Raw genomic sequence first — 115343 nt, forward strand, 5'->3', positions numbered from 1 at the left:
TTATTGGCTCCTTAGCTTACCAGGATCATAGTTTGTATTTGATGCCTATGGTAAAAATTGGTGTTGTTTTTGGTTCTCTAATGGCGGGAAGTATAGGTTTTCTTGTCTTAAGAAGCGCAAGGCCTTTGTAAACTTCGTTTATTTTCTAAATTGCTCTAAGTAATTAATTTTAGCTTTATAAAGGGCTGTGAGAGACTGATTAGGCTTTACCGGTAAAACACTCAACTTACCATTTGTTTCTAAAATTACCGCTTTGACTCCTTCTAAGTCACTGATGCCAAATGCCCTTATTTCACCTAAAATATCTTCTTCACTAATCCTGACAGACTGCATGGCTTCCTTAATAAATTCACCATCAAAGAATAATAGCGTGGGATCAGATTTAACCCAAGTACGTATTTTTTTAAACCGTGTGGTGATATAAGAGATTAAGCTTTGTAAAAGTACTAAGCAAAACAAAGCTAAAATACCTTGCGTAATACTGACCGTGTTCGACAAAATTGAAGACGCTAATGCCGAGCCAAGTGACACAGTTATTATGAAATCATAAATGTTTAATTTAGATAAAACTCGTTTACCAGCTAAACGAACAAAAAAAACTAGCGCGGTAAAATTAATAAGTGCTGCTAAAATTGTTTTGTAGAAAACACTCCAATTCGCTAACCACATAGATATCCTTTTATAAAAGTTGTTAGACTCCACAGACAAGCCTAAGCTAGATTAAAATGGCGTTAGGTATTATTCTAAGTAGTGCTGCTGTTCTATTTCTATCTTATCTTTTATTCTAATTAACCTAAGTTAAAGGAATAACGTTGAACAAGCAAAAATTTATTTATCATTCAGCTCCCTTATTTTTTTTGTTCCTTCTTTTTACGGCATCTTCTTTTGGCCAAGAAAATTCGTTACCCAATTCAGCGCAGGATATCGTTGCAAAGCCTGCAGAAGAGATTACCAAAGTAGATGTAAAGCCTCTAGCGCGTGATAATGAAATTAAAACGCGGCTTGAAGCAATACTTAAAGCAACTACTTGGTATATTCAGCCAAAAGTAAGTGTGAATGATGGTGTTGTTTTTCTAGAGGGAGGTGCTACAACAGCTGATCACCGGAAGTGGGCTGAGAACCTTGCCCGAAAGACACAGGATGTTGTTGCAGTCGTTAATCAAATGGAAATTGTTGACCCGTCTATAGGGGATATTCAGAAGCAAATTAGCGCTGGTTTACAAGAACAATGGCGCCAGTTTTTACGAGCGCTACCTTTCTTTGTTTTTGCTTTATTGATTATGGCAATTGCTTGGGCTGTTGCTCATTTTATTGCAAAACTTATTCGTAAATCCTTGCATTTTCGAGGTATACATCCACTCTTAGCGGATGTTGCTGCACGTGCTGTCGCGTTCTTAGGCCTCATAATAGGGCTTTATCTAATTTTACAACTTTTCGGTTTAACAACCATTGCACTTACCCTAATTGGCGGTACAGGCGTTATTGGTATTGTATTAGGTATCGCATTTAAAAATATTACTGAGAATCTTTTGGCAAGTATTTTACTTAGCATACAAAAACCATTTAACAATAATGATTTAATTGAAGTGGCAGGCATTACTGGTTATGTACAAGGGCTGACAATTCGCGCGACGCTACTAGTAACGGAAGATGGCCATCAAGTACAAATTCCTAACTCTACAGTTTATCAAAGCAATATTACGAATTTTACTAAAAATCCTAAACGCCGTGAAAGCTTCTTAATTGCAATTAGCTGTCATGAAACAATCTCGTTAGCCCAAGAGGTAGCTCTGTTAACGTTAGATAAACATTCTGCTGTTTTAAAGGAGCCTGAGCCATTGGTATTAGTCGATAGTTTTGTAGCTGGTATAATCAATATACGTATATATTTTTGGCTAAACAGCCAAAAATATAATTGGGAAAAGGTTAAATCGTCAGCTATTCGTTTAATAAAACGCGCCTTTCAAGAGGCTAATATTTCCATGCCAGGGCCAGGCGTGAATTTAAATATTGCTAAAGGTTCGTCGATTAAAGTTCAAGCTATTAAAGATTCAGTAGTCTCTCATAAAGAGAAGGGGCCCAAGATAAAAGAAGAAGAGACGATTGCAACGCATGCTGAAGGGGAACTTCGTAGTGAAGCGGCTGAAATGCAAAAGCAAGTTCGTCAGCATAAAGCCGTTGATAAGGAACAGAACCTCTTATCTAATAATGGGAGCAATGGAAAAAAGGAAAAAGCAGCACTTCAAGAAGAACGATAACTTCTTTAAATAGCTATTCGTTATGATGGCTCTATTAAGCTATAAGCTAAAATATTTTTGATACAGAAGTTGTATCTCTTTAGCATCCTGTACACTCTGGCTAGAAACAGCAGCATCTTTAAACACGGTAGCATGGCTTATAAGTATAGTTTTATGCTTTCCACAAGAAATATGCGTATAAACGTTATGGATTATCTTTAACATATGCATGGTTGCGTTCCTATCTTTGCATATATATGAGCGTGTTCGGCAAAAAATTAGGTCGCAAAATTCATCAAAATAGATAGGGTGAGCAATGATTCTTAACTTATTGTGTTTATCATAACGATAGCTAGAGGGTGGTTTCATTTTTGATACTTTTTGCAACATAAGCTGTAGCCAATTCATACAAGTCATAGCAGTGAAAGGATCGTTCATACTAGGCGATAAGGCACGAGCAATAATTTCAACCATTTCATTCACCAAAAAGAGAATATCTTGTTCCTGATTACGCTCATGCCCAAAGACAAACACCTGCGTACACGCTTGTTTAAGAGAGTCAGGGATGCTGCCTGAAAAGTAAATGGTAAGCAGCGCATCATCTTCAGTAATATAATCACCGGGCTTTGCTTCAACTTTAATAATGAAATCATGTTTACAAGCAATTTTTAATAAAGAGTTACCATCTAAAATACGAATATAACCATGTTGTGTTGCACAAATGGTATGTTTAAATTTTCCTAATAGTGAAGAGTTAGATTCTATACAAGAGCCGCCTTTTCCAATATGGGTAGGAAATAGGCAGTCAATTTGTCGATTTAATTCTTCACCTACTTTACCAATGACATTGGACATATTAATACTTTCTGGAATGTGATGAATAAAATAAATAAGGACACCTACGCTACATAGAGTCAAAACGATAGCAACAAGTAATGAAATTTGAGGTAAGAAAGGCTTTGTTGTACCCATGGCGCTAGCGCCACTTTCGTTAAGATTAAAAAGAGCGAGAAGTATAAACAAACAAAAAAGAAAGGTTGCAATGAATGTACCTAATGTTATTTGATTTGAGCGATCCCGCATAAAATTTGATATAAGTCGAGGTCCAATTTGGCTTGCTGCAAATGAAACAGCTACAATGGTCATAGAAAAAATAACGCCTGCTACGGTTATCATTGATGTAGCAATCGTTGATAAGATAGCACTTGCTCTATCAGGTTTACTTGTCTGAAACCAACCAAGATTAACAAGCCACTGAGGAACAAATGTTTGATCAAGATATACAGTAAAAATAGAAAGTAAAAGTGATGCAATCGCCATGACTAGCGGTATATACCAGTAACTCGCATGCATCCTTGCTAAGAGGTTTAAGAATCTTGCGCCCACTCAATTCATTCCTTTGTTATTTTAATGTAAGTTAAGTGCACTATAGCTGAAGGCTTTCTTTACTAAGATGATATCCTCTATCATTTTAGCACTTAAAGACACCAACTTAACACGGCTTCCACTTTAATAATTTTTAACTAATCAAAGCCAATCTCTTGCCTTTAATCTTCATTTAGATAAGTTTGTTTAACGACTACACTTATGACAGCGAGTAAGGGTGTGGCAAGGGTTAGGCCTAAGATGCCGACTAGTACCGACATAATAAGTTGCATAAAAACAATCAAGGCAGGCGGTAATGAGATTGATTTTTGTTGAATAAATGGCGTGATTAAATAACTTTCAATCGTTTGAATCGCTAAATATAAAAGTGCAGCGTAAAGCGCAAACATTGGACTCTTAAGTAATGCGAGTAATATAGCCGGGATAGCAGCAATGATAGGGCCGATATTAGGGATAAAAGAAAGAAGAGCGGCTAAAAGAGCGAGAGTAAACGCGAGCGGAATATCTAAAAGCCAGAGTCCGACCCAAGTTAGTAAGCCAATAATAAGCATAGAGAAAGCTTTACCAGCTAGCCAAAGTTGTAAAGTCTCCGTTGTATCATTTAATATCTCTTTTACCTTATGCTGCCTTTGTTTTGGAAATAAATTAACTAGACCAGTCGTATAAATCTCAGGTTGATAAGCTAAAGCAATACCAAAAAACAAAATAACAAAAATATTTCCGATAAAACCGAATGTGCTTGTAAAGATCCCACCTAATTTAGTAGGAATATCCTGCACCTTAGCTAGCGTATTTGGTATACTTATTCCTTGAGAGTTACCTATACTAGTTTTTCCATTTACAAACGTTAGAAATTCATTACTAAATTTATTCCAAGCGTCGGGTAAATCGGTATAGAGTTGTGACATTTGGTTACTAACAGCTGGAGCAACAATGAGGCCAGTACCGATGAATATTAGAGTTAAAGTAATGAGCACCATAGTTAGCGCTAAATAATTAGGTATACTGCTATACCTGCGAATTAATTGGCTTAACGATCTAATAATAATCGCAAATAAAATTCCAGCAAATGCTAAAAGAAAAATATCAATCGTATACCAAACCAGCGCTATTAAGATAACTGTAGCTAATAAGAGGTAAAGATGAGGCACTATCTTACTGGCTATTTCATTTTTTGGCATATATCTTTCCTTAAACTGGCCAATAAAATCCTTTAATTTGCTAAAACTAGCTTAGTCATTATAGAGATAAAGATTCATACAATGCTAATTAAGTAATATTCGTTTTAATTATTTTCTAATTTCTATTCAGTCAAAATATAGTGTATTCAAGCAGTTTTTATTATGAAATGTACTTAAAAAATATATTTTTAAGAAGAAGTAAGGTAGGCCTTAGTTAATGAAGAAAGATCCAATAATCCAAATTGTTAAAATAACCCAAATTATTATTTTATTTTTAAAAAGTGTACCTATAAGTGTACTTAAAAAGAATTTTTATAATAAAAGCGTTAAGATTTTTTATCGTAACTTATTGATTTAAAAATGATTTTCTTGGTCGGGACGGAAGGATTTGAACCTTCGACCACTAGCACCCCATGCTAGTACGCTACCAGGCTGCGCTACGCCCCGACTCGGTTGTGAAGAATAGCTTGTTTTTATAGGAATAACAAGCTGTTCTTTAGTAAATAATATGAACTAGATTTGGAAGTGTTTAGTAAATTCAAAATCTGTTAATTGCAAATTATTGCCACTACAAGTTGGGCTTGCCCACTTATCAGCGCAAGGTTTATCCCGAGCAATTGACCACATTGACAATAGGCCTAATTCCTTCTCTTTTGCAAATTGAGCTAATCTATCAGCATTTTGCAGTGTAAATTGCTCAACATTAACATCATTCACACCTATCATGGTTGTCACTTCAACTAAATGCCAAATATCTATATCAGCTTGAGCTGGGTAAAGTGTTTTTAAATAATCATGCAATGCTGTAGCTGCTTGGATTGCATACTCCCCCATATCACCTGCATAAGCCGGCCCATAATCCATAGCCATAATATTGACATGAAAGTTGATTCCTGCGCTTTTGGCTGCTTCAACAATTGATTTACCCGTTGAAGTAAGGCCTTCTGGCATAACAGGTAGAGTAAAGCTTAATTGAATTTTGGGATTTTGTTGGTGAAATACCTGTAAAGCTTGCATTAACTTAGATACATTTGCTGTGCCATTTTCAATATCAAAATCTAGTGCCTTAGCTTTATAAATTTTAACGGTATCATTAAATAAAGTGATAAGCTGCTCTTTATTGCAATTTAAAGAGATATCATTACCACTTGCTCCACCAAAAGATACAGCTACAGCGATATTGTTTTCAGCCAATTTATCAGTTAGATGCTTTCCCCATTGATTAGCAACACTATAAGTTGCTTGTCCGCCCCAAGCAGGTTGGCAGGAACCGCTGTCAGTGATAAAGGCTAGACGATAAGATTTAATCCCTTGATTTAAAGCTATAGTGGTTAAATCCATGGGTTCCATATCTTCATATTGAGAGTCCCAACGAGTATTAATTGTTATATCAGCATAGGGGCTAAAAGTAGTTGAAGCCGTACCTGCTGCAAAGCTAGGTGTTTGGATAACAAAAAAAGTGCAAAATGCAATAATCAATTTTTTCATAATATTAGGTTTAATATTGAACAGGACGACAATTGTAGATCAACCAAATTAATAAATTAACAATTTAACGGAATTATTACCACTAAAAGTATTTTTTTTGAACAAAAAAGATAAAAACGAATTAGATTATTAGTTTAAAGCATTAAGCTTGATTCTATATCTTCTTTTCTGGAGGAAATAAATAGTCTGATAAATTTACAGTTGTTTAACTTAGTTGTTAGCAAGTTAGTCTTAAATTAATAAATTGGCCTATTTAGTTATTTAATTTTTGCATCACTTTGATTTGAGTCTTCATCAATAGAATGCTCTACGTCTGTAATTTGATAATCGGGAACGTTATTACATAAAGGATTATCCTCATCAATGCCAAAAAATTTTTTTTGAGTTAAATCGTTAGTGGTTGCCTCAAGAGCAAGTTCATTTTTTATTTTCTCCGCTAACTCAGTGGCCCCCTCCATTGGTCTTAGTGGATCTATGGTCAATTTACGTAATTTTAAATTGGGTGAATCTGGCTGATTTGATTTATTACTTTTATCATTTTTTTTCAATGGATTACTTATATCTTTACTTACTTCTTTTTTATTTTCACCTTCTGTCATAATCAATACCTTAATTAGCAATTTTTATAATTATAATACCTATTGCAAAAAATTAGAACAATTTTCCTGCTAATGTACTTAATTCTCATCAATTAATGAAAGAAATAGGAAATCTATTTATTCTTTAGAAGACAAATTAGAGGAAAAAAACTTGTCTGATTCGGTAATAATTTTCGTACTTATTTAGTTATTTCAATGAACCGTTATCGCCCATTGAAATAACTTAATAATTTAAAATTTAGCTAATTAAACGCATTAATGCCTGTTACATGACGACCCAATACTAAAGTATGGACATTATCTGTCCCTTCATATGTAAAGACTGATTCTAAATTTAGCATATGGCGAATGACATGATATTCAAGACTAATCCCATTACCGCCTAGAAGGTTACGACATTTACGAGCAATATTTAATGCTTCACGGCAGCCATTTCGCTTAGCTAAAGATATCATAACAGGGGTTTCACGCCCTTGATCTTTTAATCTTCCAACTTGTAAATTTAAACACTGAGCTTTAATAATTTCGCTATACATTTGTGCTAATTCAGCTTGGACTAATTGAAAGGAGGCAAGTGGCTTATTAAATTGCTTACGCTCTAATAAATAATCCCTCGTAATATCAAAGCAAGCCATAGCAGCACCTATAGCTCCCCACGCAATACCATAACGAGCCTGGCTTAAACAGCTTAATGCCGCGCCTAAGCCTTTTACAGTGCCAACTAACAGATTTTCGTCTGGGACAAAAACATCTTCAAAAACAAGCTCACCTGTTATAGACGCTCGTAAAGACATTTTGTGTTTAATTTCAGGCCGACTAAACCCTTTAAAATCTTTCTCAACAATAAAGCCACGAATGCCTTCGTCAGTTTTAGCCCAAACAATAGCAATATCAGCAATAGGTGCGTTAGTAATCCACATTTTAGCGCCGTTTAACTGCCAACCGCCCGCTACTTTTTTAGCATAAGTACGCATACTTCCTGGATCTGATCCGGAATCAGGTTCGGTTAGACCAAAACAACCTATGATTTCACCGGCAGCCATCGCCGGTAAAAACCGCTGTTTTTGCTCTTCATTACCATAACGAAAAATAGGATACATACATAAAGAACTTTGTACAGACACAAAGCTACGCAAACCACTGTCCCCTCGCTCAAGTTCCTGACAAACTAAACCATAAGAAATATAGGAAGCACCTGCACCACCATACTCTACAGGTAAGGTTAAACCCAGCAAACCTAAATCAGCCGACTTTTGAATAAGTTCTTTTGGAAATTCACCATGCTCAAAAGCTTCTGCCATTAAAGGTATAACATCGTTATTTACAAAGCGGGTTACGCTTTCTCTAATTAATCGCTCATCATCTTGTAATTGTTCATCAAGAAACAACAGATCGTCCACGCTTTTTCTCCCCGTTAATAGAGTGTAATGCTAATAATGCCGCAATAATAGAATCACGGCTTGGTAATAAATATTGCCAAGCATTGCCTAATGGAATAAAGCAGTCTTCACCTGTTATACGCTTTATTTTTAAATTGGGCGCTGCCTGCTCAAGTAAGAAAGTTATTAATCCTTCGCTTATAGAAGCACTACGTCTTCCCTCATCCACAATGAGAATCCTTTTAGCGTTCTTTATTTCGCGTAAAATAGCTTCTACAGGTAAGGGGCTTAACCAGCGCAAATCAACTACTTTGACTGCAATATTATGTTCCTCTTTTAAAATCTTTACTGCCTGTAAAGATAAATAAAACCCATTAGCGTAACTAAGAATAACTGTCTCTCCTTCACCTGCAACGCCAACCTCACCAAACTCAATGGTTTGGTCTGGAGCAGGATATTCAAACAACCAGCCATTATCACCTGGTGTATGTAAGTCCTTTGTCATATATAAGGCAATAGGTTCTAAAAAGACAACAACCCGCCCTTGCTCATGAGCTAAACGTAAACAAGTACGCAACATTTTTGCTGCGTCAGGCCCATTAGATGGGCAAGCAACGATAACACCAGGTAAATCCCTTAATACAGCAATTGAATTATCATTATGAAAATGGCCGCCAAAACCCTTTTGGTAAGCAAGGGACGCTATACGAATAACCATAGGATTCTGATATTGCCCTGACGAGAAGAATGATAAAGTTGCTGCTTCACCTCGTAATTGATCTTCTGCGTTATGTAAATAAGCTAAAAATTGAATTTCAGGCACTGGCAAAAAACCATTATGAGCAAGCCCAATAGCACTACCTAGAATTGTTGTTTCATCAAGAAGCGTATCAAAGACACGACGTTGGCTAAAGCGTTTCTGCAAATCAGCTGTAACGCGATAGACACCACCTTTTTTCCCAACATCTTCTCCAAAAATAAGCATGTTTGGATACTGCAACATTAAATCTGTTAAAGCAAAATTAATATGTTGTGATAAATTACGCTTAATTCCTAATTGGTTATAAGCGCTACCAAATACCTCTTTACGTCGCTCTGCGGCTGGCAGTGGATAACTATTTTGCTTTTGAGCTTTGGGTATAATGGAGCTCATAATTTCATGAGCGCTACTTAATTTAGGCAAGCGTACGACTTCTAACGCTTTTGCTTCAATCAAAGAGCGATTAGTTTGATAAAGCTCAATTATTGATTCAAAACTCATAAATCCTTCTTCATAAAGCATTCTAGCCGTATGAAGTAAAGGATCGTTAGCTTCTGTTGCGTCAATTTCGGCTTGCTGCAAGTATTGTGATTCAATATCAGAGCCAGCATGTCCTAATAATCTTACGCATTTTAGATGCAAAAATACGGGCTGCTTTTTTAACCGAGCAAGATTTTGTGCTTGTATTGATTTAAGATATATGTCGGCAATATTTAAGCCATCACAAGCAAGATAATGTATCCCTGGCCTTTGTTTGATTGAAGATTCAATCCAAGCGGTGGGTGTAGGAACAGAAATACCAATCCCATTGTCTTCACAAATAAAGACTAAAGGTAGAGGATAATTTTGTGCGGCAAGCCAAGAACAGGCATTGAATGTAGTTTGCGATGATGCATGATTAGTTGAGGCATCACCAAAGGAACATAAAATAACCGAATCTGCTACAAGTTTACTATTAATTTTTAACTCTTTTGCCCGTGTAATTGATACTGCAGCACCTAAGGCTTTCGGTAAATGAGAAGCAATGGTTGATGTTTGGGGAGGAATAGTTAATGCCACGCTACCAAATACTTTATGACGCCCTCCAGAGATAGGATCATGCGCAGAAGCCACGAGTGATAATAAAATATCACTAACGCCATCACAACTTGCAACTTGCTTTGCGCGTTGAAGATAAAAAGCACCGCTGCGGTAATGTAAAAATGCCATGTCTGTATGGCGAAAAGCATAAGCAACAGCAGCATTTCCTTCATGCCCACTGCTACCAATGGTATAAAATGATAACCCTTTTTCTTTAAGTTCTCGTGCAATGATATCAAGTAGTCGCGACTTAATTTGTGAATCAAAAATATCAATGACAACTTTTTTATCTAGTTTTGTTGATAGCAGAGTAGTATTACTTCGGGGACTAGGGAAATTACCTTCCTTAACACGTTTAATAAATTGCTCATCAACTACACTTGCTCTATCTAACATATTTACACCCTGTAGTTTAATTTTTCCAAAATATATTTGCTTTGCAGAGCTTATAACATACACTTTTTAAGCCAAATTTAATTTTGAAAAAATCAATCCTTTATATTCTTACCTTAACAACTTGCGATAATACTGAAACAATTTTTAAACCTAATTAGCTGTTGATGTTAATCGGGTGTCAGTATAGTTAAAGGAGTTTACCTGTGACAAGTAAATTTAATATTTGTTATTAAGTGGTTATATAATTGGCATGTTTTAAGCAGTTCACCTACAATTTAAACAAAGGATTAGTAAGGATTATTTATGAAATGGATAGCATTATTCCCAATTATATTGTTAACTGCTTGTGGTTATTATAATTCTGAAGTAGTTGATTATAAAGAAGTTGTAGTAACGCCCCCGCCTTACGAGTCAGTAACATATGTGGATGAAGAACCACTCAATGTGACAACAACAGAAATTAGCTATTATTAGCGTTATAAGTCTTAAATTTAGCAACTTATATTAAATAATAGGCAAAATTGTCAAAATATTTTTCAAAAAATATATGACTATTTTGTCTATTTTTTTTTGCCATATAACTTAAAATTTTTTAATTATATATTGACATATATGTCCTGTATGTTAAGTTATTTATTGACACTTATTGTTGTCTAAAAATGTCAATATATATTTGACAATAGGTGTCTATTAATAAATTAATTTAAGGAGATTAATATGACTGGAACAACACAAGGTGGTAAACAAGCAGCAGCAAGCCGTGGACATAAATCTCTAAGTGCCGCGGGAAAAAAAGGCGGAGAGCATCGACAAGCATCGAAAACACGCGGCCACAGTAGCTCAAGCCAAGCTAGTAAGAAAAGTGATGGCCGCAGTAGAAAAGATAGCAACTCAGAATAAACAAATTTAATTAGCTTTAAAAGCCCTTCCATAGCGGTGGAAGAGTTTTCATTTTATACTTCAAGCGCTGTGTTTACAATAGATGTGAATTTCAAACTACTGTTTAAATTAATTAAATATTTAAAGTTAGTTTATTAATAAAATCTTAAAGCCTATCAAATTTTAAAATACTGTCTAAGAAAAACATTTATTGCTTTTAATACTGCTCGCTTATCATGATTTATGGGTGAATGTCCTGCATAAGGTAATTTGATATCAGTAAAGTCTGATAGTAATGCTTTTACCTGCATTACTTCATGATCCTCAACTAAGCTGCCAATCTTAGGGTTACCTCGAATAATTAGAAGAGGACATTTTATTTTAGGAAATAATTCATCAATACTATATTGATGAAACGTGGCCTCAAAATCATTAATCATGGCGTGTAACATGTCGGGATCGCATTGAGCTAAGCTCTCAGGAATATGTATATTATTAAAGGAAGAAATATTTAAAAGACGGCTAACTTTTAGCCATTGGATTAAATGGTTAGCAAATTCACCTTGCTCTGTTATAAGCCTTTTCAATGCAGCTGTTGTTAGCGGTGCATCAAGCATAATTAATGCCCGGACAAGTTTAGGATAATGAGCAGCAGTCATTAAGCCAATCATTCCGCCTAAAGAGTGTCCTAAAATAATCGAGGGCTCTTTAATGTATTCTTTTATAAAACAATGTGTATCTAATAAATAATCTTGTAATTTATAAGCGCCAGGTACATGCTTAGACTTACCGTGGCCACGAAAGTCAATCGCTAAAACATATAAATAATGTACAAGCTCTTCAATGATGGGCTTAAAAACTTGCCAATTTTTGGTTGCTCCATGAAGTAGTAAAATGGGTAAACCATGCTTTGGCCCTTCCATCACATTAAGTTCAATATCTTTATACTGAAATCGCTGTTCTTTCATTAAAATTCCTACATAATCTCTTTATTCAATATAGTAGAAAGCTCAGATAAAGTTAATTTTTAAGATTAAAATAAATAGTTTATTAAAGTTCCACTAGTGAATTTGAGCGTTTAGATAGCAGAATTTGCTATTCAATCAATGATAAAAAAGCTTTATCTAATGAGCTTAATTTTTTTTAAAACCAATCAAACTATTGACAGAGATGGCCTAGTTTACATAACATGCCTACGCTGTAAATTAAATGCTCACAGCTTCATGTATGGAAGTAAATATAAGGAGTTTTTGTAATGAAGTTTTCAAAATTAGTTTTAGCTCTTCCCCTATTAGTATCTCAATCTGTATTTGCCTTAACATCTGACCAGCCAGTTGCTTGTCCTAGTATTAAAGCCCTTTCTGCTGTAGGCGTCAGTGATGCTGAGTTTGTAGAGGAAGGTAGTTTATGGGTAACTTACCGTCCGAGCAATAGCTTTGAAACAGCTGACAAATGGACGTTAGTTGTTATGCCTATTGAAGCTAAAACCGCTTCTGAAGCAGTTAGTAAAGCAAATAAATCATTACCAAGCCTAGCTTTGTTTGAAGGCCCAAGTGAAGAAGATGGTATGTGGGGTTGTTTATACACAAATAATGATTTTTCTTTAATGGCTATTGCCGTAACGCCTCCCTTATTTGGTAACTGGAAAGCGTTAGCTCATAAGTTTAATGTAAAAATTACTCATTAAAATCATAAATAGATATCTGCTAAGTTAGTAACTTAAGCAGGTATCTATCTTCTTAGTTTCTTAACCCTCTACATTAGTCTTTAAATTCTAAACGTAGTTTTTAGTAATCCTAATCCTATGAAAGTAAACATAAGGAATATTCGCAATGAAATTTTCAAAATTAGTTTTAGCTCTTCCCCTATTAGTATCTCAATCTATATTTGCCTTAACATCTGATAAGCCTGATACTTGCCCTTCTCCAAAAGCTCTTGCTTTGGTAGGTGTAAGTAATGCTGAGACTATCGACGATGGTCATTTATGGCTAACTTACCGTCCAAGCAATAGTTTTGAAACAACAAATAAATGGACTCTAGTGATTGCTCCTATAGAAGCTAAAAGTGCCTCGGAAGCTATCAGCAAAGTGAATAAATCGATATCAAACTTAGCCTTACTAGAAGGTCCTGAAGAAGAAGATGGTATGTGGGGCTGCATATATTCTAATAGCGATAATTCTTTAATGGCTATCACTATAACGCCTCCCGTATTTATCGGCTGGAAAAATTTAACACATAAATTTAATGTGAAAATTAGTCATTAAAATTTAAAATTAGTTATTTTGCCTTAAATAAGGTGAGTTATTAGTTGAATTAACGACTCACCTTATTAGCAATGGAAATAAATAGAAGGAATTCTTTTCAATGAAATTTTTATCTTTAGTTCTCGCTTTTCCTCTTCTAATTTCTCAATCTGCATTTGCCCTAACTATAGATAAACCAAATGCTTGCCCAACGATTGAGGCGCTTTCTGCCATAGGCGTCAGCAATGCCGAAGAATATATTAAATCTGCATGGATAACTTATCGCCCAAGTAGTAGTTTTGGAACAGCCAATGACTGGAGCTTCGTTGTGTTTATTATAGAAGCTAATAGTGCTGCTGAAGCTATCGCCAAAACGAACAGTAGCTTACCTTCCTTATCTTTGGTAGAAGGCCCTGTTGAGACAAAATATAAAGAGTGGACTTGCATATATGCTAACAATGATCAGTCTTTAATGGCATTTGCAGTAACACCACCGGTAGATTTTGGTAACTGGAAATCCTTTATTCATAAATTTAATTTAAAAACTACTCATTAAAATTTTGAATGTGATGCCTGCTTTAATTTGCTTTTAATTGGCTAACAGCCAACTCTATTAGTTTAAACAGGCATCTCTATTATTCAACTTGCTGCTTCACGAATTGTCCATATCCGTTGTGTCTTAGGTGGCAATAATGTTGATTCAACCCATAAAAAGAAGTTTTTGCTGTGCATAGCCGGCATTGATTTAGAAGCTAATGCCACAGAGAAAGGATATCTTTTGCGGGCTGCTTGTAAAACAGCTAATACATGTCCAATGTCAACCTGCTTGTCTTGCAAGACCAATTCATTATTCCGATAAATTACTGTTACAGGCTGCCCTCTAAGAGCTTGTTTTATGACTGTCTCAAGGCGCCGCCATTTTGCTTGTTTTCCTCGTTGCTGCTCTGCTTGAGTTGGGTTTTGTTGAAATTTAAACCTAGTATTTGGCATAAGCATAGTAGACCAAGTACTATTAGTTGGTTTTTGTTGTAAAAAGTAAGTACATAAAGCATCTACTAAATAGCGATACTTGCCAGAAACAGCCGGACTTGTACCACGTCGGGTATTAACATAAATAGCAAAAGCGAGCGTATGCGCATTTGCTGTATATAAGTATCCTGACAAACTAATTATTCCACGCATCGTTCCCGTTTTAGCGCGGACTAAGTCCTGTTGATTCGGCTTTTTAAAACGTTTTTGTAACGTTCCATCTCGCCCAGAAACAGGTAAAGCGGCTATATATTCATAAGCTAATGGGAAGCGAGCAAATAGAAAACGAAGTAAGTTAACTGTTTGATTAGGTGTAAGCAAATCATAACGTGATAAACCTGAGCCATCGGTTAAAACAGCCTGCTTTAGAGCAATTCCGGTTTGTTGCTGTAAAAATTGCTTGATAATTGTTTGGGCTTGACTCCAATTAACAGGTGCGCCACTTAGTTTATCGGCTGCATGTAAAAATAGACTATCAGCGTATAAATTATCTGAAGGTTTTAAAGTGTCTGCTAATAATTGTGCAATAGGTTTTGAGGTATCTGTGGCAATTAGTAAGTTGCCTGCAGGCGCCTTCCCTAATAATATATCACCCTCAAGAGTAATATTAGCTCGTAATAATTGCTGCCTTAATAAGCCTTGCGCATACATGAGTGGGTTACGAATGGCCATTTTCTGTTGGATTGCCCACTGCCCGATACCAACGCAGCCATAAACATTAAGATGATTTTCTTTATCCATAATAAAGCTGACCCCACAATGCCCAGCTTTATCTTTGGTAGTAACTTGGTTATTTACTTTAATACTGCCACTATCGTCATCTACTTCAACTATGGCGGGTAAAGATGTTTTATCAGCAGGATTCACTGTGACAGTCATCCGATTGGCATCTATCATAACAGGCGCCAGCGGTGCTCCATAGCTGTAAGCTAAATCTTCAGTCATCCAACCAGGCGCATAAGGATCAATAGCTGCATGAGTACTATCAATAATAACATTGCCTTGAATTCGATTGATATGCCAATTTTTTAATTCGTTAATTAACCCGCTTAACCGCTCCCGACTAAAAGAAGGATCGCCAGATAAATGCAGATAGAGATTTCCTTTTAATATTCCCTGTTGAACTTGCGCCGAATTAATACTGAGTTTGTTTTTAAAACGGTAATCTGGGCCAAGTACCATTAAAGCCGCAGCATCTGAAAACAGCTTCATATTACTGGCTGGAATAAAGGATTGAGCTGAATTTCTTTGATATAAAGTAACACCACTCGTTAAATCAACGACTTCTATGCCGATATTAATGTTAGGATCAATCTGATTAATTAATTTATCAGCACCACTTTGAATACTAGCATATAAAATTGCTGGGCTTAACATTAAAGCCATGTGAGTGAAAATCCTTTTCATTAATTAAATATCCTTATTTAAGAATTACGTTTAGTCATAACGCAAGCCCATTCGCTCCAAAAGGCCGGCTAGTGTATCATTATCAAAAAATTGAAATTGTAGTACTCCTCCAGAATTATGTGTAACAATCTGTACTGGCGCACCTACTTGCTCAGCTAATTGAGTTTCTAAATATTTAACATCCAAATTAAAAGTCGTTTTATCTTTTTCTATTGATTTTTTCAATCCCTTGACATGTTCTTCTAAAGTGCGAACTGACCAATCCTTATTAACAACCAGCTCCGCTAATTCATTTTGTATTGTAGGGTGAAAGCCTACAAGTAAACGCGCATGACCTAAGGTTAGCTTACCAGAAATAATTTTTTCTTGTACATTTTGACACAAAGACAATAAACGAAGAATATTAGCAATATGACTGCGAGATTTACCAACTAAAATCGCTATCTCATCTTGATGAAAATTAAATTCGTCCTTTAAACGCCGATAACCTCTCGCTTCTTCAATTAAATTTAACTCTTTACGTTGAATGTTTTCAACTAGGGTAATTGCTGCTGCTTGTTCATCCGTGTAATCACCAACAAGACAAGGTAGTTCGGTAAGAGCAGCAAGCATTGCTGCTCGCCAACGTCTTTCACCGGCAATAATTTCATAACGGTTAGATACTATCTCACGAACAATTAATGGTTCAATTAAACCTTGGGTTAGAATAGAATTTGCTAATTCTTGTAATGATTGCTCATCAAAATGAAGCCTAGGTTGATAACGTCCCCTTTGCAGATTTTCAATGGGTAGGATTTTGTAAACTGTCGCCATTTAGTGTCCTAAAATAGCTTAATACCTTAAGCCCTATCATAAAAGTACCAACCTAAATAGAAAAGCATATGCGCAAAAATCACAGACAATATACCGTAATGCCAGAAAATCCAACCAAAAATAATTGCTTGAGTCATATGCAGTAACAACATAACATAAATAAAGCGCTGAGTCGTTAAGCAACCGGCTGCAATAAAAGCAGGTAAATGTCCGATAGTCACCACCAAACCACTAATTAGAATGGCAAGCCAAATTAATAAGGGTTGTTTGTCACCTGTATATAGGAAAGCAAAAAAGGTAATGACATTAATTAAGCCCCATCGAACTAAAATCTCTTCAACCACCCCGCCATATAAAAGGCAACCATCAATACCAAAAGTTGCTCGTAATGTTCTCATGACAGTAAGCGTTGTTGTATCGAGTAGTTTGCTAGCTACACCATAATAAAGAAAAAGAAAAAAGATAAGTCCTAAGGTAGTAGCAATTAAAACAGGAATAATATCAATTAAGCCTAAAATTGACTGGCCTTGTAAAAGACCATTTAAAATTGGATCGCCTAACCCTGTTACTAACGATAAAATACTTCCTGCTGCACTCATTAATAAGACCATAATTAACGTTTGTACGGTAACAATGCGTGTGAAGCGGCTTTTTAATTCTTTGCTGTTATGCGGTAGAAGTAAATGGATTAACCGCGGAATAGCAATGTAAACACCTGGTAGTGCTAAGAAAAATAAAAAAAATGTAACTGACCAATTAAGTGTCATGATTTCCCTTTCTCAATACACTGTAGAAAAAGCCATCGCAATTGTCTATACCCGGTAAAAGTTGATAACCATAACCTGTTGCGACACCCCATGGCTGTTTTTCCATAATATAGCAAGCATCTGCCTGACCTCTTATAAAATTTGCAATTTGCTCAGCATTCTCTTGCTTTAAGATAGAACATGTTGCGTAAACTAAAATCCCGCCAGGTTTAAGTACATACCAAATCTTTTGTAACAAAGCTGCTTGTAATTTGACAACCGCTGCAACTTCAGCTTGAGTTCGTAGTAATTTAATATCAGGATGTCTTCTTATTACGCCCATTGCAGAACAAGGCGCATCGAGAAGAATCCGGTCAAAAAATTGCCCATCCCACCACGCATCCAGATCCAACACATCACCCTGACAAAGGGTCGCTTTTAAGCCTAGCCTACTTAAATTATCCTGTACACGTTGCAAGCGCTTTGCATCAATATCTAATGCGACACATTCTTGTAAATGAGGCTCTGACTCTAAAATATGGCATGTTTTTCCACCGGGCGCAGCACACGCATCTAGAATCCTTAAATTAGGTTTAAGCATTAATAGAGGAGCAGCTAATTGTGCTGCTTCATCTTGCACGGCAATATGCCCTTCTGTAAATCCGGGTAATTCATATACATCACATGGTACATCCAACTCTATGCCAACGGAGGAATATGTGTGTGCTTTAGCATTAAAACCAGCTTGCTTTAAGTGCTCTAAGTATGCGCCTCGGTCAATTCGTTGCTGATTGACTCTTAAACTCATAGGTGGATGTGCATCATTATTAGTTAAAATTGTTTGCCAATCATTAGGCCAATCTTCCTTTACTTGTTTCACAAACCACTCAGGATGCCCATATATAAATTTAGCTTGCTTTGTTAAGCTAGCTAAAATTGTTTCTTTTTCTCGACAAAAACGTCTTAAAACAGCATTAACTAAGCCCTTTGCCCAACTTTTTCGTTCCTTATCAAGCATACCTACTGTTTCTTGCACTACTGCATATTCAGGCTTATTCAAATAATTCAATTGATATAATCCTATCAATACAGTTAACCACACATCTAATTGCTTAGGTTTTTTTGTAAGTAAATGATTTGCTATCGCTTCAAGACGATAATAATGACGACAGACACCATAACAAATAGCTTTAGTTAATGAAGCATGCTCTGTATCATTTTGTAATAATTGGGTCAGAGATACTTTATTATTTAATAATTTTAATAAAACATGTAAGGCATTTAATCGCGAGTTATTCATTGAAGAATCTGGCCAATTACAAGTTGAGAGCGAGCGGAATTAAGCCAGTCGGCTACAGATAAAATTTTACCACCAGCAAATTGTAAGCGCTGAATACGGATTAATTGATCACCAGTAGCAACCAAAATTCCTTTTTTATTAATATTAATAATTGTGCCTGGACTTTGAGTAGTCATCGTAGATTCAATTTCAGCTTGATGAATACGCATAACATCAGAGCCTATATAAGTATAAGCAATGGGCCAAGGGTTATAAGCCCTAATTTGCCTATCAATAACTGCTGCTGTTTGGCTCCAGTTAATTAACGCATCTTGTTTATTAATTTTTCCCGCATAGGTCGCTAAAGAGTGGTCTTGTGCTATAGGCTGGCTATTACTTTCTGCTAAAGAGGTAAGAGTTTCTAGTAAAGGTGCTATAGCTAATTGAGCTAACTCATCGTGTAAAGAACCAGCTGTTTCCGTCGGCTTTAGTTGGTAAGTCACTTTATTAAGCATATCACCTGTATCCATACCAACATCCATTTGCATGATTGTTACCCCTGAATATTCATCACCATGCAAAATAGCATGCTGAATAGGAGAGGCCCCACGCCAGCGGGGTAATAAGGAGGCATGCACATTCACACAACCTAACTGGGGAATAGACAAAATACGCCTTGGTAAAATTAAGCCGTAAGCAATAACAACTAACACATCCAAATTTAGAGCAGTTAATTTTTCAACTTCTTCTACATCACGGAAATTTATTGGTTGATAGATAGGCAACTGATGCTCTAAAGCCCAACTTTTTACGGCCGAGGGTTGTAGTTTTCGACCTCGCCCTGCTGGCCTATCGGGTTGAGTATAAATGGCCAAAAGCTCATGTTTAGAATTAAATAAAGCATTTAAGCAAGGTAAACCAAACTCCGGTGTGCCAGCAAAACCTATTTTTAAACTTGACATTATTTACTACGTGCCTGCAAATGACGTTTAAATTTATCTAATTTTCTTCTTGCCATAGCGCGCTTTAAAGGAGAAAGAAGATCAACAAAGAGCTTACCATTTAAATGATCTATTTCATGCTGAAAGCATTCACCTAAAACGCCTTCGCCGCTCATTTCATAGAATTCGCCAAAACGATCTTGAGCACGAATAGTAACTTTTTTAGCTCTTTTAACCGTATCATAAGCACCTGGTACTGATAAACAGCCTTCTTGATACTCAGCAACGCCCTCTGAAGCAATAATTTCCGGATTTGCTAAAACTAGTTGTTCTTTTTTGTCACCAATAATATCGATGACAGATAAGCGTAAACTGACGCCAATTTGTGGTGCAGCAAGACCTACACCATCAGCAGCATACATGGTTTCAAACATATCTTCGATCAATTCATGAAGCCGCTCATCAAATTTTTCTACAGGTTTTGCCACTTGTCTTAAACAAGCCTCGGGTAAATAAAGAATTTTCCTAATAGCCATATGGATCTATGTTAATAGTAAGAATGCGTGGTATTATCGCCAATACATTTAGTTGCTGCAAGATAATTAGGCTTTAAAACACTTAAAGTTAAAGCCATAAACTTTTCAGGGCACAAACTTTATTTATGAAGTGCAGCAATATACTTAAATAACGTTCTGATGTTATTCTTCATAAAGCCTTTAAATGTAAGAAGCAAATATTAAATAAAATTAACACTCCAAATTAAACGGCCAAAGTGTTAAGTCTCGGGACCTCTTGCTTCAAGGATTGATTAATGCGATATGTGCTGATTATAGTTTGTTTATTATTATCTTTTTGCGCTGAAGCACTCTCTCTTCGTGCTGATTATCCTAAACGCTACATTGTTAAACCTGGCGATACATTATGGAGTATTGCTAATTGCTACCTTCACCGTCCTTGGGAATGGAAAGAGCTATGGTATGCAAATCCTCAAATTAAAAATCCAGATCGTTTGTATGCTGGCGCAATACTTGAACTACGCTTTTTTAAAAAAAATCCTTATATTCGTGTTTTATCTAATGGAACTATTAAGCTATCACCTTACGTTCGCCCTTATATTTTAGGCGAGCCCATTTTGCCTATTCCACTTGCAGAAATTAATCCCTTTTTAAATGATTCTTTAATTATGGATGATAATCGTTTAGCTCTGGCCCCCTATGTTGTTGCTTATGTAGGTGAACATATGCTAGGAGGACAAGGCGATGAAATTTATGTTAGAAGATTACATAGGCCACCTGAAGCTTGTAATGATACAACTATTGCTTATGCTATTTACCGACCTAATTGCCCTTATAAAGACCCCAATACAAAACAAATATTAGGTTACAAAGCCATCTTAGTTGGCTATGGACAACTAGTAAAAGGTGGTGAGCCCGCAACAGTACAAATCACTCAAGTCACCGAAGGGGTACGCATAGGTGATCGAGTTTTGTTTAATGATTTTCCTGCCTTTAATCCTAATTTCCTACCTAAAACACCTGCTTACCCTCTACGAGGTGTTATTATTGATGTTTTACCTAGATACACACAAGGTGCTGTAGGATTAGTAGCTGTCATTAATAAAGGTCAAGATGCAGGACTTGAATCTGGTGATGTATTAGGCATTTATTCACCTGCTCATTTGATTCGAGATCCAAAAGATTGTTATACCCCCTTAAAATGCTCTAAGTCAGTACTTTTACCGCGCGAGCGACTGGGAGAAGCCATGATCTTTCGGGTATTTACCCAAACTAGTTTTGCTTTAGTAGTACGCTCTGTACGAGCAATTAATTTAGGAGATATTGTTACAAACCCATGAATAACAGACATTATTTAATTGCACTTAATCACATGCCTAATATTGGGCCTCGTACAATAAAAAAATTCTTAACCCGTTGGCCATTACTTGCTGATATGTTTGCTTTACCTCAAAGTCAATTAGAAGCAGCAGGTATACCCACTAATTTAGCTAGTGCTATCAAAACATTCGATTTAGCAAAAATTGAGTTGGATTTAAACTGGGAAAGGGCGACCAATCATCATTTAGTCACTTGGGAAGATGAGCACTATCCTACATTGCTTCAACAAATCTATGATGCCCCACCTGTCTTATATACTATAGGCGATCTAACTTGCTTAAAGCATTTAAGTGTAGCCATCGTTGGCACACGGAAACCATCTATAACAGGCGCCCAAACTGCATGGCAATTTGCTTTTGATCTTGCAACAAAAGGTATTTCGGTCGTAAGTGGCTTAGCTTTAGGCATTGATGCCCAAGCGCATCAAGGGTGCCTTGCTGCTGGGGGAAAAACCATTGCAGTATTAGGGACTGGCGTTGACTACATTTATCCTAAAAGCCATATAAAACTTGCTCAGGAAATTGCTATACATGGCTTATTAATTTCTGAGTTTCCATTAAAAAGCCAGCCAACAGCTAGACATTTCCCCCGTAGAAATCGTATAATAAGCGGCTTATCTTTGGCCACACTGGTCGTAGAAGCTGCAATCAAGAGCGGTTCACTGATTACAGCGCGTTTGGCTTTAGAGCAAAATCGCGAAGTTATGGCGATTCCTGGCTCTATTAATAACCCACAAGCGAGAGGTTGTCACCATTTACTACAACAAGGGGCAAAACTGGTTACATCAATTAATGATATTCTAAGTGAATTAGGCATTAAAAGTGTGTCTTCCGAAAATAAAGAATCCTCAATTAATCTTGCTACACATCATAAAAACCTAGTAAAGTGCTTAGGTTTTGAAACAGCAACTATTGATCAAATCATACAGCGAAGTGGATTAAGTATTGAAACAGTCACCTGTGACTTAGCAGAATTAGAATTACAAGGTATTATTAAAGCTGTGCCTGGCGGCTATATAAGGTGTTGAAATGAAAGATAATTTATTAGAACTATTGATGAATTTTTTTGAAAAGAGCTTATCTAAGTTAACAAAAACCCAAGCTAATCTTTCCGAAAATGATTTAGCAAATGAGGATGATGTTGAAACGGCCGATAATACAGCACTAATTGTCAGAGCTGCACGCGATACATCGATGCGTATTTTTACAGTAGATGAGAAAATTAAATTTACTAAGGCAAGCTATCAATTTTTAACGCGTATGTTGTTGTGGGGTGTTATCGCGCCCGAAACCCTAGAACTTGTAATTAATCAACTTGTTACCTCAGAGTCAAGATTTGTAACATTAGAAGAGACTAAATGGGCTATTCGCAATTTTTTAGCAGAAAACTTAGATGATTCTCAACTTGCTTTCCTTGATCTTGTGCTATATCAAAAGGAAGATGGATTATCCTTACATTAAATTCTTTAAGCTATCTTTAAAGAAGAAAACAAAATTTTAGTCTATAAAATAATCAGTATATAGCAGCATTTTACTCGCCATGAGATACGAGTAATCTATAGAATCATAACAAAGGTTAACTATGAGCAAACATTTGGTAATTGTTGAATCGCCTGCTAAAGCTAAGACGATTCAAAAATATCTAGGAAAGGATTATGAAGTATTAGCTTCATACGGCCATGTTCGTGATTTGGCACCTCGTAAAGGCTCTGTAGATCCTGATAAAAACTTTACTATGTCTTACACCCCTGTAGAGAAAAATATAAGGCATATTGATTCTATTGCTAAAACCTTAAAAAATTCCCAATCCTTATTACTTGCAACGGACCCTGATCGAGAAGGAGAAGCTATCTCCTGGCACATTTTTGAGCTTATGCGCGAACGTAATTTATTAAAAGATAAAGAAGTTCACCGAATTTTTTTTAACGAGATTACTAAAACAGCAATCCAGGAAGCAATTAATAATCCGCGTAATATCTCAATGGACTTAGTTAATGCACAGCAAGCAAGGCGAGCTCTAGATTACTTAGTCGGTTTTAATCTTTCACCTTTATTATGGAAAAAAATTAGACGAGGATTGTCTGCTGGTCGGGTTCAAAGTCCGGCTTTACGTTTAATTGTGGAACGTGAAGAAGAAATCGAAAAATTTGTTCCTCAAGAATATTGGAAAATTTTGGCTAAGTGTCAGTATAACGACGCAAACTTTTTAGCCAAACTTACTCATTACGAAAAACAAAAATTACAACAGTTTACTATTCAGGGCACAGAACAAGCACAAGAGATACGTGATAAGCTAATTCAATTAGCACAGGGTGAGCTATTAGTTACTAATGTTGAGAAAAAACAACGAAAACGTAAACCAGCATCACCTTTTATAACATCTACTTTGCAGCAGGAAGCTGCACGTAAATTAGGCTTTACGGCTCGTAAAACAATGATGGTTGCTCAACAGCTTTATGAAGGAATTGATATTGGCACAGGCACTGTTGGTTTAATCTCTTACATGCGTACTGACTCAGTTAATTTATCTCAAGAAGCCATTATAGAGATTAGAGAATATATAGAAAAACGCTATGGTAGTAATAATTGCCCACCAAGCCCACGTATTTATAAAACAAAATCTAAAAATGCCCAAGAAGCTCACGAAGCAATTCGCCCTACTTCTATCTTGCGAACGCCAGAAACAGTTGAACAAGCATTAACACCTGATCAATATAAATTGTATAATTTAATTTGGCGGCGTAGTGTTGCTTGTCAGATGGAAGATGCTTTAATTGATACGGTTGCTGTTGATTTAGCCTGTGGCAGTGAAGAAAATATCTTTCGTGCTAACGGCTCTACTATTGCCTTTCCAGGTTTTCTTTCTGTTTATGAAGAAAGCTTAGATGACATCAGTGACGATGAGCAGCAAGCTGTTATATTACCTAATTTAAAAATAGGTGAAAAAGTGATACTGCAAGATATTGCAGCTAATCAACATTTTACTGAGCCTCCTCCTCGTTATTCGGAAGCTTCCCTTGTTAAAGCACTAGAGGAATATGATATTGGTAGGCCTTCGACGTATGCCACAATTATTCATACCTTACAGCAACGTGAGTATGTTGTAGTAGAAAAGAAACGATTTGTACCCACTGACGTAGGACGAATTGTTAATCGTTTCCTGACAGGTCACTTTACCCGCTACGTCGATTATCAGTTCACCGCCCATCTTGAAGATACCTTAGACGCTATTTCTCGTGGTGAAAAAGAATGGATTCCCGTTTTAAAAGAATTTTGGCAACCTTTTAACCAACAAATTCATGTTATTGATGAAAATATTCAGCGCAAAGATGTCACAACTGAAACGTTAGAAGAAACGTGTCCAAAATGCAATAAACCCTTATCAATTCGCCTTGGTAAACGAGGGCGTTTTATTGGCTGTACCGGTTTTCCAGAATGTGATTACACGCAAGCACTTAATAATGAAGGTGAAAAAAATGAACCAGTTGTTGTTGAAGGACGCGTATGCCCTGAATGTTCAAACCCACTTCATATTAAGTCAGGTCGCTATGGCCGTTTTATAGGCTGCAGTAACTATCCTGAATGTAAACATATGGAGCCATTAGAAAAACCAGCTGATACGGGTGTCGAATGTCCACAATGTCATTCAGCGAAAATACTTCAGCGTAAATCCCGCAAAGGAAAAATATTCTTTTCATGCGGAAATTATCCAAAATGTAATTATGCACTTTGGAATGAGCCTATCAATAAACCTTGTCCCCAATGCCACTGGCCTTTGCTCACAGTTAAAGAGACCAAACGCAGTGGGCGACAAATTATATGTCCTAAAGAAGGCTGTAGTTATTCCACATCTGAAACTGCACTTTAAAATAATAACATCAGTAATTGCTCATAAAGGAATAGATAACGGTAAGATGTCATTATCTTAATAGAAGGTTGAACTTGCATGTCAGGCGCACACAATATACCCTTTACGGCGGATACGGTGCGAACGCTCAATGGTGTTTAAGAATTTTGTCATTTCCGCGAAGGCGGAAATCTATCCTACCATCTTCACTGTGCCTATATAGAAATGGCTTTCCGCCTGCGCGGGAAAGACAGAGCGGTTCTTAAATTAACACCATTATATGATCTATTACTTAAATAGCTCGATTAGCATTAATCATTACAACATGGCCACTTTGAAATAAGACCTCGTAAATAAAATCATTAGGGGATGGTTGATAAGTCCATACTTCATAAATATCAGAAGCAATACCGTAAGGTACATTAAATTGATTAATCAGAAGATTGGGATCTGAATAAACATCTTTGGCTAGTGGTTTACCACATTTTTTCAGGACTAAGTATTTGCTGTCGCCTTCATAAACTAAAGAATTACCACATCGAAATGCGAAGCTAGAACTCCCATTTAATAATATAAGTGCTGCAACAATAGTTTTAATAAGAGACATACGCATAAATTTAATGGACACTTTGTTTGATTATAGTCTAACCGCAGGAACTGTTCACAAAGCATGCCTGAACCCTAATAAACTGGTATACGCTATGGAATAGCTTAATGATTCAAAAATTAATTACCTTACAATTTAATTTTCACTATTCCGATAGAGGTATCAGACAACTGATGTACAACTTAAGGTTTTCAAGCCAAAAACCGATTAAGAAAGCTTATCAGAAATATGCAACCAAAATAGTAACGTGGCTGACTGAAACCTATCCAGCTATCAAAGCCGGAGCATCGAGAGAACGCGCTAGGATTTACTGGGGTGACGATATAGGAATCCACTCCACGGATAACCGAGGTAGAACGTATGCATTAGTAGGTAATACGCCCGTTATTACTATTGCCCTGAACTAAACCTACCAGAACTAGTCAACCAAGCTGTTAAAGCAAATTTTAATCACTTTAAAGTATTAAAATCTCAAGGACCTAATAACAAATGTGCGGTTATATCTTACTAAAATTCAGTTCAATGAATTTAAAATAAAAAATTCCTTTAAAAAAAGAGGTCGCTGATGCTGCATAAAGTAATTATAATAATTTAATGCCGGAGTAAGAAATTAATTCTTGATGTTAATTAACAAGAAATTTATTTCTCTAAAGATATTTTCAGTGGGCTCGAGCCATTAAATTAGCTTGCGCTTATGAAGGAAAATAAGTTCTAGAGGAAATAAAAATCTTTAAGTTAGGAAAAACTAAACAAATACCAGAATTAATGTTACCCATTTATAGTTTAGATTTTATATGAATCTCACCTAATTTTGTGTTTAAAATACTATTTTTATAGTGAATTTATAGAAAATGTGATCTAAAATTATACAATTCAGATCATTTTTTGATACCAATGCCGTATAATCCTATACTTTATTTTCATGATAAACAAGAAAGTACAGCCTATAGTCGTACCCCGCAAGGCACACTTAGTATTGTCAGGCTAATTAAAAACTTACCGGCGTGGAAAAAGCTGGCATATTCAAGTATTTTGAAAAAAAAATCGCTTATCTTAGCTGATTGGACTATTACAAATTTATCTTATGAAGCCGCAGCCGCGTTACAAAAACAAATTTTAACATTAATAGATGACGGTTTCCCAGTTTATCTATGGCAAGATGGTGATATTAAGAAATTAACCAAAGAAAACGTTTCTTGTCTTGCTGATAAAGCTGTTCGTAATTTAATAACCCCTTCGTTTCCTGAAGAAATTAGCCAAAAAGCCATTGTCCAGCATCGTTTAACCAAAGATCAAGTGCATATTCTTGATGATTATTGGTTAAATCAATTAGTACTTGAATCAGAATCCATGCACCTAGCAAAGCGTCAGATTAGAATAAGTGATCTTATTGCGCGTAGATTATATTACAATAAAATCATGTGGATACTGCAAAATACTACGCCCGCTTTGACCGAAATCATTGATGATGTTTTTCCTAATCATGATTCGGTAACAAAATTAAATGCTTACTTTCCTAACTTAAATATCACGACAAATTATACAGACTTAATTCTTAATCCAGCAGATATCGACAATATTCTAGCACCATCTATTAGCCATCACAGCTTCTTAGCAGAGCAACTTCTAAACATAGAGCATTTAAAAGTTGAAGATACAGAGCAAAATATGAATGCAACCGTGTTAGAAAAACTGCTTTTGCGAATGCCAATACTTAAACGACTTGAATTAAGTGGTTATGAGACTTTAGAAGGTAACTTTAGCAATTTGCCTACTTTGACGCATTTAGAAGAGCTTTATCTAAGCTTTCTGCCTATTGATATAGCTAATTTACAGCGCTTGTTAACCTACCCTAAAGAGCTTAGAGCATTAACAATAGACAGTTGTCAAAATTTAGAAGGCAATTTTACTAAAGATCTCAACTTTACCCATCTCGAGTCACTTGATATAACGTCTGTTTCATTTAGCTTTGCAAATTTAGAATATATTTTAAGCCAAGCTAACGCATTAAAAAGCTTAAAACTAACCCATTGCGGTAAAAATTTAGCGGATAATTTTTCCTCAGGACGCTTCGATTTTTCTAAAATAGAAACCCTTGATCTCTCTAATAGCAACGTTTCTCTGGCTAATTTGCAACTTATTTTAAGGCAAGCTAAATCACTTAAAAACTTACGTTTGGATAACTACAAAGAACTTACCAAGTATTTCTGTGCGGGGGTAGATTTATCAGCCTTAGAGTACTTAGACGTGTCTAACAGCACTATTACCGCCGATGACTTTCGTTATATTTTAAACCAAGCGCACTCGCTTAGAGCCTTAATTCTTGTAGGTTGCACAACGTTAGACGCCTATTTTTCAGGTAATTTTGATTTTAGTAAACTTGAAACGCTTGCCCTGACAAATAGTAATATTTCCGCATCCGATTTAAATCAGATTTTAAAGCAAGCTAGTGCGCTTAAAGAATTAAAATTAGGAGGGCATGTAAATTTAACAGCAGCTGCTGCTATAGAAGGCATCTATTTACCAAACCTTACCCGCCTTTATTTAAGTTATAATACAATTAGCACACCCGTTTTAGAACTTTTCTTAAATAAAAAAAATAATTTAGGAGAATTAAATCTTGCCAATTGCATGCACTTAGGGGCGCCTTTTACCCAGCCATTGTATTTAGAAAACCTACTGACACTTAACCTATCTAATTCCAGTATTACTGTCGAAAATTTACAGGTACTATTACAAGCTGCGCCTCAACTTAAATTGTTAAATATCAAAAATTGCAAAAAACTAATTCTTAATGAGGCTTTAAAATCATTAATAAAAGACAGAGGAATTAATGTTAATGCTGATGATTCTGGTATGGGGAAGCTATCGCAACCCTCCTCTATCATAGACCATGCAAAGCGCAAAGTAGACGCAGATACAAAACGTAATCCTAATCAAGAATATACTATTAAGCGTACTATTTTTTCCCTTGATTCTCGTCCCTCACCAGACGTAAGTTTTTATCGTCATGGTGTTTTCAATAATTTAGGCATTAACGATAACGCCTGTTCGCTAGCAGATGCCTTTGTTTTGCAAAATCGAGACGAACCTGACTTGATCCCGTATAATTCAAGTACGTTGCCCTCCGTTGAACAACTCGTTGCCCACGGCAAACAAGCCATTAAAGCAAATAAAGAATTTACCTATTATTTAGGTAGGCAAACAATAACATTTAACGGTGACTTACAAAGGCTTGATTCAATCTCAGCCAGCGAAGAAATACCTTATTATCATGTTGAGCCCCTTGATGTAGCTATTAAATTTATCTACTCAAAGCGGGATAATCTTTATTATATTCAAAGCCCGCCAGGTAAAACAGTAACCGTGTCTTTCTTGCTTAAATTAAACCAAGAACAGCCCATAGAATTATCACCGTCCGTAGAAAAAATAAATACACTTGCGGCTAAATTTTTGAAATTTGGCGAGGGCGAATTAGATCTAAAGGGGATAGCAGCGCCAACAGGTGACGATTATTTAAGAGCAATGATAAAGCAAGAAAAAGGGGCTTGTCGGCATCGTGCCGTAGCATTTAAAGCCGAAATAGAGCGATTTTATCGTGATTTGCCAGTCCGTATAGTTGATAACCAATGTCATGCCTTTGTTGAAGTCATGTTAGAAGGCCAGTGGGTTCGCTACGATCTAGGCGGCTACCCAGCTAAATTAACGATTACTGAGTCTGCTAACCTTGATAATTTTAAAATTGCAAAATATGAGCAGCACCTAGCTACTTGGAAGCGAGAAAAACCTCCTGTAGAATCCGTCAAAGCTTATTGCCAAAGTTTAATGCAAACCAATGATATTAAAAAACGCTTGGTAGAACTAAACTCGGTTGAAGATGTGCAAGTGATGCAATTAAGCTTGCAAGATTATTGCAAGCATACCTCGCGACCCTGTTTTTATATTAACTCGCCTGATGATTTAATTTGTTCAGCGCCTTTTGTCACTCGCTTTGAAAATAAAGGTGAGCTTCAAAAAGGACCAGGCGGCCCCTTATATGATTTCTTACAGGCACATAGAGAAAGTAATCCACCACCGGTGTTGATCATTAATTATGATCATTTTGATGCTGACGACATTGTGCGTTTTAATAGTCTTTTAGATAAAGAGCGACAGGTAGAGGGTATTAATTTACCTGAAAAAACATTAGTTTTGGGCTTGAGAAATTGCAAAAAACCTGATTGCTATCAAGGTGCTGATTTTTATTCTCGTTTTAACTGCGTTGAAACCCCATTAGTTAATACAGATAGGTTAACTGCTCATTTAAATACAATCGCCCCTTTAGCAATACGGGAAAAAATACCTAACGAACTAGATGAGCAAGTCATAAGTATTAATCTTTATAATGCACCTAACTGGAAAGATCGTTTACTAGGGTACTGGAATATTCAAGGTGATGACTTGTATTTTATTGCCGGGGAATTAGAGCAAGCGTTTGCAAAAGGAAACCCCATCGAATTACAAAATGTGCCCTGGGATTGTCCAGAATTTAAACGATTTTGGCGACAAGCTACGATGTTAGGTTATATTGACTATGCAGGACAACGAATTAATGTCCCTAAAGATTTACAGCTTATAACAAGTCAAGGATATGCATGGTCTAAATTAACGACCCAAGTCACTGTGGAGGCAACGCTTTCATCGCAGGCTTTAGTATTAAATCCAGGGCAATTAACTCATTTCTTTACTTTATTTGATTGCTACGATGGCAAGCTTGATATGCAACCAGGCTTGCTTGATCGCTATACCAAGCAAACACTCGCTGTTAATCTCACTCGTGATTTAAGTGAAGATGAATGGGCACAATTTTTGTCAGCTTGCCAAGAAAAACACATTAAACTCACCATTCATTTAAGCCCTAATGTAACCTTGCCCGCCCCTCTTGCCAAAGGCATTAAAGCAATCGCGCCAACCCTATTTCCTTTAAATAAACAACTTAACCAATCCACTACGGTAATTACAAGTACCGATCTCAATACTACATTACAAACCATTGCAAAGGCAGAGAATGATTATCAAATTATTGATGTTTCTGAATGTAGTCCTGAGGATTTACTGCTTTATACTAAAAGTGAGTTTGATAGTGAAAAAAGGCAATTCGTTTTTCAACAAACTAAGCAAGCCTTGTTGCAAGCCTTAGATGAAGGTAAACGTGTTATTTTAAAAGGTCATTTCTCAAATGAATTGATAGACGCGTTAGCACCTTTACTGTTAGCGAGAGAGAATAATAATGACGCTAAAGGGCAATTGATTCTTCTTAGTGATAAGCCTTGTTTTTCATTTCTGCCTACACAACTGCATCAAGTCACTGCAAAAGATAAACGCTTACAATTGGAAAAACGATTTAGTATATTGGAAATTAATCGCCTGCCTGAAGAGTTAATGACTAAAGAATCCCTAAACCAACTAACAGCGCGGCTTACCTACTGGCGTTGTCATCCAACTACGGAATCTAGTGATGAGGCCTGGCAAGGCTTACAAGGTATATCAGGCGGAGTCAGACTAGCTGAATTTAATGCACAAGGTAGTGTTGCCATTGCAGAGGAATTTAATCAAAAACGGTTGGCTGCGGTTAATCAAGCATTAATATATAGCCCTTATGTTTTTTTGACAGGTCTAACTGGCGTAGGTAAGTCGACCTTTGTCGAAAAGAATTTTACTACCAGCACGGAAGTGCTTTATACAAACGAAAATAAGCTTGTTGAGTGGGCGAGTGATAAAACACCTGGCAAGCGTAAAATTCTTTTTATTGATGAGGCTAATTTAAGTAAACGCCAATGGAGTGAGTTTGAAGGGTTAATGTACTTCCCGCCAAGTATTTTGATTAAAGGAAGATATTATCCTTTAACCGAAGAGCATAAAGTTATTTTTGCTGGTAATCCAGTTAATTATGGTGATGAACGCCAATTAGCACCTTTTTTTGCCGAGCATGGCAATGCGCTCATTTTTGAGCCCATGCCTCAAGAATTTATCTATGAAAAATTAATTAAACCTGTTTTTATTAACACCCCGCTTGCAGATCATATTGAAATGATAAGCCAATCTTTACTCGCTGCTTATCGTTTTTTATGTAAGTGTTCAACAGATGAGGTGTTAATTTCACCGCGTGATGTACAAATGATGGCTTTGTTAATTGCCTCGTATGTCGATTCGCATCCATCTATAAGTCTTGCAGATATGGAAAGTGCGGCTAAGCACTATGCTTATCAAGTTGCTGTTAATAATGTACCTGACTTACATCGGCAAGCTTTTGAAAAACAGTTTAAACCTAGTATTGAGATCTCTAATAATGCTGCGACATTGCCAGCTATACAAGATGGTTTTTTAGTAACTTCTTCACGTTTACGCATTCACCGCCAGCTTGATGAACTATTAAATTTGCGTGAATTTAGACAAACAAAAGCACAAAATAAAGCACAAAAATATGGTGGATTAGGTGGGCTTATTTTAGAGGGCGAGCCTGGTATTGGCAAAAGCGAATTAGTGCTTGCTAGTTTAAGAGCACGTGGCTATGAAGAGGTCATCTTTCGTAGTAAAGACGAAACTAAAAAAAGTGATGAGGAAAAAGTTAAAGAAAAGCCATTACCTGCCAAGCCTTTTTATCGTATGCCCGTAAGTTTATCGCTCAAAGAAAAAGAAAAGTTACTAAAGAAAGCATTTAAGCAAGGTGCTGTTGTAGTTATCGATGAAATAAATAGTTCACCGATGATGGAGCGTTTGTTAAATGATTTACTTATGGGAAATAACAAGCAAGAAAGACCTTCTAAGCCTGGTTTTTTAGTGATAGGCACTCAAAATCCGGTGACTATGGCAGGCCGTAAAGCGGCAAGTACTGCCTTAGCGAGACGAGTAATTAAAACAGTATTACCTACTTATGATACGCAAGAGATGCAAGCTATTTTAATTAGTAAAGGTTTGTCAGCTAAAAAAGCCAAGCAATTAGTGACCGCTTATGAAAACAATGTACATAAAGCTAAACAAGCACATTTAGAGCCAATACCAGTTTTTAGAGATTTGATCAACCTTGCAGAGCAACTTATTATAGCTAAACAAAGAAAAAGAACCTCATTTCAAGCTGAGCTCAATGCAACTATCACTGATCCAATTAAAGTTAATACCAATCAGCTTTTGGTAGAAAATTTATTTGGAATGACTATTACAAAAACACAGGCTGATATGTTTATAGCTCTATTTAAAACACTGCAAGAAAAAAATGAAAAAATTAATTGTCTTAAAAAAAAAATTATACCACTTATTGATATCACGGCACTTAGTGAAAATAACCAGAGTTATTTGGTTGAGTTAATGTTTATTAAGCAGCAAGCAATACATTGTATCGATAATAATATAGCTAGGCGGGATAGTAATATAACGTCCAAAGTAGATTTTCTCTATGATACAAAAAGAAAAATAGCTAAAAACATAGAGTTAACACAACTAAAAGAGTCTATCTTAAATAGTCCACTCAAAAGCTTAAATGATTTAGTTGCAGATATTGAAAGAAAATCTGATTCAGTATTAGGGAAAGGAACGTTTAGCCGGATTAGTAAAGATCTAAACGAATTAATAAAGCAAGAAGGGAATTTATTAGCTAACTATCATCAACAGGTGCCAATTAGTTATAATAATCAAGCGCTAAATCTTAACTTTAGTGAATTTACTAATTTTACTTAATACTTCTGGAGTAATTCCGAGAAAAGAAGCGGTAGAGTCTATTGCAAATGCGCACATGCATCAATTTTTTCAATAGAATTCTTTAGAAACTGGCATTGACGGCCCATCTCAAAGGAAAAAGGCCCTTCAAGGCATGTCCCCATGTAGATGGAGATGCTCAGGTATTTTAGATAACGGCGCTTTTTCAGCCACATTTTCCTTTGACCTTGTCCCGTCACTAACAGTTTCGAAAGATGTCTAATCTAGCAAAGATTGGCATTCAAACTAAGATATCTTAATATTTGCGACAACGATTAGTCCAAAATAGCTTGCTTAAAGTTAAATTTTTAATCAAAGTTTTGCAGTAGCGCAGTCAATCTTCCGAATCAATTTTAGCCATTAACCTTATAATAAAGTGTAACAAAGTTATTATGATCTTATTAACCTCGTTACAATTTAGTGTAAGGTTAATAATATATGACTTCATTATGCTTAAGAATAATGATAAAAGTCTTTTCTAATAATCATCATAGACATGTTTGCGATGTTTTATCGCAACATTACAACAAAGCGTTTTATTATTTACTATTAAATTCTTTACCTGTTTTTAATATTATACTAACTTTAAATTATTGTTCACTTCCCAAGCTGCATATTTTGTTTCATTTTTCTTAAAGAAGTTCATGATTTTAAATTTATTAAATTGGATTCTGGTTAGGTAGGTTCGAATATTTATCAGCAGCAAATCCTCAACCGTTCGTAGAAGTTTATACAAGCAAGCATTGGCTTTCACCTCTATGGGATGCATCATATCTGATGCGTTTAAAATGCGGGGGTATAATCCAGCCAAAAAAAATTATCATTAAAGCTCTTCCTGACCTATGAATGTTGCTTTCGTGCAAGGCGTAAACGTTTTGAGGCGCAGCGTTTACATAACGTAAATGAGCAACCGCAGAAACGTTTACAACGCAGCAATAAAGTAAATGATGCAGGTTAGGCAAGTACTCTATTAATTTTTTTAGTTCATTTGCAGAGCAATCTAATACCAATCGATAGTATAAATGATTTATTTTATATCAAAAATATAGGTGTTTAATTTTTAAGCTTTGGCTTCGCATTTAAGTTGCTGCTTATAAATTGCTTGTAAAATTGGTTGTTTCACTTTTAATAAATGTAAAATTGCCTCTGTAGCTAGAATTTCCTGCTTAAAGTTTTTTTGGATGACATATAAGTACCATAAAAGCCAGCTTTGCCAGATTAAGACCCAATATCCCTCTGGAATCATAGGTATAGCTGCTCTGACTTGACGATAGCCTTGCAGTACAGCCACAAATAAATGATCTAGGAAATATCCTCGGGTTAATCCTGCACAATTACAAGCAAGCCCTATTAATTCTATTCCAGGATGAATTAACCCTGCACTTTCCCAATCTATAAGGTGCACTGTATCTGGATTTTGCCAAACAAGATTTGAAGCGTGAATATCACGATGACTAATAATCCATGTTTCAGTAGGTGCTATTTCATTACACTCCTGAATAACTGCCTGTAACCATGGTGGACAATTAAATTCTTGCGGCCAATTTATTGATGGAAAAGGTAAGGCATTAATATCACTAATATTTAATGCATGGATATGGGCTAACACTTTACCTAAAAGCTGCGCTTGATCAATTGTTACAGTTGGGCTTGTTTTTCCTACACAAAAGGGGCGAATGAGGCCATAGCCCTCTTTAAGTTTTAAAATAGGAGAATCATTTTCGGGGCATAATGCTTTATAAGTTAAACTCAATTCATCAGCTACTAAATTAGCTATTTTCTCTGAAATCCATAGTTGTTGATAAGTAATTTCGCCTAGCCAGGTTTGATTTGCAAACTTTTTACATACCCATTTAGTAGAATCAGCTAGCTCAATTAAATCAAGATAATGTTGCATTCCACCTTGTAAAGATGAAATAGAAGAAATATTTTGCTTTAAAAAATTATATGACCAATGTTCACTAATCATTCATTAATTGCTCAATATAGCGGCGGCAAGTTAACGGCCTTTGTAAAAAATTAATAAAATGTTTTGTGCCACCTGTCCCTATAATAGTGAGTGCACCATAGCGAAAAATACTGCCTAATAACGTTTGACGAATATCAATGCTTTCAATTTTAGTTAAAGGAATATCTATTGTTTGCCTAACTAAGAGCCCAGTACGTAAGATAACTTGTTTCTTTTTAATAGTTAAAGAAGAAAAGTGGTAATGAACCCACGTAATAAATAGCCAAATTACACCAATAATTACGAGTACTAAAGCTACTTCTTTAAGTTGCTCTACTTGTATACCTAAAAATAACCCAAACCCAGTTAATACAAGGGGCCAAAAAAATAGAAGCCAGTGAAGTTTTGCTATGTATACGACGTTCTTATCCGCCATCTCCGTCATTATTAATCTCTCTTGTTTTATCTTAATCCGTATAGTAGTTGCTCATTTATTTTACTGAAGATTTAGGGACAACCTGAATCTCACTAAAAATAATTTAATTGATTTTTTTAAATTACTATTTAACCTTCTTCATTAAAATTTCTAGACTGGCCTTGGCGTTTTCTTAATTCCTGATTCCTTTTATAACATCAAAAGATCCTATCTCTTATATCGAATGTACACTAATTCAGGTATGATAATTTAGATATTTTAAATTTACTACTAAATATCTAGACTTTCATTTAATTTGTAAAATTTAAAATTTGCTTAGTAAGATTATACTAAATATATAATTATTTACGTTAGCGATTAATTAATTTTATGTTATTAAAAAGGTACTTATGCGTCCTATTAACCGTTGCCTAAATAAGCAATTAGCTGATATATGTCAGCAAGTTATTCAATTAGATAAACTTAATTCTTTATTAAAACCCCTTCTACCGAGTCATTTAAAAGAATTTTGCCATGTAGGTAGTTTTAATAAAGGCTCTTTGCTTATTAGCCTTACTAATACAGCTTGGGCAACTGAACTTCGTTATTACTTACCTACTTTGCGTGATAAATTAAGAAAAGAAGCAGGTCTTTACCAACTTATGAATATTAGGATTCAAATTATTACCGTTGATAATAACAAAGAAAATAACAGGCTAGTCCAGGAACAGCAATTATCACTTAAAGCGCGTAGCCTTATTCGAGAGGTAGGCAATTTATGTGCTTATAAACCTTTAAAACAAGCGTTACTTCATTTAGCAGAGTAAAAATTATAAATCTATCTAGCTGTAACACGCTCTTAAGGCGTAATTGGTAATTTATTATTAGTACTAGAAATTTGATAGTAGATTTTTTCCAACCTGTCACTAACAAAATAAGGCCAATCAAAGAGGTGTAATTTATTCTGGCGGTTAAACAGCGAGCTTGTTGAGCTCACTGTTATCTAATTTATACTTCAAGAGCAATTGTATTAAATCCGAAAGATGGCTGATAAGTTTCTGCATCAAAATAAGTATATTCCCACGCATCTTCGCGAACCATTAATTCACGTAATAAGCGATTATTTAATTCATGACCTGACTTATAGCCCTCAAAAGCGCCAATTAAGCCACAGCCTAAAAGATATAAATCGCCAATGGCATCTAACACTTTATGAGCAACAAACTCACTTTCAAAACGTAAACCATCTTCATTTAAAATACGGTATTTATCAACAACAATTGCATTATCTAAACTTCCGCCCTTGGCTAAATTACCTTCACGTAATTTTTCATAGTCAGATAAAAACCCAAAGGTTCTAGCGCGACACACTTCTTTCACATAAGAAGTTGTAGAGAAATCAAAATTAGCTATTTGGGGCTTATCTGTAAATACAGGATGATTAAAATCAATAGTAAATGAAATTTTATAACCGTTATGAGGAATAAATTGTACGTATTTACCTTTGTCTTCAACCTTAATAGGTTTTAGAATGCGAATAAAGCGTTTTGCAGCACTTTGTTCACGAATACCAGCTGCTTGAAGTAAAAATACAAAAGGCGCTGAACTTCCATCCATAATAGGAATTTCAGGACCATTGACATCAATATAAGCATTATCAATGCCTAGACCTGCTAAAGCTGAAAGTAAGTGTTCAACAGTAGCCACTCTAGCATTATTGTAATGGAGTGATGTACATAACATAGTATCACTCACATTTTTATAACAGGCTGGAATTTCAACAACTGGATCTAAATCAACACGTCTAAAAACAATACCGGAATTAATAGGAGCAGGTCTTATTTTAAGCTCGGCAGTATCACCTGAATGTAAACCAATGCCTGTCAGTTGAACCATTTTCTTAGGAGTTCTTTGTTTCATCATTCGGTGATCACCTTATTGATAACCTATTTTAGGCAACAGACAGTTTCAGAATAGCAAATAATTATTAACTAGTCTAATTTCTTAATTTTAAAGCGCGGCTTACACCGCAACTTTAATCAATCCTTTCTTCCTGCCGACGTAAAAAAGCCGGAATGTCTAAATAATCAACATCTTGAACAGTAGCGTCAGCTGCTTTTTTAGCAGGTGCCGATGTAATTGACGCTTGCTTACGCATTACTGCAGGCCTGTCTAATTGATGATAATCTAGAGAACCGTCCATTCTTGTCGACTCGTTCATCCTTGCTTTAGTACTGCCTACTTGCGCCCTTCCACGCTCACTACCACCTAAGCCTGTTACAATAACGGTAACACGCATTTCATCTGTCATATCAGGATCAATAACTGTTCCTACTACAACTGTAGCGTCATCAGAAATAAATTCTTTAACAACATCGCCTACTTCTTCAAATTCACCAATAGACATATTTAAGCCAGCGGTAATATTAACTAATATACCTTTAGCGCCAGAAAAGTTAACATCTTCTAATAAAGGAGATGCAATTGCTGCTTCAGCTGCTTGCCGAGCGCGCTGCTCACCAGTTGCACTACCAGTTCCCATCATAGCCATACCCATTTCAGACATAACAGTGCGTACGTCAGCAAAGTCGACATTGATTAAACCAGGTCGCGTAATTAAGTCCGCTATTCCTTTAACAGCGCCAAGTAATACGTTATTAGCAGCTTTAAAGGCATTTAAGAGTGTAATGTTTTTACCTAAAACACTTAATAATTTATTATTAGGGATAGTAATTAAAGAATCAACATGCTCTGCTAAGCGTCGAATACCATCTTCTGCAGCAAGGGCGCGTTGTTTTCCTTCAAAGGAGAATGGTTTAGTGACGACAGCGACAGTCAAAATATTAAGCTCTTTAGCAACTTCAGCAAACACGGGTGCCGCCCCAGTACCAGTACCACCCCCCATGCCAGCCGTAATAAATACCATATCTGCGCCTTCAAGCACCTCACGAATTCTCTCTTTATCTTCTTCAGCTGCTTCACGGCCAATTTTAGGGTTAGCGCCTGCCCCCAATCCTTTAGTTAATTCTTCGCCTAATTGAATATGAATTTTAGCACTTGAATTTTTTAAGGCTTGTGCATCTGTATTTGCGCAGATAAACTCTACGCCATCAATATTTTCGCTGACCATGTGTTCAAGTGCGTTCCCACCACCACCGCCAACACCTACTACTTTTATAATGGCACTGTTTTCCTGGCATTGCGTCAATTCAAACATTACTGCCTCTCCTCTAAATTCTATCTATTTGTTAAACTTAATTCTTTAATTTATCTTTTACTTACAAGAATTAAGTTAAAAATTACCTTGAAACCACTCACGCATTCGCGACCATACACTTTTATTTGTATCATTTAATGTAGGTGCGCTATAGCCGCCTTCATATTGCTGCTTGTAACCATGTAATAATAGGCCTACACCGGTTGCTAAAGCAGGATTTGTGGTTGCTTCTGCCAAACCAGAGATATGATGTGCACAACCATGGCGAACGGGCATTGCAAAACACATTTCAGCTAGCTCCATACCACCTTGTACACTTGCGCCGCCACCAGTCATAACCATACCCGCAGCAATCCTATCTTCAAAACCACTACGAATTAATTCATTTCTGACGAGGTAAAATAATTCTTCATAACGGGCAGAAACAACTTCAGCAAGCGATTTAGCAGATATTTTACGTCCCGGGCGCTCATTTACACTCATCACTTCAATCATTTCATTAGCACTTGCTAATTCAGTCATAGCACAAGCATGCTTTACTTTAATGGCCTCTGCTGCTTTGGTTGGTGTACGTAAAGCCATGGCAATATCGTTTGTTACCTGATCACCTGCAATAGGAATTACAGCAGTATGTTGAATTGCGCCTCCTGCAAACACAGCAATATCGGTCGTACCACCACCAATATCAATCAAGCAAACGCCAAGCTCTTTTTCATCCTCTGTCAGCACGGCATGACTTGAAGCCAGCTGCTCAAGAATAATATCATTCACATCTAACCCGCAGCGCCTCACGCATTTGGCAATATTTTGCGCAGCACTAACAGCACCAGTCACAATGTGAACTCGTGCCTCTAAACGTACGCCTGCCATGCCAGCAGGCTCACGTATACTACCTTGATTATCAATAATAAATTCTTGCGGAAGAATATGTAATATTTTCTGGTCAGCTGGAATCACAACTGCCTTCGCTGCTTCAATAACGCGCTCAACATCAGCTAAAGAAACTTCATGATCACGTATTGCAACAATGCCATGCGAATTTAAGCTCCGTATGTGACTACCGGCAATACCAGCATAAACCGTGCGTACTTCACAACCTGCCATAAGTTCGGCTTCTTGTACGGCCCGCTGAATTGAGTTAACTGTTGCTTCAATGTCGACAACAACACCTCGTTTTAATCCACGGGAGGGATGACGACCTATACCGATAATTTCAATAACACCATCTTGTGTTACTTCACCTATTAAAGCAACAACTTTGGAGGTACCGATATCTAAACCGGTGATGATATTTCTTTCTGATTTTTTAGCCATTATCTTTCCGTCATTTTCTCCATTGCACCGCCATACCGCGCGGATAACGTAAATCAACGCTTGCCATTTGTTCTGGCTTATCTGATAAAACGCCTGCAAAAACGGCAGGATATGCCTTACAGAATCGGTTTATTCTTGTTTCAAGATCGCGTTTACCCAATCGCAACTGAATCCCATTAGAGAGCGTAAGCTCCCAAGCACCATTATTACGCCGCTCTAATACTGTTGCATTTAAATCATAATTATTTAATATCTTACTCATTTTTTTATAAACTTGTAAGACTTGTTGATGTTGATTCTTAGGTCCTTTTAATTGAGGCAATGAAGTGTCTATTATTTCTTTTCCGCCATCAAAAATTTCACCTTCAGCAGTCATCATCATATTGTTCCAAACTGCAATAGGTTTTTTTTCAATTAATTTAATTTTTAAAGTATCTGGCCATACCCTTTCTATTTGAACGCTTTTAACCCAAGCTAGTGAAGATAAGGCTATATGTAGGTGACCAACAGGCAATGAAAAAAAGCTAGCATCGCTAAATTTCTCTAAAGTAGACTCAAGTTGTTTATGAGAAATATGATCATAAGCGGCTGCAATTTTAATAGTATTAATTGGAAAACGTTGTGGATCAGCAATAAATAAATAAATTAATCGAGCCATAAGACAAAGCGCACAAAGAATCAAAAAAGTTAGTAAACTTACATAACGTAATTGACCCTTATATGCACCCATTTTTACCTTGCCTATTATTATTATATTTAAGAATTATTACTTATCTAAACGTAATAGAATTCAACGGCTTATTGATAATTAGTTATTAAATTTTTTCGACAATTCTGATGTATAATTGCTAAATTAATTAGTTGATCTAATAAGGCAGAATAAGTTAAACCACTTGCTTGCCATAATTTAGGATACATACTAATTGACGTAAAACCAGGTAACGTATTTATTTCATTAAAATAAATTTTACCTATTTCTTCATTAACAAAGAAATCAATACGAGCCATTCCCTTACATTTTAAATAGGTAAAAATCTCTGCTGCTATTATCTGTAATTGACTTAAAATTTCTGCATTTAAATTTGCAGGCACCACTAATTCTGTTTGATGGCTCTCTAGATATTTAGCTGTATAAGAATAAAATCCATCTGGATGATAAACTTTAATCTCACCAGCAATACTAACTTTAGGCCCGCTATTAGGTTTTTCATTTTCAAGCACAGCAAGCTCAATTTCGCGCCCTTTGAGATATTCTTCAACAATAATTTCCTCATCATAGCGCAATGCATCTGCAACTGCTGAAGTTAATTGGTCTAAGTTATTTACTTTATGAGTACCTACGCTTGAGCCAAGTGAGCAAGGCTTAACAAATAAAGGCCACCCTAATTCATTGCTGACTTTTTCACAAAAAATTTTCCGCTCTGTATCATTAGTATGCCAAGATAATACCTGATACCGAGCATAGTGAATATTGTGATAAGTACTTAAAATTCGCCTGGTCATATCTTTATCCATACCGATTGCTGAAGTTAATACATCGCAACCAACATAAGCAATACCAGCGAGCTCTAATAAGCCTTGTAAACAGCCATCTTCATATAAGGGACCATGCACAACTGGGAAAACGACATCAACATCAACAGCCGGACGTCCATCCATAAGGAAATTAGGAATTGGTTTAGAGTGAGGTGTTATAACAGGCAGACTTTCTTTAAATGCTAATAAATCCTGATAATTATTTAAATAAAAACGTCCTTCTTTATCCATTCCTATGGGGATAATATTATATTTACTGCTATCAAGCTCACCCAGTACTGATGCGGCAGAAATTAAAGAAATTTCATGTTCACCTGATTTACCGCCATATAAAAGAGCTAGATTAAGAAGTTTCGACATTAATGGTCTCCAATGATATGTACTTCTCGGATAAGTTCAACTGAGGTTTGTTGACTAACAGTATCACGAATCAAGTTAATTAAAGATTCGATATCTTGCGCTGTTGCTTGTCCCTCTTGATTAATAATAAAATTTGCATGCTTTGTGGAGACAGCTGCTCCACCGAGTTGTTTACCTTTAAGGCCACAAGTTTCAATAAGTCTTGCTGCATAATTGCCTGGCGGGTTTCTAAATACTGAGCCACAATTATATTCATTAGTTGGCTGAGTATTTGCCCGGTGTGTTAATAGTTCTTTAATAAGTTGAAGAGAGCGTTCTTTCTCGCCAGGTACTAATTTACAAGTAGCAGCGGTAAACCATTCTTCCTTATCTAAACCACTAACGTGTCGATAAGAAACAGAAAATTCTTCTGGTTTACGTTTACGCTTTATGCCTTGACGATTTATAGTTTCTACTTCGACAACTGATTCCCATGTTTCGCTACCAAAGCAACCTGCGTTCATGCGCAAAGCACCGCCCATCGTTCCAGGGATGCCAGCCCAAAATTCGCCACCAGAAAAATTATTGCGTGCACAAAACCTTGCCATTGTCGCACAGGAAACACCTGCTTCAACACGAATTTGATTATCATCTCCTATTTGTATTTCTTTTAAGCAACCTTGAGTTAAGATAACGGTACCAGCAAAACCACTATCTCTAATTAAGGAATTACTTCCTAAACCCAGCCAGACAATCGGCTCATCTGCAGGTAGATGCTGTAAAAATAAAGCTAAATCATTGATGTTTATAGGTTTATATAATTTCTTCGCTATACCACCTACACGCCAAGTTGTATACGAAGCTAATGATTCATTAAATAGCAATTTACCTTGATAATCCACTTTATCATTAGAAGCGAGATTAATATTGTTCATGCTGTTTCTCTTGAAGTTTGCATCAAATTAATGGCTAACTGTCCTACACTTCCTGCTCCTTGCATTAGGATGACATCATCTGTTGTAATTACTTCATCTAAGATCTGACTAAGATTCTCTTCGTTAACAAGCTTAGCATTTGGACGAGTTAAATGTATTTGCTGAAGTAAAGCTTGACTTGTAATTTCTGGAATCGATGTTTCACCAGCTGAATAAATATCTAATAGTAATAATTGATCGGCAAAACTTAAAGCGTTAATAAACTGCTCAAATAAAGCCTGAGTACGTGTATAGCGATGAGGTTGAAAAATATGTATTAGACGTTTGTTAGGCCAAACCTGACGAAAGGTTTCCAGAGTAGAAAGGATCTCTTTTGGGTGATGACCATAATCATCTACAACAATCGCATTACCTTTTTCAAACTGCCTTTCTCCTAATATTTGAAAACGGCGTCCAACACCTTGAAATTTGAGCAATCCTTGAACGATGGCATTATCATCAACGCCTAGTTCTGTTGCTATAGCAATTGCTGCTAGCGCATTTAAAACATTATGGCGCCCTGGCCATTGAAATTTAATTGCTAAAGGTTGTAATGATTTTGGCCTTTGTACCGTAAATTCACTTAAAAGACCATTTTGAGTCCAATTTAAGGCTCGGTAATCAGCCTCTTCACAAAAACCATAAGTTAAAATAGGCCGCTCAATTGCTGGTAATATATTTCTTACTTCTTCATCTTCAAGGCAAACAACTGCCAAACCATAAAAAGGTAAATGATGCAAAAACTCAATAAAGGTTTTTCGTAAGTTATCAAAATTATTATTATATGTTCCCATATGATCAGCATCGATATTGGTTACTACCGCCATCATCGGCTTTAATTGAAGAAACGAAGCATCACTTTCATCTGCTTCAGCAACTAGATAGGCTGATTTTCCTAACTTGGCATTTGTACCACAACTATTTAATTTACCGCCAATAATGAAGCTAGGATCATAACCTCCTTCGCACAATAAGCTACTCACAAGACTCGTTGTTGTTGTCTTACCATGCGTTCCTGCAATAGCAATTCCATAACGAAAGCGCATTAACTCAGCGAGCATGGCTGCACGTGGAATAACCGGAATATGCTGCTCATAAGCAGCACATATTTCTGGATTATCAGCCTCAATAGCTGTTGAGCGCACAATAACATCAGCATTCTCAATATTTTGAGCTTGGTGACCAATAAAGATTTTAATACCTAATGCTTGTAAATGTTGAACAGCGCGATTTTCACTTAGATCAGAACCTGTAATTTGATATCCATCATTATGTAAAACTTCGGCAATACCACACATGCCTGCACCACCAATACCAACAAAATGAATTTGCTTTATACGCCGCATCCTTGGCGAGAAAAAATGTCCTAAGCTTTCCACAACATTCCCCTTTTATGAAGTCGGCGATCGCAATCCTAGTGATTGCCAACGATTCTCATGATCAATACGTAACAACAAAGCAATGACCATACAATTAACTACCACACTAGCACCTCCATAACTTAACATTGGCAGTGTTAAGCCCTTTGTTGGTAGCAACCCTGAATTAACGCCCATATTAATAGCTGCTTGTAGCCCTAGCCAAAAAGTCAAACCATAAGCAGTGAACGCAGCAAAAAATCTCTCCTGACTATGAGCCGTATAACCAATTGATAAACCTCTAAATACTAATATAGTATAGAGGACTAACACCAAAAGGGCGCCAAACAGTCCCAACTCTTCAGCCAGTACAGCAAATAGAAAATCAGTATGAGCCTCAGGTAAATAAAATAATTTTTGTACGCTATCACCCAATCCTACACCAAACCAACCACCGCGTCCGAAAGCGATTAAAGATTGAGTTAATTGATATCCGCTATTAAATTGATCTGCCCACGGATCAAGAAAAGCTGTTAAACGAGCAACCCGATAGGGTGATGAAACAGCTAGCATAGCTAAACAACAAATTACAACTATAAGCAAACCTAGATAATAACGCAATTTTACGCCTGCTAAAAATAACATAGCCATAACTGTCCCAGCAATGACTACTGTCGCACCAAAGTCAGGCTCAAGTAAAAGTAGACAGGCAATTAAACTTAAAATGATCATCGGTTTAATAAAACCAAAAATAGATTTCTCTACTGTTTTTTGCTGTCTCACTAAATAACCCGCCACATAGAAAATCATAATTAATTTAGTGAGTTCAGAAACCTGAATACCAATAGGGCCTAATGACAACCACCTACGACTTCCATTTACTGTATGGCCAATGCCCGGAATTAAAACAGCAACTAACATTATCAAGCAGATAAAAAGTAGCGGCATACTGCTTTTCTCCCAAACACTACTATCTATACGCATAATAATTAAAGCAAGAAAAAAGCCTACGAAAAGAAATACAAACTGGCGAATGAGGAAATGAAAAGGATTATGATAATATTTAGTTGAAACCATAACCGAACTCGATGCAACCATCATAAGACCAATAATAATTAACCCAAGCACGGCGCTCATTAACCACTTGTCATAAAGAGATAGTGGCTTATGTGTTGGCTTACCTCGCTGGGTGTAATGACGTGGCTGCATCATCATAATTCCTCTACTAGACTCGTAAACACTTCACCACGATGATTAAAATCTCGAAACATATCCTGACTGGCACAAGCAGGTGATAATAAGACGATATCCCCCGCCTGAGCCTGCTCAGAAGCAATGCTGACAGCTTGCTCTAGGCTCTTGGCATGCAGTGAAGGAACAACACCTTCAATAGCTTGCTCAATCTTAGCAGCATCTTTACCTATGAGAACCACTGCCCGAACAAATTGCATCACTGGTATTTTTAATTCACTAAAATCAGCACCCTTACCTAAGCCTCCTGCAATTAAAACTATTTTTCCTTGCATGGCACTACCCATCCCTAAAATGGCTGAAATAGTTGCTCCAATGTTAGTACCTTTTGAATCATTAACCCAATCAACCCCATTTATTGTTCTTACCTTTTGACAGCGGTGAGAAAGTCCTGAAAAGGTTTTTAAAACAGAAGACATTACCTCTATACTTATGCCAGCGGCAAAAGATAAAGCACAGGCAGCTAAAGCATTTTGCCAATTATGTCTACCTTTTAAGCACAATAAATCGACAGCGAGAAATGGTAAATTACCATTGGCTAAAAAATAATTATTATCCTTATAAGTTATACCCCAATTTCCGATGGTAGCTGTGTCTAGACCAAAAGTAACTAAATTAGCATTAATGTTTTCTACCTTAGGGAATGGATAAGTCTGTTTATCGTCTCGATTGTAAATTAAGAATTGAGCATTTAGATATATTCGTTGCTTTGCTTGGCAGTAAGCCTCAAGGCTAAAATGTCTATCTAAATGATCTGGTGAAATATTTAATATTGTTGCAGCAAGTGGTGCGAGTGAAAATGTTAAGTCTAATTGAAAACTAGATAATTCAAGTACCCATAAATCATATTGTTGTTTATCATCAAGGAGATCAAGCACTGGTAAGCCTATATTGCCAGCTACGGCAACTTTTAACCCTGCAGCTTTAGCTATTTCCCCTACTAGCGTTGTTACCGTAGATTTACCATTAGTCCCAGTTATAGCAATAACAGGTTTATTAACTTCTCTAGCAAAACACTCTATGTCACCAATAATAGGAATACTCTGATTTCTAGCTTCTATAAAAACTGGAATATTGAGTGCCACGCCAGGACTGGCAATAATCTCTTTCAATTGAGGATAAATACTTATAGGTAAATCACCAAGAAAAATGTCAACACCAGGAAATTCTTGCTTAAACTCAGTTAAATTATTTACTTCTTTTCTAGTATCATAGAAGATAAAAGGTAAATTGCGACGTTGTAAATAGTTCGCAATAGATTGGCCAGTTTTACCTAGGCCTACAACTAGATAAAGGGATTGAGTCATTGTTCACCTAACGTAATTTTAAAGTTGCTAAACCACATAAGACAAAAACGACAGTCATAATCCAAAAGCGTACTATAACCTTAGGCTCCGTCCAGCCTTTAAGTTCAAAATGATGATGAAGAGGAGCCATTCGAAATAATCTCTTCCCACCTGTATATTTAAAATAACCCACTTGCAAGATTACTGATATTGTTTCAATCACAAACAAACCACCCATGATTAATAATACTAATTCTTGCCTAACCATAACCGCAATAATGCCTAAAGCAGAACCTAAGGCTAAAGAACCAACATCTCCCATAAAAACTTGGGCGGGATATGTGTTATACCAAAGAAACCCTAAACCGGCACCAACAATTGCTGAGCAAAAAATAGTAAGCTCACCTATATTAGCTAAATAAGGAATACCTAAATAATGAGCATAAACGTTATTGCTACTTGCGTAGGCAAATATACCTAAAGCACCTGCCACCATTACTATAGGTACAATTGCTAAACCATCCAAGCCATCTGTTAAATTAACGGCATTACTACTACCAACAATGACAAAATAAGCTAAAATTGGAAAAAATAGTCCAAGATCAATTAGCCAGTTTTTAAAAAAAGGAATACTAAGCTCCGTTTGTAAAGGCATACTAGAGCTAAAATAAAGAACCACAATAGCAATTATTGCAATGATTGATTGCCATAAATACTTCCAACGACCGGGTAAACCTTTACTATTTTTGCGCACGACTTTGCGATAGTCGTCAACCCAACCGACAATTCCAAACCCAAGCGTCATTAGTAATACTAACCATAATGAAGGTTCACCTAGATCACCCCAGAGTAAGCAGCTTACTGAAATTGCAACAAGAATAAGTACCCCACCCATTGTTGGCGTACCCGCTTTTGTTAAATGAGTTTTTGGTCCATCCTCACGCACGACTTGACCTAGCTGTAAATTTCGAAGCCATTTAATCATAAAAGGGCCACAAAAAAGACCTACTAAAAGTGCGGTTAAAGCAGCTAAAATGGACCGAAATGTTAGGTATTGAAAAACTCGAAACGCATGATACTGTCCTTGTATTAACTGCGTTAACCAATAAAGCATATCTTTTCCTCTTGCGAAAATTAAAATATTTAACTTGATCAGCTAGTGATCGTACAAAAATTGGCAAGCATATCACATGCCTAAAGTATTAACCCACTAGTTCATGCACTATTTTTTCCATACTGGCTGAGCGAGATCCTTTCACTAGCACCGTTGTATCTTTATCAAGCCAGGCCAATAAATCTTTTGTTAACTCTTCTTGCGAAGCATAGTGACGGGCGCTACTTCCAAATGCTTTACTAGAAAAAACACTATGTTTACCACATGTTAACAATAAATCTATTCCTTTACGCTGTGCAGCATAGCCAATTTCTTCATGATGCTGTTGAGTCCACATACCTAATTCACCTAAATCCCCTAGAACTAAAATACGCCGGCCTTGCCGCTTTGCTAATACCTCTACAGCAGTTAGCACAGAACGTAAATTTGCGTTATAAGTATCATCAATAACCAAGGATTCATTTTTACCTTGTAAATAAGTTAACCGTCCGGATACCCCTTTAAAGTTTTGTAATCCGCGAATTATTTCTTCTAGGGAAATACCTACAGCAAGGCAACAAGAAGCGGCAGCTAGTGCATTGCGTGCCATATGCTCACCCGGAACCTGTAAAGTTATATCGCTCTCAGCTGAGGAAGTGACTAATGTAAAGGAAGCGAAACCTGCCTCATTTAGTAAAAAGTTTTTCGCATAAACATTTGCTTGCTTTGTCAATGAAAAACGAATGGTTTGTTTATCAGCTAACAAATTATCCCAAAAATGTGCATAATCGTCATCGTCATTTACTACAGCCGTCCCCTTATCTGTAAGGCCAGCGTAAATTTCACCTTTAGCTCGAGCAACACCTTCAATTGATCCAAAGCCTTCAATATGCGCAGGCGCAATATTATTAATTAAGGTTACCTGGGGTTGTACTATTTGTACTGTATGAGCAATTTCGCCTATATGATTAGCCCCTAATTCAAAAACAGCATAGCGATGTTCAGGTTTTAGCTGTAAAACACTTAAAGGCACCCCGATATGATTATTCAAATTACCTGGTGTTGCATGAGCAGGCTTGGTTAAAATACTAGCTATCATTTCTTTTACGGAAGTTTTACCATTACTACCGGTTAAAGCAATAACTGGGCAATTTATTGATTTCCGATGTAACTTAGCCATTGTAGTCATAGCTTGTAGAGTATTTTTAACAACAAATTGGGGAATATTAATGCCATCAATTTGTCTCTCGCATAAAATTGCAATAGCACCTTTAGCTTGCGCCTCAGCAATAAAATGATGACCATCAAATTTTTCACCCGGCAAAGCAATAAATAAATGACCTGGTAAAACTTTCCGACTATCAATAGAGATACCTGTTACAAAAAGAGGTTGACTATATTGACATCCTAATTGTTGAATTAAAGTTGTAATGTTCATAGTATTATTAAGGAAGGTATTAAAATAAGTGTAGTGATTATTAACCTTACACACTAATGTTAGTAAAATGCAATATAAATTATTAAGGAAAAGCCGCTACTGTTTTAATTTCCTCTATATTAAGAGTAATATCAATTTAAGCAATTTCGTTTTCCTTAAATTCTTTAATATCTGATATATCAGTAATATTTAGTAATTTATAATAATGTCTTAAACTTTCTGCCGTTAATGGCCGCTTTTTTTCATCAAGTAAAAGTGTATCTAATTCATCACTTAGCTGCTTGGCTGTATCCAACATAATAGTAAAGCGTTCTTTATCGATAGTAGGATTACCTGAAGAATGCATGAATAAGCATAAGCCTCTTACCGAAAATCCCCCAATATTTTGCAAATCGAAAACCCCTGTCGGTGTTGCAGCTGCAAGGCTGCATAAAATGGGGCCCTGACCATTGGAATATTGATGTCTATGAAACAAGTGGCCTTCGCCAAACCTCAAGCCAGCAGCTAATACAGTTTGCAGTAATTCATATCCTGCTAGCTGACGATTTTCTTTAGCCAGTAAAAACATCATGACTGAAGGGCCTGTTTCATTATTACTTTCATAAGATGACTCATTATTTATAACTTCATCAACTAAAATAGGTTTTTTATCATCATGTTCACTAGCACTAATTTTTACATTAGCTAAATCCTCTTCTTCGTTTAATAGGTTAGAATTAACTTTGCGTACAGCAATAATGTCATCAAACGGCTTATTTTCTACTTTACCTAACGGCGGTTGATAGCTTGAGAAACGATTGGCTTGACGTTTGGTTTTCATTAAACGTCCTATTGCAATGACTACGCCAATTAGTAATATTACATTGAGTACTAGACTTAAGTTTGCCTGCATATTGACTCCTATTCACTGTCCGCTACATTTATACCTCTTAGAATTAAAGGTATATCACTAATACTTTTTAGCGTATTAAAATTAAAATTTATTAAGCCTCAGTTATTGCTAAAGCTTGCTCAACATCAACAGAAACGATTCGAGAGACGCCTGGCTCACGCATAGTTACACCAATTAAATGATCAGCTAATTCCATCGTTATCTTGTTATGCGTTATAAACAAAAATTGCACTACTTGGGACATTTCTTTTACTAAATTACAAAATCGTCCAATATTTACATCATCTAAAGGCGCGTCTACTTCATCTAACATACAAAAAGGAGAAGGATTTAACTGGAAAATAGCAAATATTAGCGCCACTGCTATCATTGCTTTCTCTCCTCCGGATAGCAGATAGATTGTATTATTACGCTTTCCTGGCGGCTGCGCTGTAATTAAGACGCCTGCTTCTAATAAATTATCACCAGTTAACTCTAAGGCAGCTCGCCCTCCACCGAAAAGACGTGGAAATAAAGATTGAAACGTAGCGTTCACGTCATTAAATGTTTGTTGAAAACGCAATTTTGTTTCTTTATCTAACTTTTCAATCGCAACCTCAAGCATTGCTAGGGCATTAATCAAATCGCTATATTGCTCGTCTAAATACTGTTTTCTTTGCATTTCATTGCTATATTCCTCAATAGCTGCAAGGTTAATAGCACCTAGGCGATTTATTTCCGTAACGATTTCTTCAATATGCTGCTCACGCACTTTAATAGTTATTTCAGGTGCTAATGCCTTAATTAGGGCTTGCACTTGAAACCCTTGCTCTTTTAATACATCTAATAGATTACCGATTTGCACTCGAAATGTCTGTAGTTGTAACTGCAGTTGTTGCATTTTTTCTTGTAAAATTTTAATTTGCTTTTCATCTGCTTTAATTTTAGCTTCTTGAGCTGTAAATTTGGCTTTGTCATCATTAAGCTCTTCGCGTATGACTTGTAAAGATTGCTCTACTTTTTTATGCTCTTCTAATCTCACTTCTAATTTTTTTTCGCAAGAAAAATTAGATTCTAAAAGTGTAGCGAGCTGTTTATCATCTTCCTTTAAACGTTCCTTTAATAAGATTAACTTGTCTTGTTTAGCAGCAGCATTAGCAGTAATTTGTTTATAAGTTAATTGATTACGTTCATTTTCTATCTCTAATTGATGCATCAAATTACGTGCCTCATGTAAATCTTTTTCTTTAAACAAAAAGGCATCATCAAAATCTTGTTTGCTTCTATTATATTGCTCTTGTTCAGCTAAGAACTGTTGCTTTAAGGGAAGAGCTGCTGCAATTATTTGGTCTATAGTAAAGCGTTGATCAGCTAAATCTACTAATCGTTGTTTTATTTGTTCATTATCTTTTAATAGCTCTTGCCTCTTCGTATTAAGTTGCTCAATTTTCAATTGGAGCGTATCAATTCTTGTTTTTTCTGATCTAATTTCATCAAGAATAATATTTAATTCTTCTTTAGAAGCAACTACTTTCTCCTGCTGCTCTTCTAAAAACAAATGAAGTTCATCACGTTTTTGTTTTAATTGTTCTAAATTCGTTTGGGCTTGTTGAAGCTCGCTTTCTAAATGACTTAATTCCTCTTGCTTAGCTAATAAACTAACGGTATCTACAGGGGCTTTTCCCGTAATTCGAATCCACCCTTTAGCAAGCCAGCAACCCTCTTTTGTAATAATTGACTCATCCTCACCAATTTGAGGCAGCCAACTACAAGCTTCTATAACACTTGAGGCTGTAAAAACCTTATGCAAATTTGGTAAAAAATAAGGTACAGAGCTACTTATTTTATCAGCTAGGCATGGATAATTTGTTGATTTTTTTAAATTAAAATAAGGAGTAGTAAAACTTTGCGAGTTATCTGCTAGTTCATTTAATTTAGCTAAAATAGGTTGAAGTGAGGTAACAACGGTTGCTTGCAAATAGTCTTTTAAAACTAATTCGCATGCATATTGCCATTCTTTATCCACTATTAAGCTTTCAAAAAGACGCGGGTGATCTTTTATTGAGCTATAGCTTTGCTTTTTAATCGTAGCTAAGATCGCAGCCACTGACGCATGCTTTGCTGTTAACTGATGCATTTGATCTTGAGCCTGATATAGTTCTGCTTCCGTTTGTATTAATTGTTGACGTATCTCACCTAAATTATTAAATAGTCTTTGATAATTGATTTCTTGCTCTGTCTTTTTATTTTCTAAGTGTATTAAATTGGTTTTCTCCTGCACGAGATTAATAGCATTTAATTCTTGAGTAAGTGAAGACAACAAGTCTGTGTTTTTATCAAAAGTAATTTGTACATTTTGCTGTTCTTGAATGATATGTTGATAATGCACTTGTTGCACTTGTAGCTCTTGTTCAGTACGAGTTAAATTGGTTTGGACTTCTTTAATTTTTGTTTGCCACTCTAACTGCTCTTGTTTTGCAACTTGATATAGTTGCTGCTTTTTTATTAATTGCTGTTTAGAAGCCTCTAAATTAAACTCAGTTCGTTTAATATCATCCTGATAATTTTGTATTAATTTTTGTTCATGGTTTAATTGAGTATTTAACTCCAGCTGTTCTGTATAAATAGTTTGTCTATTCATTAATAAGCGCTGATGTTCTTGATTTTGCTGCTGCAATTGTTCTTCTAAGCGAGCAATTTCTGTTGTTAATTGATAAAAATGGGCTTGCTGGGTTTCAATTACATCCTGCGTTTGCTCTATTCTTATTTTTAAAGAGGTATTGTGGCTATATATTTGTGTAATACTAGTCTGATATTGCTCATAATCTATAGTAAACTGGTTAATTTGGTTTTCTAATTGTGATGATTGCTTAGTTAAGTCTTGCCATTTGAGCGCTATTATTTCTGCTTTATAAGTTCGCTCCAAATTCTTTAGTTCTTGATAATATGCAGCTGCTTTTGCTTGTCGTTCAAGTCGCTGTAATTGTTTAGTAAGCTCATCCCTGATATCACTTACTCGGGCTAAATTTTCTCGAGTCTGATTTATACGCATGACAGTTTCACGTCGTCGCTCTTTATATTTAGAAATGCCTGCTGCTTCTTCTAAATGAGCACGTAACTCTTCAGGCTGTGCTTCAACTAATCTTGATACAGTCCCTTGACCAATAATTGAATATCCGCGAGCGCCTGCACCGGTGCCTAAAAAAAGATCGGTAATATCGCGTCGCCTACAGCGAATTCCATTTAAAAAATAAAGAGAATCCCCTGCACGAGTTACTAATCTTTTAATAGCAATTTCTTGATAATTACCATATTGGCCACCAAGCCTGCCTAATGAATTATCAAAAATCAATTCAACTGAGGCTTGTCCTACCGCTTTACGGTTAGTTGAACCATTAAAAATAATATCTGTTAAGGATTCACCCCGTAAGGTTTTAGCGGAGCTCTCTCCTAATACCCATCTAACTGCATCAATGATATTTGACTTTCCACAACCATTTGGACCAACCACAGCTACCAGATGGCTGGGGAAAGGAATAGAGATTGGATCAACAAATGACTTAAATCCTGCTAATTTTAATTGTTTTAGATGCATCAGTAATAAAATAGAAAAAGATTACAAAATTGTACCTTAAGGATTTTAGGAGGAGAAGATAAAATCTTGTAGTACCTACCCTTATTGATAGTTACTATTTTAAACCGTACTGATTTATTTTATCTAACAACTTTTCTATAAAATCAGTACTTTGTTTATAATCATTTACCAAATTATCATAAGCAATTTGTAGCGCTTTATGCTTCTCCTGATCGACATTGCGCCTAGATTTATTTACCTCATCATTCAATTTAATTAACTTAAATTTTAATTCTTTAATTTCATTTTGTAACTTTAGACGTTCTTGCTTTAATTTAGCAATACGCTTTATAAAAACCTGATAATATTTTTTTCCAATTAGCGTTATAAATAAGTTATTAATAATGAGAGGAAAAATCCAAATTGGCCAAGCTTTAAAAAAGAAATGAAATCCAGGCGAAGAATGCATGATAGGTATATCTGGCTCTTGAAAACCACCTAAAAAATGGGCTAATAGATATTGTTCCCAAAAATAAAATCCGCTAGATAAAAAAGTTACGACTACAATTAAGATTAAATATCCTATAATTTTATTAATTGTTGCTTTACGCAATTCTTTTATCCATGCTGAAATGGGCTTCTTTCAAAATTTGCTGCAAGGAGTCAAGTTACAGGTTGCGCCAGCGCACAGAACCGGAGTGTACCGAAAGTACATGAGGATTTGAGCACTGCCGCAGCCTGCAAATTGGCCCTTGCGGTAGAGTTTCAAAAGAAGTCTAATGAAGTTACTTGCCAATGTACCTTAATCACGTGAAAATAAAAAGTATTCGTATTGCTTAGGAGATAGGATGACCGCCGATACTGAATTAAGCCAACTTATGCAATCAGTTGCTGAAAAAAGTCTGCAAATGTTAGAAAGTTTTCGTAACCAACCACCACAGCTTCCACTATGGATTAATCGTTTCATTGATTTAACCAAAGATTTTCAAGCGCTCATGGCAACTTTCTTTAAAAATCCAGAAAAAATTTGGCAATATCAGATTGCTTATTGGCAAGATGCCATGAGTTTGGCGCAAGATCAATTTACTTGTTGGCTAGAAGGGAAATCTATGCCAATTGAAGACAAACGATTTAGTGGCGATGAGTGGGTTAATAATCCTTTTTTTAATTTATTAAGCCAGCAATATTTATTAGCTAGTGAACATTTTAATACCTTGCTTGAAAGGTTAGATTATGGCGATAAACGTTTAGCTAAACGAGTACAATTTTTTAGCCGGCAATATTTAGATGCGTTATCTCCAGCCAACTTTATTCATACTAATCCACAATTAATGGCAGAAACTATTCAAAGTCATGGCAAAAATTTACTGCGCGGACTACAAAACTTATTAACCGATATGGAATCTGGATCAGCTCGTTTAATTATTAAAATGACTGATATGGATGCTTTTAAAATTGGTAAAAATCTAGCAACGACACCTGGGAAAGTAATTTTCCGCAATGAAATGATGGAATTAATCCAATATACCCCACGCACTGAGAAAACATATACTATCCCCTTAATGATGATTCCGCCTTGGATAAATAAATACTATATACTTGATTTGAGTGAAAATAATTCACTTATTGGCTGGCTTGTTAAACAAGGAATTACAGTTTTTGTTATCTCCTGGGTTAATCCCGATGCTACCTTTGCAAAGAAGGGCTTATACAGCTACTTAAGCGAGGGGCCGATGACTGCTATTGAAGTAATTAAGGAGCAACTACAAGTAAACAAGGTCAACACCTTAGGTTTTTGTATAGGAGGAACTTTACTCGCCTGCCTTCTCGCCTACTCTAAAGCACATAATAAAAAATCAATTAGGAGTGCTACATTTTTAGCATCCATGATTGATTTTAGTGATCCAGGCGATATCTCTGTCTTTATTGATGAGCATCAAATCAGACACTTAGAAGAGCAGATGAAATTAAAAGGTTATTTAGATGGACGCTTTATGGCAAGTACCTTTAATTCACTGCGAGCAAACGATTTAGTATGGTCCTTCTTTATTAAGAATTATTTACAAGGTCAAAATCCTGTTCCTTTTGATATTCTTTACTGGAACGCTGATGCCACCAATATGCCTGCAAAAATGCATTCTCAATATCTACGTTGGATGTATTTACATAATAATTTAATCAAACCGGGTAAAATTAAATTAAATCATACACCTTTAGATGTTAATAAAATTGACGTACCAACTTATTTTATCTCCACAAAAAAGGATCACATCGCCCCTTGGCAAACAACTTATGTTGGTTTTCAAGCAATGAAAGGTGAAAAACAATTTCTTTTAGGGGGTTCTGGCCACATTGCAGGTATTATTAATCCGCCCTGTGCTAAAAAATATGATTATTATGTAAATCCTGCAACTGATCTGTCTGCAGATGAATGGTTTAATAGTGCAACTAAATATACAGGTTCATGGTGGCCTACTTGGTTTAAATGGCTTAAGAAAAAATCTGGTCCTTTAAAACTTGCGCCTAAATTTTCTGAGCTTCCCTATAAGCCCTTAATAGCTGCGCCAGGTAAGTACGTCTTTCAAACAACTTCACGTCCCGAAGCCGACGTTGAAAAAGAAAAGGAAATTACAGAGTCATAATATAAAGTTATTTATTAGGTCTTTTTCTAAACTGGCGGCAAATAGATGAGATTAATTGAAAAAGGCTGAAAAAGTAAAGCGTCATGAGGTACATGAGCATCCTCATCTGCATGTGAACAGGCTTTGAAAACTGTGTTTTCTGATTAGCATTGTTGTGTAAATAAATTTTAGAGATATTTATTATCAACTTATTTTATGTCATCTTAGAAATTCTCTGTCATCCCTTTGTGAGTTCTCTGTCATCCCCGCGCAGGCGGTGATCCATTTTAATTAGTACTGGACTACACTTCAAATAGATTCCCGCCTACACGGGAAAGATATTAGCTTTATATTGAAAAAGGCATCCATTAATTACGTAACAAGGCCAATAGGAAACTCATGAGCATTTCCATCTACACGGGCACAGGCTTTGCAGTATTATTTTCGTTCAAAATATATCAAATACAGCTTTTTGGTGCAGAGGTAATCTATTACTATTGAATACCAAACCAACCACCCGTATCTCCTCCGGCCCAACATGATGCTGAGCGGCAGGCAGCAATTTTATTACTGCATAAATCTTTAAAAGATTGCTCTGCACTAATATCTTGATTCTGGTAACCTTGAGGCTGACAAATTCGATTGCTATAACTACCTTGAACACGAATTTGGCCCATAACCGATATAGAAGGTGAAACAGCATAAACACCAGGACTATGTGAATAACAGGCTATATAACACCCAGGCATGCCAGTATAGCTATTATCAGTAGGAATTAAAACTTTCATCGCCCCTGGATATGGGTGATTTACTACACCAGAATTAGGTATGACATACACTGGAAAAGGAGAAGGCAATAATCTTTGATTAATAGAATCAGACGCCTGATTTTGATTAGTTTGTAATACTTGGGTGCCGCTATAAGTTGTTATCATTAATGAGCTTAATAAAATACTTGATGAGCTTACTATTAGCTTATTCATAATAATTCCTTCTTAATAGTTCGCTATTTTTAGTATAGACTGCCTCCTATAAAGATATTTTATTTGTTTTTGTCGATTAAAGGTTTAAATAATAATATATGATTCAGGCAGATTTAATTATTCAACAAACTAAAAATTGGATTACCTCATTTATTATCCCTTTAAAACTTTGTCCTTTTGCGAAGTATGTTATTGATCAAAATACTATTCGATTTAGTATTAGCCAGGCGCCAAATAAACAACTTGCATTAGCTGATTTACGCAATGAAATTATCAATTTGGAAAGTAATAAAACTATCGAAACAACTATTGTAATCTTTCCAGAGTTATTTAAAGATTTTTTAACTTATTTAGATTTTACTGCGTTTGCTGAGAAAAAACTTATAAAAAAACAATATGAGGGTATTTATCAATTTGCGACCTTTCATCCTGATTATTGTTTTGCTGATGCTGAAAGCCAAGACGTTACTAATTATACTAATCGCTCGCCTTATCCCTTGGTACATATTTTACGAGAAGAAAGTATAGAGCAAGCTATTGCTTTTTATGGAAATACTGAAGAAATACCACTTAATAACATTGCGCTTCTACGTAAACTTGGTTTAGAAAAAGTAATTACAATCATTTCTAAAACAAATACGATGACATGTACTAACAATATAGAAAATTCTAGCTAAGCTAATAATTTTAATAATTATCTTTTTAAAATAGAAGGTATCTTAAAAAGGAATTTATTAATTTAAATTTTATTCTAGCTATCGCAAATAGTAAGTCTACGATAGCTGAATAAAATTAATTATTATCTTTTACCATCAGCCTTTTTTGCTTCTTCAACAACAGATAGCATAGCTTTTTCAAAAATCTCAAATGACTTTTGCATATAATCCAAAGCCTTGTGGCCATTTTCAACAGCAAGATTAATTTGCTTTTCTATAAATTCTTCAGGTTTTTTAATTTTTGCGAGCTCTTCAGGCTTTAAATACTTAAAATTTTGTAATGTTTTAGCATTTAATTCAGCGATAGCTTGCAAAGGTTCCTGAGCTTTTCTCGCTAGGTCTGTCCAGCGTTCTAAATATGCTTGGTTCATAATTAAACCTCCTTATGTTGCACTGCACAATATTAGATTAGCTCTTCTAACTTATATTGTCAATTAATTGAAGCAATATTCTTATAATTGAATAAATGCTAATAAAATTGTTAAAAAAGCCAATTTAATTATTCGTTACTAATTAATTTTTATTACCACTAAGCAGTCTATTTAGCTTTAAATAAAGATTGCCACTGATTAAACATTTCACCAACCTGCTGCTGCCAAAGCTGAGCTGTTTGCTGGTAGTCCTGTAAATAAGGACTTTTTTTGATAGAGGTCTCAAATGAAGCAAATAACTGCTCTAAAATATTTTTATATGCTTGGCTCATTGGATGACTAGCTAATACAATTAAATGTTTTAACATATCTGCGGATAGAAATTGACTGGTTGTACTTTCCATTTCTACTAGGATTTGTAATAGGGTAGCACTCGTTATATCTTTATTAGTGCTACTATCTTCTACTCGAAAGGCGATACCTTGAACAACATAACCCTGTAATTCCTCAACGGTAATGTATTGACTTCTTTCAGTATCATAAAGGCGACGGTTTTTGTATTTTTTTATTAATCTCACCATTTAATCCCCAATTAATTCTTACTTAACCTTAATACATATGTAAACCACCGTTGATACTTAAGTTTGCGCCAGTAATATAGCGACTTTTCTCATTAATTAAAAACTCCACTACCCAAGCTACTTCTTCAGGCTCTGCTAAACGCTTAGCGGGGATTAAATCAATAATTGCCTCTAAAATATCCGGTCGAATTCCTTTCATCAAACGTGTGTTTACATACCCAGGCGAAATGCTATTTACAGTGACATTAAAGGCCATTAACTCTTGCGCTAAGCTTTTTGTAAATCCATAAATACCAGCCTTAGAAGCCGCATAATTAGCTTGGGAGAATTGACCTTTTTGAGCATTGACTGAGGAAATATTAATAATACGGCCACTTTTTCGAGCCCGCATGGTTTCTACTACTTGCCGAGTAACATTAAACATGCCATCTAAGTTAACGCGCAATACCTCATCCCATTGCTGTTTAGTCATTTTGTGGAAAACTGCATCACGCGTGATACCTGCATTATTAATAAGCACATCGACTTGCCCAAATTCTGCAATCAGCCCTGTAATGACTCTTTCGCATTCATTAAAATCAGTTACGTCCATATGTCGAAAATGCAAATGTTTATATCCTTGCTGATTTAATTCCTGTTGCCAGACCTCCCCTTTGTTATCTGTTACTACATCAAGTGCTACAACATGGCCAAAATAAGGAGCTAACTGCTTTGCAATGGCAGTACCAATATCGCCTGTTCCCCCAGTAATTAATATAACCTGTTCATTTTGCATTTTTTTTAACCTTATGCATATTTAACGTAACTGATTTATTTTACATATATTGACCACCATTTATATCTAAATTTGCACCTGTAATAAAACTAGAATCAGGAGACGCAAAGAAAGCAACAGCTTCTGCAATTTCGCTTGGCTTTCCTAATCGGCCTACAGGAATATTAGCAATAATACTGTTTAAAATATCTTCTTTCATGCTAGTAAGCATGTTTGTTTCTATGTAACCAGGTGAAATAGTATTAACTGTAATGCCTTTATTTGCTACTTCCAAGGCTAAGCTTTTACTAAATCCAAAAAGAGCGGCTTTGGTAGCTGCATAATTACATTGCCCAAATTGCCCTTTACGACCATTAATTGAAGAAATATTTATAATACGTCCATAATTTTTATCAATCATATGGGGAATAATATTTCGGGTCATGTTAAATACACTTGTTAAATTGGAATCCACGACCAGTTGCCATTGCTCAGGTGTCATTTTTTTAAGACTACCATCGGCTGTAATACCAGCATTATTCACTAATGTATCAATATGCCCATAACGCTCAATAATAAGTGCTGTTAATTTTTCGCAATCTGAAAATTTACAAATATCAGCATAAACAATATCAATATTGTACCCTGCTTCCTGCTGAGCTTTTTGCCATTGCTTTGCCTCTTCATGTTTACCATTTTTAAAATAACAGGCAATGACTTGGTAATCTTTTGCCAACTGCTGACAAATTGCTGAGCCAATACCGCCTGTACCCCCAGTAACGACAGCTATTTTCCGCTCCATAGAAATAGACCTCGTGCAAGTTAGTGGATACTTATAAAGTAAGTATATTTTTTTACTTTATGCCTACATAAAAAGCAAATCATTTCATATTTCCAAACTATAAAAAAATATTAAATGCAAAATAAAGGCCAAACTTATTTAAAATTACTTGTTTCTATTAAATATCAATAGGAAAAACTTAATAATTTTTTTAGTCACGCTAAGAAGCAATTATAACTTTTAGAGTAGTTTACCTATTATTTTGAACTAACTAGATTGATTGCTTTTGAGCATTATTTAATAAATTTATGTAAAAAAAGACTCACTATTCCTTGTGCCACTATGTGAGGTTATTTTAAATGTTTTGCCGCGCCCAACCTAAACTCCCTATAAAATCGACTGACAAAGAATTACTTTTGTATATCTGAATTAATTTAAACTGGTACTCTAAATTAATATTGAGCAATTGTTAACATGAATTGTTAATGGGTATTAACTTCATAATTAACACCCATTAACATACTATACCCTATCAAATTTTAACCTGTTTTGGTACAAAATTTTTGATTTGCTGAGCAAATTGATGTAGAACTTCCAAACCAGATTCTTCAGCTTGCTTACACCATTGTTGTAACGATTCTACTAATTCCTTTTGAGAAGTCGCTGTCTTTAGCCAAATATTTTGGAGAGATTGACGATAAAAATAAACAATTTGCAAACGTTCACGCTGGGCTAATAAAGCCTGCAGTTTGGTTTTCGCACGAGGGGATAATAAACTATCTTGCAAGCGTAATAACCGACCAGCGCATTGAAATAGCTTTTTCTTGGCTTTATCATCTTTGGCTAAGCGCTTTTCCAGTTTAAGCGTTGGTAGAACGACACGTTTATAATAAAAAGACATAACCTGAAAACGATTATTAATCACAGCCCTAACAGTATCTAGATCAACATGAAGCTTTCTTTCATCAGTTGCTAGCTTTGGCGGTAATTTTTTAACCTTAGCCAATCCTAACCAGGATAAACAGCGAATATACATCCAGCCAATATCAAATTCCCACCATTTTATTGAGAATTTAGCAGATGAGGCGAAAGTATGATGATTATTATGCAACTCTTCGCCACCTATCCAAAAACCCCATGGAAAAATATTGGTTGCCGCATCAGGGCATTCAAAATTCCGATATCCCCAATGGTGACCTATACCATTAACTACCCCTGCAGCATGAACGGGAATCCAAAGCATTTGGATAGCCCATATAGTAATGCCAGGAAGGCCAAAAAGTAATAAATTAATGATAAACATGAGCAAAATACCTTTGGCCGAAAAGCGACTATATAGATTGCGTTCAATCCAGTCATTTGGCGTACCATGAGAATACTTTGCAATCATAGCTTTATCTTTTGCTGCGTTTCTATAAAGCTCTGCACCTTCCCAAAAGACTTTTTTTATGCCTAAGACCTTAGGACTATGTGGATCACCTTCAACATCGGTAGTAGCATGATGTTTACGGTGAATAGCTACCCATTCTGCTGTAATCATACCGGTGGTTAACCATAGCCAAAAACGAAAGAAATGACTCACAATAGGATGCAACGTTATTGCTCTATGGGTTTGACAACGATGAAGATAAAGGGTAACTCCAGCGATTGTAATTTGTGTTAAAACTAGTGTGGCTATAACATAGCCCCAAAAAGAAAGATTTAATAATCCAAACATCATAAACTGCTCCTCGCAAAGATGTGATGCTAAATAGTTTCAGTATTATGCTGTTAGTTACAAATAGAAGCAACTACTGTTAAACTTTATAGTTAGAATTTTGTACAGTAAGCGTTATTTTCAAATGGTTACTATTATAATATTAACACAGAATGAGACTTATTATTGGAAATTTTATGAATAAAAGATTAAATTACCTGTTTCAGACAATTATTCCCTTCTTACTTGTTGGTATGGTTATTGCCATGTTGATAGGATTACTTATCATGTTTTCTTATGTTTTAATGTGGGGAATTCTGATTGGTGGTATTCTTTGGGTTGTTTCAGTAGTTAAGAACCTTATTTTTCCTAAAAAGACCATTCTCAAGTCAGAAGGTCGTATTATAGAACACAATGATCGTAAATAATGCCTGAATTACCTGAAGTTGAGACGACTCGTCTAGCCATTAGTCCTTATTTGACTAATCAAATTATTACACGGGTTACTATTAGAAATTCACAGTTACGCCTACCTGTATCCGGTGAGTTATCGGATATTTGTCCAGGTCAAACAATTGAGGCGGTAGAACGCCGGGCTAAATATTTAATTCTTATTCTTTCCAAAGGTTATATCCTGATTCATTTAGGCATGTCAGGCCATTTGCGCTTAGTTAATCCATCAACACCACTTGAAAAACATGATCATATTGAGCTTACCCTTGAAAATGGCTTAATCGTACGCTATCAGGATCCACGACGTTTTGGTCTTTGGCTCTATTTAACCAGCGAACCAGCTAACCATAAGCTATTAAATCATTTAGGCCCGGAGCCCTTAACAGATAATTTTAATGCGAATTATCTATTTAAACGTTGTCAAGGAAAGAAACAAAGTATTAAATCATTTTTAATGGACAATCAAATTGTAGTTGGCATTGGCAATATTTATGCCACAGAGAGCCTCTTTTTAGCGGGCGTTCATCCTTTTGAGTCTGCAGGTAACTTAACAATCGAACAATTAACTAAATTAGTTAACTATGCTAAACGAGTATTACAACAAGCCATTGATTATGGGGGTACTACGTTGCGTGATTTTTACTCTTTAGGTAATCCTGGATATTTCATTAACCAATTAAAAGTATATGGTCGTAAAGGGCAAGCTTGTATTGATTGTAATACTATAATTGAAAGTTTAAAAATAGCAGGTCGTACGTCAGCTTATTGCCCTAAATGTCAGCCATTAAAACAGAATTAATTTTGTAAGTTAAGATACATGCAGTATTATCAGCTACTGAAAAGTCATATGAACTGGTTATGTTTCTTTAAAAGATAAATTTAAAAAGCAAATAAATAACCTTGCTTCAGACTGATGAAAGTAATGACAACTAATAATTTAGGTTATATAAAGCTATAAGTAACATATATGAGAATAAGTAAATTTCGTACTCAATGGATCGCTTTACTCTCTGTTCTACATACGGCAAAAATTTGTGGTCATGCCGTCTTTAGGCAATTAATAGGTAACATTAATCGACCTTGGGTCGATAGTACTATTATGAAATGGTCAACTAAATTACTAAATTTAATTGGCGTTAAACTTGTAGTATTTAATCCCTACCATGTGGAGCCACAGCCAGGAAAAGCGACTATTATTATGTGCAATCATACTAGCCTTTATGACATTCCAATTAGTTTTAAAGCTTTCCCTAATCATTCAATTCGCATGTTAGCTAAAAGGGAGCTTTCTAAAATTCCTATCATGGGTAAAGGCATGTCAGCTACCGAGTTCCCATTTATTGATCGGAAAAATAGACATCAAGCAATTCGAGATTTGGCATTTGCACGTCAATTAATGGAGAGTGGCATTATTATGTGGATTGCGCCAGAAGGCACTCGCTCTAAAACAGGCGAATTAGCTCCTTTTAAAAAAGGGGCATTTATTACGGCAATTGAGGCAAAAGCAACTATTATTCCTATCGGTATTCGAGGAGCTTACAATATATTGCCGCCAAAAACCATGCGATTTAACTTAAATCAAAAGGCTGAAATTCATATTGGCAAACCTATTGATGCTGCACAATATACTCTTGAAAATAAAGATGAACTAATAAATACCGTTTATCAAGCAATTAAGGAGCTTGTAGAAGGCTCTGCATAAGTAGTCTAATTAACATTAGCGCTCTAAGCTTTTAATAGGTTAAACCATATCCACCATGATCTTTATTAATAGCAACCGCTAGACCTATTCCACGGGGATCAGAGGCCGCAGTAATTATATTTAGTTTTTTATCCCAGCTTATTGCTTGCATATCGCCATAATATTGTTTTAAAGCCATTAACTGATAGCCCATGGCTTTAAGTTGCGCCTGAAGCTCAGGTGAAAAAGTTTCAGGTTCAAATTGCAGCCAATCTGGTAAGTATTGATGATGAAAACGCATCTTAGAAACTAAACTAATAGCACCTTTATAATTAAAAAATGATAACGTACTAAGTAAAACCATGGTGGGTATTCGACTACCGCCTGGTGTTCCTAAAATAGCTGTACGGCCAGGCATCTCTAAAAATGTAGGTGACATATTAGACATAGGCCTTTTTCCTGGCGCGATACTATTTACAGGATGACCTACTAAACCATACTGATTTTTAACCCCTTCTTTAGCTGAAAAATCATCCATTTCATCGTTTAGTAAGACACCTGTGCCGGCAGCAATGACACTTGAGCCAAAAATATAATTTATAGTTAAGGTCGCTGACACACGATTACCATCAGCGTCAATAATACTAATATGAGTTGTATTAGTATTATTTTGATTTATATTTTGATCTAAACCAAGTTCTGAACTAGGTAACGCTTTATCTGCAGGAATTAACGATCGTAATTGTTTAGCATTTTTAGATGATAATAATTTATCTAAATTAATTTGCGTGAATTCCGGATCAGCAATGGTTTGATTACTTTGCCAGTAAGCAAGCCGCATGGATTCTATTAGATAATGAACAAATTGAACTTTGTTAAATGACTGTAGCGGTAACCCCTCAAGAATATTTAATATGGTAAGTAATATTACACCACCAGCTGAAGGTGGCGGCGCTGTAATAATAAGCATATTATGATAAGCACCTTGGAGTGGTTCTCTTATTTTAATTTTATAATTAGCGAGATCATCTAAAGTCCAAATCCCTCCAGTAGCACGTACACCAGCAACCAGTTTTTGAGCAATTTCCCCACGGTAAAAACCATCATGCCCTTTTTCAGCTAATATTTTTAATGTGCTAGCTAAATCTGGTTGCTTAAGGATTTCACCAATTTTATAAGGCTGATTATTATGTAAAAAAATGGCTGCCGTTGCTGGAAAGCGCAGCATAACCTCCATTCTATCGGTCATTTGGGAAAAATGATTAAATTGCGCATCGACTGCAAAACCTTGCTCTGCAAGGCGGATGGCTGGCGCTAACGTTCGTGATAAAGGTAGTCGGCCATAATGCTTTGCAATATAGGTAAGCGCCGCAGGCTCTCCAGGGATGGCAGCAGCTAAGCCCCCGTCAAGTGATAATCTTGGGACAATTTCACCCTTTTTATCAAGAAACATATTTTCATGTGCCGCTAAGGGCGCCACTTCCCGACCATCAATTATAATATTCTTTTTAATTTTAGCATCATACAGTAGCCAGAAACCGCCGCCACCTAAACCAGAATGATAAGGTTCGACTACTGCTAATGTAGCACTTACGGCAACTGCTGCATCAAATGCATTGCCCCCAGCGGCAAGAACTTCTAAGCCAGCATTGGTGGCTAATGGGTGGGCGCTTGCTACAGCATAGCCTGGCGGATTTTCAAAAATCAAATCACTTGCTTGACTTAAATGAATACTACTTATCCCTATAGCAAAACATAGCAAAAATTGTGATTTATTCATGTCCCTTTGCTTAATTTTTCATTGAAAGCTTTTACAACATTTGCTGGTACAAATTGCGAGACATCTCCTTTTAATCTCGCTATCTCCCTTACTAAAGTTGAAGAAATAAACATTAAATCTTCGGAAGGTGTTAAAAATACAGTTTCAATATCTGCACTTAACTTTCGATTCATACCAGCAAGCTGAAATTCATACTCAAAATCATTCACAGCTCTTAAGCCACGTAAAATGATATTTCCCTGTTGTTCTTTGACAAAATCAATTAATAGCGTATCAAAGCCTAGTACTTTAACACCAGGAATTTCTTGGAGAGCCTGCTTAGTCAAATTAATGCGAGTCTCTATAGGAAAAAAAGGGTTTTTAGCATCATTACTTGCAACACCAACTATAATTTCTGGAAAAATTTGGGCCGCTCTTTTTATAATATCAATATGTCCATTAGTGATGGGATCAAAAGTTCCAGGATAGATAGCACGCTGTTTCATGAATTAAATTTTAAATATAAATAATATCAGTCTAACGTATTGTTTTGAAAAAGACTATTCTCATTAATACTGTTTATCAAAAAGGTAACTACATTGTTTCAAAGAATGTTTATACTAAGGCCCACTTTAAGAATTCTTTTTATGAGGTATAAAACAAAGCAATAAATTTATTGCACTTAAGATTAAATATACAGCTGCCATATCAATAGAAGAGTGGGCTCGTAAATTAGTAATTATAATATTGATAATAACGGCTCCTATTAGAATTAAAGAGCCTATTAGGGAGCCTGCTTTTCCAGCATATTCAGGCAAGGCCCCTACTGCACTTGCATAAAGATGAGGAAAACAAATACCTGCGGCAGTCATAACAAAAAAGACTGGGAGCATGATAGTATAAATAATAATATAATTTAGTAATTGTAAGCTAAATAAAATAATTGAAAAGATTAACATACATAACAAGCTAAGGCGTAAAAGGAAATTCTGTGAATATTTCTTTATAAGTAAGCTATTAATACTATTACCAACAAAAAAACCTAAACCAACTAGAATCGCAAAAGCACCATAAACAGAAGCAGAGTACCCTAAGCTTATCTCAATAATAAAAGGCGCCATTATGCTAAAGACTACAAACAGTGACCAGGTTAAAATCAGGCCCATAACAGAAATAATATAGGTGCGATGTGTTAATATAATTGAGTAACTTTTTAAAATGCTTCCTAAATCTAATTTTTTTGAAAGCACTCTAGGGTTAGTCTCAGGTAACTTAAAATAGAAAATAAGATAAATAAAAATCGATAATATAAACATGAAGAAAAAATTGGCTCGCCAATTAAAATAATCTTGAATGAGACCTCCTAGAACTGGCGCTGTAATAGGAATAAAGGAATAAATTAAACTGTAATAACTGCTTACTTTTGTTAACTCAGGGCCATCAAAGCAGTCGGCCATTAAAGCAGGGCCTGTTAAGGCGATACCTCCCACACCTAGTCCTTGCAGAATTCTGCCTAATATGAGTAGACTTATATTAGGAGTAAAGATACAAAATAAACTGCCTAAAAAAAATAGGGGCATAGAAAGTAAAAGAACAATTCTTCTGCCAAAATAGTCCGATAATACACCACAAATTAATTGAGAAATTGAAAAGGCGAATAAGTAATAAACTATTGATAATTGTACTTGCGCTACAGAGGTATTTAAGTCACTTACCATAAAAGGCATGGAAGGCGTGTATTCGTCAATGGCTAGGGGAGGAATAATGTTAGTAAGAATAATAAGGGTTGTAAATAAACTTGCCGATCCAAAGCGGGCCGCGTCTAGTTTATACATATTAAATTCCTTCTTATGCAGTACCTACCTAACATTAACAGTAATATAAATTATAGAAGAATTATTTAAATTCATTTTCCTAAATTTAATTTATAAATTTAACTTTCTAACAATGAATGTTATTTTTTAAGCGCAATATTAGCAGAGCTTAGCTGTGAACCCTTTGCTTACCACCAATGGCAGCTATCCTAAAATTAGGCAAGAAGCAAAAGTTACTTCTAATTAAATTAGTGCAAAGTAAAAAAAATTAGTCTATTAATATCAAATAAGTTTATTAAAAAATATTAGCTAAATGTGATCATTGATGGATTAATAAAGAATAAAGGAATAACTATGAAATCACTTAAATATGCAAGTCTTCTTACATTATCTTTCTTAACAGCATGCGTTTCTACTAGACAACCTACTAATTTTGAATCAATGCCGCCTCAATATAATATGCCAGCTCCCCAAGAGGGGGGGACCATTGTTAAAAATCCTAGGCAACAATCACAACTTAAATTAGATTCACAAAATACAAACGCTAATCTTGCGCAAACTAACAATAAGATTAGTGATAAAAATTTAGCAAACAATAAATTAGTTGACGCTAATCTCAAAACAGATAAAAAACAAATAACTCAAGCTGCAAGAGGAACACCTTCCTCATGGAATCTATCTGGCGCTTTAGCTGTTCGAAGTGCAAGAAAGTCTGCTACAGCCTCCATTAATTGGTATCAACGGGGTGCTGGTAGCTATCAAATCCGTCTTTTTGGCCCACTTGGTAGCGGTACCATCATGATTGCTAAACAAGGGGGTACAATAGTTTTACAAGATGGAGCAAAAAGGGCAACCTCCTCAAACGCTGAGCAGCTATTATTAAAACAAACAGGCATTCGTTTACCTGTAAATAATTTATATTATTGGGTGCGCGGCTTGCCTGCTCCTGGCGCAGTTCAATCCGCTAAACGAGATGCAGGTAATCGTTTAATAATGCTTCGTCAAGGCGGCTATACAATTCAATACTTAGGTTATCAAAGTGTTGGTAAAGCAGTACTGCCATCTCATATCCGTTTACAAGGCAATGGGGTTTTTATTAAGTTAGTGATTAATCGTTGGAGTATTTAGTGATTTATTCATAATATAAATTCTTAGCTACCGTGGTTAAACTACGGTAGCTAAGAATAGATTTTAGCATTTTCTAATCCATAAATATCAACGTTTACTGCTCAAATTTTTATGAATTTTATACATTTATACTAAACAGCTTAATTAAGGTGAATTCGACATAAACTATATTTGCTATGGTTTATGTCGAATTTAGTTGTGTTTAATCGTTATCCCGTATAACTGCTTCGCATTTTACGGGATAACGTTCGTTTAGCGACATAAAAGAATCTGCGACTCTTTTATGTCGAACTCACGTTAATTATTAAGTTATTTTCAAAACTTAGCGTTGACAATAAACTAATTTATCTGCAAAATACCCCCCGTATTGCAGCGTTTGGTGTAATATATTCACGGAAGAGATGGAATCTACAGCTTTTGGGGTGTAGCCAAGCGGTAAGGCACAGGGTTTTGATCCCTGCATACCTAGGTTCGAATCCTAGCACCCCAGCCACTTCTTGTTGAAGATCTAATTGTAAGAGTTTAGGTCTATTAACTTCAACAATGAAAAAGTACAATTGAAGGCGCAACATGTCGGTTCAAGTAAACAGACGGCAGAAGATATCTGGAAAGGATGCGTTGCTCAATCGCTCAAATAATAATTATATCTTTTTGGCTGTCTTCTGCTATGTGTTTAAGTGACTGATTAACTGAATCAAAGGCTTCACACATGTCTACAATGATGATCTTTACTGGCAATGCTAATCCGGATCTTGCTTTCAAGATAGCAAACCATTTACAAGTGCCTCTTGGCCAAGCTTTAGTTGGCAAATTTAGTGATGGCGAGACCATGGTTGAAATATTAGAAAATGTTCGCGGCAAAGATGTTTTTGTCGTGCAATCAACCTGTGCTCCCGCCAATGATAATTTAATGGAATTATTGACGATGTCAGACGCCTTAAGGCGTTCCTCAGCTGGTAGAATAACAGCAGTAGTTCCCTATTTTGGCTATGCTCGACAAGATAGAAGAGTTCGTTCAGCACGTGTACCAATTACGGCGAAAGTTGTTGCTGATATGATGGCTTCCGTTGGTATATGTAGAGTTTTGACGGTTGATTTACATGCAGATCAAATTCAAGGCTTTTTTTATATGCCTGTTGATAATGTTTACTCTACTCCTATCTTACTTGAAGATGTTAAGCAGCAAAATTTGTCTCAACTCATGGTGGTTTCACCTGACGTAGGGGGCGTTGTACGAGCCCGAGCAATGGCAAAACGTTTAAATGATGCAGAGCTTTCGATTATTGATAAAAGACGCACTGGCCCTAACAAATCTGAAGTTATGCATATTATTGGCGAGCCAGCAGGCAGAAATTGCCTTATTATTGATGATATTGTTGATACTGCAGGAACTTTATGCTCTGCTGCACAGCAGCTTAAACGTCATGGCGCTATGAGTGTCCGAGCTTATATTACCCATCCTGTTCTTTCTGGACCAGCTTTAAACAACATTATTCACTCTGAACTTGATGAAGTTGTTGTTACAGATACCATTCCTTTATCGGATCAAGCAAAACAATGTCGCAAAATTCGCGTGGTTAGCTTAGCAGAAATGTTAGCTCAGGCAATCAAGCGGGTAAATGTTGAAGAATCTGTAAGTTCTATGTTTGCTGAATAAACTTTCTTTAGTACTAAATTTTTTAATTTACTCGCTTATTGGCGGGTAAATTAATTTATCCTTACTGCAGACAATAGATCATACCTCTTTAAGAATGCTCATAATTTCGTCAATAGCATCAGCTATTGATGCTTTTAAATAAAATCTTTATTTACTTAAGCAAATACTCTTTATTGTATAAAGATGACATTTAACGATCTAAACATTATGGGTATAACCCTTTATATGCAGCCATTTATTTTATAGGATAACGTTCATTTAACGACAAAAGAGCCTTCTTCTCTTTTAGGTTGAACGAACGTTACATAAGAAGTAAAGATTATAAGTATTGAATTTAACGATATAAAATAAATTGGGCAAGGAGCGAAGTTGACTATTAACTAACAACACTCCTGCAATGTGAACAGAGCAAAAAATTAATCACGCGTTCCAACGTATTTATCATCAAAATAACGTCGTAGTTTGGTTCTTAAGGTACCACGACTTATGCCAAGCATAACAGCTGCACGAGATTGATTGTATTTACAATGCTCCATAACAGCGCGAAATAATGGGGTTTCAATCTCTTCTAAAACAAACTGATAAAGATCAACAGGATCAGTTCCCTTCAGCTCGGCGAAATATTTCTGCACAGACTGAGTTACACTAGCTGCTAACGATGATGATGCAGTATTATCTCCGACTTCATTACTGATTGTTGTCATTCTTATTAACTCCTCCTTAAAATGCAGCATCTTATCGAATTGGACAATTCCTGACAAGTAAAAGGCCTATATTTGTTTAAAATCAATGAATTCAAATAACAAGTCAGTTTGGCCAATTCCAATAAGGCTGGTGTTATAATTTAAAATTTAAGCATTGCAGAATTAAATGGCTTACCATTTACCTGTAGCTGTCCCTGCTGTAAAGCTACTTCTATAACATAATAATTTCCATTTACAATCAACACACCTGATTGAATTAACGAGGCTATTTGATTATTCGTCATGGCAGCTGATTGTTGACCTATATCAACCTGCGGTGCAGTCTGAGAAGTTGAAGTAGTTTGCTGAATAGATTGATTTGTAGCCGTTGTTGTCTGCAGTTGTGTATCATTAGTTGCTGACTGTTGCTGTTCTGTCGTTACATTTGTAGTTTGAGAATTGGTATTTTGCTGAGTTGCTGCATTTTGCTGAGCAACTAGTTTTTGACGATTTGCTTCAGTTAGAACCCTTCTAACTATTTCCGCTGGGACTTTTAATCTGCCTTTTCCTTGAACCCTCTGCATTAGCTCTAAAGGATTATTATGTTCACCTTGCGGTAAAGAAATTTGTGCATTTCCTTCTATAGTACCTTCAGGTACAACAAAATTTAACTCTGAAATTTCAAACTCTGCTCCGCGGCTTAATAACTTTGGTATTTCAGGTAAAATAGCAAAAACAGCTTGTTGTTTTTCTAAATCAGTAGAACTTTGCTGAATATGTTTAGCTTGCTGATTGATTCGTCCTAATGCATTAGCATCAAGATTACGGATGGCCATTTCTAAGTTACCTGGGCCAAACTTTTTACCATTAGCAACAATCTTATCAATAGATGATTTGAAATGTGAACTAAATAAGCCGTCTTCAATATCACTGCTGGAATGCATATCAAAATCATTGAATTCAAATAAACGTTGCCCTTTGTCATTAACAATGAAAGAAGGCAAAGTAAGGCTGGCAGTACCTAAATAAATACCCACTTCAGTATTATGTAGATTATATTCACTAGTAACTTCACTTAAAACAGCAGCTTTATCACCTTTTTTAACCTGCATGCCATTAACATTAAAATCACCGTTAATTTTATCGGCATTAGAAGTAACATTAACCGTACCATTCATCCCCATCCAATCGAATTCCATTTGATCTTGACGAGTAATTAGTTTAAAGCTAGGGACAGCCATTTCAATCTGACTATTATTTAAATATGTCACAAATAAGCTTAAGTTTAATTTGGGCTGTGTAGATCCATCCATAAAGTAGTTATTAAACTGCTGCTGATACTCCACAGGTAATAAAATATCTGTACTGCCATAACCCATACCAAATTTCACTGTCTTGTTAGCGATAATAATAGGCCCATGATAAATTTTTAAAGGCATATTGAGGGTAAGGTTTTGTGCAGGAAGGGTTTGAACTTGGCCATTAGTATCTTTCACTTGCCGCTCGGGGACTGTAATCCGCCAATTTAAAAGGGCATTTGAAGTAAACCACCCACGATGATATTTTACAATTTGAGCATTAACCCCATTAGTTCTATTAATAGTTGCAATATTACGCTTTATTGTTCTCTCAGTAACAGCGCCCATAGCATAATAGCCTCCAAGGACTAGTATCGCTAGAACAACCACTAATACTACTAATTTTCTCATTATTATCTCCGGGTTGAATTCTTACTTTTAGCAGTTTATCTAAATGAGTGTAACAAGAAATATCATGCCAATTAAAGTACGAGTTATTATTACTTTAAAACCCACTAATTATTTTTATAACTTACTTAATAAGCGATTGTAATTGTTAAACTTACCAAGTTTATTATAATTTAGGCAAGCTATAAAATAAGAATATTTTATAAGTTCTAATAAAACTTATTGGTAAACTACCAAATAAATAAAATAGTTTAACTGCTATAGATAATTTCATTGAATAAGGTTATGTCTATTAAATACTATTATCAATTAGCGATTTTATATTAGGGATAGTAGCCTGGTTAAAATTAAGAAATTTAAATATATTATCTAATTTTTGTTATATTTTTATATTAGATTATATTAATTTTAAAGCGCAGGAAAGGAAAACAGCTATTTAAGTTTCTTTATTTTAAATTAAGCATCATATCTTTATGCGGTATGCCTGCATCCATGTACTCCTGACCATAAACTGTAAAGCCAAGCTTTTCATAAAATAAAATGGCATGGCTTTGAGAACCTAATTTAGCAATAGTAATATTTTTATCTTGCTTAAGATCAGCAATAATAAATTGCATAAGGTGTTTGCCTAACCCTTGGCCTTGGTAGTTTGGTAAAATTGCAACTCGCTCAATTTTGGCAATATTATGCAAATAGCGAACTCTCGCCACGCCGGCTGGAATTTGGTTTATAGTTAAGAGGTAATGAGTACTTTCCTTATCTTTTCCATCAACCTCCTCATTCAGAGGAACTTTTTGGCCTTCAATAAATACTTTTTTACGAATGGCTAAGCATTCTTTTAACTCAGTTGGCGAATTGACTTTCTGAATAGAAATAGACATAAGTTTTTTTAAGTATGATAAAATTAATTAATGATTATAGATAATAATTATCCTAAATGACTAGGTGTCCTTATAATCCTTTTCTCTATACGAAAAAAGTAACTGCTCATAACATGTTAGTACAAGCTATGTTTCTATAGGAATCGGACCTATTTCAATTGAAGGTATAAGTTACCGCCTACTTAATTAATTATAGAATTAATTTTATTTTGTTTTGTAAACTGGCTTACAATAGGTTTCTTTTACAGTAAACGCTAAAATTAAAGCAACTAGTGAACATAAAGGTAGAATTTGTAACCCTGCCTGAAAATCAGAAAGAAGTAATTTTTCTACATTATAACCTCTAGCACCAGAGACTAAATCTACTAGCCACCCGACTAAAGGTTGCATTAAAGCGCCTACAAAAATAGAGATCATATTGGTAAAAGCAATTGATGTACCGACTACCTTGCGATCATGTAATTCGGTAGAAACTGCGTAAGCGATAGCTACGCCAGTATTTGTTAACCCAAAAGCAAAAAATAAAATATAAGCCATTGGGGTATTAAGATGAGGATAAAAAACAAATAAAGTTGTTAAAGCCACACCAAATAAAGCTGAAATAATCATTAATGGCTTACGACGTCCTATTCTATCTGATAACCAGCCAGATATAGGTCCACTAATACCCCAACCAATAAAAATTAGGCCTGTTGCAAAAGCTGCTGAATGTGCCTCTAAACCGCGGCCAAACTGGAGGTAAGCAGGACCTATAGATTCACCAATAACCGCAGTAGGTCCAAATAAAAACCCTGCATAAAATGCGTTTAACCAGGTCTGACGATGAGATAAAATAATACGTAAACTATCTAAAATACTTAAACGTTGCTCTTGTTTGATTTCTCTTCTTTTTGTCCCAGGTTTATCTTGTACAAATTGATACAATAACCCAGCTAGAGCAATAAACAAAAATGCAATAATTAGCATACTATGTCGCCAACCAACATTGGCAACTAAGAAAGATACTGGCGCTTCACCTGCAGCAGCCCCCAACATTCCTAATGCTTGTGTCAAGCCTGCCAGCAGACCCAGCATAGCAGGAGGAAACCAGGAAGTTGCTAGGCGCAAGGCGCTAATAAAAGCAAATGCTGCACTAAATCCAATTAGCATTCTACCAACAGAGGCCATTAATAAGCCATCCGCTAATCCAAAAACGCCACATCCTAAAGCCGTAATTAAAGACATAACAGTTAGTATGCCACGAATACTTAACCTGTCTACCGTTAGTCCTACAGGAATTTGCATAATAATATAGGGAACATAGAAGGATGCCGTTAAAATACCAAAACCAACTTCATTGATACCAAAATCAATTTGTAAGCTCCGATGCATGACACCTGGTGCTACACGAGCAAGATAATCAGAAAAATAAAAGGCGGCTGCTAAGCCCCAAACAATCCAAGCAAAGCCTAATTGGCCTAGACGGTTTGTTTTTGTAACTAGAGACACTTCTATCCTATTCATAATTTCACTATATTAATAATTATCAAGTTATCATATTAGAATGCTCTAATATATTAAATTTATAAGGTATTTCTGACTAGTTGTAAAACGGTGTTACTCTTTATCTAGAGCAAAACGCTTTTCGCTAACTTAACAAAAATATGCCTATTGCCAACAGCAAAATACTTTTTAAAATAGCATAATGCTCAAAAAAACTGCAATTTTAATACTACATTATACTGCGAGCAAGGCATATTTCAACCTATTCAAACATACAAGTATAAAGATATAATAGTTAAGCCTAAGTTCGTACTTTAAGGTTTATTAATAAATAATTATTTTTAATTGAGCTTTTAGTCGTTAAAATGCCAATTTTATAATTAATAAGCCTGCTATCAATGAATCACTTAGAAAAAGCAATTAAGCAAGCGTTAGCTTTATCTGGCAGCCCAAATGAGGCCAATAAAGCTTATCTTGAATTTATCAAAGCTAACTTCATTATACCTATTGATAAGAATTCAGAGCCTGATAAGCCAGAAGTACTCTATCTTGAAGAAAATAATCAGTATTTTTTACCAGTTTTTACTGAAATGCATCATTTTGACGCATGGGCAAAAGATATAAGTCACGCAATCAATATATTGAAACTCTCAGGGGTCGATTTATTAAAGGGAATAGGCGAGCAGGTAACTGTTTGTTTAAATATTGGAAGCAATATTTATAAGGAATTTAATCCTGCTGAGATTGCAAGAATGAAAAGTATGGTTTTAAAGATATTTAAGTAACGTGAGTTCGCCATAAAAGAGGCCAAGACTCTTTTGTGTCGCTAAAAGAACGTTATCCCGTAAAATGCGAAGTATTGTAGAATATCCGGATTAAACGCAAGTAAAATTGCTGCGCAAAAAGCGCAGCAATAAAATGATTAATGAAATTAGGCAACTAAATCAATCACTTGATAGCCCACTACGGCTGTTGCTGCTAAAGCGCCACCTATCCTAAGTAGGCTCGTTATAAAACCAGTATATAAAGGATGATAAGTTTGATCATTAGCTGCACTTCCTGCTGCAATAGATTCTTTGCTTTCTTCTTTACTATCACTTGCACCAAAGCTAAAGAGCGGCTCTTCACCATAAAATCCAGCCCACCAGCCTTCTTGCCATTGATTATATTCAGCAGTATTTATTGAATATGGGTTCTCTTCTTCAGAAATTTCGGCTTTAGCACACTCATATCCGTAAGCATAACATTCTTCTAAATCTGGGTGGTCAATATTAAAACGCAATTTTATATATGGTAGCAAAGAATTTAAATTTTCCATGTCGATATCCTCTCAAGCGTTCGATTCTCTAAGTAGTTAGTTTCTATAAAGCTAAAGCTTAATTATTTACTACTTACTTCTAGGTTCTATTTTACGCCTATTGCATTTTAGAAATTCTTACAACATCTAATTTTACAATTTTTTGACAATTTGCTAAATCCAATACATTAAGGTGCTAAACGGTGATAAAGCCATTTATCATTTTTTTTATAATATTTTAGACGATCATGCAACCTTTTATCACGTCCTTGCCAAAATTCTATTTGATCAGGCATTAAATAATAGCCTCCCCAATAAGAGGGCCGTTCTATAATTGATTTAGACTTATAATCCAATTCTAAACGCTTATAATCTTCTTCCAATTTTTGTCTATTTTTAACCGGCTGACTTTGCGGTGAAGCCACAGCACTTAATTTGCTCTCTAAAGGACGTGTAGCGAAGTAATAATCTGATTGCTGAGCAGTGGTTTTTTCTACTCGACCTCGTATCCTAACTTGCCGAGCCATCTGTGGCCAATAAAAATTAAGTGCAGCATAAGGCATTTTTTCTAATTGGTGAGCCTTATCACTCTCATAATTTGTGTAAAAAATAAATGTTTCATTCTCAAATCCTTTTAACAAAACAACGCGCGAGTCAGGGTGCCCTTTCTCATCTACTGTAGATAAAACCATCGCATTAGGATCACTTTTCTCAACGGTAAGAATTTCATTAAACCAAAGTACAAATAAATCAAAAGGATTTTCTATAACAATATTTTCATCTAAACTTAAGTTGCCATACTCTCTGCGAATGTCTGCTATTGTTGGCCAATTATTCATTTTTTTTGTACAAATTGGAAAACCTTATTGGTAGTATAAAGGGAAAACTTAACGATAACCAATGCCTTCCAAGCGGATTTTTGTATTTATTTAAGCTAAAAATGTACAAAAAGAACTAATTACCCCCATGATTGTGCAAAATTTGTCTTGTACCTATTCCAAGAATAGATTAAACTGTCCCGCATTATCAGTTTGCTTCTTTTATATGCTACTTCTAATAAATGAAAATATTTTATTAAATTAGCATAAATTGTGTGCCGATAAGATTATTAAATTAATTTAAAAAGATATAGGGATTTTTATAGAGAGTACATTCTAACTAGATGAGAAAATTTAACTTACCAGTTATACAGTTAACGGAGACTTTAGATTAGGGATTTATACCAATAACAATATAATTTAGGTTATCTAATGCTAGAGTACTATATACAGATTATTGAATCTTTTAAAAAACACCAGATTTCTATTCTTCTTCGTACTATACGAGAAAAAATTATAGATTTTATAGAAAGCGAGCACTTTACTAGTCAAGCACAGGATTTTTTTAGAGATATAGCTGGTTGTCGCTTAATGCTAATGCCTTCTAATCCTATAAAGGAAAGTATTAATCCGCAAATTAGCGTAGCATACATTCTGACTAATGATAATAAGCTCTATTATTTTAATAGAGCGCAGCAAGAACCTCTTATTGAAATTCCCATTTCAAGCGAAAATTATCATGCCTTGAAAAATGCCTTAGCTATTAAATCTTTAAACGAAGAGCACACATCTAAAATAGTTACCAATGCTTTATCTCAGGAGCAGCTGGATGTAATTAGTAAATATTCTCGCCATGAGCATATTGCTAATTGTCGTTTATTTTTTATACCTGCAGTTCCTAAAGTCACCGATTTTGATCAATATACTCATAAAGCTTATATTTTGACTGCGGATAACAAACTTTACTATTTTAACCGCCTACTTTCACCATCAATAAAAGAAGTACCTATTGCGCTGCAAGATTATGAAGCATTAAAAGCTAATTTTGAATTAGATTCTGGAGAGGCAACTAGCCAAGTTAATGAAATTATTCATTCCTTATCACTGGCACAATTATCTATTATCACCAAGCATTCTGGCCACCAGCATAAAGAAAATGACCCGCCCATTCCTTTTACCGATTTCACTTCCCAACCAAGGCAAGTTGTACAACTTAAAGAAGTTATTAATGCACTTTACCATGCCGAATTAGCTTTTCGGGATTTAGAAAGCGTTAACCTTCGTGATGGGAAAAATCGATTATTGGATACGGGTACACTCTATTACCATACCATCGAGCATGGCTACATGGCGTGTTACATTTTAACTCATCTTGATTTACAGACTCAGCAAGTATTTAGCCAAGAAATAGCACTCATATTAAAGCTACTGGCCCAAGTGCAAAAATATGCCGCAGATTATGGTGATAAAGCCTCAATAAAAATTGCTGAGTTCGTAGAAAATTACCCTATTAGCTATACTGCTGGCAATATTGCGGGTATTGCAATAGATCAAATGCAACCTTCTACAGGTAATGTAGATTATAATTTTTTAGCGCAATTTAGCGCTGTACTTCCTAGATATATTCAGCAGCTTACTGAATATATTCATAAATACACTAATCAAATTACAGATTTAGAACCAACTTTAGATAAGCAAAAAATTAATGAATTAGAAGACAATGCAATAAAGTTGTTACAAGCTATTAATGATGCGCAAAGTAATACGTTTCTTTTTACTTTTAAAGGCATTAGTTATCTGCATATCATCCAGCATGTCACTACACTTGCGTTATCAACAATTGAGCAAATGGGTCATATGAGTGAAGCGACTCAAGATGTTATTCGTGATAATTTAAGTACTTTAAAATATAATTTATTTGTCGAACTGTTTGCGTTAGTTGATAAAGTTGAAGATGAAGCGCTGCTTACGCCAGGCACATTATCAATGCCACTTATGCAAGTTGTTATTCCTTTTTATCAAAAAATAATCCAGTATGCATCTAAGCCAGTTGATTTTGCAGTTAAAGGTAAAGAATTATTAACGTTAGAAGATCAGAAATTTATTGATCTTCGTATTGATAAAATCCAACAAAGGATTAATTCTGCTGAGAAACAATTATTTAAATCACAAGAAATTCAAAATGCATTTAATGCCTTTTTTAGTATTTTAGAAAATCATAAAGGATATAAACGGATAACTGATTTACCTGATGAAATTAAAAAAGAATTAAATAGCCATTATATTTATATTCAGTCCTATTTTGAAAAAGTTGATGTAGATTTACATAATGAGATTTTACGTGGCTTACAAACTAGCGCAGGTGGCCGTTTCAATCAAGTCCGTAATTTATATTTTCAACTTCGAGGCCATACGACAGATCATTTAGAAAAAATTATCAATTTAAAACCTAATCTTTATGATTCAATAAAAAGCGACATTGCTACTTATAAGTTTCATATTGAGTTTAATAGACAATTAATAAATAGTGTTCGAAACCATGCCGACCTAGCCCTTTACCCTATTGAATTATCAGACAAGGACATCAATTGCGCAAAACCTGTTGTATTTTCCTCAGACCCTGATTCCCAATTAAGCGCATCGCCTACAGAAGCCATTGCTGCGGCCCAACCAACCTCACAAACAATTCTAAACACAAAAACTATTAGTAAAAGTCAATCTGTATTAGAGTTATTAAATTTTAATGAAATAGCTGCCATTAAATTAAAATCTACTGTAGGAATTGAATATGGCTTAAAGGCCGAAGGCCGTGCAATCATTATTACCGAACCTGAGGCCCTAACAGCTGAGCAAACATTAGATTTACTAGAATATTATCAAACAGAAAAAGCAAGAATTATTGCTGCTAAAGAAAAATTTAATCTATTTTTAAATACTTTAAGTGATGGTAATAGTTTAATTGAAAAAGAAAACAAAAAGGAACTTAGCCGTTGGTATTCAGAGTTTCAACCTTATTTTTTAAGAATCTTTTTAACCGATAAAAAATTAAATATACGCCATCTAGACAAGTTAATCACCGCAAATTTAACTAGTAGTAGCACAAGCCAGCCAGCTGAAGCTAGGATAGGCATTAATAAATGGAATTTTCGCTACCCTACTCCTTTATTTAATAGCACGCTAGATGATGCTATGACATTTTGTACAAAACGCATTGAAGTATATCAAGAACTTTCTAATAAGAAACTTAAAGAAGAAACAAAGAAAAAAGTACTGCAACCTAATTACACCTACGGCAACAGAGCACACTATTTACTTAAACATACTAATTACTCTAAGGCAGTGTCTGAATTTAGGCAGGCAATTTTTAACTTAACTGAATTATTTACAGACCCATTACGTGTCGAGCTTAAAGCAGCAGCCTCTGGTGTTCCTTTTCCAGAAGTAGAAATGCAAGATGGCTTATGGGCTCAAAGCAAACAAGTATTAAGTATTAAACAAATCTATAACAGCTTATACCATTTAGAGCAGATTTGTTTACAACTTGAAGAATTAAATGATAAAAGTTATCAAAGTATTTATGTTAAACACGTAGTTGAAGCCTACAATCATATCGACGAAATTTATAAAGCGGCTAAAAGTCTTTATGAGGATCCTTACTTACGCTTACTAGCCGAAGATATTATAGAAAAAGCAAGTAAAATACAGCAGGTATTTCTTACTCAAAGTGAAGCTTATACGGTTGATCCAGAATCCGTTACTAATGTTAAAGGTCAAGTAAAACAAAACTCTATTTGGTATACATTACAAGCATTCTTGTTAATACCGTCACATATAAAGGCACTCTCTAAGCAGCAAACTATTTCTCCTGAAGAATTAAAAGAAACCCAAGAACATACGAAAGAAATTACGCTTAAAATTGAGCGTATTATTGCCAAATCTAACTCTTATTTTAAACTTTTATTAGAAACGCCTACCATGTATGGCCTATTTAAAGAGTTAAAACAAAAACTAACTGACTTTACTACCACAACGCATCAATCAGTAGTAGATAATATTAGAGAAATAAATACAGTTCACTTCACAGATATACTTGTTGAAACAGATAAGTGGGAAGATAGGCTAGGCTTAAAACCAGGCTTACTATCAGGCCCTATGCAAGAAATACTAAGTGAATTTTATAGAGGCCTTGTTGAGCCTTTAGGCTTTACGTCAGATAATTATTTTGATCTCATAACTGATCTTACTCCTTTTATCAAACGCAAAGAAGCCTGTAAAAAAGTAGCTGCTGCAGCGCAAAGCAAAATTAATGAGAATGATTTTAATAAAAATTATAAAGTTTTAAGTGCTCTGGTTCAGTCTATAAGCACATACCATAATTTTACTACAGGCCCTATCCCGCCTGCGGAACCCTTTACGATAAATTTTATAAAAGATAAAATCATAGAAGATAGCCTTGCTATTAAATCTTTTCTTAAAGAACAAAATAATTCTAATACTTTGAAAGATAATCAGCTTCTTTTAGACAAGCTAAAAGACTGTATTGATATAAGCCGCCTTGCTAAGTTAATTAAATTAATTAATACCTATAATACTTTAAATAAAGCCCCCTTATATGGCTTAAGTGAACGAAGTAATCTACTTAATATTCCCCCTAACCAAAATAACGAAGATGAGCTGCAACAAGTTATTCAATTAAAGCAGCAAATTATTAATACTTATAAAAAAATAACAAAAAATTTAACGGCCCAGAAACAACTTACCTATGATCTTTCTCCATCACTTACTGATACCGAAATTCTACAACTAAACACTAAAAGCCTATGGCAAATATTAGCTAAACAATTGCCTATAATGAAATCCGTTTTTAGTTATTATAAGGGTATCTACGCTACTTATAAGGTCACTGAGGAAACAGCCAAGAAAAAAGAAGCATACATAGAAAAGTTAGCAGCTGACCAAGATATACTAAATGAAAAAATTAAACAGGATTATATCCAAAGAGAAATTAACAAACGTGTGCAAATAATTATTAATCAACAAACAGATTTGATTAATTTAAATGGAGAATATAATAGCGCTTTAGAAAAAGATTTATTAAGCGAGGATTTTCAATCAGCACTTGCCAAGCAAGTTTACAATGAAACTGATATTAAACTTGCAATTAAAGTTAGATTACTTGCTCGTGCTCAAGCATTCAAAATAGCTAATTTAGATAAATATGCTCGATTAGATTATGTTTTAACAACAATTACAGACTTTCAACTCTATTTAAGAAAATCAGATGATGCTTACAATAGAAGGATTTCAATATTTGAGGATGATACATCATTAACTATAAAAAAAGCACAAATTAATAATTTGCTTAAGCTTGCCCAAAAAAATCAACTAAATGATACCGTAGATAAATGCTTTGAAAAAATTCGAGATTATATCAGTTTTGAATATAAAGAGAACGATGAAAATTTATTAATTGCCAAACAAATAAAGATTAATAATTTACTTACGCTTGCTCAGAAAAGTCTCGAATATGATAATACAGAAGACTATCTAGCAAAAATTCGACTTCATATGAATATCGTCTTTAAAGATAAACAATCACTAACTTTACAAAAAAAACAAATTGAATACCTGCTTGAGGTTACCCAGAGAAAGCTCCAAAATGTCAGCGTAGAGAAACGCTTTGCAAAAATCTGTAATCATGTTGATACGGGAGCTTTTAGAGCAGATATGCTAACCTACAGACGATTCGAACATATTAGTTTTAACTGGCTTGTTAATTGTTTTCTTTCGCTACTTAAAGCGCTGCATCTTTATAAACCAACATCGCTAAAGCGCTTTGAACAGATTAATGACGCTGTGTCTGATAAGCCTAGGCATATGCCTCGTTATGGCTTTTTTACCGAATCAGCGCGTGAACAGCAACGCTACGATTTGCCCTTTAAATTTAATTTTGGCAGAGAAGAGCCACCAAGTGATATAGAACTCACAGAAGGTATTCTTGTCCCACCTTTGGCAACATAATTTTTTATTAAGTTAATTACTTTATTTATAAAGGAAAATGAGTATCAAAATATATCTCTTTACTCTCTTAGTATTATTAGGATTACTTATGGCAACGTCTGCTTTTCCCAGCGATATTATTACCATCGAACAGATGGCCAATAAAAAAATGTTAACCACCCCTGCTGAGCCTGTACAATTTCCACTTACGGCAGAAATTTTAGAATTAGTTAATACCATGAAAGAAAAATTACTTGCTTTAGAAGGCGTGGGTTTGGCTGCACCACAAATAAACCACTCCAAGCGCATCATTGCCATTTATATTCCTTCTAGTGCTGCATTATTACGTAAAGAAGTAAAAAATTATCCTATTCATTTCTTATTTAATCCCACTTATACACCTATTGCAGATGAAAAATTTGCCGACTTTGAAGCGTGTTATTCGGTTACAAGTAAATCTGGAAAAGTACCGCGCTATAAAAAGATTAAACTAACCTACTTTGATGAGCATGGAATGCAACATGAGGCTATTGAAGAAGGTTTTTATGCGCGCGTTTTACAACATGAGATTGACCACCTTAATGGTACCTTAATCCTTGATAGACTAACCGCAGATTGCGTGCAAGGTCCTATTGATGAAATGATGCGATTACGACGCAGTGAATTGTCTGATGAACAAAAAAAATTATTTGATGATTTGTTACGCAAAAAGCAATTAAAGAAAGATTAGAATGAGTGTTTAGGGATACACTAAATTTTAGTGAACTCGCCAGATTATCTCGCAAGATGCGTCAACTACAGTGGCTTCACCTCATTGTTACGTGGATGAATTTACAAAGAGAATAGGTAGCCTGGGTGCAGGCCCAAAGGGCCGAAACCCGGGTTTCACTTCGTTTCACCCAGGCTACTACTATCTGTAAATACTTTTTCTTTGCCACGCGGGAATGACATTGGCTTTATATAGAAAAAAGACTTCTATTATCCGCGGCAACAATGCGGTTCCGCAAATAAGGCTAACCGTTTACTCCCAGCCAGCTGCCTTACCGATAGCATCACCCAGATCAGCAGGCGAGCGTACTGTCACAACGCCAGCTGCCTCAAGAGCCGCAAATTTTTCAGCAGCAGTTCCCTTACCACCAGAAATAATAGCACCAGCATGACCCATACGCTTACCTGGAGGAGCTGTTACACCAGCAATATAAGAAACAACTGGTTTGCTTACATTAGACTTAATGAATTCCGCAGCCTCTTCTTCTGCAGAACCACCAATTTCGCCTACCATAATAATTGCTTCCGTTTGAGGATCCTGCTCGAATAACGCTAAAGCATCAATAAAACTTGTACCTGGAATGGGGTCACCACCAATACCAATGCATGTACTTTGACCGAAGCCTTTATCAGTTGTTTGTTTGACTGCTTCATAAGTCAAGGTACCAGAACGAGACACAATACCAACTTTACCTGGTAAGTGAATAGAGCCTGGCATAATTCCTATTTTACATTCACCTGGCGTTATAATACCTGGGCAGTTCGGGCCAATTAAGCGAGAATTAGTATTCTTTTCTAAATAAACTTTTACTTGCAGCATATCTAAAACTGGAACACCCTCTGTAATACATACAATTAACTTAATACCAGCATCAGCTGCTTCTAAAATAGAATCCTTACAAAAAGCAGCAGGCACATAGATAACTGAGGCATCTGCGCCAGTTGCTTCTACTGCTTCACAAACGGTATTAAAAACGGGTAAGCCGAGGTGTTGTTGCCCCCCCTTGCCCGGTGTAACACCACCTACCATTTTGGTACCATATTCGATTGCTTGTTCAGAGTGAAAGGTTCCTTGTTTACCCGTAAAACCCTGACAAATTACTTTTGTATCTCTATTTACTAATACACTCATTGCTTGCCTCAAAATTATTTAATAGGTTATAAAACCATATTTTATACACTTCATTAATTATTAATTTGCAACTGCCGCTACAATTTTCTTCGCTGCGTCAGTTAAACTATTAGCAGCAATGACATTTAAGTCGCTCTTATTTAAGATATCTGCTCCAAGCGCTGCATTATTACCTTCAAGTCGTACAACTACTGGAATTTTTAAGTCAACTTCTTTAACAGCAGCAAGTATACCGTCAGCAATTAAATCGCAACGAACGATCCCACCAAAAATATTAACCAATATACCTTTCACTTTTTCATCAGATAAAATAATTTTAAATGCTTCAGTAACTCGCTCTTTGGTAGCACCACCACCTACATCTAAAAAGTTAGCTGGCTCGCCACCATGTAATTTAATAACATCCATAGTAGCCATAGCTAACCCTGCGCCATTGACCATACAACCAATTTCACCATCAAGAGGAATATAATTTAGCTCCCAATCGGTTGCTCTATTTTCACGCTCATCTTCTTGTGATGGATCACGCATATTTTTTAATTTAGGTTGTCGATATAAAGCGTTACTATCAACATTAATTTTGCCATCTAAACAAATCAGCTGACCGGTTTTAGTGATTACTAGTGGATTAATTTCAAGTAAGCTTAAATCACACTCTACAAACATTTTACCAAGGCCTAACATTAATTGAGTGAACTGCTTAATTTGATCATTATCTAAGCCAAGTTTAAAACCTAAATCACGGCATTGATAAGGCATAACGCCAACGAGCGGATCAACGATAATTTTAAAAATTTTTTCTGGCGTTTCATGAGCTACTTTTTCTATTTCAACACCACCTTCAGTCGAGGCCATAATAACAACCCGTTGACTAGCTCTATCTACTACCGCACTTAAATAAAGTTCTTGACCTATATCACAAGTTTCTTCAATTAAAACAGCATTAACAGGCTGACCTTTAGCGTCAGTTTGATAAGTAACTAAGCGAGTACCTAGTAACGATTTAACATACGCTGCTAATTCATCTTTAGTAGAGACTAATTTTACACCGCCAGCTTTACCACGACCGCCAGCATGAACCTGCGCTTTAGCTACCCATCTTGGTGTAGAAAGTAATGACGCGGCTTGGATTGCATCTTCAACATTATAAGCAACATGTCCTTTAGGTGTAGGTAAGCCATAACTGGCGAATAATTGCTTAGCTTGATATTCATGTAAATTCATTATTACTAACCCTACTTTTTCTATCGTCTTTAAATTAAAAGTGGCAGAATTTTACCATGGATTTATGGATACGGACATAGGTACAGGAGGAGGATGGATAAAGGTATACCTATGATTAGTACAGTTATAGGTATACCTTATAAATAGAATTAAACGTTTAGTAGTAAACGAGCAGGATCTTCAAGTAATTCTTTTACATTTACAAGAAACTGGACAGACTCTCTACCGTCGATTAAACGATGATCATAAGATAAAGCAATATACATCATTGGTCGAATAACAATTTCACCTTTCTCAACAACAGGCCTGTCCTCGATCTTATGCATACCTAAGATGCCAGTTTGAGGGGGATTAATAATTGGCGTTGCTAACAAGGAACCAAATACACCGCCATTAGTAATAGTGAAGGTACCGCCTTGCATTTCTTCCATACCTAATTTACCTTGGCGCGCGCGCGTTGCTGTATCAATTATCGCTTTTTCAATCTCTGCCATCGATAACTGATCAGCATTTCTAATAACAGGAACAACAAGACCTCTCTCTGTCGATACTGCAACTCCAATATCGTAATAGCCATGATAAACAATATCATTACCATCAATAGATGCATTAACAGCTGGAAAACGCTTTAGAGCTTCAACAACAGCTTTAGTAAAGAAAGACATAAAGCCTAAACGAGCACCATGCTTTTTCTCAAAAACATCTTTATACTGAGCGCGCAAATCCATTACAGCTTTTAGATTAACTTCATTAAAAGTCGTTAACATAGCAGCATTATGTTGTGCTTGAACTAAGCGTTCTGCAATTTTAGCTCGCAACCTTGTCATTGGAACACGACGTTCTTCACGCGTGCCGGCCGGGGCTGGGGCTACATTAGGTATAGTTATACTTGGTTGTGTTTCTGTTTTTGTCTCTGGCGTCGCTGATTGTGTTTTTTCTCGATTTGCAGTAATAAATGCTTCAACATCCTCTTTAGTTAACCGCCCATCTTTATTTAAGCTTGGGACGTCAGATGCCTGTAAATTATTTTCAGTTAATAAACGACGTACGGCAGGGCCGGCTACTTTTTCACTAGCACTACTTTCCATCTCATTAGCTTTAACGCTTGTACCATCATCCGCTTTCTTTGGTGTAGCTTCAGCTTCCTTATTAGCAATTTCACCCTCTTCAATACGGGCTAATAGCTCGCCTGAGGTAACTGTATCGCCCTCTTTAAAGAGAATTTCTTTAATTACACCGTTGGCTGGAGCAGGAACTTCCAAAACAACTTTGTCTGTTTCTAAATCAAGAAGATTTTCATCTCGGCTTACTTTATCACCTACTTTCTTATGCCAGGCGGCAATGGTTGCATCAGCAACTGATTCCGGCAAATTAGGTACTTTAACTTCTATAGACATGGTTAGACCTTCTTAAGATTATAATTTGATAGTTAATCCAATAATGCTTGATTGACCAATTCTTGTTGCTGCTCGGCATGTAAAATTGGACTACCTACAGCGGGTGACGCTGCAAACCCACGGCCAGCATAGCGTAAATGCTGGTCAACTTGTAAACAGTCTTTGATATTATGCTGCGATGCAAACCAAACGCCTTGATTTTGTGGCTCTTCTTGGCACCATACAATATCTTTCGCTAAAGGATAATTAGCTAGTATATTAACTAATGACTTTTTAGGGAAAGGATACAATTGTTCTATACGCACGATAGCAACATGGTTTAATTGCTCATCTCGACGTTTTTGTAAAAGATCATAATAAACTTTACCACAACATAGTACGACCCGTGTTACTTTCATTGGGTCAAGTTCATCAATTTCAGGTATGACATTATGAAACTGACCATTTAAAAGATCACTGATAGGTGATACAGCTAACTTATGTCTTAATAGGCTTTTAGGAGTCATAACAATTAAAGGTTTACGAAACTTACGTAACACCTGCCGACGTAACATATGAAAAATTTGTGCCGGCGTTGTCGGTGTACATACCTGCATATTATGTTGAGCGCATAATTGCATATAACGCTCAAGCCGTGCAGATGAGTGCTCTGGCCCTTGGCCTTCATAACCATGAGGTAAAAACATGACTAGCCCACATAAGCGGCCCCATTTTTGTTCACCCGAGCTAATAAATTGATCAATAACAACTTGAGCGCCATTGGCAAAATCACCAAATTGCGCCTCCCAGATAACTAAAGAATCTGGTGCTGAAGCCGCATAGCCATATTCAAAAGCAAGCACGGCTTCTTCAGATAATACTGAATCAATAACAACAAAATGTGCATTTTTTGTTGCTGTCTTTTCTAATGGAATATAAACTTCACCTGTTTGAATCTCATGTAACACCGCGTGACGGTGAGCAAACGTACCCCGGCCAGAATCTTGGCCAGATAATCTAACACAATGACCTTCATTAAGAAGACTTGCATAAGCCATGGTTTCAGCATAGCCCCAATTCATTTGCACTTCACCACTAGACATTTTTTCCCGTTCACTTAGTAATTTTTTAACTACGGGGTGAATTTCAAAGCCTTTAGGTAAATTATGTAGCTGTTGAGAAAGCGCTTTTAAAGTTTGCTCACTAATAGTGGTATCTACTTTATCAGTCCATTTAGCATTTAAATAAGGTGACCAATCAATGGATATCTTACCTTCATAATTTTCTCGAGTCACATTAACAACCGGCTGACCTTTATCAAGTTTATTTCGATAAGCTTCCATAAGCTCGTTCACTTTTTCTTGAGTGACTAGTCCTTCTTTAATTAATTGTTCCGCATACATTTCACGTAACGGTCGCATGCTTTTAATTTTTTTATACATGGCAGGCTGGGTAATAGAAGGCTCATCAGCTTCATTATGCCCATGGCGACGATAGCATACTAAATCAATAACGACATCGCGCTTAAATTTCATTCTAAAATCAAACGCAATCTGCGTTGCGAAGACAACAGCTTCTGGATCATCACCGTTAACATGTAAAACAGGTGCTTGCACCATTTTAGCAACATCCGTACAGTATAACGTTGAGCGAGCGTCTAATGGGTTACTGGTGGTAAATCCGATTTGATTATTGATAACAATATGAACTGTACCACCTGTAGAGTACCCTCTTGCCTGAGAGAAATTAAAGGTTTCCATAACAACCCCTTGCCCGGCAAAAGCAGCATCACCATGGATGACAACTGGGACTACAGTGTTTTTTTCTACTATATCATTACGACGCTCAAGACGTGTTCTTGCTGAACCTTCTACTACAGGGCCAATGATTTCTAAATGGGAAGGGTTAAAGGCTAATGCTAAATGGACAACTGGTCCATTTTTAGTTTGGATATCAGAAGAGAAACCCAAATGATATTTAACATCACCTGTTCTTTCAGATATTATTTTACCCTCAAATTCTTGGAAAAGTTGATCAGGTGCCTTGCCTAAAACATTCACTAAGACATTTAAACGACCACGATGAGCCATACCAATAACAATTTCTTTTACATTTTCCTGACCACCTTGGCGAATAATTTCTTTCATCATTGGAATAAAGGCATCACCACCTTCTAAGGAAAAACGTTTTTGTCCAACATAACGTGTTCCTAAATAGCGCTCTAAGCCGTCAGCTGCGATTAAGTCATTAAGTATTTCTTGCTTTTTATCTGTATCAAAATTAGGACGGCCCCGTGCTGTTTCTAATTTCTGTTGTAACCATTGCGTCTCTTTCATATTTGATATATGCATATACTCAATTCCTATGCTACCGCAATAGGTATCTTGTAATGCTTGTAAAATATCTTTAAGCGGCATTTGTTGCCCTGAATTAAAGTAATCACCAGCACAAAAGCTCTTATTTAAATCGGCTTCATATAAATTATGATGATTTAACCCTAAGCTAGGAACATGAACCCGCTCTGTCATACCAAGCGGATCTAACTTAGCTGCATGATGTCCATAAGCACGGTAAGCATTTATTAATTGAGCTACTTGAAATTGTTTACTATCCTCAGAAACGACGCTAATTTGATTAAAATATTTTTTATCTGCATTTTCTAGAAAGTAATTACGTATATTACGGTGAGAAATTTCTTTTGCTACTGAATCGACTTTGGGTAAAGCTTCAAAAGCTAAGCGCCAATCATTAGGTACAGAATTAGGATCTGCTAAGAAGTCCTCATACAATGCATCAACATAGGCCATATTACCACCAGATAAATAAGAAGAAGCCCATTGTTTTTGCAGATTACTACTCATGTTTTTTCTCCAAAGAGTTTACTTGCTATTTAAAGCAACTCAGAAAAAATTATTTATGTTTCCTGATTCAACATTTGCAGGCGAATATGACTAATCGCCTGCGCCGGATTGAGTCCCTTCGGGCAAACATTTGCGCAATTCATAATAGTGCGGCAACGAAATACACTAAATGGATCTTGCAATTTATCTAAGCGGTGTGCCGTTGCAGTATCTCGACTATCAGCTAAAAATCGGCGTGCCTGTAAAAGCCCTGCTGGCCCTATAAATTTATCTGGGTTCCACCAATAAGATGGACATGAACTTGTACAGCAAGCGCATAAAATGCACTCATATAAACCATCTAATAATGAGCGTTCTGCCGGTGTTTGCAGCCGTTCTTTTGCTGGCATATTACTGTCATTTTGCAAATAAGGTTCCACACGTTCATATTGCTGATAAAATTGTGTCATATCAACAACTAGATCCCGAATAACCGGAAATCCTGGTAAAGGACGGATAACTATTTTATTTGTATTAAGTTGCGAAAGAGATGTAATACAAGCTAAGCCATTAGTTCCATTAATATTCATACCGTCAGAACCGCAAACCCCTTCACGACAGGAGCGCCTGTAAGCTAAAGTAACATCTTGCTCAGCTTTAATTCGCTCAAGCAATGTTAAAAGCATAGGATCACTTTTAGCAGGAATTTCCAATGTATAATCTTGCATATAAGGCTTTTCATTACCTTCAGCTTCAGGATTATATCGATAAATGGATAAAGTTAATTTTTTATAATCAGCCATAACATACCCCCTTAATAAACGCGTTCTTTCGGCGCAAATGGCTCGACGTATTTAGGTGCTGTATTTACAGGCCGAAAATCAATACGCTCCCCTTCCTCAAAATACAAAGTATGTTTTATCCAATTAGCGTCATCTCGTTTAGGATAATCTTCACGGCTGTGAGCACCTCGACTCTCAGTACGAGCTAAAGCTGAATGGGCACTTGCATAAGCGGTGGCCATTAAGTTATCTAATTCTAAGGCAGCAATACGTTCTGTGTTAAAAATGTGGCTTTTGTCACTTAGTTTAGCATGTTTTAAGCGTTCTCGAAGCGCCTGTAAACGGTGCAAACCCTCTTCCATCACCTTACCTGTACGAAAAACACCAAAATCTTCTTGCATAACACGCTGCATAGCGTCCCGAATTTCAGCAGGGCTCTCACCATCTGTAGAATTCTCCCAACGCAAATAGCGCTCTAATGCAGGTGCAAGATCATCATCTGAAATGTAAGCTATATCAGGAAGCTCATTAGCAAGCCATAATTCTTCAACATGTAAACCAGCAGCACGGCCAAAAACAACTAAGTCAAGTAAAGAATTTCCACCTAAGCGATTAGCACCATGTACGGAAACACAAGCACATTCCCCAACAGCATATAATCCTTCAATAATTTGATCAGTACCATCTTTGTGCATTAGAACCTGGCCATGAATATTAGTCGGTATACCGCCCATACTATAATGGCAAGTTGGTACAACAGGTATTGGCTCAACAATAGGATCAACACCTGCAAATTTTATAGATAATTCTCGAATACCGGGCAGACGGGACATAATCAAATCCGCACCTAAGTGATCTAACTTTAATTTAACATGATCAATACCATTAGGATCAAAGCCTCGACCTGCACGAATTTCTAAAGCCATTGAACGAGCAACGACATCTCGGGAAGCTAAATCTTTTACACGAGGTGCGTAACGTTCCATAAAACGCTCCCCATCTTTATTAATTAGATACCCCCCTTCACCGCGACAACCTTCTGTAACAAGTGTTCCAGCACCAGCAATACCAGTTGGATGGAATTGCCACATTTCCATATCTTGTAATGGAATGCCTGCTCTTAGTGCCATTCCAAAGCCATCACCTGTATTAATGTAGGCATTTGTTGTCGACTGAAAAATACGGCCTGCGCCACCAGTAGCTAAAATACACACCCGAGTTTGGTAAAAAACAATTTCACCAGTCTCTATTGATAAAGCCGTAACGCCAGCAATTCGTCCATGAGCATCTTTAACAAAATCAAGTGCATACCATTCGCTAAAAACATGCGTTTTGGCTTTTAAATTTTGCTGATACAAAGTATGTAAAAGAGCATGACCCGTTCTATCAGCTGCGGCACAAGTTCGAGCAGCCTGTTCTCCACCAAAATTTTTCGACTGCCCGCCAAATTGGCGTTGATAAATTGTACCATTATCCATACGCGAAAATGGTAATCCCATATGCTCTAATTCATAAACTGCTTCAGGACCTGTCTTACATAAATATTCAATGCAATCTTGATCACCAATATAATCAGCGCCTTTTACCGTATCATACATATGCCATCGCCAATCGTCTGGATGAGCATTGCCTAATGCAGATGTAATACCACCTTGGGCGGAGACAGTATGTGATCGAGTTGGAAATACTTTAGAAAGTAAAGCCACTTTTAAGCCTGAATTAGCAAGCTGTAAAGCAGCGCGCATACCAGCGCCGCCGGCACCAATAATAACTGCATCAAATTTATTCCTTGCAATTGGCATATTCATATTATTGCCCCCATACAATCATTAAACCCCAAATAAATTGGGCACTAAGCCAAATTAGAACAACCATTTGCAAAAATAGACGCCAGCAGGTGGATTTAACATAATCAGTCGTAACTGTCCACACACCCACCCACGTATGTAAAGAGAAAGCTACTAGCGCCATAATAGTTGCAGCTTTAAAAAATACGTTAGAAAATAAGGTATGCCATAGTTGATATTGTAAATGTGGATGAAACAATAAAAAACCAAATAAAAAAAGACAGTATAACGCAAAATAGATGGCCGTAGCTCGCTGAATTAGCCAATCTTTTAAACCATTTCCTGTTAAACTAGTGACATTGCTTACCATATCCAAAATCCTAGAAGTAGAGTTAAAATAATTGCAGCTATAATCACAAAAATAGCACTTTTACGGCCTGAATCTAAATGCTCACCATAACCTGCATCCATAATTAAATGACGAATACCCGCTAGTAAATGATAAATTAAAGCTGCGCTAAAGGCCCAAAGAATTAATTTTGCTCCTATACCACTCAATGTCGATTGCAAATGTATGAAGGAAGCAGGGCTCGCTAAAGATAACTCAAGATAATAAAGGACGATAGGAAAGAGTAAAAATAAGGCAAGGCCTGAAATTCGATGCAAAATGGACGCAATTGCCATAGGAGGAAATTTTATTGTGGTTAAATCAAGGTTTACTGGTCTCTTCTTGTTCACGTTATAATTTATCCTTCAGTAAATAATGAAATAGCTAGTTTCTATCTAATAAGTAGATAGAATTTAATAAATATCTTAAATTCTTTAAACATCAACTTTTAACTTAACTACCTAATATAAGTATTGTAAGCTTATAAACCTGTTTTATTTTAAATATAACTAATTACAAACCGCTGGCTAGATGTCAGCTTTACATCACATGTCATAAAGTAAACTAATGGCAGTATTTAAATCGAATCGCTGTTTCTCGCCCTGCAGGCGTAGCAAGAGCTAGAAGTATACCACTCTGTCTTTTTAGCGCAAAGTGTATGTGCAAAAAGAGAAATAATTGTTATTAATGTGAGTTCAATATAAAGAGGCGAAGATATTTTTGGTCATAAAATGGATATTAGCACGGTAAAAATACACATTATTTGTGCACAATCTAGCACAAATGGAAAATAGAAATGGTAGTTAGACTTATACTTGCTAGTATTTATGATTTATTAATTGTTTTAGCGCTATTATTTTTTATAACAGCCGTTTCCCTAATTTTTAATCCTCAATCATTTATTCCTGCTGGCACTCGTTGGTATCAATTTTTACTTGTAGCCGGCATATTCTTTTATTATCTCTTATGCTTTAAATTTGGTGGACAAACAATAGGTTTAAAAACTTGGCAACTGAAATTGGTTACTAATAGAGAGCAGTTAACGCTATTGCAGGCTTTTTTATGGTTATGTTTTGCTTTGCCTGCAATAAGTTATGGATTTTTAAGATTTAAAAACCCACAATATTTTCTCTTTAAGTGGACCAAAATTAGATTATGTAAAGTTTCTGCACTTTAATAAATCTATCTTTGTTTATTTTCAGTCTCTTATTACCGTTAAAACTTACTTTTTTGGTATTCATGCTTTAAGGCTGTCTTAATAAAATTAAGATTAAGCTTTTGCTAATTCCCAATAGCTTTAGACTAAAATTACTACAAAATTTAAAAATTTCAATCAAATTAGATATGACAAGTGATGCTATTAGACAAGTTACAGGCCGGGCTCAAGCTGGCTTAAAAAATGATGATCCTTATATGACTATCGGGTCAATCCAGATGCAAGCAGCCAGGAAATTTGGAAAGCTTATTTAGAAACAGAAAGAACTATAAATCAAGATGCGTCTATAAGTGAGAAAGACAGAGAACAATTATTAAAACAACTAGAAGAAACCTATGATAATTATCTGAGAAATGATGATTTACGTAACACTTACGATAGCCAGAGAAAATCTAGAGATGAGCAAATAAGGCAGGAAGCTGAGCACGAAGTAGATAGTATAATGCAAGAGCTGCTAAAGGAAAATCAATCATCTGACGTCACCTTAATGCCACAAAACACCTCAAGTTATACTAATAATCCGCTAAGCTCTGCAGCTGTAGGTTTAGATAGTACCCCTGATAACAGTCAAGGCACCAGTAATTCTTTTGCAGATGATAGTGATTTAGAATCTGTCTTTAATAATATTCCTAAGTCACCTTAAACTACTTAAATACAGGAATTTAAGAAAAATATAGAGAGGAAAAATATTCAGCCATGCGTCTAATATTAGACAAAGCTGGTTCTACTCTTAATAATGAGAATAAATGCCGTAAATATGATACAGAAAAAGAATCTATGAAGGGGCAGCCCCCTGAGAATAAGAGTGTAATAAGTAGAGGGTTAAAACTATTACCGCGAAACCTTAGGTCCAGAACTAGCATGCTGTAAATAAGGCTGCCGGGGTGATTCGGATGGATAGCCATAACCCCTATCGTTTAAGGTTTTAACTAATTTAAGATACCTTTCTCCCCAAGCACCCGGATCAAAGTTGGTCACCACAACATTATAATTTAAATTAATAATGGACTCAAAAGCCTTACGTTGAGCCTTTTCATGCCCACTAAAAGCAACTTGTACTTCCGTTTCAGGATTAGTGCCCCCTGATTTTAAACGCTCAATTAGAAGATAAATCATTTTTTCAATAGTAAAATACAACTTACACATAGACATACCAGCCGTATACATATCTTGTGCTTTAGATGTACTTAATCTATGGCCCCAATCTAAAATAGTGTAAACAAACTCATATTCATTATCACCGATTAGCTCAGGTTCTATGATTAAAGGAGGTGAAATAGGTTCAATAACAGGATTAACAATGAGGAGATCAAAATTTGCCCAATGCCACCAAAGTTGGTAAACCCTCTCAATAAGGACAACAGGATCATCATAGTTATCAACTACAATTCTCTGCCGCATCTCTTCCATCTGCTGCTCAAAATTTGGATCGGAGATGTCTATTGCATTTGCCATGTTTATTACTCGTTTTAATGTATAACCGTATCTTAGCCTAAAATTAATACTTAAGCATGAAACGCTTTAACAAAAAAATAGCAAAAAAAGTGTAAATTTAGTACTTTTTCTAAAATTTCAAGCCAATATATTTAATTTAAGATAAATTTGATATGAAAGGAAGTTAGTCTTTTTGTGGCGAAATCACGTTATTCTGTAATAGACTACCGCCTGCTTATGACAATTTTTAAGACAGCTTTTCTGACAATGCACTTCATTCTGACAAAAAGCAATTATGCCCCGTTTCAGCCATATATCAAGCATAGGCTCTAAAGCCATTAAATCTAAATTAAACTCTCGAGCTAGTTGCTGATTACTTGCTATTCCTTCACGACGTAAATAATTAAGAATCTGTAAGAGCATACTTATTTCCTGAAGAAAAATTTTGATAATAAAGTTTAGCTATAAATAGTCCAATACTTATTAACATTAGCATAATCCAAAATAAAGAAAGTGCTGGATGTTCCATAAATCGTGCCGCTTGATAGAAAATGACTGCAGAAGCATAAGCAATGAGTAATGACCAACTTACGGAAAACCACATAATTTTTCGATTCGCTTCCTGTCTAATTACAGCCATTGTAGACACACAAGGAATATAAAGTAGTACAAAGAGTAAATAAGCAAACGCGCCTGCTTGGCCATCAAAAAGCTGCGCCATTTTACCATATACTGTTTGTGATACCTCATTGTCAGGCGCACTTGCCAAGATAGGATTGACAAAAGCATGGCCTAATTCAGATAAATTATGGGGAATCGACCAAAAAGCTTCTTGCAATGATTGCCATAAATTAAATGTTAAAGAAAGATGAGCACTACTATTAAGATGTGCTAATTGCGCATAGAGTGAATTTAAAGACCCAATAACTACTTCTTTTGCAAGCATACCTGTTAGTAGACCTACTGTTGCAGGCCAATTATTAGGCTCAATTCCCATTGGTGAAAATAACGGAGTAACCCATTGACCTAATAACGATAATATAGATTGAGCATTTGCTTGATCACTACTAAAACCGCCGTTTATTGTTAGTGCATTTAACCCACTTAAGATAATACAAACAGGAATAATTAAGCGACCGGCACGAATAATAAAATAACGTAGTCGAGAAAACATTTCTTTCAATAATCGCTTTATAGTTGGCCTATGATAAGCAGGTAACTCAAGAATTAATGGCGATGAATAACCTTGTAAAATAGTTTTACGTAACATAAAACCTGTCAATACAGCCAATACAATCCCAGTCATATAAAGGCAAAAGACAATATTTTGTCCTCCTCTCGGGAAAAAGGCTGCTACAAATACGGAATAGATTGCTAAACGAGCACTACAAGACATAAAAGGACTCATAACAATCGTTAATAGGCGTTCTCTGTCTGAATCCAACGTGCGCGCCGCCATAATCGCAGGCACATTACAGCCAAAACCAACAATCATCGGTACGAATGCTTTTCCCGGTAATCCAAGCATACGCATGAACTTATCAACTACAAAAGCAGCTCGTGCCATATATCCAGAGGTCTCTAGTAATGCTAAAAAGAAAAACATGGCGCCAATAACTGGAATAAATGCAACCGTTGTCGTAATACCAATTCCTATGCCCTGCGCAATTAAAGCAATTAACCATTGGGGAGAATGTAGTTTTAATAATAACCATTCAGGGCCTTGGACAAAGAGTGCACTTGAACTCATTTCAAAAAAGTCTTGCAAAGCACCGCCAATATTGATGGCAAATAAAAACATTGAGTACATGACAGCAAAAAAAATGGGCAACGCAAAAAATCGATGCAATATGATACGGTCTATCTTTGCTGTGAAATGTTCGCTAGTATCGCTAAGTTTTTTCTGAGTTAAATTAACTAATTGATGAATTACCTGATAACGTGCATCAGCGATGACAATATCGTCGTCCGGACCTTTCTCAAACCCCTCTGTATTCACTGCGCCTAACATAGTTTCTATTAAACACTGATCACCTTCTAAAGTTCGCAAAGTGTAATATTGGGCTAAATTTGCAGATAAATGATAATTTGAGATAAGATTTTGCTTAATTTTATTGATTCTTTGTTGCAAATCTACAGGCAGGGTCAGATTAAAGTTGTTGGGTTTAACTAGTTTGGCGGCTACCGCATGTTGTAACTCAGTAAGACCTATTTTTTTGTGAGCTTGAATAGCGATGATCGGGCAGTTCAATTGCTTTGACAAAAGCGCGGTGTCAATAGAAATACCTCTTTGCTTAGCAATATCACTCATATTAAGTGCAATAATAATAGGTTTACCTAGTTCAAGAAGTTGGCTTGTTAAATAAAGATGCCGTTCTAAATGACAAGCATCTATAACATTAATAATAATATCGGCAGGGATTGTGAGAATAGAATGGGCTGTAATCTTTTCATCCTGACTTAGGATATAGGAGGAGTTTAGGGAATACACACCTGGTAAGTCAGTAATTTCTATTGTTTGATTGGCAAATTGAAAAAATCCTGTTTTTTTTTCTACTGTTACCCCCGGCCAATTACCAATCTTTTGATTATCACTCGTAAGCGCATTAAATAATGTTGTTTTACCACAATTGGGATTTCCTAATAATAAAATATGTGTCATACAGGTTCCCACTCTAGTTCATCAGCTTCTTCTTTACGTAAAGTAATTGATGTTCCCCGTATTTCTATTTGCAAAGGGCAACCTAGCGGTGCAACTCTTATTACTTTTATTTCCACACCACGCGTTATACCTAAAGATAATAAGCGCTTACGGTAAATTAAATTAGTATTACCAAAATTTACCAACCGGACATGGTCACCTTTATGTAAATCATTAATATGAATTTTTTTCATTCTATTCTTAGCTAAATTGGATAGATTGCAAAAATTTAAATCTTTTGGTGTATTTTAGCATAGATGATAGCGATAATCATTCTCATTTTGAATGAAAATAAATTATTTTAACCGGGCTTTATCCAAAATTCTTGTTTTTAAGTTAAATAAGACATAGTACGTCTTGGATGGCGTTGAATATAATCTTTTGATTGCATCTCATGTAGGCGACTTTGTGTTCGCTTGAAAGCCTGTTTCATCTCACCTTGTATATAAAGTTCATCAATAGGAGCTGCAGCAGATAATACTAAACGAATGCCTTGATCATACATAACATCAATAAAGTGAATCAATAAAATAGCAAATACGGTATCACTTTCTCCTAATACTGGAATATCGCTTACAAAAACAGTATCAAAGCGCTCAGCTATTTCTAAATAGTCCAATTGACTACGGGGTAAATTACAAATAAATTTAAAATCAAACCAAACAACTCGATCGCTTAGTTTAATATAAGGAATTTCGCGCTTTTGAACTATTAATGTCCCTGTAGTTTGGGCAGCAGGTGCAATATAGTCAAACTGTCTATTTAAAAGGTTAGTTGTTTCTTCTGTTAAGGGATAAATATAAGTTTCAAAATCTAATTCGCGACTTAAACGATAATCTTGCTTATTACTTAGATGAATAACTTCACAATGCTTTTTGATAGCAGTAATTGCTGGTAGAAAACGGGCACGCTGTACACCATTACGATATAAATCATCAGGTGCTGAGTTTGATGTAGCAATTAAAACCACATCTCGTGCAAATAAAGCTTGCATAAGCTCAGCTAAAATCATTGCATAAGCAATATCATCTACCATAAATTCATCAAAACACAGTAATTGCGCTCTTTTAGCAATATCTGCTGCTATCCGTTGTAGTGGATTAGGTATCCCTTGCAATTGACGTAACTGCGCATCTACTTGTTGCATAAAATGATGAAAGTGGAAACGTAATTTTTTCTCTAACGAGATAGTGTTAAAAAAAAGATCCATTAAAAAGGTTTTACCAACACCAACTGGCCCATAAATATAAATACCTTTTAATGAGGATTTCTTAAGCCAATTAAACCAACTTTTTTTCTGATTGGAAAAATCACTAATTAATCTATCTAGGTGAATTAAAACTTGACGCTGCGAAGGGCTATCCTGTATATCACCAGAATCAATAGCTGCGTTGTATTGATTAAGTAAGCTCATAAGCTTAATACCTGTGTACGCACTATATCCATTAGTTTAGATTTTAATAAAAGTAAATTGCCATGAAAGAAATGCCCCGTTGTGGGAAAGCAAATGACAGGGATTTTAGGGTTAGCTTGATTAGCAAAATCAAGAACCATATCTAAAGGTGAAATTTCATCTTCTTCACCTTGTAAAATAAACCACGGTTTTGGTGCTTTAAATTCTAAATAATTATAGTGATGAAAAGGGGGCGCTATAGTGATTAAAAGAATAGAATCACTTTTTGCTGCCGCTCTGTAAGCTACAAAAGAACCAAAAGAAAAGCCAGAGAATATAAATTGGGTATCAGGGTATTGTTGCCGCCAAAGCTGTTGTAAAACCAACATATCCTCACTTTCACCTATGCCCGCATCATACTGACCTTCCGACGCACCGACACCACGAAAATTAAATCGAATTGAAGGAATACCTAATTCTTTAAATGAGCGCGCCATGGTTGTAACAACTTTGTTGTTCATTGTACCACCCTGCAGCGAATGGGGGTGACCTAATAGCGCTAAGTAATTAAAATTTATTTCATTGGGGAGCGTTAATATAGCTGCTAAGCGACCAGCTTTGCCTTGAAAAAGAAAGGTATGCTCACCAGGCGTGATTAAATTTGCGATAGGTAACATAAATTCATTCATAACTTATTAAAGTATTAATAATAACCGATCTTGCAATTTGTTGCGCGTCCTTTAAACTTATTTTGCGCTGACAAATTGCAGCGACCTAGACCCTTCGTTTGATATCAAACATAGGAATTTACATTAGACTTTTTTGCAGTGAGTTTCAAAAGAAGTCTATTAACAATTTTTGGAGGACTTGATCCATGAGACAGGTACCAATGCTCTTAAATTTTATCTGTATTTACTCCTTTCAATTAGGGGGTAAATAAATGAATATTAACGAATTTGCTAAAAAAAAGCTGGCTGGCGAAAAAATAACGATGCTGACCTGCTATGATTATCTTTCTGCTAAAATTATTGCTGAATCGCAATTAGATTGCGTTTTAGTTGGGGATAGTGTTGCCATGGTTGTTCATGGCCATTCTAGTACAGTGATGGCAACAATTGATATGATGGTTTTGCATACCCAAGCAGTAGCTCGCGGCATTACACATCAATTAATAATAAGCGACCTACCCTTTCTTTGCCATCGTTCGTCTCAAGCTGAAACAATCATCAACGTTAAAAAATTAATACAAGCTGGCGCCGAGGCAATTAAAATTGAAGGTGGAGATGATGATACTTGCCGTACTATTGCTTATCTAGTGTCTTCTGGTATTCCTATACTCGGCCATATAGGCCTAATGCCGCAATCTATTTATCAGTATGGTGGCTATAAAGTTCAAGGTCGAGACGATGAAAAAGCAAATCAACTATTACAACAAGCAAAAAATCTAGAAGCTTCTGGCTGTTCAGCGCTCGTTCTTGAATGCATTCCTCAAGCATTAGCAAAAAAAATAACTAATAGCCTATCTATTCCTACTATAGGTATAGGTGCAGGTTCTGTAACTGATGGCCAAGTTTTAGTTTGGCACGATATGTTAGGTTTACAACAAGATTTTGTACCTAAATTTGTAAAACAATTTACAAATTCTAAAAGTACTGTGTTAACAGCAATTAATAATTATATTCAGGATGTTCAACAAAGCGACTTTCCATCAGAGAGCTACGCTTACTAATTAAATCACTTTTCCAAAGGCTGCTTAAAAAGCAGCCTAATTTAATTATTTACTAGGATAATTCATGCAAGTTTTTAATAATTTAAATGACTGGATCAATTTTAGAAATACACTAGATCCTCACTTAAGTTTAGGTTTTGTACCTACCATGGGTAATTTACATAAAGGCCATAGCTCTTTAATGCAGATTAGTAAAAGTGAAAATGAGCTGACAGTTGTTAGTATCTTTATTAATCCAACCCAATTTAATCAGCCCGATGATTATACTAATTATCCACGTACCTTAGAATTAGATCTTAAATTACTAGAAGAAAATGGTGTTGATTACTGCCTCACTCCGACAGAGCAAGCAATATATCCCGATGATTATAGATATAAAGTTATAGAAACTGAATTTTCCCAAATTATGGAAGGCGCCTATCGACCTGGCCACTTTAATGGTGTGTTAACGATAGTTATGAAATTACTCAATTTAGTTAGGCCCCAAAATGCCTATTTTGGTGAAAAAGACTATCAGCAATACTGTCTAATTCGCGATATGGTTAACGCTTTTTTTATGCCTATTTCTATAAAGGTTTGCCCAACAATTCGTGAAACAAGTCAACTTGCTTACAGTTCTCGCAACAATCTTCTTACTATTAATGAGCGCGAATTAGCAGAACGCTTTGCTACCATATTCCATCAAGATAAACCTTATAATGAAATTTTAAAGCAATTAAAGGAAAATGAGTTAAGTGTCGAATACTTTATAGAGCATGAAAATCGCCGATTTATAGCAGTTAAAATCGGAAATGTACGTTTAATAGACAATTATATTATTAAAGCAAAGCAATAATTATGTATTCTATGATTTTAAGGCTATTCTTTAATAAATAAACATTTTATGAAAGGGATATTATTATGTTAAAAAAATATATATTAAATACATTGTTCTATTTAACTAGCCTTTCTTTATCCTCATTTGCTGTAGCGGCAGCAGCGACTGACACGAATGCTAGTTCAACAACCAATACAACTTCTTCTTCAACAAGTGCAACTTCTACAGATGATCAATCAAGAGGTAAAGATGAATGGCTTTCTAAAATGCGAGAGGTAGTACCCGGCATTATTTGCAAAAACTTTACACAAAATGATGAACTTAATAAACGTTTAAAAGCAGAAAATATCGATTACGATAAATGCGTAAGTTTAATTCCTGCTAGTTTTGATAAATGTAAAAGCAAGTATTACTCAGATCTTCCTGCAACGATGGACAAAGATAGTGCATCAAAATGGGGTAAAACGATGGGGGAATGTATAGGTACTGATTTTGCTCTTACTAATTTTGGTGGTGAATCTAACACTAATAATAAAGATAGCAGTTCTGCTAGTAGCTCTGCTCAAGAAATGACCAAAGATGAATGGTTATCAAAATTAAAAGCTGTTGTGCCTGATTTAATTTGCAAAGGTTTTATGCAGGATGAAACACTTAATAAACGCCTCACTGAAGTTAATATTAACTACGATAAATGTGTTAGTTTAATACCTGAAAGCGTTGATAAATGTCAAAAAGAACTCTATTCTCAAATTCCTGCAACAATTAATCAGCAAAATGCAGGAAAATGGGGACATTCTATTGGCGAATGTATAGGTAAAGATTTCGCTTTAAAACACTTATTTAATAAAAAGCCTTAAGCTTTTTACTGCAAATGCATAATTTGACTAGCTCTATATAATCTCGCCCTAAAAAATCTTTTAGGGCGAGATTATATTCTTAAATAACTAATTAATTTATCTCCTTTTTTTGTTTGTTAATCCAGAAATTTTCCTACAATACTTGGCATTTAAAATATGAATAATTTTACTCTTACCTAATTATAAACTTTATTAACTGATTGCTGTATTTGTAATCATTAAATTTATTTAATAAGCTTTAATTAAGAAAGATATAACGTTCCTATTAAGTTTCAAACAAGGCTCCAGGGCTCAAGGCAAAGAATTTTACAAACAAGTACCTAGGAATTAATTATGAAAGAAAGACATTTCGCTTATAAAATAAATAGTAATGTTGCAGGCTTAATTTGCACTTATGCTGAAATTGAAAAAGATAAAATGCTAGACCTTTTAAAATTGGTACAACAAGATACTGAAGTAGGTCTATATTGGGTCTTTAAGCAACTAGATAATCAACCTAAAGAGCCATTATGTATTATTGATTGCACCCATAAGCGCGTTTATTATCATTATTCAGGTGAGGTAGAAGACTTAAGTGATACTGTGAAAAAATTATCTAAATAATTATCGTTTTACCGTAACTAAATATCTCTAAAGTACAAATTTTGCTTAAAAAGTAATTACCTGCTAATTTGTATGTTCTTATCTGCTTGATGATTAAACTCTGTAAGCAATGAGCTGAATTTTTTCTTGGCAAAAAAACGAGAATATTCAAGGTTGATTTTTTGGGTATCTTGCTTTTTAATAAGCTCAGCAATTGCATCATGCCCCATAATTCTAGCAATATCATAAGGAGCAAGTAATATCTCCTCATTTTCTTGCTTACCTTTTAAAAATAAATTCATTCTTTGTTGGCTATTATTATCTTTATCTCCTACAAAAGATTTTAATTTACTAACTTTGAATTTGCATGAATGAATATAATCATTATTGAAGCTTATTAATAGTTTAACAACGTCTTCATGGCCTTCCTGGGCAGCTATCCATAATGGGGTAATACCTTCATTATTTGGTTGAAGTTTAGCACCTGCTTTAATTAAAGTATCAACAATTGAGCTAAAACCTCCATAAGCAGCAACCCAAAGCGGTGTAGTGCCATTATCTATACGTATATTATTTAGATCAGCATGTGCGTCAATTAAGTCTGCAACCAATGATGTCAGTCCCGCAGCAGATGCTAACCAAAGTGGACTTATACCGTATTGTTTATGAATTACATTAGGCGAAGCACCTGCTGCAATCAATGACTTAGCTACAGAAATATGACCATTATAAGTACTAATCCAAAGGGGTGTTATTTTTTCTTTTAAATCAATTTGCGCTAAATTGGCATGCGCTTTTATTAAGGCTTCAACAACTAAATTATGCCCCTTATAAGCAGCAACCCACAAAGGAGTAACATCTTCATTATCCACTAAATCAATTAGCGCACCTGCTGCAATTAAACTTTCAACAACTTGTATATGACCATTTTGAGCTGCGATATGAAGCGGCGTTAAACCATCAATATCTGTCTGGTTAAGTAAAGCGCCAGCTTTAATTAACATGTCGACAATTTGAGTATGGCCATTTTGAGCGGCTATATACAATGGTGTGCAGCCATTCTTATTAGGCTGATTAATTAAGGCACCTTCTTTAATTAACATGTCGACAATTTGAGTATGGCCATTTTGAGCGGCGATGTATAATGGCGTACAGTTATCCTTATTTGGTTGATTAATTAAGACACCCTCTTTAATTAACATTCTTACGACCTCAGTATGACCATTTTGAGCGGCGATGTACAATGGCGTCGTATTAGCTCCACCCATTTGATTAATTAAGGCACCTTCTTTAATTAACATTTTAACAACCTCAATATGGCCATTTTGAGCAGCGATGTATAATGGCGTGCAGCCATTCTTATTGGGTTGATTAATTAAACCACCCTTTTTAATTAACATGTCAACAATCTGAGTATGGCCATTTTGAGCAGCAATGAAGAGCGGAGTTGTATTATCACTACCTAGGTGATTGATTACAGCCCCTGCTTTAATCAACAGTTCTACAATTTGAGTATGGCCATTTTGAGCGGCTATCCAAAGTGGGGTCACATGATTACTATCTACTTTTTCTAATAGGGCGCCAGCTTTAATTAGGATCTTAGCAATCTGAGTATGGCCGCATTGAGCAGCAAGCCACAGCGGTGCGATTCCTGTTTTTTTATCTACAGCGTTTAGGTTAACCTTGGCTTTTACTAAAGTCTTAACGACTTGAGTATGTTTATTGCGGACAGCTATCCAAAGTGGAGTAAGGCTATCTCTACGTACTTGATTTAGATTAGCTCCTTTTTTAATTAAGTCTTTAATAACATCATTGTGTCCATGTTGAGCAGCAATATAAGCTAAGCTAACTGTATCAGATTGATAACAAGCCCTATCTTTGCTAATAGGTTGTCTTAAGTTTGCAAGTTTTGTTTTTAATACGTTACGGCGCGGATCAGATTTAGTTAATACTAAGCTCATATTAAAAGCAGAGTAAAAGCCGTCATTATCATAAGCAAATCCCTTTTTAAGGGCTGCTGCTATATAGTCAGTAGTATTAGGTAATTTTGCAGTTTCTAACGGATCCTGATTAGCATCACGATACATCCAACCCTGGCCTGGGGTATAAATTAAAGCGGTAGTATGATTGGCATTCTCAACTAAAAAACCGATAGGCTTATTAGACAAATAAGCCGTTTCTTCTAATAATTCTTCTAATCTATCTAGATGTTCTTTAATTTCTTTCTCAGTCATCATAAACGGAGCTGAGTAAGGCACCGTTAAACCGCCCTGGTCGTTAATCATCTCTGAAGAAGCAATAGAAGAAAGTATTTCGAAACGCTCAATAAATGGTTTATTAACTAGAAAAGACCAGTCAATTGATGATTGAAATAAGGTCAAGTGATCATAAAAACCTAGAATTTCAAAGAGATACTTATCTTCATCCGTTAAATTTTGCCCTGCTTTTTTTAAAACTTGGTTAATAGCTTGAACTAAATCCTGGGTTAAATTTGAGGCAATAAATCTAACGCGCTTTTCAAAACGTTCTCTTTCTTCATTACCTAAGAAAACAGCTTCTAACCAACGTAATGCAAATCCCTTACATACGCCTTCTTTATCTTCTGAATAATTTAAGGCATTGTATAAATTGACAATTGCTAAATGATCGGACATTTTTTATAGAGTATTAGTTTTGCAGCAGCGATTGTAACTTAATTAAATTAAGTAAGTATTAAGTAAAATAAATACAGGGCAGCTATTTTCTATTACAATTATTAAAACCAATTATAATAAGAACTCGCTCTAGCTACCCTATGGTGACTTAAACTTATTTAAGTATTAATAAGTTAGCCCTAACCCAAGAAACATTAAATGCCGCTTACGCTGTAATTTTCTTTTCGCTTAATTGTATTTGCCGAGTACGAGTCACAGGTAGACTTGTTGGATGAGTTCTAACAACAAAGTCTATTAACTTTTCTCTTACTTCACAACGTAGGTCCCAAGCATCGCCAGGCGTTCGCGCACTTGCTAAAATTCTTAACTCCATTACTCTATCTTGCACATCACTTACTTGAATACTACATACTTTACCATCCCAGAGCGCAGAGTTACTTAAAACACGCTTCAACTCGTCACGCATTTCATCAACAGGTAAAGTAAAGTCTACATATAGATAAACTGTTCCAATTAAATTATTACTTTCTTCCCTACTCCAATTTTGAAAAGAATGCTCAAGAAAATAATTGGTTGGAACAACTAAACGTCGCCAATCCCATAACTTAATAATGACATTACGAAAATTAATTTCCTCAACAACACCAAACTCATCCTCAATAACTACAGAATCACCTATTTTAATAGGTTGCGTTAAAGCAATCTCTAAGCCCGAAAATAGACTTGCTAAAGAGCGCTGTGCAGTAAAAGTTAATACCAAACCGATTACCCCAGCTGTGGTTAAAACACTAGCACCTAAGGCACGCACATTATCAAATAACATCAAAATTGCGCCCACTGTTAGAATTGCAATAATTGCCATAGCAATGCGCTTTAAGATTAAGGTTTGGGTATATATTTTCCGCGCTAAAGCATTATCAGTTGTACTATTATAACGATGTAGAAGCAACTGTTCAGCTATATGAACCAATTTAAATAAAATCCAAGATATAGCACAAATAATTAAGCAACTACTTAATTTATCTAAGAAATAGGAAAATTGGCTTGGTAACCCTAAGTAAGGAATTAATGCATTAAACAAAATTAAAAAAACAATTGTTTTTAATACGCTAGAAAAAAAGGGTAGTAAAATACTTGTTGTTTGGTGCGCAGTTAGAAATGAGGTAGATAGCAAGTATTTTGTAAAATTATTTATAATACGTGTAAATAGCCAATAAAAACTTAAAGCTAAAGAAAAATAAAAGCTAAATTGCTCAACAATATTAAGCGCTGGCAAATCCGTTTTATCAACAAAAAAATAAATATATTTTTGATAAAAATAATTACCTAGTGTAGCCAATATAATTATAAAAATTGGCGGTAGAAGAACATTCCTAAAATGAGGAGATACAGGCTTGAAACTATCTCCCATGATAGTAGGCTTATTTATAGCAATAGACATATATTTCTCCTTCTAACTATCCTTGACTTCATAATTTTTCATCCAATAAATTAAACTAATTAATTAACTAAAATTTTTAAATTAATTAATTAATTAATTATCTTTAGCCAATTCATTCATTGACAAGTTCGCTTCGTTACTACAGTTATTATCCTGCATAGGCATGATAGAAATATCTTGAGCTTGTACGGAAAATAAATTAGTTACATCTTTACTTTGCTTATATTTCACCCATTCCATATCATTATTTAGGATATATTTACATGCCTCCTCAATAAAAAAATCCCTTTTATTAATACCAGCCCACATGCAGTACTGCATAATTTGTTCATAAATTTGCATATTCATTCTAATTCTGAACTGTGTTTTTTTTTGAGCTATGGGTTCGCGAGTTATAAGCATATGTACCTCCATTAAAATATAAATTAATTGTGACAAATTAATATTATATAATTTTGCCAGATTTTTAAAAATTATACAACCCAGTTTTTGTCATTTCTTATTTGACAAGTAATGTCACAGATTATTAGAATAAACCACCATAAAAATGTCTTTTAGGCTAATCTTGTAAGCAATCAGCGAAATAAAGTTAGGTTCTCTTCTTTTAACTCTTTAAAATTGTTGATTTATCCACTAACGTGATTTTTTTGATTCATGCAGGTTGAATTTTATTCACAATTGTTGAACCATACTGAGTAATTACTGTGAGGGAGTAGAATAATGGCAATAATGAAACCGGCTTTAGACGGCATTGGCACCGCTAGTGGCGTAGCTTGGCCTCTGTTCGGAATTTTAAGTTCTACCTTAAGTTTATGTATTGGGGGCACAGTCGCTCTTATATTAGGAAGTATTTGTAGCAGTGTATTTTTACTTATATGTATTCCCATAGCTTACATAAGTTATTGCGACTCGAAAAAACAGCAAGAAGAATTAAGAAGAAAAAAAGAAAAATATGAAAATTCTTTATTAACTAGCCTTACCGCTTTTTTTTCCCTACTTGATAAATATAAAACGTTAAATACAACCTTAACTTTAAGTGAACTTTTAGAAAAAAAAGCACAAGAACTTGAGCAAGAGTCTACAAATGAAGATAAATTATGCACCAATTTCTTGCGATATTTAAATTCAGAAGCTGTTTACAATTTGTATAATCCTCTAGAGCCAAAGTTATTTAATCGAGCACTACAAAAATACATTAATCAATTTTTACTTAATCAATTAAACCAAACCCCTTATACCGATAAAGAAAATACAAAAATAAGCGTAGCTGCTTTTCAAGCTTTTGTTGGTGCATTTGGTACAATTGCTGGTGGTTTTGCTGGGTTCACTGGCTTATTAATGGGGTTAGGGTTAATGGCAAGTTTTAGTGTTGTTCCTTGGATTGGAATTGCTATTGTAGTGATAGCGCCAATTATTGCTATTTATATGACTGATATGGCAGTAAGGAATGCAGAGTTAAATGCTGATAAGTCTTTTTGGTGCAAGCAAACCAAAAACTTAAATCAATGTACCCAAAAATTAAACACAGAGCTGCGTGAGGTAATTAACTTAAATCAAACAGTAAATAACCATTTACCAGCTTCTCATTCTACTTTCACCGCTAATCACCCTGAAGCAGCTGTAGTGCTAGAAAAAAAATCAATTATACCTGACCAGATATCTACTCATAAGAAATCAAGGAACGAAAAAGAAAATAAAAACCTATCTCATCAGCGAAAAGATTCTACTTATAATACTAATTATTCCACTCATCAAAATAGTTTTTTTACTTCTGACAAGCTAAATGGAGAAAGTACTCCCTTGTCGCATGAAGTTGTAACTTTAGCTTAAGTTTTTTTATAGAGTCTTAATTACTCCTTTAATCCTTTTAAAATCGCCTTAATTCATTAAATATAAAAGAATTTAACCCTATATGCACATAATTATCCACAGGTTTATTAAATAAGCAAATGGCATTTATTTTTATTATAATAAGCAACTAACCTTATTTAATAAGGGCTAGGTATATAAAAAGATAATAAGATGAATAAATTAAGGAAACTAACTAAAAAAGATATCCACAGAAAATAAATTAAAATGGCTCTTTTAATATTACTCTAATCTTACTAGGAAAAATAGTCTTAACTTTATAAAACTGCATGTAAATATAGACAAGGTAATTTTTAGTAGGCAAAAATTATAAGGCTAAATTTTGCAAAATAGAGTTCAGCATTGCTAAGCGGTGTCGCGCAGATAATAAATATCTTTCCCACATAAGCGGAAATCCATCTGAAATTAGCCTCAAACTTAATTTATGCAATAACACCGTATTGCTGTTGCATCTAATATAGGTTAGATAAACTATAATTTATTCACATAACTCCGCAATATTTAACGTTACAAAATCATCATTTTCTTTAAGAGACTGACTTTCTAGGCTCCCTTTATTTTGTTTATAAGTATTCCATTTTTTATCATGGGCTAAAATATATTTACATGCCTCTTCGATAAAAAAATCTCTATAAGTAATTCCGGCCCACTGGCAGTATTCCATTATCTCTTCATGCGTCTTAATATTCATGCGAATACGAAATGCGATCTTTTTTTGCGTAGCTGGTTCTGGGACAATAAGCATAATTTCCTTTCTCTTAATTACTGTGACAAGTTTGAGGCATAGAGTGTCTTATATCATGTAAAAATTGCATTAACAATAATTTTTAATTTTTGACTTAAAAGATTTGACATATATGACTCAAAGGTGTAACTTAAAGTTGTCACTTTAATTTGAGAATAAACTTGCTCAGTAACTTGTTGTAAATAAAGGGGTAACTATGAAGAAAAAAATTGCCAGTATACTAGTGGGTTGTTCATTGGTTATATTATCAGGCTGTCAAGTTATGTCCGGCGAAAGAAGTGTTAATCAATATGGTTCTGATGCCACGATTACTACTTCAGTAAAAGCAGCTCTTTTGAATAATACAGGCTTACCTGCTTCACGTATTCATGTTGAAACAGATAAGGGAACTGTACTTTTAAGTGGCTTTGTTAAGACCTACCAACAGAAGATTAAAGCAGGTCAATTAGCTAGCCAGATACAAGGGGTTAGAGTAGTTGAAAATAATCTTATTGTACGTCGATAAGAGAAATATTAGAAACTTTACTGTGTTAACTTAAAGTTAACTAAGGAATAAAAATGAATAATAATAGAGCAGCTTTTGAAAATGAAAAACAAAAAGTAAATAATCTATATGAAAATGGCAAGCAAAAAGCGCAAGCAGCTTATGAAGAAGGTGAAGAAAAGCTAAGCCAGGCAGTTGAGCAAGGTAAAGAGAAATCTCAAGATCTCTATCAGCAAGTAAAAGAGTCAGCGAGTGAGTTCTATGATGAGAGCAAAAAAATGGTTAACGAAGCAAAAGATTATTTGCAAGCTAACTCTGATGAAATTATAAATGCTGTTAAACAAAATCCTGTAAATTCGTTATTAATTGCAGGTGGCATAGGCTTTATACTTTATAATCTTCTAAGAAGATAAATAAGATTAACAAAATAACATTTAAAAATAATAAAGATTAGGAGTTGTAAGATGAAAATAAATAAAATAAGCGCATTAGTATTGGGTTCAAGTGTACTTTTTGCAGCTAACGCATTTGCTGGACAAGAAGAACTTATTAGTCGCTCAAAAGGTTATGATCTAATGCCTCATGAGGAACGCACTATGGAAGGTAATTGGTTTAGTACTCGCACCCTTCACTGTAAAATTCGAGCCAAAGGTACTGAAGCAAATCCAATTTCAGTGACAGCTTTAAAAAAGAGAGCTGTTGTTAACGGATTAATCCTTCCTGAAGGAAATTCAATGACAGTTATCGTTCATCTAGGCGATAACATGCACTTTGAATTAGATAAGCGAGCTAAATTAGGATTGCTAAACAATGGTGATCAGCTTGTTAATTTAAATTGCGATTAATAGAAACATAGTTTTATTTAACGCCAGCTTAATTAAGTTGGCGTTTTTTTATAAGTATTTTCCTTTACTTAAATAGTAACTTCTTAAGCAGCAGATAAAGGATAAGTCCCGCCATTATATGCTTATGTTTATCGCAATGTATTATCAACTCCGTTCTTCACTAAACTATATATAGAAATAAATATTTATCTAATTTGCTACATTTAGTTAAGCGCTTTTGTATAAGCTTCTTCAGCTAGAGTTAATTGCTTTTGCAACTGCCCTAACTCTGCATTAAGCTTCAGTATTACTTCATCACCTAATGACTGGGTTTGAGAAAGACGATTCACTAATGCTTCTTTTTGATTCCTTAGCAAGATAATTTGCGCTTCTAAATTCTGCAACCACTGCTGCCTAGTAGTTAATTTATTTACGGAGAAATCGACATTAGCTTGGGGTAACTTTTGATTTGCTTGCTGCTGACAAAAATTAACCAACACATTGATTTTTTGATTAATTCTTTGCGCCAAGTAATGGGAAGCTTGACTAGTTTCTTGCTGGCTTAAAATCTGAATATCATCTTTGATTTCTTTACTATAAGCTTGAATATCATCTTTAGGGTAGCAGCGAAATAACCCTGACGGAAATAATTTGAAAGAAAATACCGGACCAAATTTACTTAACTGCCATTCTAATTCAGGAAGACGTTTTAGAAGACTAGTTAATAATGAATCAATGGACATCATTAATTATTATGCTCCTCTTCTTCCACATTGGTATTATTTAAGCAACTTCCAAGCTTTCACTCGTATCAGCTTTACCTCGATAAAACTTAGTACAAATAAAAGGTGGTAAGCACATTATAATTAAGCCAAAAACCAACGTTAGTTCATAGCGAGTAATACTGCCAATATTAATATTTTCAGGCGGCATGAAGCTTACGATTAGAGTAACTAATACACCCATAATTCCTATTCCTGATACCGTTATCAGTCCTAATAATCCGCCTGGAATTTTAAAAAGGCGCTGTTGATTAGGATAACTTATGCGTAGTTTAATAGCTGCAGCAAACATAATTAAATACATTAACATATATAATTGAGCAGCTAATGCCGTTAACAACCAATATGAACCATTTACGCTTGGCATAAACAAAAAGAGAGCTGATAAGCCCGTAACAATAATAGCCTGAGTTATTAAAATAACGATAGGTGCACCAGATGCATTAGAACGTCTAAATATCTTGGGCAAATTTCCTTCAGCAGCAGCAACCATCAAGCCTTTTGTTGGGGCAATTATCCAATTGCTTACTCCGCCTAGGCCGCCCATAATTAACATTAATGCAATAATTGGCATAATCCATAATAAATGATAGCGCGCAAAAAAGGCATCAAAAGCCTGCATAATACCAGCAACCAAATTAATATCTTTATTTGGCAAAACAATAGCGATGGCTAATGAGCCAAGGATTAAAGTTACTAAAATAATTGATACCGAAATGACTAAGGCACGGGGAAAAGCATATTGCGGATTGCGAACATCATTTGCATGAACAGTGGCGATTTCAATACCACAAAAAGACATCATAATAGCTGTTAAAGAAACCCATAGTGATTGATCGTGCCACTGTGGAATGACACTATGCATATTAAATTGAATTTGGGAAGGATTACCTCCTCCTAGCCAAAGAATCCCTAATGCGATGATTAATGTCATAGGAATAATTAAGCCTGTAATTGCACAAATATTACTAAAAAGAGCAGCCGACTTCATGCCCCGAATATTAATCCCTGTTACAATCCAAAAAGAAATAGTAATAACCAGCCATAAAAATAATGAATTAGTAACAAGAGCAGGATTAATTAAATAACCGATTGTACCAGCCACAAAAGACAAAATAGT

At 35.4% G+C, this 115343-nt stretch carries 101 protein-coding genes and 2 tRNA genes (2 of these 103 running past the window's edge); 36 read left to right on the forward strand and 67 right to left on the reverse strand.

What is annotated here, in order from left to right; genetic code table 11:
- Positions 1-131, forward strand: partial view of a Na+/H+ antiporter NhaA gene (nhaA, locus tag DYH30_RS13670; RefSeq protein WP_115332592.1) — the end only. Its footprint begins 1021 nt before the window's first position; only the last 131 of its 1152 coding nucleotides appear in the window; its start codon lies beyond the left edge, outside the window; it ends in the stop codon at positions 129-131.
- Between the two features lie 7 nt (positions 132-138).
- On the opposite strand, the gene DYH30_RS13675 is transcribed toward nhaA, so the two are convergent.
- Positions 139-669: a DUF421 domain-containing protein gene (locus tag DYH30_RS13675; RefSeq protein WP_115332178.1), complete on the reverse strand. Its 531-nt coding sequence runs from the start codon at positions 667-669 to the stop codon at positions 139-141.
- Between the two features lie 143 nt (positions 670-812).
- Between DYH30_RS13675 and DYH30_RS13680 the strand changes: the two genes are divergently transcribed.
- A complete protein-coding gene (locus DYH30_RS13680) occupies positions 813-2258 on the forward strand; it encodes a mechanosensitive ion channel domain-containing protein (RefSeq protein WP_115332179.1) in 1446 nt (481 codons plus the stop codon).
- A gap of 39 nt (positions 2259-2297) precedes the next feature.
- On the opposite strand, the gene DYH30_RS13685 is transcribed toward DYH30_RS13680, so the two are convergent.
- The 7 genes from DYH30_RS13685 to DYH30_RS13715 all read right to left on the reverse strand — a co-directional run bounded on the left by DYH30_RS13685 (position 2298) and on the right by DYH30_RS13715 (position 10506).
- The gene (locus DYH30_RS13685; protein ID WP_115332180.1) at positions 2298-3623 is read right to left on the reverse strand and encodes a DUF2254 domain-containing protein; all 1326 of its coding nucleotides are present in this window, start codon (positions 3621-3623) and stop codon (positions 2298-2300) included.
- Positions 3624-3784: 161 nt separating this feature from the next.
- On the reverse strand, positions 3785-4804 hold the full coding sequence (locus DYH30_RS13690) for an AI-2E family transporter (RefSeq protein ID WP_115332181.1): 1020 nt from the start codon (positions 4802-4804) through the stop codon (positions 3785-3787).
- A 370-nt stretch (positions 4805-5174) separates the two neighbouring features.
- Positions 5175-5251, reverse strand: a tRNA-Pro gene (locus DYH30_RS13695).
- 66 nt (positions 5252-5317) lie between these two features.
- Complete coding sequence (locus DYH30_RS13700; protein WP_115332182.1) at positions 5318-6292, reverse strand: chitinase; 975 nt, start codon at positions 6290-6292, stop codon at positions 5318-5320.
- Between the two features lie 257 nt (positions 6293-6549).
- On the reverse strand, positions 6550-6891 hold the full coding sequence (locus DYH30_RS13705) for a hypothetical protein (RefSeq protein WP_115332183.1): 342 nt from the start codon (positions 6889-6891) through the stop codon (positions 6550-6552).
- A 242-nt stretch (positions 6892-7133) separates the two neighbouring features.
- On the reverse strand, positions 7134-8291 hold the full coding sequence (locus tag DYH30_RS13710) for an acyl-CoA dehydrogenase family protein (RefSeq protein ID WP_115332184.1): 1158 nt from the start codon (positions 8289-8291) through the stop codon (positions 7134-7136).
- A complete protein-coding gene (locus DYH30_RS13715; protein ID WP_115332593.1) occupies positions 8269-10506 on the reverse strand; it encodes a thiamine pyrophosphate-dependent enzyme in 2238 nt (745 codons plus the stop codon). Before DYH30_RS13715 ends, DYH30_RS13710 begins: the two co-directional genes overlap by 23 nt.
- A gap of 303 nt (positions 10507-10809) precedes the next feature.
- Here DYH30_RS13715 and DYH30_RS18040 point away from each other — a divergent pair, with 303 nt between their 5' ends.
- Both DYH30_RS18040 and DYH30_RS13720 read left to right on the forward strand, forming a co-directional pair.
- On the forward strand, positions 10810-10980 hold the full coding sequence (locus DYH30_RS18040) for a hypothetical protein (RefSeq protein ID WP_160116219.1): 171 nt from the start codon (positions 10810-10812) through the stop codon (positions 10978-10980).
- 243 nt (positions 10981-11223) lie between these two features.
- Positions 11224-11406, forward strand: a complete 183-nt coding sequence (locus DYH30_RS13720; protein ID WP_115332185.1) for a hypothetical protein — start codon at positions 11224-11226, stop codon at positions 11404-11406.
- Between the two features lie 155 nt (positions 11407-11561).
- Here the strand turns inward: DYH30_RS13720 and DYH30_RS13725 are convergent, their stop codons facing one another.
- The gene (locus tag DYH30_RS13725; protein ID WP_115332186.1) at positions 11562-12353 is read right to left on the reverse strand and encodes an alpha/beta fold hydrolase; all 792 of its coding nucleotides are present in this window, start codon (positions 12351-12353) and stop codon (positions 11562-11564) included.
- 287 nt (positions 12354-12640) lie between these two features.
- Between DYH30_RS13725 and DYH30_RS13730 the strand changes: the two genes are divergently transcribed.
- From DYH30_RS13730 to DYH30_RS13740, 3 genes are all read left to right on the forward strand, one after another.
- Positions 12641-13072, forward strand: a complete 432-nt coding sequence (locus DYH30_RS13730) for a DUF4949 domain-containing protein (protein ID WP_115332187.1) — start codon at positions 12641-12643, stop codon at positions 13070-13072.
- 145 nt (positions 13073-13217) lie between these two features.
- The gene (locus tag DYH30_RS13735; protein WP_115332188.1) at positions 13218-13649 is read left to right on the forward strand and encodes a DUF4949 domain-containing protein; all 432 of its coding nucleotides are present in this window, start codon (positions 13218-13220) and stop codon (positions 13647-13649) included.
- Between the two features lie 100 nt (positions 13650-13749).
- Positions 13750-14184 carry a DUF4949 domain-containing protein gene (locus DYH30_RS13740; RefSeq protein WP_115332189.1) on the forward strand — a complete coding sequence of 145 codons (435 nt, stop codon included), beginning with the start codon at positions 13750-13752 and terminating at the stop codon, positions 14182-14184.
- 83 nt (positions 14185-14267) lie between these two features.
- Here the strand turns inward: DYH30_RS13740 and dacB are convergent, their stop codons facing one another.
- The 6 genes from dacB to def (DYH30_RS13770) are packed head-to-tail and all read right to left on the reverse strand — an operon-like array spanning position 14268 to position 20379.
- On the reverse strand, positions 14268-16064 hold the full coding sequence (dacB, locus tag DYH30_RS13745; protein WP_115332190.1) for a D-alanyl-D-alanine carboxypeptidase/D-alanyl-D-alanine endopeptidase: 1797 nt from the start codon (positions 16062-16064) through the stop codon (positions 14268-14270).
- Between the two features lie 30 nt (positions 16065-16094).
- The gene (locus DYH30_RS13750; protein ID WP_115332191.1) at positions 16095-16877 is read right to left on the reverse strand and encodes a ParB/RepB/Spo0J family partition protein; all 783 of its coding nucleotides are present in this window, start codon (positions 16875-16877) and stop codon (positions 16095-16097) included.
- A 26-nt stretch (positions 16878-16903) separates the two neighbouring features.
- Positions 16904-17644 (reverse strand): CPBP family glutamic-type intramembrane protease, encoded by a 741-nt coding sequence (locus tag DYH30_RS13755; RefSeq protein ID WP_115332192.1) that lies wholly within the window; start codon positions 17642-17644, stop codon positions 16904-16906.
- Positions 17634-18923, reverse strand: a complete 1290-nt coding sequence (gene rsmB / locus DYH30_RS13760) for a 16S rRNA (cytosine(967)-C(5))-methyltransferase RsmB (protein ID WP_115332193.1) — start codon at positions 18921-18923, stop codon at positions 17634-17636. The genes DYH30_RS13755 and rsmB overlap by 11 nt, the downstream gene beginning before the upstream one ends.
- Complete coding sequence (fmt, locus tag DYH30_RS13765) at positions 18920-19864, reverse strand: methionyl-tRNA formyltransferase (RefSeq protein ID WP_115332194.1); 945 nt, start codon at positions 19862-19864, stop codon at positions 18920-18922. Before fmt ends, rsmB begins: the two co-directional genes overlap by 4 nt.
- The gene (gene def / locus DYH30_RS13770) at positions 19864-20379 is read right to left on the reverse strand and encodes a peptide deformylase (RefSeq protein ID WP_115332195.1); all 516 of its coding nucleotides are present in this window, start codon (positions 20377-20379) and stop codon (positions 19864-19866) included. The genes fmt and def (DYH30_RS13770) overlap by 1 nt, the downstream gene beginning before the upstream one ends.
- A gap of 275 nt (positions 20380-20654) precedes the next feature.
- Here def (DYH30_RS13770) and DYH30_RS13775 point away from each other — a divergent pair, with 275 nt between their 5' ends.
- The 4 genes from DYH30_RS13775 (at position 20655) to topA (ending at position 25605) form a co-directional block, all read left to right on the forward strand.
- Positions 20655-21698 carry a LysM peptidoglycan-binding domain-containing protein gene (locus DYH30_RS13775; protein WP_115332196.1) on the forward strand — a complete coding sequence of 348 codons (1044 nt, stop codon included), beginning with the start codon at positions 20655-20657 and terminating at the stop codon, positions 21696-21698.
- Positions 21695-22765, forward strand: a complete 1071-nt coding sequence (gene dprA, locus DYH30_RS13780; RefSeq protein WP_115332197.1) for a DNA-processing protein DprA — start codon at positions 21695-21697, stop codon at positions 22763-22765. Before DYH30_RS13775 ends, dprA begins: the two co-directional genes overlap by 4 nt.
- A 1-nt stretch (position 22766) precedes the next feature.
- Complete coding sequence (locus DYH30_RS13785; RefSeq protein WP_115332198.1) at positions 22767-23198, forward strand: DUF494 family protein; 432 nt, start codon at positions 22767-22769, stop codon at positions 23196-23198.
- A gap of 121 nt (positions 23199-23319) precedes the next feature.
- Complete coding sequence (gene topA / locus DYH30_RS13790; protein ID WP_115332199.1) at positions 23320-25605, forward strand: type I DNA topoisomerase; 2286 nt, start codon at positions 23320-23322, stop codon at positions 25603-25605.
- A gap of 271 nt (positions 25606-25876) precedes the next feature.
- Here topA and DYH30_RS13795 read toward each other — a convergent pair whose 3' ends face one another.
- Positions 25877-26212 (reverse strand): DUF2845 domain-containing protein, encoded by a 336-nt coding sequence (locus tag DYH30_RS13795; protein ID WP_131740640.1) that lies wholly within the window; start codon positions 26210-26212, stop codon positions 25877-25879.
- Positions 26213-26268: 56 nt separating this feature from the next.
- Here DYH30_RS13795 and DYH30_RS13800 point away from each other — a divergent pair, with 56 nt between their 5' ends.
- Positions 26269-26598 (forward strand): winged helix-turn-helix domain-containing protein, encoded by a 330-nt coding sequence (locus DYH30_RS13800; RefSeq protein ID WP_278043127.1) that lies wholly within the window; start codon positions 26269-26271, stop codon positions 26596-26598.
- 487 nt (positions 26599-27085) lie between these two features.
- Positions 27086-33904: an AAA family ATPase gene (locus DYH30_RS13805; protein WP_115332202.1), complete on the forward strand. Its 6819-nt coding sequence runs from the start codon at positions 27086-27088 to the stop codon at positions 33902-33904.
- Positions 33905-34982: 1078 nt separating this feature from the next.
- Here DYH30_RS13805 and DYH30_RS13815 read toward each other — a convergent pair.
- A complete protein-coding gene (locus DYH30_RS13815) occupies positions 34983-35891 on the reverse strand; it encodes a phosphotransferase (RefSeq protein ID WP_115332204.1) in 909 nt (302 codons plus the stop codon).
- The gene (locus DYH30_RS13820; RefSeq protein WP_423202821.1) at positions 35884-36318 is read right to left on the reverse strand and encodes a PH domain-containing protein; all 435 of its coding nucleotides are present in this window, start codon (positions 36316-36318) and stop codon (positions 35884-35886) included. The genes DYH30_RS13815 and DYH30_RS13820 overlap by 8 nt, the downstream gene beginning before the upstream one ends.
- A gap of 377 nt (positions 36319-36695) precedes the next feature.
- On the opposite strand from DYH30_RS13820, the gene DYH30_RS13825 reads away from it, so the two are divergent.
- Entirely contained in the window at positions 36696-37112 is a 417-nt protein-coding gene (locus DYH30_RS13825) for a DciA family protein (protein ID WP_115332205.1), read from the forward strand.
- Between the two features lie 181 nt (positions 37113-37293).
- Here the strand turns inward: DYH30_RS13825 and lpxC are convergent, their stop codons facing one another.
- From lpxC to DYH30_RS13895, 14 genes are all read right to left on the reverse strand, one after another.
- Positions 37294-38208 carry a UDP-3-O-acyl-N-acetylglucosamine deacetylase gene (gene lpxC, locus DYH30_RS13830; protein WP_115332206.1) on the reverse strand — a complete coding sequence of 305 codons (915 nt, stop codon included), beginning with the start codon at positions 38206-38208 and terminating at the stop codon, positions 37294-37296.
- A 112-nt stretch (positions 38209-38320) separates the two neighbouring features.
- Positions 38321-39502 (reverse strand): cell division protein FtsZ, encoded by a 1182-nt coding sequence (gene ftsZ / locus DYH30_RS13835; protein ID WP_115332207.1) that lies wholly within the window; start codon positions 39500-39502, stop codon positions 38321-38323.
- Between the two features lie 75 nt (positions 39503-39577).
- On the reverse strand, positions 39578-40816 hold the full coding sequence (ftsA, locus tag DYH30_RS13840; RefSeq protein WP_115332208.1) for a cell division protein FtsA: 1239 nt from the start codon (positions 40814-40816) through the stop codon (positions 39578-39580).
- A 10-nt stretch (positions 40817-40826) separates the two neighbouring features.
- Positions 40827-41546, reverse strand: a complete 720-nt coding sequence (locus DYH30_RS13845) for a cell division protein FtsQ/DivIB (RefSeq protein WP_115332209.1) — start codon at positions 41544-41546, stop codon at positions 40827-40829.
- 68 nt (positions 41547-41614) lie between these two features.
- Entirely contained in the window at positions 41615-42712 is a 1098-nt protein-coding gene (locus DYH30_RS13850; protein WP_115332210.1) for a D-alanine--D-alanine ligase family protein, read from the reverse strand.
- Positions 42712-43626, reverse strand: coding sequence for a UDP-N-acetylmuramate dehydrogenase (gene murB, locus DYH30_RS13855; RefSeq protein ID WP_115332211.1), 915 nt, complete (start codon positions 43624-43626; stop codon positions 42712-42714). Before murB ends, DYH30_RS13850 begins: the two co-directional genes overlap by 1 nt.
- On the reverse strand, positions 43623-45044 hold the full coding sequence (gene murC / locus DYH30_RS13860; protein WP_423202819.1) for a UDP-N-acetylmuramate--L-alanine ligase: 1422 nt from the start codon (positions 45042-45044) through the stop codon (positions 43623-43625). The genes murB and murC overlap by 4 nt, the downstream gene beginning before the upstream one ends.
- A gap of 12 nt (positions 45045-45056) precedes the next feature.
- Positions 45057-46232, reverse strand: coding sequence for a putative lipid II flippase FtsW (ftsW, locus tag DYH30_RS13865; protein ID WP_165482131.1), 1176 nt, complete (start codon positions 46230-46232; stop codon positions 45057-45059).
- 2 nt (positions 46233-46234) lie between these two features.
- Positions 46235-47581, reverse strand: a complete 1347-nt coding sequence (murD, locus tag DYH30_RS13870; RefSeq protein ID WP_115332213.1) for a UDP-N-acetylmuramoyl-L-alanine--D-glutamate ligase — start codon at positions 47579-47581, stop codon at positions 46235-46237.
- 7 nt (positions 47582-47588) lie between these two features.
- The gene (gene mraY / locus DYH30_RS13875; protein ID WP_115332214.1) at positions 47589-48674 is read right to left on the reverse strand and encodes a phospho-N-acetylmuramoyl-pentapeptide-transferase; all 1086 of its coding nucleotides are present in this window, start codon (positions 48672-48674) and stop codon (positions 47589-47591) included.
- A gap of 88 nt (positions 48675-48762) precedes the next feature.
- On the reverse strand, positions 48763-50091 hold the full coding sequence (locus tag DYH30_RS13880) for a UDP-N-acetylmuramoyl-tripeptide--D-alanyl-D-alanine ligase (protein ID WP_115332215.1): 1329 nt from the start codon (positions 50089-50091) through the stop codon (positions 48763-48765).
- Positions 50092-50227: 136 nt separating this feature from the next.
- Positions 50228-50983, reverse strand: a complete 756-nt coding sequence (locus DYH30_RS13885) for a cell division protein ZipA C-terminal FtsZ-binding domain-containing protein (protein ID WP_115332216.1) — start codon at positions 50981-50983, stop codon at positions 50228-50230.
- 91 nt (positions 50984-51074) lie between these two features.
- Positions 51075-54557 (reverse strand): chromosome segregation protein SMC, encoded by a 3483-nt coding sequence (gene smc, locus DYH30_RS13890; RefSeq protein ID WP_115332217.1) that lies wholly within the window; start codon positions 54555-54557, stop codon positions 51075-51077.
- Between the two features lie 94 nt (positions 54558-54651).
- A complete protein-coding gene (locus DYH30_RS13895; RefSeq protein ID WP_115332218.1) occupies positions 54652-55149 on the reverse strand; it encodes a cell division protein ZapB in 498 nt (165 codons plus the stop codon).
- 235 nt (positions 55150-55384) lie between these two features.
- Here DYH30_RS13895 and DYH30_RS13900 point away from each other — a divergent pair, with 235 nt between their 5' ends.
- Positions 55385-57178: a PHA/PHB synthase family protein gene (locus DYH30_RS13900; protein WP_115332219.1), complete on the forward strand. Its 1794-nt coding sequence runs from the start codon at positions 55385-55387 to the stop codon at positions 57176-57178.
- Positions 57179-57651: 473 nt separating this feature from the next.
- On the opposite strand, the gene DYH30_RS13905 is transcribed toward DYH30_RS13900, so the two are convergent.
- Positions 57652-58140: a hypothetical protein gene (locus DYH30_RS13905; protein WP_115332220.1), complete on the reverse strand. Its 489-nt coding sequence runs from the start codon at positions 58138-58140 to the stop codon at positions 57652-57654.
- A 98-nt stretch (positions 58141-58238) separates the two neighbouring features.
- On the opposite strand from DYH30_RS13905, the gene DYH30_RS13910 reads away from it, so the two are divergent.
- Entirely contained in the window at positions 58239-58817 is a 579-nt protein-coding gene (locus DYH30_RS13910; protein WP_115332221.1) for a DUF1415 domain-containing protein, read from the forward strand.
- A gap of 122 nt (positions 58818-58939) precedes the next feature.
- Here the strand turns inward: DYH30_RS13910 and DYH30_RS13915 are convergent, their stop codons facing one another.
- The 5 genes from DYH30_RS13915 to DYH30_RS13935 all read right to left on the reverse strand — a co-directional run bounded on the left by DYH30_RS13915 (position 58940) and on the right by DYH30_RS13935 (position 63063).
- Entirely contained in the window at positions 58940-59227 is a 288-nt protein-coding gene (locus DYH30_RS13915; protein WP_115332222.1) for a phasin family protein, read from the reverse strand.
- A 167-nt stretch (positions 59228-59394) separates the two neighbouring features.
- Positions 59395-59808 (reverse strand): polyhydroxyalkanoate synthesis regulator DNA-binding domain-containing protein, encoded by a 414-nt coding sequence (locus DYH30_RS13920; protein ID WP_115332223.1) that lies wholly within the window; start codon positions 59806-59808, stop codon positions 59395-59397.
- A gap of 28 nt (positions 59809-59836) precedes the next feature.
- On the reverse strand, positions 59837-60583 hold the full coding sequence (phbB, locus tag DYH30_RS13925) for an acetoacetyl-CoA reductase (protein WP_115332224.1): 747 nt from the start codon (positions 60581-60583) through the stop codon (positions 59837-59839).
- A 40-nt stretch (positions 60584-60623) separates the two neighbouring features.
- A complete protein-coding gene (phbB, locus tag DYH30_RS13930) occupies positions 60624-61364 on the reverse strand; it encodes an acetoacetyl-CoA reductase (protein WP_165482124.1) in 741 nt (246 codons plus the stop codon).
- 511 nt (positions 61365-61875) lie between these two features.
- Positions 61876-63063 carry a DesA family fatty acid desaturase gene (locus DYH30_RS13935; protein WP_115332226.1) on the reverse strand — a complete coding sequence of 396 codons (1188 nt, stop codon included), beginning with the start codon at positions 63061-63063 and terminating at the stop codon, positions 61876-61878.
- A 173-nt stretch (positions 63064-63236) separates the two neighbouring features.
- On the opposite strand from DYH30_RS13935, the gene DYH30_RS13940 reads away from it, so the two are divergent.
- From DYH30_RS13940 to DYH30_RS13950, 3 genes are all read left to right on the forward strand, one after another.
- Positions 63237-63467, forward strand: a complete 231-nt coding sequence (locus DYH30_RS13940; protein ID WP_115332227.1) for a hypothetical protein — start codon at positions 63237-63239, stop codon at positions 63465-63467.
- Complete coding sequence (gene mutM, locus DYH30_RS13945) at positions 63467-64291, forward strand: bifunctional DNA-formamidopyrimidine glycosylase/DNA-(apurinic or apyrimidinic site) lyase (RefSeq protein ID WP_115332228.1); 825 nt, start codon at positions 63467-63469, stop codon at positions 64289-64291. Before DYH30_RS13940 ends, mutM begins: the two co-directional genes overlap by 1 nt.
- Before the next feature lie 300 nt (positions 64292-64591).
- Positions 64592-65194, forward strand: coding sequence for a lysophospholipid acyltransferase family protein (locus tag DYH30_RS13950; protein WP_423202822.1), 603 nt, complete (start codon positions 64592-64594; stop codon positions 65192-65194).
- 31 nt (positions 65195-65225) lie between these two features.
- Here DYH30_RS13950 and ggt read toward each other — a convergent pair whose 3' ends face one another.
- The 3 genes from ggt to DYH30_RS13965 form a co-directional block, all read right to left on the reverse strand.
- Positions 65226-66953 (reverse strand): gamma-glutamyltransferase, encoded by a 1728-nt coding sequence (ggt, locus tag DYH30_RS13955; RefSeq protein ID WP_115332230.1) that lies wholly within the window; start codon positions 66951-66953, stop codon positions 65226-65228.
- Positions 66950-67438, reverse strand: a complete 489-nt coding sequence (coaD, locus tag DYH30_RS13960) for a pantetheine-phosphate adenylyltransferase (protein ID WP_115332231.1) — start codon at positions 67436-67438, stop codon at positions 66950-66952. Before coaD ends, ggt begins: the two co-directional genes overlap by 4 nt.
- 126 nt (positions 67439-67564) lie before the next feature.
- A complete protein-coding gene (locus DYH30_RS13965; protein WP_115332232.1) occupies positions 67565-68767 on the reverse strand; it encodes a multidrug effflux MFS transporter in 1203 nt (400 codons plus the stop codon).
- Between the two features lie 333 nt (positions 68768-69100).
- On the opposite strand from DYH30_RS13965, the gene lolB reads away from it, so the two are divergent.
- The 3 genes from lolB to DYH30_RS13980 all read left to right on the forward strand — a co-directional run bounded on the left by lolB (position 69101) and on the right by DYH30_RS13980 (position 71531).
- Positions 69101-69874, forward strand: a complete 774-nt coding sequence (gene lolB, locus DYH30_RS13970; protein ID WP_242604688.1) for a lipoprotein insertase outer membrane protein LolB — start codon at positions 69101-69103, stop codon at positions 69872-69874.
- A gap of 418 nt (positions 69875-70292) precedes the next feature.
- Positions 70293-70367: transfer RNA gene (locus DYH30_RS13975), tRNA-Gln, on the forward strand.
- Positions 70368-70583: 216 nt separating this feature from the next.
- Positions 70584-71531 carry a ribose-phosphate pyrophosphokinase gene (locus DYH30_RS13980; RefSeq protein ID WP_115332233.1) on the forward strand — a complete coding sequence of 316 codons (948 nt, stop codon included), beginning with the start codon at positions 70584-70586 and terminating at the stop codon, positions 71529-71531.
- A gap of 416 nt (positions 71532-71947) precedes the next feature.
- Here the strand turns inward: DYH30_RS13980 and DYH30_RS13985 are convergent, their stop codons facing one another.
- The 4 genes from DYH30_RS13985 to DYH30_RS14000 form a co-directional block, all read right to left on the reverse strand.
- Entirely contained in the window at positions 71948-72235 is a 288-nt protein-coding gene (locus tag DYH30_RS13985; RefSeq protein WP_115332234.1) for a helix-turn-helix domain-containing protein, read from the reverse strand.
- Between the two features lie 140 nt (positions 72236-72375).
- Complete coding sequence (locus DYH30_RS13990) at positions 72376-73923, reverse strand: YdgA family protein (RefSeq protein WP_115332235.1); 1548 nt, start codon at positions 73921-73923, stop codon at positions 72376-72378.
- A gap of 443 nt (positions 73924-74366) precedes the next feature.
- On the reverse strand, positions 74367-74801 hold the full coding sequence (locus DYH30_RS13995; RefSeq protein ID WP_115332236.1) for a GNAT family N-acetyltransferase: 435 nt from the start codon (positions 74799-74801) through the stop codon (positions 74367-74369).
- Positions 74802-75005: 204 nt separating this feature from the next.
- Positions 75006-76304 carry an MFS transporter gene (locus tag DYH30_RS14000; protein WP_115332237.1) on the reverse strand — a complete coding sequence of 433 codons (1299 nt, stop codon included), beginning with the start codon at positions 76302-76304 and terminating at the stop codon, positions 75006-75008.
- Positions 76305-76681: 377 nt separating this feature from the next.
- On the opposite strand from DYH30_RS14000, the gene DYH30_RS14005 reads away from it, so the two are divergent.
- Positions 76682-77068 (forward strand): SseB family protein, encoded by a 387-nt coding sequence (locus tag DYH30_RS14005; RefSeq protein ID WP_115332238.1) that lies wholly within the window; start codon positions 76682-76684, stop codon positions 77066-77068.
- Positions 77069-77214: 146 nt separating this feature from the next.
- Here DYH30_RS14005 and DYH30_RS14010 read toward each other — a convergent pair whose 3' ends face one another.
- Together DYH30_RS14010 and pdxH are read right to left on the reverse strand one after the other, a co-directional pair.
- Positions 77215-77601: a transmission trait enhancer LetE gene (locus DYH30_RS14010; RefSeq protein WP_115332239.1), complete on the reverse strand. Its 387-nt coding sequence runs from the start codon at positions 77599-77601 to the stop codon at positions 77215-77217.
- A 167-nt stretch (positions 77602-77768) separates the two neighbouring features.
- Positions 77769-78419, reverse strand: coding sequence for a pyridoxamine 5'-phosphate oxidase (pdxH, locus tag DYH30_RS14015; RefSeq protein WP_115332240.1), 651 nt, complete (start codon positions 78417-78419; stop codon positions 77769-77771).
- Between the two features lie 411 nt (positions 78420-78830).
- Between pdxH and DYH30_RS14020 the strand changes: the two genes are divergently transcribed.
- The gene (locus DYH30_RS14020) at positions 78831-84419 is read left to right on the forward strand and encodes a hypothetical protein (RefSeq protein WP_115332241.1); all 5589 of its coding nucleotides are present in this window, start codon (positions 78831-78833) and stop codon (positions 84417-84419) included.
- A gap of 88 nt (positions 84420-84507) precedes the next feature.
- Positions 84508-85128: a peptide deformylase gene (gene def, locus DYH30_RS14025; protein WP_165482133.1), complete on the forward strand. Its 621-nt coding sequence runs from the start codon at positions 84508-84510 to the stop codon at positions 85126-85128.
- A gap of 291 nt (positions 85129-85419) precedes the next feature.
- Here the strand turns inward: def (DYH30_RS14025) and sucD are convergent, their stop codons facing one another.
- The 8 genes from sucD to sdhC form a co-directional block, all read right to left on the reverse strand.
- Positions 85420-86298 carry a succinate--CoA ligase subunit alpha gene (sucD, locus tag DYH30_RS14030; RefSeq protein ID WP_115332243.1) on the reverse strand — a complete coding sequence of 293 codons (879 nt, stop codon included), beginning with the start codon at positions 86296-86298 and terminating at the stop codon, positions 85420-85422.
- A gap of 60 nt (positions 86299-86358) precedes the next feature.
- Positions 86359-87522 (reverse strand): ADP-forming succinate--CoA ligase subunit beta, encoded by a 1164-nt coding sequence (gene sucC / locus DYH30_RS14035; RefSeq protein WP_115332244.1) that lies wholly within the window; start codon positions 87520-87522, stop codon positions 86359-86361.
- Positions 87523-87671: 149 nt separating this feature from the next.
- Positions 87672-88919, reverse strand: coding sequence for a 2-oxoglutarate dehydrogenase complex dihydrolipoyllysine-residue succinyltransferase (gene odhB, locus DYH30_RS14040; protein ID WP_115332245.1), 1248 nt, complete (start codon positions 88917-88919; stop codon positions 87672-87674).
- A 32-nt stretch (positions 88920-88951) separates the two neighbouring features.
- Positions 88952-91759, reverse strand: coding sequence for a 2-oxoglutarate dehydrogenase E1 component (locus DYH30_RS14045; RefSeq protein ID WP_115332246.1), 2808 nt, complete (start codon positions 91757-91759; stop codon positions 88952-88954).
- A 53-nt stretch (positions 91760-91812) separates the two neighbouring features.
- Entirely contained in the window at positions 91813-92541 is a 729-nt protein-coding gene (locus DYH30_RS14050; RefSeq protein WP_115332247.1) for a succinate dehydrogenase iron-sulfur subunit, read from the reverse strand.
- A gap of 11 nt (positions 92542-92552) precedes the next feature.
- On the reverse strand, positions 92553-94322 hold the full coding sequence (sdhA, locus tag DYH30_RS14055) for a succinate dehydrogenase flavoprotein subunit (protein WP_115332597.1): 1770 nt from the start codon (positions 94320-94322) through the stop codon (positions 92553-92555).
- Positions 94323-94329: 7 nt separating this feature from the next.
- Positions 94330-94677: a succinate dehydrogenase, hydrophobic membrane anchor protein gene (gene sdhD / locus DYH30_RS14060; protein ID WP_115332248.1), complete on the reverse strand. Its 348-nt coding sequence runs from the start codon at positions 94675-94677 to the stop codon at positions 94330-94332.
- Positions 94671-95045 (reverse strand): succinate dehydrogenase, cytochrome b556 subunit, encoded by a 375-nt coding sequence (sdhC, locus tag DYH30_RS14065; protein WP_115332249.1) that lies wholly within the window; start codon positions 95043-95045, stop codon positions 94671-94673. The genes sdhD and sdhC overlap by 7 nt, the downstream gene beginning before the upstream one ends.
- A 446-nt stretch (positions 95046-95491) precedes the next feature.
- Between sdhC and DYH30_RS14070 the strand changes: the two genes are divergently transcribed.
- The 3 genes from DYH30_RS14070 to DYH30_RS17860 all read left to right on the forward strand — a co-directional run bounded on the left by DYH30_RS14070 (position 95492) and on the right by DYH30_RS17860 (position 96554).
- On the forward strand, positions 95492-95872 hold the full coding sequence (locus tag DYH30_RS14070; protein ID WP_115332250.1) for an RDD family protein: 381 nt from the start codon (positions 95492-95494) through the stop codon (positions 95870-95872).
- Positions 95873-96039: 167 nt separating this feature from the next.
- Positions 96040-96165 (forward strand): hypothetical protein, encoded by a 126-nt coding sequence (locus DYH30_RS18585; protein ID WP_278043122.1) that lies wholly within the window; start codon positions 96040-96042, stop codon positions 96163-96165.
- A gap of 188 nt (positions 96166-96353) precedes the next feature.
- On the forward strand, positions 96354-96554 hold the full coding sequence (locus tag DYH30_RS17860; RefSeq protein WP_131740642.1) for a hypothetical protein: 201 nt from the start codon (positions 96354-96356) through the stop codon (positions 96552-96554).
- Positions 96555-96742: 188 nt separating this feature from the next.
- Here DYH30_RS17860 and DYH30_RS14080 read toward each other — a convergent pair whose 3' ends face one another.
- From DYH30_RS14080 to DYH30_RS14105, 6 genes are all read right to left on the reverse strand, one after another.
- Positions 96743-97366, reverse strand: a complete 624-nt coding sequence (locus DYH30_RS14080) for a virulence factor (protein ID WP_115332252.1) — start codon at positions 97364-97366, stop codon at positions 96743-96745.
- A gap of 183 nt (positions 97367-97549) precedes the next feature.
- Positions 97550-97768: a FeoC-like transcriptional regulator gene (locus DYH30_RS14085; protein WP_115332253.1), complete on the reverse strand. Its 219-nt coding sequence runs from the start codon at positions 97766-97768 to the stop codon at positions 97550-97552.
- A complete protein-coding gene (gene feoB, locus DYH30_RS14090; RefSeq protein ID WP_115332254.1) occupies positions 97749-100007 on the reverse strand; it encodes a Fe(2+) transporter permease subunit FeoB in 2259 nt (752 codons plus the stop codon). Before feoB ends, DYH30_RS14085 begins: the two co-directional genes overlap by 20 nt.
- Complete coding sequence (locus tag DYH30_RS14095) at positions 100004-100240, reverse strand: FeoA family protein (protein WP_165482125.1); 237 nt, start codon at positions 100238-100240, stop codon at positions 100004-100006. The genes feoB and DYH30_RS14095 overlap by 4 nt, the downstream gene beginning before the upstream one ends.
- 137 nt (positions 100241-100377) lie before the next feature.
- Positions 100378-101460, reverse strand: a complete 1083-nt coding sequence (zapE, locus tag DYH30_RS14100) for a cell division protein ZapE (protein WP_115332255.1) — start codon at positions 101458-101460, stop codon at positions 100378-100380.
- Positions 101457-102116 (reverse strand): alpha/beta hydrolase, encoded by a 660-nt coding sequence (locus DYH30_RS14105; RefSeq protein WP_115332256.1) that lies wholly within the window; start codon positions 102114-102116, stop codon positions 101457-101459. The genes zapE and DYH30_RS14105 overlap by 4 nt, the downstream gene beginning before the upstream one ends.
- A 263-nt stretch (positions 102117-102379) precedes the next feature.
- On the opposite strand from DYH30_RS14105, the gene panB reads away from it, so the two are divergent.
- The 4 genes from panB (at position 102380) to DYH30_RS14125 (ending at position 105445) form a co-directional block, all read left to right on the forward strand.
- Entirely contained in the window at positions 102380-103168 is a 789-nt protein-coding gene (gene panB / locus DYH30_RS14110; RefSeq protein ID WP_115332257.1) for a 3-methyl-2-oxobutanoate hydroxymethyltransferase, read from the forward strand.
- Between the two features lie 64 nt (positions 103169-103232).
- On the forward strand, positions 103233-104003 hold the full coding sequence (gene panC, locus DYH30_RS14115; protein WP_115332258.1) for a pantoate--beta-alanine ligase: 771 nt from the start codon (positions 103233-103235) through the stop codon (positions 104001-104003).
- Between the two features lie 65 nt (positions 104004-104068).
- Positions 104069-104842 carry a hypothetical protein gene (locus DYH30_RS14120; protein ID WP_115332259.1) on the forward strand — a complete coding sequence of 258 codons (774 nt, stop codon included), beginning with the start codon at positions 104069-104071 and terminating at the stop codon, positions 104840-104842.
- A gap of 333 nt (positions 104843-105175) precedes the next feature.
- A complete protein-coding gene (locus tag DYH30_RS14125) occupies positions 105176-105445 on the forward strand; it encodes a hypothetical protein (protein ID WP_115332260.1) in 270 nt (89 codons plus the stop codon).
- Between the two features lie 56 nt (positions 105446-105501).
- Here the strand turns inward: DYH30_RS14125 and DYH30_RS14130 are convergent, their stop codons facing one another.
- From DYH30_RS14130 to DYH30_RS14140, 3 genes are all read right to left on the reverse strand, one after another.
- On the reverse strand, positions 105502-108078 hold the full coding sequence (locus DYH30_RS14130; protein ID WP_115332261.1) for an ankyrin repeat domain-containing protein: 2577 nt from the start codon (positions 108076-108078) through the stop codon (positions 105502-105504).
- 205 nt (positions 108079-108283) lie between these two features.
- Entirely contained in the window at positions 108284-109519 is a 1236-nt protein-coding gene (locus DYH30_RS14135; RefSeq protein ID WP_115332262.1) for a mechanosensitive ion channel family protein, read from the reverse strand.
- Positions 109520-109612: 93 nt separating this feature from the next.
- Positions 109613-109921, reverse strand: coding sequence for a hypothetical protein (locus DYH30_RS14140; protein WP_115332263.1), 309 nt, complete (start codon positions 109919-109921; stop codon positions 109613-109615).
- Positions 109922-110239: 318 nt separating this feature from the next.
- Here DYH30_RS14140 and DYH30_RS14145 point away from each other — a divergent pair, with 318 nt between their 5' ends.
- A complete protein-coding gene (locus DYH30_RS14145) occupies positions 110240-111349 on the forward strand; it encodes a hypothetical protein (protein WP_115332264.1) in 1110 nt (369 codons plus the stop codon).
- Between the two features lie 517 nt (positions 111350-111866).
- On the opposite strand, the gene DYH30_RS14150 is transcribed toward DYH30_RS14145, so the two are convergent.
- Positions 111867-112133 carry a hypothetical protein gene (locus DYH30_RS14150; RefSeq protein ID WP_176579743.1) on the reverse strand — a complete coding sequence of 89 codons (267 nt, stop codon included), beginning with the start codon at positions 112131-112133 and terminating at the stop codon, positions 111867-111869.
- Between the two features lie 196 nt (positions 112134-112329).
- Between DYH30_RS14150 and DYH30_RS14155 the strand changes: the two genes are divergently transcribed.
- The 3 genes from DYH30_RS14155 to DYH30_RS14165 are packed head-to-tail and all read left to right on the forward strand — an operon-like array spanning position 112330 to position 113462.
- Positions 112330-112638: a BON domain-containing protein gene (locus DYH30_RS14155; RefSeq protein WP_115332265.1), complete on the forward strand. Its 309-nt coding sequence runs from the start codon at positions 112330-112332 to the stop codon at positions 112636-112638.
- A 53-nt stretch (positions 112639-112691) separates the two neighbouring features.
- Complete coding sequence (locus tag DYH30_RS14160; RefSeq protein ID WP_115332266.1) at positions 112692-113030, forward strand: RNA polymerase sigma factor RpoD; 339 nt, start codon at positions 112692-112694, stop codon at positions 113028-113030.
- Positions 113031-113081: 51 nt separating this feature from the next.
- Positions 113082-113462 carry a hypothetical protein gene (locus DYH30_RS14165; RefSeq protein ID WP_115332267.1) on the forward strand — a complete coding sequence of 127 codons (381 nt, stop codon included), beginning with the start codon at positions 113082-113084 and terminating at the stop codon, positions 113460-113462.
- Between the two features lie 203 nt (positions 113463-113665).
- Here DYH30_RS14165 and DYH30_RS14170 read toward each other — a convergent pair whose 3' ends face one another.
- Both DYH30_RS14170 and DYH30_RS14175 read right to left on the reverse strand, forming a co-directional pair.
- Positions 113666-114187, reverse strand: coding sequence for a DUF1995 family protein (locus DYH30_RS14170; RefSeq protein ID WP_115332268.1), 522 nt, complete (start codon positions 114185-114187; stop codon positions 113666-113668).
- A gap of 37 nt (positions 114188-114224) precedes the next feature.
- Positions 114225-115343 carry the 3' portion of an APC family permease gene (locus DYH30_RS14175; RefSeq protein ID WP_115332269.1) on the reverse strand. 294 nt of this gene lie beyond the right edge of the window, so the window shows 1119 of its 1413 coding nt (coding positions 295-1413); the start codon falls outside the window, past its right edge — the gene reads right to left on this strand; its stop codon occupies positions 114225-114227.

The organism is Legionella busanensis (genome assembly GCF_900461525.1).
Taxonomy (GTDB): Bacteria; Pseudomonadota; Gammaproteobacteria; order Legionellales; family Legionellaceae; genus Legionella_C; species Legionella_C busanensis.

What these genes read in the sequence shown, in the direction of transcription:
- zapE (WP_115332255.1), bottom strand. Translation starts at nt 101,460, where the DNA reads ATGAGCTTACTTAATCAATACAACGCAGCTATTGATTCTGGTGATATA.
- DYH30_RS14005 (WP_115332238.1), top strand. Translation starts at nt 76,682, where the DNA reads ATGAATCACTTAGAAAAAGCAATTAAGCAAGCGTTAGCTTTATCTGGC.
- lolB (WP_242604688.1), top strand. Translation starts at nt 69,101, where the DNA reads ATGAAATCACTTAAATATGCAAGTCTTCTTACATTATCTTTCTTAACA.
- DYH30_RS13730 (WP_115332187.1), top strand. Translation starts at nt 12,641, where the DNA reads ATGAAGTTTTCAAAATTAGTTTTAGCTCTTCCCCTATTAGTATCTCAA.
- ftsZ (WP_115332207.1), bottom strand. Translation starts at nt 39,502, where the DNA reads ATGTTTGAATTGACGCAATGCCAGGAAAACAGTGCCATTATAAAAGTA.
- DYH30_RS14155 (WP_115332265.1), top strand. Translation starts at nt 112,330, where the DNA reads ATGAAGAAAAAAATTGCCAGTATACTAGTGGGTTGTTCATTGGTTATA.
- DYH30_RS13990 (WP_115332235.1), bottom strand. Translation starts at nt 73,923, where the DNA reads ATGAGAAAATTAGTAGTATTAGTGGTTGTTCTAGCGATACTAGTCCTT.
- DYH30_RS14120 (WP_115332259.1), top strand. Translation starts at nt 104,069, where the DNA reads ATGTTAAAAAAATATATATTAAATACATTGTTCTATTTAACTAGCCTT.
- DYH30_RS13910 (WP_115332221.1), top strand. Translation starts at nt 58,239, where the DNA reads ATGATTCAGGCAGATTTAATTATTCAACAAACTAAAAATTGGATTACC.
- DYH30_RS14145 (WP_115332264.1), top strand. Translation starts at nt 110,240, where the DNA reads ATGGCAATAATGAAACCGGCTTTAGACGGCATTGGCACCGCTAGTGGC.
- DYH30_RS13885 (WP_115332216.1), bottom strand. Translation starts at nt 50,983, where the DNA reads ATGCAGGCAAACTTAAGTCTAGTACTCAATGTAATATTACTAATTGGC.
- dprA (WP_115332197.1), top strand. Translation starts at nt 21,695, where the DNA reads ATGAATAACAGACATTATTTAATTGCACTTAATCACATGCCTAATATT.
- DYH30_RS18585 (WP_278043122.1), top strand. Translation starts at nt 96,040, where the DNA reads ATGACAAGTGATGCTATTAGACAAGTTACAGGCCGGGCTCAAGCTGGC.
- ftsW (WP_165482131.1), bottom strand. Translation starts at nt 46,232, where the DNA reads ATGCAGCCACGTCATTACACCCAGCGAGGTAAGCCAACACATAAGCCA.
- DYH30_RS13900 (WP_115332219.1), top strand. Translation starts at nt 55,385, where the DNA reads ATGACCGCCGATACTGAATTAAGCCAACTTATGCAATCAGTTGCTGAA.
- DYH30_RS18040 (WP_160116219.1), top strand. Translation starts at nt 10,810, where the DNA reads ATGAAATGGATAGCATTATTCCCAATTATATTGTTAACTGCTTGTGGT.
- DYH30_RS13805 (WP_115332202.1), top strand. Translation starts at nt 27,086, where the DNA reads ATGCCGTATAATCCTATACTTTATTTTCATGATAAACAAGAAAGTACA.
- DYH30_RS14095 (WP_165482125.1), bottom strand. Translation starts at nt 100,240, where the DNA reads ATGAAAAAAATTCATATTAATGATTTACATAAAGGTGACCATGTCCGG.
- DYH30_RS13950 (WP_423202822.1), top strand. Translation starts at nt 64,592, where the DNA reads ATGAAATGGTCAACTAAATTACTAAATTTAATTGGCGTTAAACTTGTA.
- DYH30_RS13705 (WP_115332183.1), bottom strand. Translation starts at nt 6,891, where the DNA reads ATGACAGAAGGTGAAAATAAAAAAGAAGTAAGTAAAGATATAAGTAAT.
- DYH30_RS14165 (WP_115332267.1), top strand. Translation starts at nt 113,082, where the DNA reads ATGAAAATAAATAAAATAAGCGCATTAGTATTGGGTTCAAGTGTACTT.
- DYH30_RS14010 (WP_115332239.1), bottom strand. Translation starts at nt 77,601, where the DNA reads ATGGAAAATTTAAATTCTTTGCTACCATATATAAAATTGCGTTTTAAT.
- lpxC (WP_115332206.1), bottom strand. Translation starts at nt 38,208, where the DNA reads ATGATGAAACAAAGAACTCCTAAGAAAATGGTTCAACTGACAGGCATT.
- DYH30_RS14085 (WP_115332253.1), bottom strand. Translation starts at nt 97,768, where the DNA reads ATGCTCTTACAGATTCTTAATTATTTACGTCGTGAAGGAATAGCAAGT.
- DYH30_RS13965 (WP_115332232.1), bottom strand. Translation starts at nt 68,767, where the DNA reads ATGTATAAACTAGACGCGGCCCGCTTTGGATCGGCAAGTTTATTTACA.
- DYH30_RS14130 (WP_115332261.1), bottom strand. Translation starts at nt 108,078, where the DNA reads ATGTCCGATCATTTAGCAATTGTCAATTTATACAATGCCTTAAATTAT.
- DYH30_RS13725 (WP_115332186.1), bottom strand. Translation starts at nt 12,353, where the DNA reads ATGAAAGAACAGCGATTTCAGTATAAAGATATTGAACTTAATGTGATG.
- DYH30_RS13690 (WP_115332181.1), bottom strand. Translation starts at nt 4,804, where the DNA reads ATGCCAAAAAATGAAATAGCCAGTAAGATAGTGCCTCATCTTTACCTC.
- sucC (WP_115332244.1), bottom strand. Translation starts at nt 87,522, where the DNA reads ATGAATTTACATGAATATCAAGCTAAGCAATTATTCGCCAGTTATGGC.
- DYH30_RS13920 (WP_115332223.1), bottom strand. Translation starts at nt 59,808, where the DNA reads ATGGTGAGATTAATAAAAAAATACAAAAACCGTCGCCTTTATGATACT.
- DYH30_RS14135 (WP_115332262.1), bottom strand. Translation starts at nt 109,519, where the DNA reads ATGTCTATTGCTATAAATAAGCCTACTATCATGGGAGATAGTTTCAAG.
- DYH30_RS14160 (WP_115332266.1), top strand. Translation starts at nt 112,692, where the DNA reads ATGAATAATAATAGAGCAGCTTTTGAAAATGAAAAACAAAAAGTAAAT.
- panB (WP_115332257.1), top strand. Translation starts at nt 102,380, where the DNA reads ATGAATATTAACGAATTTGCTAAAAAAAAGCTGGCTGGCGAAAAAATA.
- DYH30_RS13715 (WP_115332593.1), bottom strand. Translation starts at nt 10,506, where the DNA reads ATGTTAGATAGAGCAAGTGTAGTTGATGAGCAATTTATTAAACGTGTT.
- DYH30_RS13845 (WP_115332209.1), bottom strand. Translation starts at nt 41,546, where the DNA reads ATGGGTGCATATAAGGGTCAATTACGTTATGTAAGTTTACTAACTTTT.
- DYH30_RS13905 (WP_115332220.1), bottom strand. Translation starts at nt 58,140, where the DNA reads ATGAATAAGCTAATAGTAAGCTCATCAAGTATTTTATTAAGCTCATTA.
- DYH30_RS13700 (WP_115332182.1), bottom strand. Translation starts at nt 6,292, where the DNA reads ATGAAAAAATTGATTATTGCATTTTGCACTTTTTTTGTTATCCAAACA.
- rsmB (WP_115332193.1), bottom strand. Translation starts at nt 18,923, where the DNA reads ATGAATAACTCGCGATTAAATGCCTTACATGTTTTATTAAAATTATTA.
- def (WP_115332195.1), bottom strand. Translation starts at nt 20,379, where the DNA reads ATGGCTATTAGGAAAATTCTTTATTTACCCGAGGCTTGTTTAAGACAA.
- def (WP_165482133.1), top strand. Translation starts at nt 84,508, where the DNA reads ATGGCAACGTCTGCTTTTCCCAGCGATATTATTACCATCGAACAGATG.
- DYH30_RS13720 (WP_115332185.1), top strand. Translation starts at nt 11,224, where the DNA reads ATGACTGGAACAACACAAGGTGGTAAACAAGCAGCAGCAAGCCGTGGA.
- DYH30_RS13980 (WP_115332233.1), top strand. Translation starts at nt 70,584, where the DNA reads ATGTCTACAATGATGATCTTTACTGGCAATGCTAATCCGGATCTTGCT.
- sucD (WP_115332243.1), bottom strand. Translation starts at nt 86,298, where the DNA reads ATGAGTGTATTAGTAAATAGAGATACAAAAGTAATTTGTCAGGGTTTT.
- DYH30_RS14070 (WP_115332250.1), top strand. Translation starts at nt 95,492, where the DNA reads ATGGTAGTTAGACTTATACTTGCTAGTATTTATGATTTATTAATTGTT.
- DYH30_RS13915 (WP_115332222.1), bottom strand. Translation starts at nt 59,227, where the DNA reads ATGAACCAAGCATATTTAGAACGCTGGACAGACCTAGCGAGAAAAGCT.
- panC (WP_115332258.1), top strand. Translation starts at nt 103,233, where the DNA reads ATGCAAGTTTTTAATAATTTAAATGACTGGATCAATTTTAGAAATACA.
- DYH30_RS13750 (WP_115332191.1), bottom strand. Translation starts at nt 16,877, where the DNA reads ATGGCGACAGTTTACAAAATCCTACCCATTGAAAATCTGCAAAGGGGA.
- phbB (WP_165482124.1), bottom strand. Translation starts at nt 61,364, where the DNA reads ATGGAGCGGAAAATAGCTGTCGTTACTGGGGGTACAGGCGGTATTGGC.
- sdhA (WP_115332597.1), bottom strand. Translation starts at nt 94,322, where the DNA reads ATGCCAATTGCAAGGAATAAATTTGATGCAGTTATTATTGGTGCCGGC.
- fmt (WP_115332194.1), bottom strand. Translation starts at nt 19,864, where the DNA reads ATGTCAAGTTTAAAAATAGGTTTTGCTGGCACACCGGAGTTTGGTTTA.
- DYH30_RS14080 (WP_115332252.1), bottom strand. Translation starts at nt 97,366, where the DNA reads ATGGCAAATGCAATAGACATCTCCGATCCAAATTTTGAGCAGCAGATG.
- mutM (WP_115332228.1), top strand. Translation starts at nt 63,467, where the DNA reads ATGCCTGAATTACCTGAAGTTGAGACGACTCGTCTAGCCATTAGTCCT.
- DYH30_RS13825 (WP_115332205.1), top strand. Translation starts at nt 36,696, where the DNA reads ATGCGTCCTATTAACCGTTGCCTAAATAAGCAATTAGCTGATATATGT.
- DYH30_RS13775 (WP_115332196.1), top strand. Translation starts at nt 20,655, where the DNA reads ATGCGATATGTGCTGATTATAGTTTGTTTATTATTATCTTTTTGCGCT.
- DYH30_RS13850 (WP_115332210.1), bottom strand. Translation starts at nt 42,712, where the DNA reads ATGTCGAAACTTCTTAATCTAGCTCTTTTATATGGCGGTAAATCAGGT.
- ftsA (WP_115332208.1), bottom strand. Translation starts at nt 40,816, where the DNA reads ATGGCTAAAAAATCAGAAAGAAATATCATCACCGGTTTAGATATCGGT.
- odhB (WP_115332245.1), bottom strand. Translation starts at nt 88,919, where the DNA reads ATGTCTATAGAAGTTAAAGTACCTAATTTGCCGGAATCAGTTGCTGAT.
- feoB (WP_115332254.1), bottom strand. Translation starts at nt 100,007, where the DNA reads ATGACACATATTTTATTATTAGGAAATCCCAATTGTGGTAAAACAACA.
- DYH30_RS13995 (WP_115332236.1), bottom strand. Translation starts at nt 74,801, where the DNA reads ATGTCTATTTCTATTCAGAAAGTCAATTCGCCAACTGAGTTAAAAGAA.
- DYH30_RS14020 (WP_115332241.1), top strand. Translation starts at nt 78,831, where the DNA reads ATGCTAGAGTACTATATACAGATTATTGAATCTTTTAAAAAACACCAG.
- ggt (WP_115332230.1), bottom strand. Translation starts at nt 66,953, where the DNA reads ATGAATAAATCACAATTTTTGCTATGTTTTGCTATAGGGATAAGTAGT.
- murD (WP_115332213.1), bottom strand. Translation starts at nt 47,581, where the DNA reads ATGACTCAATCCCTTTATCTAGTTGTAGGCCTAGGTAAAACTGGCCAA.
- DYH30_RS14150 (WP_176579743.1), bottom strand. Translation starts at nt 112,133, where the DNA reads ATGCTTATTGTCCCAGAACCAGCTACGCAAAAAAAGATCGCATTTCGT.
- DYH30_RS14000 (WP_115332237.1), bottom strand. Translation starts at nt 76,304, where the DNA reads ATGAATAGGATAGAAGTGTCTCTAGTTACAAAAACAAACCGTCTAGGC.
- DYH30_RS14050 (WP_115332247.1), bottom strand. Translation starts at nt 92,541, where the DNA reads ATGGCTGATTATAAAAAATTAACTTTATCCATTTATCGATATAATCCT.
- DYH30_RS13735 (WP_115332188.1), top strand. Translation starts at nt 13,218, where the DNA reads ATGAAATTTTCAAAATTAGTTTTAGCTCTTCCCCTATTAGTATCTCAA.
- DYH30_RS13880 (WP_115332215.1), bottom strand. Translation starts at nt 50,091, where the DNA reads ATGAACATTACAACTTTAATTCAACAATTAGGATGTCAATATAGTCAA.
- DYH30_RS13675 (WP_115332178.1), bottom strand. Translation starts at nt 669, where the DNA reads ATGTGGTTAGCGAATTGGAGTGTTTTCTACAAAACAATTTTAGCAGCA.
- DYH30_RS14170 (WP_115332268.1), bottom strand. Translation starts at nt 114,187, where the DNA reads ATGATGTCCATTGATTCATTATTAACTAGTCTTCTAAAACGTCTTCCT.
- DYH30_RS17860 (WP_131740642.1), top strand. Translation starts at nt 96,354, where the DNA reads ATGCAAGAGCTGCTAAAGGAAAATCAATCATCTGACGTCACCTTAATG.
- DYH30_RS13785 (WP_115332198.1), top strand. Translation starts at nt 22,767, where the DNA reads ATGAAAGATAATTTATTAGAACTATTGATGAATTTTTTTGAAAAGAGC.
- phbB (WP_115332224.1), bottom strand. Translation starts at nt 60,583, where the DNA reads ATGCAAAATGAACAGGTTATATTAATTACTGGGGGAACAGGCGATATT.
- mraY (WP_115332214.1), bottom strand. Translation starts at nt 48,674, where the DNA reads ATGCTTTATTGGTTAACGCAGTTAATACAAGGACAGTATCATGCGTTT.
- coaD (WP_115332231.1), bottom strand. Translation starts at nt 67,438, where the DNA reads ATGAAACAGCGTGCTATCTATCCTGGAACTTTTGATCCCATCACTAAT.
- pdxH (WP_115332240.1), bottom strand. Translation starts at nt 78,419, where the DNA reads ATGAATAATTGGCCAACAATAGCAGACATTCGCAGAGAGTATGGCAAC.
- DYH30_RS13740 (WP_115332189.1), top strand. Translation starts at nt 13,750, where the DNA reads ATGAAATTTTTATCTTTAGTTCTCGCTTTTCCTCTTCTAATTTCTCAA.
- DYH30_RS14045 (WP_115332246.1), bottom strand. Translation starts at nt 91,759, where the DNA reads ATGAGTAGTAATCTGCAAAAACAATGGGCTTCTTCTTATTTATCTGGT.
- DYH30_RS13935 (WP_115332226.1), bottom strand. Translation starts at nt 63,063, where the DNA reads ATGATGTTTGGATTATTAAATCTTTCTTTTTGGGGCTATGTTATAGCC.
- sdhD (WP_115332248.1), bottom strand. Translation starts at nt 94,677, where the DNA reads ATGGTAAGCAATGTCACTAGTTTAACAGGAAATGGTTTAAAAGATTGG.
- DYH30_RS13940 (WP_115332227.1), top strand. Translation starts at nt 63,237, where the DNA reads ATGAATAAAAGATTAAATTACCTGTTTCAGACAATTATTCCCTTCTTA.
- DYH30_RS13985 (WP_115332234.1), bottom strand. Translation starts at nt 72,235, where the DNA reads ATGACAACAATCAGTAATGAAGTCGGAGATAATACTGCATCATCATCG.
- DYH30_RS13755 (WP_115332192.1), bottom strand. Translation starts at nt 17,644, where the DNA reads ATGACACTTAATTGGTCAGTTACATTTTTTTTATTTTTCTTAGCACTA.
- smc (WP_115332217.1), bottom strand. Translation starts at nt 54,557, where the DNA reads ATGCATCTAAAACAATTAAAATTAGCAGGATTTAAGTCATTTGTTGAT.
- DYH30_RS14140 (WP_115332263.1), bottom strand. Translation starts at nt 109,921, where the DNA reads ATGCTTATAACTCGCGAACCCATAGCTCAAAAAAAAACACAGTTCAGA.
- DYH30_RS14105 (WP_115332256.1), bottom strand. Translation starts at nt 102,116, where the DNA reads ATGTTACCTATCGCAAATTTAATCACGCCTGGTGAGCATACCTTTCTT.
- murB (WP_115332211.1), bottom strand. Translation starts at nt 43,626, where the DNA reads ATGAACAATATTAATCTCGCTTCTAATGATAAAGTGGATTATCAAGGT.
- topA (WP_115332199.1), top strand. Translation starts at nt 23,320, where the DNA reads ATGAGCAAACATTTGGTAATTGTTGAATCGCCTGCTAAAGCTAAGACG.
- DYH30_RS14125 (WP_115332260.1), top strand. Translation starts at nt 105,176, where the DNA reads ATGAAAGAAAGACATTTCGCTTATAAAATAAATAGTAATGTTGCAGGC.
- DYH30_RS13815 (WP_115332204.1), bottom strand. Translation starts at nt 35,891, where the DNA reads ATGATTAGTGAACATTGGTCATATAATTTTTTAAAGCAAAATATTTCT.
- dacB (WP_115332190.1), bottom strand. Translation starts at nt 16,064, where the DNA reads ATGAAAAGGATTTTCACTCACATGGCTTTAATGTTAAGCCCAGCAATT.